This is a genomic window from Nonomuraea solani (assembly GCF_900108335.1).
Lineage (GTDB): Bacteria > Actinomycetota > Actinomycetes > Streptosporangiales > Streptosporangiaceae > Nonomuraea > Nonomuraea solani.
Map to the genome: position 1 here is coordinate 56501 of NZ_FNVT01000023.1, position 92096 is coordinate 148596.

71 protein-coding genes and 1 pseudogene (1 of these 72 cut by a window edge) are annotated in these 92096 nt (G+C 71.2%); 32 read left to right on the plus strand and 40 right to left on the minus strand.

From position 1 onward, the window contains the following. Together C4V41_RS49675 and C4V41_RS49680 are read left to right on the plus strand one after the other, a co-directional pair. A pseudogene (locus C4V41_RS49675) lies at nt 1-728 on the plus strand (RNA polymerase sigma factor); its annotated part reaches 199 nt to the left of the window's first position; the annotation flags it as partial. 109 nt (nt 729-837) lie between these two features. Further along, nucleotides 838-1605, plus strand: a complete 768-nt coding sequence (locus C4V41_RS49680; protein ID WP_235030876.1) for a class I SAM-dependent methyltransferase — start codon at nt 838-840, stop codon at nt 1603-1605. Nucleotides 1606-1691: 86 nt separating this feature from the next. Here C4V41_RS49680 and C4V41_RS49685 read toward each other — a convergent pair whose 3' ends face one another. Then, nucleotides 1692-2432, minus strand: coding sequence for an alpha/beta fold hydrolase (locus C4V41_RS49685; protein WP_103963072.1), 741 nt, complete (start codon nt 2430-2432; stop codon nt 1692-1694). 65 nt (nt 2433-2497) lie between these two features. Between C4V41_RS49685 and add the strand changes: the two genes are divergently transcribed. Together add and C4V41_RS49695 are read left to right on the plus strand one after the other, a co-directional pair. Next, nucleotides 2498-3457: an adenosine deaminase gene (gene add, locus C4V41_RS49690; protein ID WP_103963073.1), complete on the plus strand. Its 960-nt coding sequence runs from the start codon at nt 2498-2500 to the stop codon at nt 3455-3457. A gap of 67 nt (nt 3458-3524) precedes the next feature. Continuing rightward, nucleotides 3525-4301, plus strand: a complete 777-nt coding sequence (locus tag C4V41_RS49695) for a TIGR02569 family protein (protein WP_103963074.1) — start codon at nt 3525-3527, stop codon at nt 4299-4301. Nucleotides 4302-4515: 214 nt separating this feature from the next. Here C4V41_RS49695 and C4V41_RS49700 read toward each other — a convergent pair whose 3' ends face one another. The 3 genes from C4V41_RS49700 to C4V41_RS49710 form a co-directional block, all read right to left on the minus strand. Continuing rightward, nucleotides 4516-7674, minus strand: a complete 3159-nt coding sequence (locus C4V41_RS49700) for an NACHT domain-containing protein (RefSeq protein ID WP_103963075.1) — start codon at nt 7672-7674, stop codon at nt 4516-4518. Between the two features lie 61 nt (nt 7675-7735). Next, nucleotides 7736-9757: a beta-galactosidase gene (locus C4V41_RS49705; RefSeq protein ID WP_235030878.1), complete on the minus strand. Its 2022-nt coding sequence runs from the start codon at nt 9755-9757 to the stop codon at nt 7736-7738. Between the two features lie 16 nt (nt 9758-9773). Next, nucleotides 9774-12065, minus strand: a complete 2292-nt coding sequence (locus C4V41_RS49710; RefSeq protein ID WP_103963077.1) for a beta-xylosidase/alpha-l-arabinosidase — start codon at nt 12063-12065, stop codon at nt 9774-9776. Nucleotides 12066-12295: 230 nt separating this feature from the next. On the opposite strand from C4V41_RS49710, the gene C4V41_RS49715 reads away from it, so the two are divergent. The 8 genes from C4V41_RS49715 (at nt 12296) to C4V41_RS49755 (ending at nt 19844) form a co-directional block, all read left to right on the plus strand. Then, a complete protein-coding gene (locus C4V41_RS49715; RefSeq protein ID WP_235030879.1) occupies nt 12296-13303 on the plus strand; it encodes a LacI family DNA-binding transcriptional regulator in 1008 nt (335 codons plus the stop codon). Between the two features lie 31 nt (nt 13304-13334). Then, nucleotides 13335-13895, plus strand: coding sequence for a hypothetical protein (locus C4V41_RS49720; RefSeq protein ID WP_160150668.1), 561 nt, complete (start codon nt 13335-13337; stop codon nt 13893-13895). 405 nt (nt 13896-14300) lie between these two features. After that, complete coding sequence (locus C4V41_RS49730) at nt 14301-14861, plus strand: hypothetical protein (RefSeq protein ID WP_103963079.1); 561 nt, start codon at nt 14301-14303, stop codon at nt 14859-14861. A gap of 69 nt (nt 14862-14930) precedes the next feature. After that, a complete protein-coding gene (locus tag C4V41_RS49735; RefSeq protein WP_200824777.1) occupies nt 14931-15809 on the plus strand; it encodes a glycoside hydrolase family protein in 879 nt (292 codons plus the stop codon). Between the two features lie 58 nt (nt 15810-15867). After that, a complete protein-coding gene (locus C4V41_RS49740) occupies nt 15868-17109 on the plus strand; it encodes an ABC transporter substrate-binding protein (RefSeq protein ID WP_103963081.1) in 1242 nt (413 codons plus the stop codon). 1 nt (nt 17110) lies between these two features. Beyond that, a complete protein-coding gene (locus tag C4V41_RS49745; protein ID WP_103963082.1) occupies nt 17111-17992 on the plus strand; it encodes a carbohydrate ABC transporter permease in 882 nt (293 codons plus the stop codon). Beyond that, entirely contained in the window at nt 17989-18813 is an 825-nt protein-coding gene (locus C4V41_RS49750; protein ID WP_103963083.1) for a carbohydrate ABC transporter permease, read from the plus strand. The genes C4V41_RS49745 and C4V41_RS49750 overlap by 4 nt, the downstream gene beginning before the upstream one ends. Nucleotides 18814-18836: 23 nt before the next feature. Then, nucleotides 18837-19844, plus strand: coding sequence for a LacI family DNA-binding transcriptional regulator (locus C4V41_RS49755; RefSeq protein WP_200824778.1), 1008 nt, complete (start codon nt 18837-18839; stop codon nt 19842-19844). On the opposite strand, the gene C4V41_RS49760 is transcribed toward C4V41_RS49755, so the two are convergent. From C4V41_RS49760 to C4V41_RS49785, 6 genes are all read right to left on the minus strand, one after another. Then, nucleotides 19841-22141 (minus strand): rhamnogalacturonan lyase, encoded by a 2301-nt coding sequence (locus C4V41_RS49760; RefSeq protein ID WP_103963085.1) that lies wholly within the window; start codon nt 22139-22141, stop codon nt 19841-19843. The two genes, C4V41_RS49755 and C4V41_RS49760, sit on opposite strands and share 4 nt — an antisense overlap. 187 nt (nt 22142-22328) lie before the next feature. Further along, complete coding sequence (locus tag C4V41_RS49765; protein WP_235030880.1) at nt 22329-23477, minus strand: quinone oxidoreductase family protein; 1149 nt, start codon at nt 23475-23477, stop codon at nt 22329-22331. A 74-nt stretch (nt 23478-23551) separates the two neighbouring features. Next, nucleotides 23552-23911: a hypothetical protein gene (locus tag C4V41_RS49770; RefSeq protein WP_103963087.1), complete on the minus strand. Its 360-nt coding sequence runs from the start codon at nt 23909-23911 to the stop codon at nt 23552-23554. After that, nucleotides 23908-24774: a DODA-type extradiol aromatic ring-opening family dioxygenase gene (locus tag C4V41_RS49775; protein WP_103963088.1), complete on the minus strand. Its 867-nt coding sequence runs from the start codon at nt 24772-24774 to the stop codon at nt 23908-23910. Before C4V41_RS49775 ends, C4V41_RS49770 begins: the two co-directional genes overlap by 4 nt. Beyond that, nucleotides 24767-25612 carry a citryl-CoA lyase gene (locus tag C4V41_RS49780; RefSeq protein WP_235030881.1) on the minus strand — a complete coding sequence of 282 codons (846 nt, stop codon included), beginning with the start codon at nt 25610-25612 and terminating at the stop codon, nt 24767-24769. The genes C4V41_RS49775 and C4V41_RS49780 overlap by 8 nt, the downstream gene beginning before the upstream one ends. Next, nucleotides 25605-26765, minus strand: a complete 1161-nt coding sequence (locus C4V41_RS49785) for a CaiB/BaiF CoA transferase family protein (protein WP_103963090.1) — start codon at nt 26763-26765, stop codon at nt 25605-25607. The genes C4V41_RS49780 and C4V41_RS49785 overlap by 8 nt, the downstream gene beginning before the upstream one ends. A gap of 158 nt (nt 26766-26923) precedes the next feature. Here C4V41_RS49785 and C4V41_RS49790 point away from each other — a divergent pair, with 158 nt between their 5' ends. The 7 genes from C4V41_RS49790 (at nt 26924) to C4V41_RS49820 (ending at nt 38933) form a co-directional block, all read left to right on the plus strand. Then, nucleotides 26924-28357: an amidohydrolase family protein gene (locus C4V41_RS49790; protein WP_103963091.1), complete on the plus strand. Its 1434-nt coding sequence runs from the start codon at nt 26924-26926 to the stop codon at nt 28355-28357. Between the two features lie 70 nt (nt 28358-28427). After that, complete coding sequence (locus tag C4V41_RS49795) at nt 28428-29228, plus strand: IclR family transcriptional regulator domain-containing protein (protein ID WP_103963092.1); 801 nt, start codon at nt 28428-28430, stop codon at nt 29226-29228. Nucleotides 29229-29301: 73 nt separating this feature from the next. Next, the gene (locus tag C4V41_RS49800) at nt 29302-31335 is read left to right on the plus strand and encodes a M14 family zinc carboxypeptidase (protein ID WP_146104090.1); all 2034 of its coding nucleotides are present in this window, start codon (nt 29302-29304) and stop codon (nt 31333-31335) included. A gap of 81 nt (nt 31336-31416) precedes the next feature. Beyond that, the gene (locus C4V41_RS49805) at nt 31417-33963 is read left to right on the plus strand and encodes a M14 family zinc carboxypeptidase (RefSeq protein ID WP_235030882.1); all 2547 of its coding nucleotides are present in this window, start codon (nt 31417-31419) and stop codon (nt 33961-33963) included. Nucleotides 33964-34050: 87 nt separating this feature from the next. Next, the gene (locus tag C4V41_RS49810; protein ID WP_200824779.1) at nt 34051-35925 is read left to right on the plus strand and encodes a glycoside hydrolase family 97 protein; all 1875 of its coding nucleotides are present in this window, start codon (nt 34051-34053) and stop codon (nt 35923-35925) included. Nucleotides 35926-35975: 50 nt separating this feature from the next. Further along, nucleotides 35976-38390, plus strand: coding sequence for a glycoside hydrolase family 95 protein (locus C4V41_RS49815; protein ID WP_103963096.1), 2415 nt, complete (start codon nt 35976-35978; stop codon nt 38388-38390). A 48-nt stretch (nt 38391-38438) separates the two neighbouring features. Then, nucleotides 38439-38933 carry a GNAT family N-acetyltransferase gene (locus tag C4V41_RS49820; protein ID WP_103963097.1) on the plus strand — a complete coding sequence of 165 codons (495 nt, stop codon included), beginning with the start codon at nt 38439-38441 and terminating at the stop codon, nt 38931-38933. A gap of 5 nt (nt 38934-38938) precedes the next feature. Here the strand turns inward: C4V41_RS49820 and fusA are convergent, their stop codons facing one another. Further along, entirely contained in the window at nt 38939-40948 is a 2010-nt protein-coding gene (gene fusA / locus C4V41_RS49825) for an elongation factor G (RefSeq protein ID WP_103963098.1), read from the minus strand. A gap of 401 nt (nt 40949-41349) precedes the next feature. On the opposite strand from fusA, the gene C4V41_RS49830 reads away from it, so the two are divergent. From C4V41_RS49830 to C4V41_RS65635, 7 genes are all read left to right on the plus strand, one after another. Next, nucleotides 41350-42081, plus strand: coding sequence for a GNAT family N-acetyltransferase (locus C4V41_RS49830; RefSeq protein WP_103963099.1), 732 nt, complete (start codon nt 41350-41352; stop codon nt 42079-42081). A gap of 137 nt (nt 42082-42218) precedes the next feature. Continuing rightward, on the plus strand, nt 42219-42971 hold the full coding sequence (locus C4V41_RS49835) for a lysophospholipid acyltransferase family protein (protein ID WP_103963140.1): 753 nt from the start codon (nt 42219-42221) through the stop codon (nt 42969-42971). A gap of 122 nt (nt 42972-43093) precedes the next feature. Then, on the plus strand, nt 43094-43366 hold the full coding sequence (locus C4V41_RS49840) for a WGxxGxxG family protein (protein WP_103963100.1): 273 nt from the start codon (nt 43094-43096) through the stop codon (nt 43364-43366). Nucleotides 43367-43511: 145 nt separating this feature from the next. Continuing rightward, nucleotides 43512-44537: an iron-siderophore ABC transporter substrate-binding protein gene (locus tag C4V41_RS49845; protein ID WP_103963101.1), complete on the plus strand. Its 1026-nt coding sequence runs from the start codon at nt 43512-43514 to the stop codon at nt 44535-44537. Beyond that, the gene (locus C4V41_RS49850) at nt 44534-45535 is read left to right on the plus strand and encodes a FecCD family ABC transporter permease (protein ID WP_103963102.1); all 1002 of its coding nucleotides are present in this window, start codon (nt 44534-44536) and stop codon (nt 45533-45535) included. Before C4V41_RS49845 ends, C4V41_RS49850 begins: the two co-directional genes overlap by 4 nt. Before the next feature lie 239 nt (nt 45536-45774). Then, entirely contained in the window at nt 45775-46830 is a 1056-nt protein-coding gene (locus tag C4V41_RS49855) for a FecCD family ABC transporter permease (RefSeq protein ID WP_103963141.1), read from the plus strand. Nucleotides 46831-47241: 411 nt separating this feature from the next. Beyond that, entirely contained in the window at nt 47242-47367 is a 126-nt protein-coding gene (locus C4V41_RS65635) for a hypothetical protein (protein ID WP_268808868.1), read from the plus strand. A 12-nt stretch (nt 47368-47379) separates the two neighbouring features. On the opposite strand, the gene C4V41_RS49860 is transcribed toward C4V41_RS65635, so the two are convergent. The 7 genes from C4V41_RS49860 to aztA all read right to left on the minus strand — a co-directional run bounded on the left by C4V41_RS49860 (nt 47380) and on the right by aztA (nt 60753). Next, on the minus strand, nt 47380-48459 hold the full coding sequence (locus tag C4V41_RS49860) for a thioester reductase domain-containing protein (protein ID WP_160150669.1): 1080 nt from the start codon (nt 48457-48459) through the stop codon (nt 47380-47382). Next, the gene (locus C4V41_RS49865) at nt 48456-55769 is read right to left on the minus strand and encodes a type I polyketide synthase (protein WP_103963104.1); all 7314 of its coding nucleotides are present in this window, start codon (nt 55767-55769) and stop codon (nt 48456-48458) included. The genes C4V41_RS49860 and C4V41_RS49865 overlap by 4 nt, the downstream gene beginning before the upstream one ends. 65 nt (nt 55770-55834) lie before the next feature. Continuing rightward, nucleotides 55835-56383, minus strand: a complete 549-nt coding sequence (locus C4V41_RS49870) for an EF-hand domain-containing protein (RefSeq protein WP_103963105.1) — start codon at nt 56381-56383, stop codon at nt 55835-55837. Nucleotides 56384-56503: 120 nt separating this feature from the next. Next, the gene (locus C4V41_RS49875) at nt 56504-57877 is read right to left on the minus strand and encodes a cytochrome b (protein ID WP_103963106.1); all 1374 of its coding nucleotides are present in this window, start codon (nt 57875-57877) and stop codon (nt 56504-56506) included. Nucleotides 57878-58074: 197 nt separating this feature from the next. Beyond that, complete coding sequence (locus C4V41_RS49880) at nt 58075-58482, minus strand: hypothetical protein (protein WP_103963107.1); 408 nt, start codon at nt 58480-58482, stop codon at nt 58075-58077. A gap of 449 nt (nt 58483-58931) precedes the next feature. After that, nucleotides 58932-59972, minus strand: a complete 1041-nt coding sequence (locus C4V41_RS49885) for a hypothetical protein (RefSeq protein WP_103963108.1) — start codon at nt 59970-59972, stop codon at nt 58932-58934. 64 nt (nt 59973-60036) lie between these two features. Next, complete coding sequence (gene aztA / locus C4V41_RS49890; protein ID WP_103963109.1) at nt 60037-60753, minus strand: zinc ABC transporter ATP-binding protein AztA; 717 nt, start codon at nt 60751-60753, stop codon at nt 60037-60039. Between the two features lie 50 nt (nt 60754-60803). Between aztA and aztB the strand changes: the two genes are divergently transcribed. From aztB to C4V41_RS63550, 5 genes are all read left to right on the plus strand, one after another. Further along, a complete protein-coding gene (gene aztB / locus C4V41_RS49895; protein ID WP_103963110.1) occupies nt 60804-61634 on the plus strand; it encodes a zinc ABC transporter permease AztB in 831 nt (276 codons plus the stop codon). A gap of 116 nt (nt 61635-61750) precedes the next feature. Beyond that, the gene (locus C4V41_RS49900; RefSeq protein WP_235030883.1) at nt 61751-62761 is read left to right on the plus strand and encodes a hypothetical protein; all 1011 of its coding nucleotides are present in this window, start codon (nt 61751-61753) and stop codon (nt 62759-62761) included. Beyond that, nucleotides 62758-63672: a zinc ABC transporter substrate-binding protein AztC gene (aztC, locus tag C4V41_RS49905; RefSeq protein WP_200824780.1), complete on the plus strand. Its 915-nt coding sequence runs from the start codon at nt 62758-62760 to the stop codon at nt 63670-63672. The genes C4V41_RS49900 and aztC overlap by 4 nt, the downstream gene beginning before the upstream one ends. Before the next feature lie 31 nt (nt 63673-63703). Then, complete coding sequence (aztD, locus tag C4V41_RS49910; RefSeq protein ID WP_103963112.1) at nt 63704-64858, plus strand: zinc metallochaperone AztD; 1155 nt, start codon at nt 63704-63706, stop codon at nt 64856-64858. Between the two features lie 377 nt (nt 64859-65235). Then, nucleotides 65236-65550 (plus strand): hypothetical protein, encoded by a 315-nt coding sequence (locus tag C4V41_RS63550; RefSeq protein ID WP_200824781.1) that lies wholly within the window; start codon nt 65236-65238, stop codon nt 65548-65550. A gap of 424 nt (nt 65551-65974) precedes the next feature. Here C4V41_RS63550 and C4V41_RS49920 read toward each other — a convergent pair whose 3' ends face one another. Continuing rightward, nucleotides 65975-67204: a metallophosphoesterase gene (locus C4V41_RS49920; protein WP_103963113.1), complete on the minus strand. Its 1230-nt coding sequence runs from the start codon at nt 67202-67204 to the stop codon at nt 65975-65977. A 270-nt stretch (nt 67205-67474) separates the two neighbouring features. On the opposite strand from C4V41_RS49920, the gene C4V41_RS49925 reads away from it, so the two are divergent. Beyond that, nucleotides 67475-68464 carry a metallophosphoesterase family protein gene (locus tag C4V41_RS49925; protein WP_103963143.1) on the plus strand — a complete coding sequence of 330 codons (990 nt, stop codon included), beginning with the start codon at nt 67475-67477 and terminating at the stop codon, nt 68462-68464. A gap of 2 nt (nt 68465-68466) precedes the next feature. Here C4V41_RS49925 and C4V41_RS49930 read toward each other — a convergent pair whose 3' ends face one another. The 21 genes from C4V41_RS49930 to C4V41_RS50035 all read right to left on the minus strand — a co-directional run. Beyond that, a complete protein-coding gene (locus C4V41_RS49930; RefSeq protein ID WP_103963114.1) occupies nt 68467-69048 on the minus strand; it encodes an alpha-ketoglutarate-dependent dioxygenase AlkB in 582 nt (193 codons plus the stop codon). Nucleotides 69049-69393: 345 nt separating this feature from the next. Beyond that, a complete protein-coding gene (locus C4V41_RS49940) occupies nt 69394-70017 on the minus strand; it encodes a response regulator transcription factor (RefSeq protein ID WP_103963115.1) in 624 nt (207 codons plus the stop codon). 144 nt (nt 70018-70161) lie between these two features. Further along, nucleotides 70162-71286, minus strand: coding sequence for a sensor histidine kinase (locus tag C4V41_RS49945; protein WP_103963116.1), 1125 nt, complete (start codon nt 71284-71286; stop codon nt 70162-70164). A gap of 69 nt (nt 71287-71355) precedes the next feature. Beyond that, a complete protein-coding gene (locus C4V41_RS49950; protein WP_103963117.1) occupies nt 71356-71994 on the minus strand; it encodes a response regulator transcription factor in 639 nt (212 codons plus the stop codon). Continuing rightward, nucleotides 71991-73361: a sensor histidine kinase gene (locus C4V41_RS49955; protein ID WP_103963118.1), complete on the minus strand. Its 1371-nt coding sequence runs from the start codon at nt 73359-73361 to the stop codon at nt 71991-71993. Before C4V41_RS49955 ends, C4V41_RS49950 begins: the two co-directional genes overlap by 4 nt. Beyond that, nucleotides 73340-74122, minus strand: coding sequence for an ABC transporter permease (locus C4V41_RS49960; RefSeq protein WP_103963119.1), 783 nt, complete (start codon nt 74120-74122; stop codon nt 73340-73342). The genes C4V41_RS49955 and C4V41_RS49960 overlap by 22 nt, the downstream gene beginning before the upstream one ends. Further along, on the minus strand, nt 74119-75024 hold the full coding sequence (locus tag C4V41_RS49965) for an ABC transporter ATP-binding protein (protein ID WP_103963120.1): 906 nt from the start codon (nt 75022-75024) through the stop codon (nt 74119-74121). The genes C4V41_RS49960 and C4V41_RS49965 overlap by 4 nt, the downstream gene beginning before the upstream one ends. Beyond that, the gene (locus C4V41_RS49970) at nt 75021-75365 is read right to left on the minus strand and encodes a hypothetical protein (RefSeq protein WP_103963121.1); all 345 of its coding nucleotides are present in this window, start codon (nt 75363-75365) and stop codon (nt 75021-75023) included. Before C4V41_RS49970 ends, C4V41_RS49965 begins: the two co-directional genes overlap by 4 nt. A 17-nt stretch (nt 75366-75382) precedes the next feature. Continuing rightward, nucleotides 75383-75697: a hypothetical protein gene (locus C4V41_RS49975; protein ID WP_103963122.1), complete on the minus strand. Its 315-nt coding sequence runs from the start codon at nt 75695-75697 to the stop codon at nt 75383-75385. A 106-nt stretch (nt 75698-75803) separates the two neighbouring features. Next, nucleotides 75804-77165: a SagB/ThcOx family dehydrogenase gene (locus C4V41_RS49980; RefSeq protein WP_103963123.1), complete on the minus strand. Its 1362-nt coding sequence runs from the start codon at nt 77163-77165 to the stop codon at nt 75804-75806. Beyond that, a complete protein-coding gene (locus C4V41_RS49985) occupies nt 77162-79414 on the minus strand; it encodes a TOMM precursor leader peptide-binding protein (protein ID WP_103963124.1) in 2253 nt (750 codons plus the stop codon). The genes C4V41_RS49980 and C4V41_RS49985 overlap by 4 nt, the downstream gene beginning before the upstream one ends. Nucleotides 79415-79472: 58 nt before the next feature. Then, nucleotides 79473-82628 carry a type 2 lanthipeptide synthetase LanM gene (gene lanM, locus C4V41_RS49990; RefSeq protein ID WP_103963125.1) on the minus strand — a complete coding sequence of 1052 codons (3156 nt, stop codon included), beginning with the start codon at nt 82626-82628 and terminating at the stop codon, nt 79473-79475. Between the two features lies 1 nt (nt 82629). Beyond that, the gene (locus C4V41_RS49995; RefSeq protein WP_103963126.1) at nt 82630-85212 is read right to left on the minus strand and encodes an ATP-binding cassette domain-containing protein; all 2583 of its coding nucleotides are present in this window, start codon (nt 85210-85212) and stop codon (nt 82630-82632) included. Continuing rightward, nucleotides 85209-87374 (minus strand): cysteine peptidase family C39 domain-containing protein, encoded by a 2166-nt coding sequence (locus C4V41_RS50000; protein WP_103963127.1) that lies wholly within the window; start codon nt 87372-87374, stop codon nt 85209-85211. The genes C4V41_RS49995 and C4V41_RS50000 overlap by 4 nt, the downstream gene beginning before the upstream one ends. Continuing rightward, the gene (locus C4V41_RS50005; RefSeq protein ID WP_103963128.1) at nt 87367-88071 is read right to left on the minus strand and encodes a hypothetical protein; all 705 of its coding nucleotides are present in this window, start codon (nt 88069-88071) and stop codon (nt 87367-87369) included. The genes C4V41_RS50000 and C4V41_RS50005 overlap by 8 nt, the downstream gene beginning before the upstream one ends. Further along, complete coding sequence (locus tag C4V41_RS50010; protein WP_146104091.1) at nt 88068-88373, minus strand: putative TOMM peptide; 306 nt, start codon at nt 88371-88373, stop codon at nt 88068-88070. Before C4V41_RS50010 ends, C4V41_RS50005 begins: the two co-directional genes overlap by 4 nt. 86 nt (nt 88374-88459) lie before the next feature. Beyond that, on the minus strand, nt 88460-88750 hold the full coding sequence (locus tag C4V41_RS50015; protein WP_146104092.1) for a hypothetical protein: 291 nt from the start codon (nt 88748-88750) through the stop codon (nt 88460-88462). Between the two features lie 109 nt (nt 88751-88859). Beyond that, complete coding sequence (locus C4V41_RS50020) at nt 88860-89639, minus strand: hypothetical protein (protein WP_146104093.1); 780 nt, start codon at nt 89637-89639, stop codon at nt 88860-88862. A 211-nt stretch (nt 89640-89850) separates the two neighbouring features. Then, a complete protein-coding gene (locus C4V41_RS50025; RefSeq protein WP_103963132.1) occupies nt 89851-90186 on the minus strand; it encodes a hypothetical protein in 336 nt (111 codons plus the stop codon). 187 nt (nt 90187-90373) lie between these two features. Next, complete coding sequence (locus C4V41_RS50030) at nt 90374-90640, minus strand: hypothetical protein (RefSeq protein ID WP_200824782.1); 267 nt, start codon at nt 90638-90640, stop codon at nt 90374-90376. A 100-nt stretch (nt 90641-90740) separates the two neighbouring features. Continuing rightward, on the minus strand, nt 90741-92096 hold a 1356-nt coding region (locus C4V41_RS50035), incomplete at its 5' end, for a non-reducing end alpha-L-arabinofuranosidase family hydrolase (protein ID WP_103963133.1).

Here is a 92096-nt window from a genome sequence, read left to right on the forward strand (position 1 = left end):
ACGGCCTTCGTGCCAAGCGCCGCATGCTGGAGGCCAACCTGCGGCTGGTCGTCTCCATCGCCAAGCGCTACACCGGCCGTGGCATGCTCTTTCTCGACCTGATCCAGGAGGGCAACCTGGGCCTGATCCGGACGATCGAGAAGTTCGACTACCGGCTCGGCTACAAGTTCTCCACCTACGCGACCTGGTGGATCAAGCAGGCCATCACCCGGGCCATGGCCGACCAGGCCAGGACGATCCGCATCCCCGTACACATGGTCGAGCTGATCAACAAGGTGGCGCGGGCGCAGCGCCGCCTGCAGAGCGACCTCGGCCGCGAGCCCACCCCCGAAGAGATCGCCAAGGAGAGTGAGCTCGAAGTCGGCCGGGTCATCGAGGTCCAGGGCTATGGCCGCGAGCCCATCTCCCTGCACACTCCGCTGGGCGAGGAGGGCGACAGCGAGTTCGGCGATCTCATCGAGGACACCGAGGCCGTCTCCCCGGCCGACGCGGTCTCCTTCACCCTCCTCCAGCAACAACTGCGGGCCCTGCTCGACCAGCTCTCCGAGCGCGAGGCGGGCGTGATCAGCATGCGTTACGGGCTGCAGGACGGCAAGCCCATGACGCTCGACGAGATCGGCCGCATCTACGGGGTCACCCGGGAGCGGATCCGCCAGATCGAGGCCAAGACGATGTCCAAACTGCGCCACCCGTCCCGCTCCCTGGCGCTTCGTGAATATCTGAGCTGACCGTTCGGCGCTTGGTACGAGGGGCGAACTACAAGGCTGCGCAAACGGGAATTCAAGACTGTCGCCACCGCCCTATGGGGCAGGGCCCGGCTGACCTAGATTCCAAGGCGTGAAACGCTCCCGTTCGAGCCTCGTCCACCAGGTGACGTACGCGATCAAGAACCCCCACAAGATCGTCCCCCACTTGAGGCGGCTGGCCCGCGACACGTGGTTCAGGCTGCGTACGCGAGACCACGTCTCCTACTACCGCGCCGTCATGCGCTCCGACACCGCCCGCGACCCTGAAGGCGCGGTCGGCTCGCACAACCACAGACGCTGGCTGGCGCTGGGCCGGATGCAGTTCGACTACCTGGTCGAGCACGGTCTCAAACCCGAATGCCGCATGCTGGAGATCGGCTGCGGCAACCTGCGGGCCGGGCACCTGTTCATCGGCTACCTGCACACCGGCAACTACTACGGCATCGACATCTCGCCCGACATCCTCATGGCGGCCCAGGAAACGGTCGTCCAGCACGGGCTGCGGGACAAGCTGCCGCACCTGACACCCGTACGCGACCTGCGCTTCGAATTCCTGCCCGACGAGCACTTCGACGTCGTCCACGCGCACAGCGTCTTCTCGCACTCCCCGCTGCACGTGATCGAGGAATGCTTCGCCCATGTGGGCCGGATCCTGCGGCCCGGCGGCTGGTTCGACTTCACCTTCGACCGGACCGAGGGCAAGGAGCATCAGGTGCTGCGGGAGGACTTCTACTACCGCACCGAGACGCTCCTCGCACTGGCCGGACGGTACGGGCTGACGGCGACGTTCATGGACGACTGGGAACGGCTGCCGCACAAGCAGTCGAAGATCCGCCTCACTCGGTCCGTCCTCACGTAGCCACGCCGTTCCAGAACCGGTCCGCCTTCACTCGGCCCCGCTGGTGCGCGCGCACTTGGCCACGGTGTTCCAGGGCTGGTGCGCAGTCACTTGGTCACGCTGCTCCAGAACTCCTCCAGCTTCGCCGCGCCCGTCGCCGGATCCTGGAGCATCCACCAGTGGCCCAGCTCGGGCAGTGGTGCCACCGCCGCCCCGGCCCTGGTCGCGGCCGCCCGCGACACCTCAGCCGACAGGAACGGATCGCCCGACGGAATCAGCACCAACCCCGGCGCCGGGATGTCGGTGAACGCCGGCGACCATTCCTCGGCGATGTTCACCGCCGACCGGTACAGCGCCAGGATGCTGTCCGCCATGACCTGGTCCATGGCGGACGCCATCGTCAGGGCGTGCTCGGCGGGGATGCCGTAGCCGCCCAGCGCGCCGGCCCGTTCCTCGACCGGCAGGGAGATCATCTGCTCCAGGAACTGCTCGCCGGCGCCGGGCGTCTGCCACAGCCGGGCCAGGTCGTGCCAGCGGAAGTCGGGATGGCCGAGCCCGGCGGCGTCGGTGACCCAGGAGCGTACGAGGGCGGGGCGGAGGCTGACCAGGCGCACCACGAACCCGCCGCCCCAGTCGTGGCCGACCAGGTCGATGTCGCCGCCGAGCGCCTCCAGTTCGCCGGCCAGCCACGTCACGTACTCGTCCATGGTGGCCGTGAAACCGTCAGGGAGGGGGCAGCCGAAGCCGGGGAGCCGGAGGGCGCGCACGTCCTGCCGGCGCAGAGCCGAGCGGAGAGGGTCCCAGAGCGCCGGGGTTTCCGGGACGCCGTGGACCAGAACTGCGGTCATGGTGCGCTCCTTCCTGGCATTTATCCGAATGCGGATGCTGGAGGCGTCCCATATGGTGGTGGGACGTGAGAGACGTACGGGCCTTGCCGAAGGCTCACCTCCATGTCCACCTGGAAAGCACTGTACGACCTGAAACCGTGCGCGAACTGGGCGGGACGCCCGCGCCCGCCGGGGTTTTCCAGAATTTTCGTGAGTTCGCCGACGCGCGGGCACGCGTGCGCGAACTGCTGCGCACGGCCGACCACTTCCGGCGGATCGCGCTGGAGTTCTGCGCCGACGAGGCCGCGCAGGGCACCCGCTACGTCGAGGTGACCTTCACCGCCGCCTCCCACGGCGAGCGGGTCGGATCGCCGGAGATGCCGCTGGAGGCGGTGATCGAAGGGCTGGCCGAGGGCCGGGCCCGCTACGGGATCGAGAGCCGGGTGCTGCTCGACCACTCCAGGCGGCGGCCGGTCGAGCGGCTGTGGCGTACGTACAAGCTGGCCACCCGCTACGACGAGGTGATCGGGCTGGGCCTGGCGGGCGACGAGAGCCATCCGCTGGCGCCGTTCGCGGAGGTGTTCGACGCGGCCAGGGGCGCCGGGCTGCACCTGGTGCACCACGCGGGGGAGGCGGCCGGTCCCGCGAGCATCCGCGAGGCGCTCGACCTGGGGCACACCGAGCGGCTCGGGCACGGGATCCGGGTGCTGGACGACGACGCGCTGGTGGCGGAGGTGCGCGAGCGTGGCATTCCGTTGGAGGTCTGCCCGACCTCCAACGTCCTGCTGGGGCTGGTGCCGTCGCTGGCCGAACATCCGCTGCCCCGGCTGCGGGCGGCCGGGCTGCACGTCACGATCAACACGGACGGGGAGACGGCGCTGGGGGAGGAGTACGAACGGTTGCGGCAGGTGTTCGGCTACGGGGACACCGACCTCGCCGACCTGGCCCGTGCCTCGATCACCGCCTCGTTCGCCCCCGCCCCGCTCAAGGCCGACCTCGAGGCCGAGGTCGGCACCTGGCTGGCGTCCCCACCGGCGGCCCCTTGAACGGCCCTGCGGGCGAGCCGTGAGCGGGCCACCTCCTGCGGATGCGAGTGGGCCGCCTTCTGAGGATGTGGTGGTCGCGTTCGGGGTTGCGGGGGAGCCGGTTTGGCTGGGTGGGGCCTGGCGGGTTGGTGCGCTGGTTCTCAAGCGGGTGGGCCTTCTGTCCGAGACGTTGTGGCGGGCCGAGGTACTGGCCGAGCTGCCGGACTCGCCTCACTTCCGGCTGGCCCGGCCCGTCAGGACGCTGGACGGCACGTGGGTGCGGCGCGGCTGGGAGGCGTGCCGGCTCGTGGCGGGCGAGCCGGACGTTCGCAGGCAGGACGACGTGCTGCGGGCCGGCGCCGCCTTCCACTCGGCGATCGCGCACCTGCCCAGGCCCGCGTTCCTGGACGTCCGCGACGACCCCTGGTCCTGCGGTGACCGCGTGGCGTGGGAGGAACTGCCGGTCCCGGCGGGCGCGACGGACCTGCTGGAGCCCCTTGTGGCGGCCCGCCGGCCGGTCGATCTCCCGTCGCAGGCGGTGCACGGCGACCTGCCCGGCAATGTGCTGTTCGCCGAGGGCCTGACGCCGGCGATCATCGACTGGCCCGTCTACTGGCGACCGCCGTCGTGGGCGGCGGCGGTCGCGGTCGCCGACGCCCTGTGCTGGTACGGCGCCACGCCCGCGCTGGCCGCCCGCTGGGTACACCTGCCCGAATGGGGCCAGATGCTGGTACGAGCCCTCATCTACCGCATCATCACCCACGAAACAGCCCACGGCCCCGCCGGCTGGACCCCGGACCAACTCGCCGCCTACCACCCGGCGATCGAGGTCGCGATCGGCCATGCGGAGGGCGGCCACGCCTGAGAGGTCGCGATCGGCCACGCGGAGACTGGCCGTGCCTGAGGTCCCGATCGGCTACGCGGAGGCTGGCCGCCCTCCCCGGTTCGGCGCTCAGTGCCCTCCCCGACCTGGTGGCGGGCTACCTGCTCGGTGCCGCCGGTCGCTTCGAGGGGGCCGGCGTAGAGCTGGGCTGCCGTGCCACGCTCGCCCTCGCCGGCGCCGGACGGCTACGAGGAGTTCATCCTGACGAGTGCCCCATGAGCCCGTCCGCCGCCCACCTGACCGGCGGCCAGCCGACGTCGGCGAAGGCGAGTTCGGCCCAGCCGCGCACCATGGGCCGGGCGGCCAGATGCGCCTCCGTCAGGATGCAAGGTCTGAGGTACTCCAGGACGCGGGCCCTGAACTCGGCCGAGAGCCGTTCCCGGTCGGCGGCGAGCTGCCGCAGGAGCCGGGCGAAATAGGCGTCGCGCGCCACCGCGTCCTCGTTCGGGCGGCTGTTCTGGATGACCAGCAGGCAGTCCTCGTACGCCCGCTGAAGATCACCCCTCCCGTCCGGATGGCTGGAGATCAGCCAGACCCGGGTGATGGCGTTGGTGACGGAGATCGCCTCGTCGGGGCTCAGCACGCCGAAAGCGGTCGTGGCCTCGATGTCCTCGGGGCCCTCGACATCGCCATAGTCCAGGTCCGTGACGACCGCGGCGAGCGCGTGCCAGGCGACGTCCTCGGCGAAGTCGCAGGTGAAGTGGCTCTCCCGGAGCAGGTGGTGCGTGCGGTTCAGGCGCCACCCATAGCGTCTGCGCCGGGCGTGACCGGGCGGTGAGTGGAACATCCAGAACACGTCAGGTTCGTACGCCGTCCACGACTCGTCGTCACGCAGACTGATCGAGACCTCGCGGTTGCCCGCGTACCAGGTGCGTTGTAACGCGAGCGCGCCGGCCAGGCGCCCCCAGGCCTCCGGTGTGAACTGCGACCGCCACAGCAGGGCGTGCCGCCGCCACTCGGCCGCCGGCACCCGCGCGTCGGGGAACAGCTCCCGCCCGTGCACCGGACCGCCCATCACGGCGGTCAGCAGCAGCAGGTTCGCGGAGTAGGCGGCGTGGCGGGCGGGCGCGCTGATGCGGCTGGGCCGGTAGGACTCGTGCCCGGTCTCCCTGGGCGAGTCGAGGGCGCCGTGGAAGGTGGTGAGCAGCAGGTCGCGGATCAGCCGGCGCCGGTCGTGGTCGAGCCGCCCGACGAGCGGGCGCAGGAAGTCGATGATCTGGCCGCGCAGGGTCAGCGGCGCGAAGGAGAGCAGCGTCCGTACGAATCCGTCGTCGACGGCGTGCCTGCTGTGGGCCATCGCGACCTCGGCCAGGTCCAGCAGCTCGCGCAGGATCAGCCGGGCGACGAGGAACTCCCCGAAGGTCGCGTGCAGGAACTCGCACGTCGTGAGACGCGTGTCCTTGCGCAGCGCCTGAGCCTGGTGGATGAAGAAGAACCTGCCGATGACCTGCTGGGCCGGCGTCGGCGGGGCGTGGAAGTCGCGCAGGTGCCGCTCCACGACCGGGGCGGGGGACAGCGCGGTGAGATCGGCCGACAGCTCGTCCTCGGTGACCCACTGGCGGCCCCGGTTGAACATGGCGAACCCCGCGATCGACAGCCGCAGCAGTTCGTCCCCGATCGCGGTCTCCAGGGGGTCGCCCGCCAGCTCCGGCCGCGTCTTGTGGATCTCGCGTTCGGCGAAACGGCGCAGGATCTGCTCGTACAGGTCGGCGTGGTCCATCGTCTGGGCCCGCTTCTGCAGCCCGTTGTCGGTGGCGTCGTACAGGGCGAGCATCAGTAACAGCAGCGGCTGCGCGGCGAGCTCCGGGTGGCGCAGCGCCGCCTGCGCGGTCAGGGGGAGCAGCCCGCGCTTCGTCAGGCGGTCGAGATTGTGGCCGTTCCAGACGGCCAGCCACTGTTCGACCTGCCGGTCGGTGAACGGCTCCAGCCTCAGCGCGGTCGCGCCGCCGCGCGGGATGCGGGCGCGGTCGGCGACCGCGATGCGGCTGGTGATCAGGACCGCGACCGGGCGTCCCTGGTCGGCTTCGCGTTCCTGGAAGCGTACGACCTGCTCCAGGTGGTCGGTCTGCCCGATGCCGGTGGCCTGGAGCAGCTCGTCGAACCCGTCGAGCAGGATGACGGGCAGCGCGCCGCCGGCCGTCCTGGCCAGCGCGGGCCAGGTCAGGCTCTCTCCCGTCGCGTCCCTGATCGCATGCTCGATCTGGGACTGCAGGTCGGTGTCGGCGGGGACGTCGCGCAGCGTCACGCGTACGGCCAGGAAGTCAGAGGCGGGCAGGCGCGCCGCCAGGACCTGCGTGAGCACCGACTTGCCCGACCCCGGCTGGCCCAGCACGACCAGGGGCGCCCGGGTCGCGTCGAGCGAGGTCAGATAGCCGATCAGGAACTCCTGCAGGTCGTCGCGCACGTCATACGACTCCCACCACTGCTCCTGGTCGAGCTGGGAGGCGTCGGTCGCCTCGGCGGTCTGGAAGCAGGGATTGATGTACGCCGACCTCAGCGACGGGATGATCAGCCCCTCGGGGACGTCGCCCGTAGACACGATGGGCCGGTCGAGGACCCGCTCATAGCGCCTGGCCAGCGCCTGGCGCCGGTCGTCGATGGGAATGGCGTTCGAGGCGATCTCTTCCAGCACCTCACCCAGCCCCTCCAGCCCGTGCTGGAGCCGCAGCAGCCGGTCGTGCGTGGCGGCGTGGTCGAGGTGGTTCACCCAGAACGCCACCTCGGGGAAGTCGGCCGCCAATGCCCGCAGATGCAGCTCGTAGCGGCGCAGCGCGACCGTGGGCACCTCGCCGGTCAGCACGTCCTCGGCCGCCTGGGAACAGGAGGCCGTCTCCTTCAGGACGGCGATGACGCGATGGCTCAGGGAGGCGTAGAACGTCCGCAGCACCTCCGGCATGGGTTCGCTGCCCAGACGGATCGGATGTCCGGGAATGTCGCTGTCGTTGAGCACGCCGACGAGCTCTTTGAGCCGGCCGGACGCGGGCCGGTCGTCGGTGGCCAGGCCGACCTGCGCGGCCCTGCCCGGCCATAACTCCTCCGGCTCGAACGGCGGCTGCACCGCGTTGACGGCCTCGAAGTAGGCGGTCAGGACGATCACCTTGTGGGCCGCGGTGAGCCGTTCGGTCCGGTCGAAGCGGCCCAGCCCGCGCAGCCGCTCCGTCAGCCCGCTGACCAGCTCCCGGCTGAGCCGCGCGAGCTCGCCCTTGGCGTCGAAGAGGCTGAGGGCGAACTGGTCGGTCCCTCCCGAGCCCGCCAGCAGCAGGCCACCGGTCAGATTGTCGAGAGCGGCGACCAGTGCGCTGTCGGTGCCGCCCAGCAGCTTCACCGCGTCGGCGTAGCAAAGTCTGTTCGGCACGAGAGCCTCCCCGCCCGCAGATGTCCTCCATGCTGACCGATGCGGGCGGGGACGTACAGACTTATGGGTGGGTGATCCGGACCACCGCCGCGCCCAGCGGCGCCAGCGTGACCTCGCCGGTCACGGGGGAACCGGTGAGCAGGTCCGTTCCCTCCGCTCCCACGGTTACGGACGTGCTCTGGTCGGCGCTGTGGTTGAGCAGGAACACGTACTCGTTCGAGGCGTCCCCCCGCACCGTGCACTCCACGTGCGCGGGCACGCCGTCGAAGCGCGAGCGCACCCCCGCCTCCGCGACCACGTCGGCCACCACGGCGTCGAAGGCGGACTGCTCCAGCAGGGTCGCGAAGTAGACCACCCGCCCGGCGCCGAACCGGTTCTCGACCACGGCGGCCCGGCCCGCCAGCAGCCCGTCGGCGTAGGTCGCCAGCGCCGTGCCCGACTCCAGGTGCAGGTCGTCGCGCCACCAGGTGGACGTCGTGCGCCGTCCGTCGGCGAACTCGACGCCGAACTCCTCGTGCGGCCGCGCCGGCCAGTATTCGTCGATCTTGGCGCCGATCAGCTCACGGAACGCCCCCGGGTAGCCGTCCGGCCGGACGCGGTTGTCGCCGTCCACGACGCCGGAGAAGAACGACATGATCACCGTGCCGCCGTTCCTGGCGAACTCGATGATCCGCGCGGCGCCCTCGTCGTCGATCAGGTACGCGTTCGGCACCACCAGCACCTTGTACCCGTCCAGCGACGACGCATGGGACACCACGTCCACGGCGTGGTGCCGCTCCCACAGCGGCGTGTAGTGCCGCATCACGGTCTCGGTGTAGCTGAAGTCGCTGCGCGGCAGGCCGAAGACCTCCTCAAGGCCCCACCAGCCGTCCCAGTCGAACACGATCGCGATCTCGGACCGCGAGGTCGTCCCGGCCACGGGCGCGAGCAGCTTCATCTCCCGCCCGAGGTCGGTGATCTCCCTGAACGTGCGCGAGTCCGGCCCGGAGTGCGGCAGCATCGCCGAGTGGAAGCGCTCCTGCCCGCCCCTGCTGGCCCGCCACTGGAAGAACATCACCGAGTCGGCCGCCCGCGACACCGCCTGCAGCGAGCCGAGCCGCATCCGCCCCGGCTCCTTGACGATGTTGAGCTGCCACTGGGAGACCGCGCTGCTGGACTGCTCCATCAGCATCCACGGCTGCCCGCCCTTGAGCGAGCGGAACAGGTCGTAGTTGAAGGCCGCCGACACGTGCGAGTCGGGGTCGGCCGGGTTCGGGTAGATGTCGAGCGCGGCCGCGTCCTCCTCCGGCGCCCACTTCCAGTAGTCGGCGTGGCGGAAGAAGCGCATGAAGTTGGTCATGACCGGAATGTCGTCGCGGAAGGAGCGCACGATGTCCCGCTCGGCGAGGTAGCACTCCAGCAGCGCGTCGGAGGTGAAGCGCTTGAAGTCGAGGCGGCGGGTCGGGTTCATCCAGTTACGCGGGATGTGCGGCACGTCGACCTGGTCCCAGTCGGTGTAGAGCTGGCCCCAGAAGCGGGTGGTCCACGCCTCGTTCAGCCGGTCGAGGGTGCCGTATTTGCGCCGCAGCCAGCTCCGGAAGTTGATCGAGGCGGCCTCGCCGTACGACGTGGGCCCGTACTCGTTGCTGATGTGCCACATCGCCAGCGCCGGGTGGAAGGAGTAGCGCTCGGCGAGCTTGGTGGTGATGTTCGCCGCGTACTCGCGGTAGATCGGCGACGACGGGTCATAGTGCAGCCGGTTGCCGAAGCCGAACGGCTGCCCGTCGTCCCTGATGGGGAACACCTCGGGGTGCAGGTGCGTGAGCCAGACCGGCGGCGCCGCCGTGGGGGTGGCCAGGTTGACGCTGACGCCGTTGTCGTGGAGGAGATCCATGATCTCGTCCAGCCAGCCGAACTCGTACGTGCCGGGCTCGGGCTCCAGCGACGCCCACGCGAACACGCCCAGGCTGACGGCGTTGACGCCGGCCTCGCGCATGAGCCGGACGTCCTCCCGCCAGACGGCCGGATCCCACTGCTCGGGGTTGTAGTCGCCGCCGAAGGCGAAGCCGCCCACGCGTTCCCTGAAACCATCCATACGTGTCATGTCACAGCTCCCGTGGTCAATTTGCCGTCAGAAGGAGAGAGGTCACCGAAACGGTCGTCAGCCGGGGCTCGGCGCCGGTGAACACGTGGACGGGGCCGGTCAGCAGGACGGTCCGCTCGTCCACGACGTCGGCTACGGAGCGGCGTACCGACAGGCCGACCTCGCCCGGCTCCACGACGCGCCGCCCGTCCCTGCCGGTGAACGACAGCAGCCTGGCCGGCACCTCGAACTCCGCCCGTGCGCTCTGGCCCGGCTCCAGCTCGACGCGGGCGTACCCGACGAGCTGGGCGAGCGGCCTGGTGACCGAGGCGATGCGGTCGGAGGCGTAGACCTGCACCACCTCCGCGCCCGCCCGGTCACCGTCGTTGCGCACCACGACCGAGCACCGGATCGGCTCCCCGGCCGCGACCGTCTCGTCGGCGGTCAGGTCCGCGTAGGAGAAACGCGTGTAGCTCAGGCCGTGCCCGAAGCTCAGCACCGGCGCCGGGTCGAGGTTGCTGACCGACCCTGCCGCGCCGAGCCTGGGGTGCAGGTAGCTGTACGGCTGCCCGGCGGTGGCCCGGGGCATGCTCATCGGCAGGCGGCCCGAGGGGTTGACGGCGCCGCTGAGCACCCGGGCGATCGCGCCCGCGCCCTCCTCGCCGGGGAAGTACGCCTGGACGACGGCCGCGGCGTTCGCCAGCAGCCCCGGCACCGCGTACGCGCGGCCCGTCATCAGCACCACCACGGTCGGCGTGCCGGTGGCGAGCACCGCGTCGGCCAGCTCCTGCTGGGCGCCGGGCAGGTCGAGCGTCTCCACGTCGCAGCCCTCGCCCGAGGTGCCCCGGCCGAACAGCCCCGACCGGTCGCCGAGCACGAGGATCGCGACGTCCGACCCGGCCGCCAGGCGCGCGGCGGCGGCGATCCCCGAGCGATCGCCGTCGTCCACGCCGGTGCCCCGCTCGGTTTCGAGGATCGCACCAGGCAGCTCCGCGCGCAGCGCGTCGAGCAGCGTGGGCGCGGCGATGCCGGCCTCGGCCTCGGGGAAGTGCGGCAGCACGTGGTTGACGAAGGAGTAGCAGCCGAACAGGGCGGCCACGCTGCCGGCGTTCGGGCCGACGACCGCGACCCTCCGGCCGACCACGTCGCCGAGCGGCAGCACGCCGTCGTTGGCCAGCAGCACGACCGACTCCTCGGCCAGCCGCCGCGCCAGGTCGCGGGACTCGGGGTCGTCGAGGTCCACCGGACCGGACGGTACGGGCTCGTAGTCGTCGTCGAGCAGGCCCAGCTCCGCCTTCTGCCGCAGCACGCGGCGCAGCGCCCGGTCGATGAGGGCCTCGTCGATCCGGCCTTCGGCGACCGCCCGCGCGAGCTCCAGGTAGGCCACGCCCGTGGGCAGCTCCACGTCGATGCCCGCGGTCAGCGCCTGGACGGCCGCGTCCTCGGCGTCCGAGGCGACGGCGTGCAGGGTGTGCAGGAAGGCGACCGCGAAGTAGTCGGCGACGACGGTGCCCTCGAAGCCCCACTCCTCGCGCAGGATCCGGGTCAGGTAGTGCTCGTCGGCGGCGATCGGGATGCCGTCGATCTCGGCGTAGGAGTTCATGACCGAGCCGGCCCGCGCGTCCCGTACCGCGACCTCGAACGGGAACAGCAGCGTGTCGGCCACCTCGCGCGCGCCCGCGTGCACGGGAGCCAGATTGCGGCCCGCGCGGGAGTTGGAGTAGCCGACGAAGTGCTTCAGCGTGGCGATGACGCCGGCGGACTGCAGGCCGCGGACGTAGGCGGCGCCGATGGTGGCGACCGCGTACGGGTCCTCGGAAATGCACTCCTCCACCCGGCCCCACCGCTGGTCGCGGATCACGTCGAGCACGGGGGACAGGCCCTGGTGCACGCCGAGCGCGCGCATGCCCGCCCCGATCCGGCGGCCCATCTCCGCCACCAGCCCGGCGTCGAACGACGCGCCCCACGCGGGCGGCGCCGGATAGGTCGTGGCCCGCCACGCCGCCAGCCCCGTCAGGCACTCCTCGTGCGCGATCGCGGGGATGCCGAGCCTGGTGTGGTCGCGCAGCCAGCGCTGACGCGCGGCCAGGGTGGCGCTCGCCTGCTCCGGATCGACGGGCCTGGTGCCGAAGTGACGGGTGATGTGGCCGACCCCGTCGCGGGCGAAGGCCTCGAACGCCACCTCCTCGCCCTGCATCGAGTCCTGCAGGGGAGCGACCACGCCCTCGTCGCGGTTGACGTTCAGCCACACGCCCACGAGCTGCGCGAGCTTCTCACCGATCGACATGTCCGCCAGCAGGGCCTCGACCCGGTGTTCGTGTGCAGGCATACACCCTCGTTCAGATCGGAAAGTTTCTGGTTAATTTTCCGAAAGGTTATCGTGACATTGCCGATCAGTTACGGTAGGCTCCCGCTCATAGCCATGTCAACAGTGCGGTCAAATGACGACATGTCGCTGATCGGACCAGGTCAGTGGGCTTGCGGATTTCGTATGATTTTCCGAAAGTCGCCATTCGCCGGTGCCGGCCGGACGGTCGCACCTCGCCAACGGGAGGTCCTGTGGCACGAGCCACGCTGGCCGACGTCGCGGCGGCCGCCGGAGTGTCGGTGCCGACCGTGTCCAAGGTCCTGAGCGGCAAGAAACACGTGGCCGCCGCCACCCGCGACAAGGTGCTCCAAGCGGTCAGATCCTCCGGCTACGAGGCCCCGCGCCCGCCGAGCACGCCCAGGGTCGGCCTGGTCGACCTGCTCATCGACGGGCTCGGCTCCCCGTGGGCGCAGGTGCTCGTCGGCGGCGCGGAGAAGGCGGCGGCCCGGTGGGGGTTCTCGCTCGTCGTGACCTCCTCGGCGCGGCCCGACTTCGACCTGCGGCGCTGGATCGGGATGATCCGCAAGCGCCAGACCGACGGCATCGTCCTCGTGCTGTCCCGCGCCGACCAGCGCGAGATCACGGCCATCGAGGAGCTGCTGCACGTCCCGCTGGTGCTGCTCGACCCGGTCGGGCAGCGCGACCCGCGCCTGTCCACGGTCGGCGCCACCAACTGGCTGGGCGGCGTCATGGCCACCACCCACCTGCTGGAGCTGGGGCACACCAGGATCGGGTTCATCGGCGGGCCGCTCGACACCCAGTGCACGCTCGACCGCTACGAGGGCTACCTGGCCGCGCACCGCACGTTCGGCATCGCCTCCGACCCCTCGCTCACCCGCTACGGCGACTTCCTCGTCGAGGGCGGCCGGAAGCTGGCCCTGGAGCTGCTCGACCGCGACGACCCGCCCACCGCGATCTTCGCCGGCAACGACCTGGAGGCGGCCGGCGTCTACCAGGCCGCCACCGAACAGGGCATCCGGGTGCCGGACGACCTGTCCGTGGTGGGGTTCGACGACTCGCCCCTGTGCGAGATGCTCTCGCCGCCCCTCACGACCGTGCGCCAGCCGCTCGACGACATGGCCAACGAGGCGGTCCGGCTCGTCTCCGAGGAGCTGACCCACCCGAGAGGGCCGGCGGGGACGCGCATAGAGCTCGCCACGACGCTCATCGTGCGCAACAGCACCGCGCGCCTCGACTGAACCGATCATGGGAGCGATACGTCCTGAGGGCATGATGGTTCGTCTGCTCACCCTGTTGTCCCTGGTGACCGCCCTGTTGATCCTTCCCGTCCAGGCGGCGGGCGCCTGCTCGTGCGCGCAGCGCACACCGCAGCAGTACGTCGCCGACGCGGAGACCGTCTTCACGGGCACCGTCACCCACGTCCGCGTGGACGAGCCGATGCTGAACGGCGGCCGCGTCGTCGCCACACTCCGCGCCGACCACGTCTACAAGGGCGAGCAGCCCGCCGAGGTCCAGGTGGTGACCCACGCGCAGAGTGCGGCCTGCGGCTACCACTTCGCGCAGGGTGCCCGCTACCTGGTGTTCGCCCGCGCCGAAAACGCGGAGGTGTCCACGACGTCGTGTGACGGCAACCAGCAGGTCCCGGCCGGTGATGAGCCGTTGCGGCAGGAGCCGCCCGAGCTGATCGCCGCCCTCGGCACTCCCAAGCGCGTCGTCGCCGCACCACCGGCCCCGGAGGCCACCAATTGGACGGGCCCGGCGGTGATCGTCCTGGTGGCGGCCGCGCTGGCGGGCCTCGCGCTGGTCCGCCGACGGCGGAAGCGCCGTTAGAGCAGGCCGGCGTCGCGGACCTTCAAGGCCACGTGGACCCGGTTGTCGGTGCCGAGCTTGGCGAAGATGCGGGTGATGTCGGCCTTGACGGGGTGTGGGTGGCAGTCCCGATGGCGGCGGGCGTGGCGCGCGTCCTGCGGCGGGACATCGACTGACGCTTTACCCTCCGAGGTAGATCTATGCCCGGTTCATGGTGATTCGTTTGCCTTTGTCCTGTTCGGGGGGTAACGTAGTGGTCAGTTGCCGGCGAGCGACCTGCTGACACGCGGGCCTCGCCGAAATCCAAGAGTCTCGGATTCTCCGGATTCTTCTGCGCTCCACGCGGCGTCCGTATGGCATGCTGCCCGGCCTCGTTCCTCAAGCGAGCGCAAAGTTGCCCAGTCCCCTAATAAAGGACCTGAGTTAATGACGTTCGCTCGTTTGCGTTCCATTGCCCTGCTCACCGCCACCGCCGCCACCGCCCTGACCCTGGGCACGACCACCGCACAGGCCGACGCGCACGCCGCCGCCAGTGCGCAGCAGGGTGTGCTGCAGGGTTCGACCACCGCGTCCTACTTCTGGGACGACTCCTCCGGCCGCGCCGGTGACACCGGTCTACCGGCCGCCGGCAAGCCCATGCAGAAGGGTCTGGCCGCCAGCCCGAGCTGGCCGCTGATGACCGAGGGTTACGTGCTCTACAAGGGCAAGAAGCTGCCGTTCTTCGTGGGTGACCGCGGTCCTGGCGACCCCTCGAGCCGTGGTGTGATGCTGGACCTGGACGCCAAGACCTTTGCCGAGCTGACCGGCGGCGAGTTCAACGCCGACACCCTCGGTGTGGACGGCGTCGATGGCGAGGGCCACATCAAGGTCGACTATGTCGTCACCAAGTGGGGTGACGGGGTCGGCAAGAAGAGCCGGCCGGTCGCCTTCTCCACCGGTGCCTGGGCCGAGCAGGACACGACCCGGCCCGTGTCGGTCAAGAAGTAACCGACCTCGAAAAGGGGCGCCCCGTACGCGGGGCGCCCCTTTCGGCATGCTCGTTGTATCGTTACAAACATGTATCGCGACCCCATGTACGACGGCGCCACCGACCCTGTCGTCATCTGGAACCGGGCCGAGCGCGCCTGGTGGCTCGTCTACACCGCCCGCCGCGCCACCGCCCCCGCCAGGGAGGACGTGAGCTGGGTGCACGGCAGCGACCTCGGCGTGGCGTCGTCGGCCGACGGCGGGCGAACCTGGCTTTACCGGGGGGTGATGGAGGGGCTGGACACCGAGTGGGGGCGGCACACGTACTGGGCTCCGGAGATCATCGACGACGGGGCCACGTACCACATGTACGTCAGCGTCATCCGTGGCGTCCCCGACGCCTGGACTCCGCACGACCGTCACATCCGCCACTACACCAGCCCTGACCTGGTCCGATGGACATATCGCTCCACCCTCGACCTGTCCTCCCCGCGCGTCATCGACGCCTGCGTGGCGCCGCTGCCGGGCGGCGGCCACCGGCTCTGGTACAAGGACGAGGCCCACGGCTCGCACACCTGGGCGGCCGACAGCGACGACCTGTACCGCTGGCGGGTCCACGGCCCGGCGGTGACGATCTCGGCGCACGAGGGGCCGAACGTGTTCACGCTGGGCGGGCGGCACTGGATGATCGTGGACGAGTGGCACGGCCAGCGCGTGCTCGTCTCCGACGACCTCGACGTGTGGCGGCCGCGCGGCCTCATCCTCGACGGCCCCGGCGAGTTCGGGCACCACGCGGACGTCGTGGTCACGGGGGAGGAGGCGGTGGTCTTCTACTTCACCCATCCCGGCGGTGAGCGCGGGTCGACGGTGCGCGCGGCCCGGCTGCGCGTCCTGGACGGCGAGCTGACCTGCGACCGGGACCTCACCGGTCCGATTCTGCCCGTTGCGGGGCCGGTAATCCATCCTTGACACGGCGTGATTTGTATCGATAAAAAACTGTATCGATACAACGAGGCAGAGGTGAGCCATGGCCCTTCTCCGGAGACGAACAAGCGCGATACTGGCGGCGGCCGCGGTCGCACTGGCCGGGCTCACCGGATGCGGGTCCGGAGGCGGCAGCGGCGGCAAGACCAAACTCGCCTTCTTCTCGTGGGACAACGAGCAGACGATGAAGCCGCTGATCGACGCGTTCGAGAAGCAGAACCCGGCCATCGAGATCGAGTTCTCCAACGCCCCGCCCGTCGCCGAGTACATCTCCACCCTGCAGACCCGGCTCGTTTCCGGCACCGGGGCCGACGTCTTCCTGATCGCGGCCGAGAACAAGACCAACCTCATCGAGGGCAAGTTCGTCCTGGATCTGACCGGTAAGCCGTACATGGCGAACGTGTCGAAGTTCAACAGCGCCACGTACGCCAAGGACGGCAAGGCGTACGGAATGTCGCTGTCGTCGTGGTCCGGCGGCATCCTCTACAACAACGACCTGCTCGCCAAGGCCGGCGTCACCGAGTTCCCCACGAAATGGGATGACTTCCTCGCGCTGTGCCAGAAGCTCAAGGCGGCGGGCGTCACCCCGTTCTACGACACGGCGACCGCCATGCCGCTCACCCTCGCCGCGCTCGTCGGCCACGAGAACGCGGCCAAGGGCGGCGACGTGGACGCCAAGATCTTCGCCGGCACCGCGACGTTCGGCGAGCTGTGGAACGGCCCGCTGACGAACTGGAACAAGCTGATCACCAGCGGCGTGATGAGCAAGGACGTCGTCGGGCTGAAGGGCGACCAGATCGTCGACGAGTTCGCCGGCGGCCGGGTCGCGATGATCGCCGGCGGTCCGTGGGACGTGCCCACGCTCCACCAGAAGGCGCCGGACCTGAAGATGACCTTCGCGGGGGTGCCCACGCCCGACGGCAAGCCGTTCTGGGCCGGCGCCGCGTCGCCCGGGTTCGCCATCAACGCCAAGACCGAGCGTCTCAAGGAGGCCGAGGCGTTCCTGACGTACCTGTCGAGCAAGGACGCCGTCTCCCTGTACAACAAGCAGACCAAGGCCATGACCACCACCTCCGACTACGAGCCGCAGATCGACGAGGTGCTGAGGCCCAACTTCAAGGCCCTGCAGGAGGGCCGCTTCTACCTGCCGCAGATCGCCTGGGAGCGCAACCAGGACGCGCTCAACACCGAGGCCGTCGCCCAGATCCAGCTCATGGTCCAGGGTCAGGCCCAGCCCGCCGCGGTCGCGACGGCGCTGGACAACCGGCTGAAGTCCGCCGGCTGACATGGTGTCGCTGAAGAGGCTCGAAGGGCTGCGCCTGCAGGCGTTCCTGATCCCGATCGCGGTGGTCTTCGCCGTGCTGTTCGCGATCCCGCTGGCGCAGTCCCTCTACTACAGCGTCACCGACTTCAACGGCTACTCGCCCGAGGTGCGGTTCGTGGGGCTGGAGAACTACCAGAAGATCTTCACCGATCCGGCGATGCTGGCGGGGCTCGGGTTCACGCTGCTGTTCGCGATCGGCACCACGGTGATCATCACGGTGCTGGCGATCCCGCTCGCCGTCCTGCTCAACCGGCGTTTCTTCGGCCGGAACGTCGTACGCGCCGTGTTCTTCTTCCCGGCCATCCCCAGCATCGCGATCCTCGGCCTGGTGTGGGGGTTCATCCTGTCCCCGCTCGGCTCCGGCGCGATCAACAGCCTGCTGGGCGAGCTCGGGCCGGTGCCGTGGCTGTCGGACGGCACCCTCGCGCAGTTGTCGGTCATCCTGGTGGCCGTCTGGTCGTCGACGGGCTGGCACGCCATCCTCTACCTGGCGTACCTGCAGTCCATCCCCGGCGACTACTACGAGGCCGCGCGGGTGGACGGCGCGACCCGGCGCCAGTCGTTCTTCTCGATCACGCTGCCGCTGCTCGCCCCGGCCGTCACCATCAGCTCGCTGCTGCTGATGACCGGCGGCCTCAAGGTCTACGACCTGCCCTACACCCTCACCAAGGGCGGCCCCGGGTACGCCACGTTCACCATCACGCAGTCGATCATCCAGAGCGGCATCGCGCAGGCCAAGTTCGGCCAGGCGTCGGCGCTCGCGGTGGTGTTCATGCTGGTGGTGGGCGCGATCGTGGCCGCGCAACTCATCCTGTCGCGCCGGTTCGAAGGACGGCTTTCATGAACGCGAGACGCCGCCCGTCCGTGCTGCTCAGCTGCGTCATGATCCTGGCGGCGGCCATCGTGGGCGTGCCGTTCTACTACATCGTCGTCAACACGTTCAAGACACAGGCCGAGACGGCCGCCGCGCCGCTCGCGCCGCCGTCGGGCCTCTACCTCGGCAACTACGAGCGGGTCCTGGAGAGCACGCCGATCGCGCAGTCGTTCGTCAACACGCTGTACGTCACCGTCCTGTCCATCGTCATCATGCTCGTCATCGGGTCGATGGCGGCGTACGCGATGCTGCTGCGCAAAACCCTGGTCAACCGGGTCATCGGCGTGCTGCTCGTCATCGCGTTCCTGGTGCCCGGCCAGGCCACGCTCATCCCGGTCTACCGGATCCTGGTCGAGCTGCGGCTGGTGGACAGCCTCGAAGGGCTCATCCTCCTGTACGCGGCCGGCTCGGTCTTCTGCTACTTCCTCATCCAGGGCTACCTGCGCTCGCTGCCGATCCAGATCTTCGAGGCGGCCCGCATCGACGGCGCGGGACCCTGGCAGATCTACTGGCGGATCGTGCTGCCGCTCATCCGGCCCATCCTCATCACGGTCGGCGTGTTCCAGACCATGTGGATCTGGAACGACTTCATCACCCCCAGCGTGTTCATCAGCTCGCCCGAGAAGGAGACCCTGGTCCTGCAGGTCTACAAGGCGGTCGGGCAGTTCGGCGTGGACTGGCCGGCGTTCCTGACGCTCAGCGTGATCGTGCTGGTCCCCGTCGTGATCTTCTTCATCGCGATGCAGCGCTACATCGTCAACGGGCTCCTGCAGGGCAGCGTCAAGGGATGAGACCGTGAAAAGATGCTGAGGTGGTGACGATACAGGACGTGGCGAAGGCCGCCGGAGTCTCGCCGATGACCGTCTCCCACGTCATCAACGACCATCCGCACGTCAAGAACGAGACGCGCGAGCGCGTGCTGCGCGCCATCGCCGAGCTCGACTACCGGGTCAACGTGGCGGCGCGTAACCTGCGCACCGGCAGGACCGGCACGATCGGGCTCGCCGTGGCCGAGGTCGACCGGCCCTACTACGGCCAGCTCGCCGCCGCGATCATCGCCGCGGCGGCGCGTCACGGCCTCAAGGTCGCGATCGAGCAGACCGGCGCCTCGCGCGAGGGCGAGCTCGACGCCCTCGCGCTGTCGCGCAACCGGCTCTACGACGGGCTGATCCTCAGCACGGTCGGGCTCGGGCCCGCCGACACCGAGCTGCTCAAGGTCGACTACCCCGTGGTCATCCTGGGGGAACGCATCTTCGACGGTCCCGTCGACCACGTCGCGATGCCCAACGTCGACGGCGCCCGCGCCGCGACCGCGCACCTCATCGAGCGCGGCTGCCGGCGCGTCGCGCTCATCGACGGCGGCTTCCAGGGCGACGAGGTCGACGTCTCCAGCCTGCGCTACACCGGCTACCGCGAGGCGCTCGACGCGGCGGGCATCGCCTTCGACCCCGGGCTGGTGGCCCCCATCGACGCACTCACGATGGAGGCGGGGGCCGCCGCCGCGCGCCGGCTGGCCGACTCGGGGGCCGACTTCGACGGCGCGTTCTGCGTGACCGACACCGTGGCGATCGGCGTGCTGCGCGGGCTGGCCGACCGCGGGGTCGCGGTGCCGGCGCGGGTGAAGGTCATCGGGTTCGACAACATCGCGGAGGGGGCCTACACGGTGCCGTCGCTGTCGACGATCGACCCCGACCACACGCTCATGGCCGACACCGCCGTCGACCTGCTGGCCCAGCGCCTGACCGAGAAGGGCAAGAACAAGCGGGAGGCCCGCGAGTTCATCAGCCGCTTCTCGGTCGTGGCGCGCGAGTCGACCGGCTAGTTCTTTCCCGGTACGGGCACCTTCGACCAGTCGATGTCCGAGCCGAGGTAGAAGCTCGGATACGCCGGCTGGTTGTAGGCCGTCTGCTGCCTGGCCACCTCCACGCGATACTGCGGGTCGTGCATGAGGGTGTACAGCTTCCTGCCGGTCACCTCGGTGCTGAGGTACATCCGGATCGCGCCGCTGTCGGCCGTGCGGACCAGCAGTTCCTCCCGCCAGTCGCCGAACACGTCGGCCACCAGCCCAGGGTTGCCCTTCGTCCAGTTGTTCGTCAGCGTGCCCTCGGCGGTCAGCAGCGTGCCGCGCTTGTGATCGTCGATGGTCGGCGTCTGCAGCACGGTGGTGGCGGTGCCGTTGACGAGCTGCGTGGTCATGTCGGCCGCCCAGCGGATGCTCATGTTCGTGCCGGGAGCGTTCCTGCCCAGGTAGTCGCCGCGGGCCGACCACAGACCGGCCTCGATCGCCTGGTTCGGCGGCATCGACGACCACGATTCCACGCCGCGGATCGCCGGGTCGATGTCGCCGACCATGCCGCGCCCGGTGTCGACGCCGCTGTAACCGCCGTGGATCACCCGGCCGGTGGCCGCCTCGCGCAGCGCCCAGCCGTACGGCGCCCACGGGCCGCCCTCGTGCACCGTCCAGATCTCCAGGCCGGGGCGGTCGGGGTCGAAGTCGCCGACGTGCATGGCGTCGCCGTGGCCGAGCCGGACGTTCTGGCCCGGCACGTTGCTCTGCGGCGGACCCTGCGCGAAGGAGGAGTACAGCAGGTCGCCGTCGTCGTCGATGGTGGCCGAGCCGTAGACGACCTCCTGCCTGCCGTCGGCGTCCACGTCGGCCACGCTCATCGAGTGGAAACCCTGCGTGGTCAGGTCGGCGTACTCCGGGTTGCTGCCGGGGACGCCGTGGGGTGAGGCGTTGAACGGGTTGGCCATGGGGGCGTGGCCGCTGTCGACGTACCAGACCTCCTTGAGCCTCCTGCCGTCCCAGTCGTAGGCCACGAGCGTGGTGCGCGTGTAGTAGCCGCGGGCGAAGATCGCCGACGGGCGTTCGCCGTCGAGGTAGGCGACCGACGACAGGAACCGGTCCACGCGGTTGCCCGGCTCGATCCTGGCCATCGCGTAGTCGCCCCACAGCAGCCCGTCGTCGCCGCGGCCCGGCTTGTACGGGATCGTCTGCAGTTCCTTGCCGGTGGCGCCTTCGAGGACCGACAGGTATTCGGGGCCGGTGATGACGAAGCCGTTGAACTCGCGCAGCCGGTTGTTGCCGCTGCGGCTCGGGGCGTAGACGTCGATGAAGTAGGTGGCCAGCTCTACCGCGTCCTCGCGGGAGAGCGGGTATTCGTGCGTCGGCTCGATGCCGAACGCCGCTTCGAGTGTCGCCGGCCAGCGTCCCGCGATGACTTCCGGGTGCTCATGCCATTTCGCGAACATGTGCACAACGTGCTCGAAATAATCCGCCGCGCTCTTTCGATAGTCGTCGCCGTGCGCGTATCCGGCCTTGACGTCTTCGCGCGGCATCGTGACATAACGCTCGGAGGCGACCTCGCCTCTCGGGGTGTAGCGGATGATCTTCGACCCGGGGGCGGTCTTCAGCATCATCTCCGAACGGCCGTCGCCGTCGAAGTCGTAGACCAGGAACTGGGTGTAGTGGGCGCCGGAGCGGATGTTCACGCCCAGGTCGATGCGCCAGCGCAGGGTGCCGTCCAGCTCGTACGTGTCCACGTAGGTGTTGCCGGTGTAGCCGCGCTGCGAGACGTCCTTGGAGTTGGACGGGTCCCACTTGACCACGTACTCGTACTGGCCGTCGCCGTCCACGTCGCCCACGCTCAGGTCGTTGGCGGAGTAGGTGTACGCCTCGCCCATCGGGGTCACGCCGTCGGCCGGTTTCTTGAGCTGGAGATCGTAAAACGATTTAACCCAAGGCGTGGCCGGGGCGCTGCTTTCGCCTTCGCGGCCCTTGACGATCGGGGCGACGCGGTATCGCGATCCCGCCGTGCCGGCGGGGTCGCGGTAGTTGGTGCTGTCGGTCACCGTGGCGATGGCGCGGCCGTCGCGGTAGACGCGGAAGTCGGCGCCCGTCATGCCGGTGGTGCCGTGGCCGGTCACCTCGCCGCCGAGGAGTCGCCAGCTCAGGAAGACGCCCTCGCTGGCCGGGACCGCGATCAGGCCACGGTCGAGGCGCTCCAGCCGTGGCCGCTGCTCGCTGCTCGCGGCGGCCGGGAGGGCCGTCAGGGGCAGGCAGAGCAGAGCCGTTAATCCGGTGGTGAGCGCGCGGCGGATGCTGCTGGGGGGTCTCATGGTTCTGGAGCTCCGCTTGATTAAATCGATATAATTTTAGCTCGGAGAGTATTGGTCGTTTGTGGGGTTTGTCAAGAGTTGGTTGCTTTGTTTCATGGCGCGGCGAAATAGCGAGTTTCAGGTAAAAGGAAAAGGCGATGGCCTACCTCCCCCTGGGCGAACGCCTATCCATAGGACGATGCGCCGGTCAGGTGATGCGCAGGACGATGCGGCCGGTGGTGGTGCCCGATGCTTGGCGTTGCCAGGCTGCTGCGGCGTCTTCGAGTGGGACGACCTCATGGGCGACTGACAGCCGTCCGGCGGCCGATTGTGCGGCGATGAACGCGATGGACGCGGCTCGCTGTTCCCGGGTGAGCTCGTTGTTGGTGTATCCGAGCAGCCGGAGCGAGCGGCTGCGCAGGGTGGCGGAGTCGAGCGGGCACGTCTCCGACGCCGACCCGCCGAGGTTGACCAGGCGGCCGCCGTTGCGCAGGGTGCGGGCGGCCGCGGCGGCCGGGATGCCGAAGAGCGGGTCGAGCACCAGATCCACCGGCCCGTCACAGGCGGCAGCGAGCCGGGCGGCCAACTCCGCCACGTCCGGCCCACCGTCCGCCGCCACCCTCGGGCTGCTGCGCTCCGCCGACCCCAGGCGGTCGGGTGCCGCCACATTCGGGTTGCTGGGTGCTGCTGCCTCCGGAGGGTGGGGCTTCGGCGCGTCCGGGGAGCCGGTGGCCGCCGTGCCGGGGCCCGTGAGGGGCACCACGGCGTCCGCGCCTGCCTGTTCCGCGCGGTCGAGGCCCTCGGGGGAGCGGGCGGCCGCGACCACGCGGCGGGCGCCGGACAGGCGGGCCAGTTGGATGGCCGCCTGGCCCACCACGCCGCCCCCGCCCAGCACCAGCACCTGCTCGCCCGCCCGCAGCTCACCGCGCCAGGTCAGGGCCATGTGGGCGGCGACGGCCGAGAGGCCGAGGGCGGCCATGGCGAACGGGTCGGTGCCGGGAGGCAGGTCGATCAGGTCCTCCGTCCGGGCCAGTGCCAGTTCGGCCATGCTCCCGTCGCCCGGCGCCATTCCGGCCGCCGTCGGGAACCACACCGTACGGTCCGCGACCGTCCCGACTCCCTGGACACCGGGCACGTACGGGACGGCGGGTGCGCCGAAGTAGGACGTGCCGGTCGCGCACAGCAGGTCCAGTGGGGTGATCGGGGCGGCGATGACCCGGACGGCGACCTGCCCGGGAGCGGGCGAGGGCGCCGGACGGCCGGCCACGACCGGTGGCCGGCCGCACCTCTCGACCTGGACCGCCCGCATCGGCCGGGTCCGATCCCGCCCCGGTGTCGGCAGGGTCCGATCCGGCACCGGTGTCGGTAGGTTCCGGCCAAGGCCGGAGGTCGGGCGGTCGGGATCCGGGTCGTGAGCAGGAGAGGTGGTCATCAGGTGGCGATGTCCGGATAGGGCAACCGCATGTGCGCCAGCCGCCCCGCATACTCCAGCTGAAACCCCAACGGCGGATGATCCCGTTCGAACATCGCGATGAAGAGCGTCAGCGTCAGGAACGGGTGCGCCCCCAGCTCGAACAGCCGCGGATAGTCGTGCGCCGCCAGCGCCTCCCGTTCGTCATCGTCGAACCGCAGCCAGGTGGACGACTCGCCCGAATGGCACCCCAGGATCCGGTTGGCGTACGTGGACTCCCACCACTCCACCGTCGCCCGCGGCTCGGAGCGGTAGCGTTCGACCAGGTCCGGGTCGCGGTCGACGGTGAACAGGAACTTGTTCAGCAGGTATTTGCTCACGACCGGCCGCCTCCATCCGGATACCAGGTGAAATATGCCTCCATGGTGTGGAACAGGTCGTACGTGTCCACGTAATCGGCCTTCCGGCCCTCGCCCGCCACCCCCATCATCAGCATGAAGTCCATGAACCCATGGGTCGCGTTGCCGGGCAGGTGCAGGCTGTCCAGGGTCACCTCGGCCAGGCAGCCCTCGATGTCCCCGGAGGAGATCCACTCCACGGCCTTGCGGTCGAACTCCGGGTCGGGCCCGTGGGCGCCGAACTGGCGCGGGCCGCCGAGTTCGAGCGACAGGTGCCCGGTGCCGATGACGGCGACGCGCTGCGAGGAGGGCCAGGACTCGACGAGCTGCCTGATCGTACGCCCGAGCTGCACGAACCGCTTCGGCCGGGGCAGCGGCGGGGCGAAGATGTTGGTGTAGACGGGCACGATCGGCAGGTCGTTCTGCGGCCGCAGGGTGATGATCGGGCAGGTGATCGAGTGGTCGATCCGTAACTCGTTGGAGAAGGCCAGGTCGAACCCGGCGTCCAGCCCTTCGCGCAGAATGTACGAGGACAGGTCATCCTGCCCCTTGAACAACATCCGCGGCAGCCCGAACTCGCGCTCCTCGTTGTAGAAGTTCGCGTCGTAGAAGGGCGCCTTGCCGACCAGGAACTGCGGCATGTTGTCCAGCCACAACTGGTGGAAGTGGTCGGAGCCGACCATGACCAGCACGTCGGGCCGCGCCCTGGTCAGCGTCTCCCTGAACGCCTCCACCTTGCGCACCCACTCGTCGGCGAACGGCGGCCGGTCCTCGCCGGTGGCGGTGCTGGCGCGAAGGTAGAAGGGGTGGTGGGTGGATGCGATGACCGCGACGAGTTCAGCCATGCGTGCCTCCATCGGCGTACGGCTCGGGCGGGACGGACCGGTTGTTCAGGTCCACCGACAGGAAGATCTCGTTGGCCACGGGCCGCCGCAGCTCCTCGGCGAGCTGCCCGATCAGCCCCGCCGTCCTGGCCAGCAGCGCGAACCCGCGCAGCAGCTCCAGCGGCAGCCCCAGATCGGCCAGCGCGGCCCCGCAGGCCCCGGCCCCGTTGAGCGGCAGCGTCCGGCCGAGCACGGCCGGGTGCACGCGCCCGACGGCGGCGAACAGCGACAGATGCGGCCCGAACAGCCCTTCCTCGGCCGCGATCTCGAACAGGCGGGCCGTGCGCGGGTCGCCGTCCTTGTGCACGTGGTGGCCGAGCCCGGGAATCAGCCCCCGGGTCTCCCGCCGCGCCCGCACGGTCTCCAGGGCGAGCGCGTCCCAGCCGGCGTCGTCGCACGGCAGCGGATCGTGCGCGGCGACCACCTCGTGCAGGAACCGGCCGCAGTCCTCGGTGACGCCGAGAAAGCGGGACCCGCCGCCGAGCAGCCCGGCGGCCAATGCCCCCTGTACGGAGTCCGGCGCCGACAGGTACGTCAGCCGCGTCACGATCGCCGTCGGCGTGAACCCGTGATCGGCCAGCGCCGCCAGCACCGCCTCGAACACCCGCACTTCACCGGGCGCGGGGCGGCGCTGCGTGGCCAGCCAGAACGCCAGCTCGCCGAACCCCACCTCGCCCATCACGTCCGTGGCCAGGTCACGCCCCAGCAGGGTGATCGCCGTGGGGGAGGAGGCCCCCAGCGCGGTCGGGTACGTCATGGGGGAGGGCGCCCCCAGAGGCGCTTCAGGGTGTTCAGTCACGGCCGCCCTCCAGCCACTTCCGCAGCTCAACGCCGTGCTCGTCCAGCTCGGGCGGCGGCAGGGCGTACCCGGCGGGCGTCTCGGACAGCCGGATCGGGTGCCGCGTCGTCGGCACCGCCCGCTCGCCCTCGCCCACCACCACGACCGGATCGAGCCCGAGCCGCTCCGCCACCGCGAACCCGCCATCGATGGTGTTGATCGGCCCGCTCGGCACCCCGGCGTCCACCAGCAGCTCGAACCACTCGTCGGCCGTCCGCAGGGCCAGCCGCCCGACCAGGATCGGCCGCAGCTCGTCCCGGTTCGCGGTCCGGTCGGCGTTCCGGGCGAAGCGTGGGTCATCGGCCACGTCGGGAATGCCCAGCACGTCACACAATTTCCGGAACTGTCCGTCGTTGGCCGCGGCCACGATCAACTCATGGTCGGCCGTCGGCAACGGCTCGTACGGAAACACGCTCGGATGCGCGTTCCCCATCCGGAAAGGCACCACACCCCCCGCCACGTACGCCGAACTCTGGTTGACCAGCCCCGTCAGCGCCGACGACAGCAGGTTCACCTCGACGTGCTGCCCCCGCCCGGTCGCGTCCCGGTGCCGCAGCGCGGCCAGCACCCCGATCACCGCGTGGTTGCCCGCCATCACGTCGAACACCGAGATCCCGGCCCGGTACGGCGGCCCGTCCGGCTCCCCGGTCAGGCTCATCAGCCCCGACATGGCCTGCACCATCAGGTCGTAACCGGGCACCCGCGCCCCGGCCCCCGCCCCGAACCCGCTGATCGAGGCGTACACGACCCCGGGGTTGAACCCGCTGACGGCGGCGTAGTCGAGCCCGTACTTGGCCAGCCCGCCCGGCCGGAAGTTCTCCACCAGCACGTCGGCCCGCCGGGCCAGCTCCCTGGCCAGCTCCGCGTCGGCCGAGTCTCGCAGGTCGAGCGCGATCGACCGTTTGCCCCGGTTGACCCCCAGGTAGTAGGTGGACACCTCGCCCCGCGCGGGCGGCGTCCACGACCGGGTGTCGTCCCCGGCGGGTCCCTCCACCTTGACCACGTCGGCCCCCAGGTCCGCCAGCAGCATCGTGGCGTACGGCCCGGCCAGGATCCTGGAGAAGTCGGCCACCAGCACACCGGACAGCGGCCCGCCCGGTCCTGTGTCAGTCATCCGGCTCCATCCTCGCGTCCGTTCAGCGGACGACTGTCCGCTGATCAGATCCCAGCACCGCGAGGCCGCCTCGTCAACCACCTTGACAGCGACTCGCGCGCTCATCACAGTGACGGTGACCGTAGAGCGGACGATTGTTCGCGAATGAGGAGCGTGCCATGAACGAGTTCGAGCCCGGACGCCCCGTGGTGCTGCGCGGCGGTACGGTGCTGCCCATGGACGGCCGCCGGGTGCTGCCCGGCACGGACGTCCTCGTCACCGCCGACCGGATCACCGCCGTCGGCCCCGCCCTGGAGGTCCCCGAGGGCACCAAAGAGATCGACGCCTCCGGCGGCATCGTCATGCCCGGCATGATCGACACCCACCGGCACATGTGGCAGACCGCGGTCCGCGGCTACGGCGCCGACTGGACGCTCACCCAATACTTCGTCTGGTTCTACCTCAAGCACGGCAAGCTCTTCCGCCCCGAGGACGTGCACGCGGGCAACACGCTGGCCGCCATCGAGGCCCTGGACGCCGGGGTCACGACGGTCGTCGACTGGTCGCACGGCCTGCGCACCCCCGACCACGCCGACGCCGCCGCCGACGCGCTGGAGGCGGTCCCTGGCCGGCACGTCCTCGCCTACGGCAACATCCAGCAGCCGCCCGCCGAGTGGACGACCGCGCCGGAGTTCCGCGACTTCGTCCGCCGCCGGATCGCCGGCGACGACATGCTCGGCTTCCAGCTCGCCTTCGACGTGCTCGGCGACCCGTCCTTCCCCGAGCGGCCCGCCTTCGAGGTGGCCCGCGACCTCGGCGTGGCGGTCACCACCCACGCGGGCGTGTGGGGCGCGACCAGCGACGACGGCATCCGGATCATGTACGAGCACGGCTTCATGACCCCCGGCACCGTCTACGTGCACGCCGCCTCGCTGTCGGCCGACTCCTACCACCGCATCGCGGCCACCGGCGGCTCCATCTCGGTCTCGACGGAGAGCGAGCAGAGCGCCGGCCAGGGCTACCCGCCCACCTGGGCCGTCCGCGCGCACGGCATCCCGGTCTCGCTGTCCATGGACACCAGCGTCTGGTGGAGCGGCGACCTGTTCTCCGCCATGCGCACCACCCTCGGCGCCGACCGCTCCCGCGAGCACCTGGAGGCGCACGCCAAGGGCGAGACGGTCACGCACTGCGCGCTCCGCTCCGACCAGGTCGTGCACTGGGCCACCCGGGGCGGCGCCGCCGCGCTCGGCCGCGACGACCTCGGCACGATCGAGCCGGGCAAGAAGGCCGACCTGGTGCTCATTAAGAACGACGCGTCGCCGGTGTCGTTCCCGCTGCTCAACCCGTTCGGGCACGTGGCGTTCCAGGCGCAGCGCGGCGACGTGCACACCGTGCTGGTCAACGGGCGCGTGGTCAAGCACGAGCACCGCCTGGTGGGCATCGACCTGGCCGCCGCACGCGCCCAGGCCGACCGCACCGTCGAGTACCTCAGGGGCGAGATGGGCGAGGAGGAGTGGGCGAACGGCATGAACCCGGACGTCCCGGCGACGAAGATCCTCGACAATCCGTACACGTACACCGACTTCCGCAGTGACGCCACGCACCGGCTCTGAGAGGCCGCTGTACGGACGGGTGACCGTCTAGAGTCTGGATCGAAAGAGATCCGAGCGAGTGAGGGCGTCCATGGCACGCGGTGACACCGGACCTGACTTCATCGAGGCGCTGGCCCGCGGCCTCGACGTCATCAGGGCCTTCCAGCCGGGACGCCCGGTCATGTCCCTGACCGAGGTGGCGGCCGCCGCCGGGCTGGCCCGCCCGACGGCCCGCCGCATCCTGCTCACCCTCCAGGAGCTCGGTTACGCCAGGTCGGAACGGAACGGGTTCGCCCTCACGCCGCGGGTGCTGGAGCTGGGCGTCTCCTACGTACGCTCCATGAGCCTGTGGGAGGTCGCCCGGCCGCACCTGGAACGGCTGGTCACGCAGACGCGCGAGTCGTCGTCGATCGCGCAGCTCGACGGCTCCGACATCGTCTACGTCGCCCGGGTCTCGGTGCCCAAGATCGTGGCGCTGTCGGTGCAGATCGGCACCCGGTTCCCCGCGCTGCAGACCTCCCTGGGCAAGGTGCTGCTGGCCGCGCTGTCCCCGGCCGAGGTGGAGCGGGTCCTGGCCGAGCCGAGCCGCTCGGGCATCGAGCCGCGCTGGCGGCCCGACGCCAAGGAGCGCGAGACGGTGCTGCGCGGGGTCAGGGCCAAGGGCTGGGCGATCACCGACGAGCAGCTCGCGCTGGGCATCCGCTCCGTGGCGGCGCCGCTGCGCGACGGGCTCGGCAACGTCATCGCGGCCGTCAACGTCAACGCCCACGCCGCCGAGACCTCGCTCGAAAAGCTGACCGAGGAGCATCTGCCGCTGCTGCTGAAGACGGCGGGTGCGATCAGCGCCGACTGGGCGATGTACGAGGCGGTGCCGCACGTGACGGCGTCCTGAGGCTCCTGGGTCTTGCCCGTTCGTCGGTGACGGGCATTCAATGAGCCCCATACGGAAGATCCAGGAGGGGCCGATGCGTGGTTTACGGGCGTCCGCAGTTGTTCTGTTGATCGTGGTCACGGCGTTCACGGGAGCGCAACCGTCCGCGCCGGCGGTCGCGGGACCGTCCGACCCGGAGCCGGCCTCGCTGGTCACGCTCAGCGTGCCCGACCAGGCCGCGCTGGAACGCCTGGTCGCCGCGGGAGCCGACCTCACCGAACGGGTACGCCCCCAGCCCGACGGCAGCATCCAGATCGACGCGGTCGTCACCCCGAGCCAGCTCGACGCCCTGCGCCCGCTCGGCGCCAGGCTCGCCCCGCAGTCCCCGCCCCCGGCCACGCCGGAGCCGGGCATCACCCGCGACCGGCAGGTCGTCATCGAGCGGGCCGTCTGGTACAAGTCGCGCGACGGCCACTTCCTGTCGGTCGAGGCGTTCAGCGGCGGCGCCCAGGCCGCCACGCTCACCGTCACGTGGACCGGCGCCGGCGGCGCCACCGGGCAGGCGCAGATGATCGCGTACGTCGACGCGGGCAAGTATCTGGGCCACCAGCTCGCCACCCCCATCTTCACCGGCGAACGCGCGGTGAAGGTCACCGTCACCTCCTCCAGCGGCGCCGAGACCCGGGCGAACACGAAGGAATGGCCGGACGGCGAGCAGCCCGACGCCACCGGGCCCGGCTACCAGAAGAACTTCATCACCCAGTACATGCCGCCGGCCCAGCTCAACGAGCGCATCAAGGCGCTGCACCAGCGCTATCCCGGGCTCACCGACCTGATCGAGCTGCCGTACAAGACCAACGGCTACCGGCGTCACGCCCAGGCCCTGATCGGCACCCCGCCCGGCGCGGCGGTCGTCGTCACCTCCAACGCCTACGGCTCCGAAGGCGGCAACGACCTGGCCGTCGAGCTCGTCGTCCCCGCCACGCCCGCCAGCCCGCTGCGCGTGACGCTCAACGGCAAGCAGATCACCGTCAGCCTGGCCACCAACGCCTCCGGCGCGCGCGTCAGCACCGCCGCCCAGGTCGCCGCCGCGATCAACGCCACGCCCGGCCTGCCCGTCAAGGCGTCCGTCTACCGCACGGACCCGGGCGCGGGCGTCATGGTGCCGGCCCCGCTGACGCAGCTCGACGACTTCCTCAACGCCCCGCCCGACGTCTCCCGCGCGCCCGCGCAGGTCCTGGCGCTGCGCATCGGCGCGCACCGCAACGGCTCGCGTACCGGTGTGCTCGCCTACGCCCAGGAGCACGCCAGGGAATGGGTGACGCCGCTGGTCACCATCGAGGCCGCCGAGCGGCTGCTGCGCAACCACGCCACCGACGCCGCCACCCGACGGCTGCTGGACCGCACGGACATCTTCATCGTGCCGACCGTCAACCCCGACGGCGCGAACTACAGCTTCTACGACTTCAACTCCCAGCGTAAGAACATGACCAACCACTGCCCGCCGCAGCAGTCCGACCCCGCGCAGCGCAACACGTGGGGCGTGGACGTCAACCGCAACTACGCCGTGGGCTCGCTGTCCGACGGCTACTTCGGCGCCTCGGCCAACTGCGTGAGCGGCACGTACGCCGGTCCCGCCGAGCACTCCGAGCCCGAGAGCCGCAACGTCATCTGGCTGGCGCAGCGGTACCCCAACATCCGGTTCGCCATGAACGTGCACAGCTACGGCGGCTACTTCATGTGGCCGCCCGGGGCGTACAAGCTCGACGGCCGCGTCACCCTGCCCCGGCCGAGCCAGCAGCAGCTGGAGTACTTCATGCGCTCGGCCCGCACCATCGAGCAGGCCATCGCCGCCGAGCGGGGCACCGTCATCTGGCCGCAGCAGACCGGACCGGTGACCGACGTGCTGTACTCGGCGGCCGGCAACTCCGCCGACGAGCTCTGGTACGACCACGGCATCTACGGCTGGGACTTCGAGGTCGGCGCCGACCTGTGGAACCCGCAGACCCGTACCTGGCAGGCCGTGGGCTTCCAGCCGCCGTTCAACGAGGGCCACGCGGAGGCGATGGAGTTCGCCACCGGCCTGATCTCGCTGATCGGCATCGCCGCCTCTTACCGGGCACCGTGACCCCGGAGTGATCTCGCAGGCGGCCGGGCCCGCGCCCGGCCGCCCCGGACCCTGATTCGCGACTTTCGGCTGGAGGCCGTCTTGCGCTTGCCCACCGCCCTCCTCGGCGTGGCCGTCGCCGCCGCGCTGCTCGTCATCCCGCAGGCCGCGCAGGCCGCCCGCCCAGAACCGCCGCCTCCCGCCGTACGCGACTCCGGCAACGGTCCCGAGCGGAACGAGGTCGCCGCCGGGGCGCCGGAACGGTCCGGCGCCCCGCGGGCCGTCACCGGGGTGTCCTCCGACCAGGGCTATCCCCGGCGCACACGGCTGCCGGTGCCTCCGGAGAACCCGGCCGACGCCTCCATCAAGCTCGGGCTGGTGCCGTACCACGGCATCGCGCCCCGGCTCAACGACCTGCTGGGGCGCGGCGACCGGGTGAGCGCCGAGATCATCGGCAGCTCGTACCAGGGCCGCGACCTCTACCTCGTCACCGTCACCGCGCCCGAGACGCACGTCGAGGTGCGCGAGCAGGCGCGCCTGCGCGCCCGCATCGAGAACGAGCCGGCCGCCGCCGCCCACGACCCCGAGCTGATCAAGCGGTACAAGGCGCCGATCTTCATCAACGGCAACATCCACGGCAACGAGTGGGAGGGCACCGACGCCGCCCTGCGCACCATCGAGCACCTCGCCACCAGCACCGATCCGGCGGTCACCGACCTGCTCAAGCGCACCAGGCTGTACTTCAACATCACCGCCAACCCCGACGGCCGGGTCAACGGCGTGCGCCAGAACGGCGCCGGGTTCGACCTCAACCGCGACTTCGTCACCGCCTCGCAGTCCGAGGTGCGCGCCATGCGCCAGGTGATGATCGACACCCAGCCCGTCGCCATGCTCGACCTGCACGGCTACGTCAACGGCACGCTCATCGAGCCGACCACCCCGCCGCACGGCGCCAATTACGAGTACGACCTGTTCATCACCAACACCTACGCCAACGGCCTGAACATGGAGGCCGCGGTCAACGGGCTGGGCTACACCCCGGAGAAGGACGGCGTGGAGCCGGTCCAGATCCCGTTCCGCGACTCCGAGGAGGGCTGGGACGACTGGCCGCCGATCTTCACCCCGCAGTACGCGCCGTTCCACGGCACGGTCGCCGCGCACACCGTGGAGATCCCGCTGCGGGTCAACGGCGCCGACTACACCAACCTGCCGGTCACCGAGCTGCGCCGTCGTTCGGCGATCAACACCGACGTGGCCGCCGCCGCGATCCGGGCGACCTACGGCTTCGTGCGCGACCGGCACGACCGGCTGATCGCCGACCAGATCGAGGTGTTCAGGCGCGGTTCGGCCGGTGAGCCGTCGAAGGTCGTCCCGCTCGGCATCGTGCCCGGCTTCGGCCCCGAGGACGTCTACAACACCACCTTCCCCGGCGCGTACGTCATCCCCGCGGGCACCGGTCAGCGCTCCGCGACGGCCGCCGCCCGCCTGGTGGACCACCTGGTCGCGAACGACGTCCGGGTCGGGCGGGCCGAGCATCCGTTCCGGGCGGGCGCCGCGTCGTACCCGGCGGGCTCCTATGTCGTCGACATGCGCCAGCCCAAACGCGGCCTGGCCAACGTCCTGCTGGAGCCCGGCGCCGACATCTCGCCCAAGGTGGGCACCATGTACGACATCTCCGGCTGGAGCCTCGGCCTGCTCTGGGGCGCCACCGTGGCGACCGCCGACGCGGTGTCCGTACGGACGTCGCCGGTGCAGGCCGCCGCGCCCACCGGCTCGGTCCCCGACGGCCGCGGCGCGCTGGCGCTCAAGGTGACCGACGCCAAGGAGGTCATGGCGCTCAACGCGCTGCTGGCCCAGGGCGTCGAGGTGACGTGGGGCGGCGGCACGGCGATCGTCCCGTCCGCCGCCAGAGCGGCGGCCAGGACGGTCGCCGACCGCTACGGCGTCGCCTTCACGGTGGCGGGCACCACGGCCGGGGCCAGGCTCGCCCCGGTCCGCATCGCCGCCGCCGCGTCCGCCGACGAGCTGTTCACGCTGCGCGAGCTGGGCTTCGCCGTCACCCCGGTCTCCACCGCCGTGCTCAACGCGGGCTTCGACTGGAGCGGCACCGACGTCCTGTACGTCTCCAGCGGCCTCAGCCACGCCGCGCTCAACCCGGCGGCCAGGACGGCGCTCACCGCGTTCCTCGCCACCGGCGGCGTGATCGGCCGCGGCGCGACGGGCGCGGCCTTCAACACCGCCGCCGGCCTGCTCTCCGTCACCCCGGTGGCCGGCAACCCGGACGCCAACGGCGTGGTCCGCACGGTCGCCGGCAACGGCCCCGTCGGACCCGGCTCGCCCGAGCACGCGTTCGTGTACTCGCCCCGCTGGTTCACCGGGCTGGGCGCGGGCGTCACGGCCGAGCAGTCGTACGCCACCACCGGCCCGCTGGTCTCCGGCCACTGGCGCCCCAACGAGGACGGCACCGGCGGCCCGGAGGCGGCCCGAGGCAGGGCGGCCGTGGTCAGCGGCCGGGACGAGGCGGGCGCGGCCGTCGTGCTGTTCGGCACCGAGCCGATGTTCCGCAACCATCCCAAGGGACTGTTCGCGCAGGTGGCGAGGGGAGTGTACTGGTCGGCCGCGGTCACCGGCGCCGCGGTCACGCCTTGACAGATCCGATCTCGGCGCTGGTCATGGGGAACTTGACGGGTTACCATCCGGAAACACATCCGATGTATGTGGCCCGCAGGAGTCCCCATGGCCCTCGCCGTACGTCTCTGCGCCGTCCTGATCCTGTCCCTCTTATTGACGCCCGCCGTCCCGGCGCAGGCCGCGCCGGGTAGCTGGCGGATCTCCGGCCTTCCCGGCGGGCCGGCGGCGGAGCTCGCGCTCGACCCGTCGGCGGGCACCCTGACCTTCGCCGTGACCCGCCACGGCGCCACCGTCCTGCAACCCGGCCCGCTCGGCATCGTCGCCGAGCGGGCCGACCTGTCCCAGGGGCTGCGGTTCCTGCACCGGCGCGACCGCCTGGTGACCGAGCGCTACCGCACCGCGGCCGGCAAGCGGCTCGACAGGTCGGCGCTCATGCGCGAGGCCACGTTCGCCTTCTCGGGCGCCGGCGGCGCCCGGCTCGACGTGGTGGTCAGGGTCGCGCGCGACGGCGTCGCCTACCGCTACCGGCTGCCCGGCGACCAGGGCGCCGTCCTGCGTGAGACGTCCGCGTTCACCCTGCCCCAGGACGCCACCGCCTGGCTGGCCCGGCACCGGCGCGACTACGAGAACCCGTTCGAGCAGCACACCGCCGCCGCCGCGCCCACGGCCGACTTCATGGTGCCCGCCCTCTTCGAGACCGGCGGCGGCCACGTCCTGATCACCGAATCGGACCTCGACGGCCGCTACTCCGGGCCCCGCCTGGCCCATGAGGAGGGCTCCGCCACGTACGCGCTGCGGCTCTGGGACGAGCGGGTCGAGGTGTCCGGGCCGCTGGAGACCCCGTGGCGGGTGATGATCGCCGGTGACCTGGCCACGGTGACCGCGTCCACGCTGGCGGACGACCTCGCCCCCGATTCCAAGGTCCGCGACACCTCCTGGATCGACCCCGGCCAGGTGCTGTGGACCTGGCTGGCCGGCGGCAGGGAGGCGGGCCAGAGCCTCGCGGCCCAGCAGGCGTTCGTGGACTACGCCGCCGAGCGCCGCTGGCCGTACGTGGCCGTGGACGCCGGCTGGTACTTCCTCAGAGACCAGTGGGACGTCACCGACCCCGACTGGCCGGCCACGAGCTGGATCCCGCAGCTCGTCGAGTACGCGCGCGCCAAGGGCGTCGGGATCCACGTCTGGATCCACTTCCGCGACCTCGACACCCCCGAGGAACGCGCCCTGTGGCTGCCCACCCTGAACCGCTGGGGCGTGCGCGGCGTCAAGATCGACTTCATGGACGCCGAGTCGCAGGAGCGGCTGCGCTGGTACGACGAGATCCTGCCCGCCACCGCCGCGAACCGGCTCATGGTCAACTTCCACGGCTCCACGCTCCCCAAGGGCATCCAGCGCACCTGGCCGCACGTGATGACCATGGAGGGCGTGCACGGCGGCGAGAAGCGCACGCTCACCACCGCCCACCTGACGACCCTGCCCTTCACCAGGAACGTGGTCGGCTCGATGGACTACACGCCGATGGCCTTCCACCGGCCGTCGCGGCCCACCTCCGACGCGCACGAACTGGGCCTTTCCGTCTCGTACGAGTCCGGCCTGCAGAACCTGGCCGGCACCGTCGAGTCCTACCGGGCCAGGCCGCAGGCCGAGCGCTTCCTCGAACAGGTGCCCACCGCCTGGGACGAGACGCGGCTGCTGTCCGGCCGCCCCGCCGACCACGTGGTGCTGGCCCGCAGGAGCGGAGACCGGTGGTTCGTGGGGGCCGGGATCTCGGGCGCCGCGCGCACGCTCGACGTCCCCCTGAGCATGCTGCGCGGCCGATGGCTGGTCGAGGTCGTCCGCGACGGCCAGGACGGCCTGGTACGCGAGAGCCACGTCGTCGACGGCCCCCGAGGGCGGCTGACGGTGGCGGTGCCCGGCGAGGGCGGCTACGCGGCGATCGCCTGCCGATGGCGTTCGGGGATCACGACCTGCGACCGCTAGACCTCCGACCTTAACTGTTCTCATACCTCCGATGTATAGGTGCATCCTTGATGAAGAAGCGGTTACTGGCAGGGCCGATCGTCCTCGTGCTCGGCGCGGCCCTCACGGTCGTCCCGGCGGCCACGGCGCAGAGCGCGGCCAAGCCGTACACGCTGTGGTACGACGAGCCGGCCCCCGACACGAACGCCGGCTGGGAGGAACGCTCGCTGCCCATCGGCAACGGCGCCATGGGCGCCACCGTGTTCGGCGGCGTCCAGGCCGAGCGGCTGCAGTTCAACGACAAGACCCTGTGGACCGGCGGGCCCGGCGTCGCCGACTACACCTACGGCAACTGGGACGCCCCGAGACCGGGCGCCCTGGAGGCGATCAGGCAGCGGATCTGGAACGAGGGCGGCATCTCGCCCAACGACGTCCTCGCCTCGCTCGGCCTCAAGTCCGACACGCCGCGCCACCGCCGGTTCGGCGCCTACCAGAGCTTCGGCGACCTGCGCCTCACCTTCCCCGGCCTCACCGGAGCGCCCGCCGACTACCGCAGGGAGCTCGACATCGCACGCGGCGTCGCGGGCGTGTCCTTCACCGCCGGCGGCGTCCGCCACACCCGCGAGTACTTCGCCTCCGCGCCCGCCGGCGTGATCGTGGCCAGGCTCGCCGCCGACCGGCCCGGCGGGCTGACGTTCACCGCCGGGATCGCCGTACCGGCCAACCGCTCGGCCACCGCGACGGCCGCCGGCGGCCGGGCCACCGTCAAGGGCGCCCTGACCAGTAACGGAATGAGGTACGAGGCCCAGGTGCGGGTGCTCGGCCAGGGCGGCACCAGGACCGACAACCCCGACGGCACCGTCACGCTGACCGGCGCAGACTCGGCGCTCCTCATCCTCGGCACCGGCACCGACTACGCCGCCGACTATCCGGCGTACAAGGGCGACGACCCGCACGCCGCCCTCACGGCGCGAGTCGACGCGGCCGCGGCCCTGGGCTACGCCCGGCTGCGCCACGGGCACCTGACCGACCACGGCCGGCTGTTCGACCGGGTGCGGCTCGACCTCGGCGGCAGCCTGCCCGGCGACCCCACCGACGACCTCCTCGCCCGCTACGGCAAGGACGCCGCGCCGGCCGCCGACCGGGCGCTCGAACAGCTCTTCTACCAGTACGGCCGCTACCTGCTCATCGCCTCCTCCCGCCCCGGATCCCTCCCGGCCAACCTCCAGGGCGTGTGGAACGTCTCCGAGGCCCCGCCGTGGCAGTCGGACTACCACCTCAACATCAACCTGCAGATGAACTACTGGCCCGCCGAGATGACCGGCCTGGCCGAACTGGCCCAGCCCCTGCACGCCTACGTCGGCGGGCTGCGCGAACCCGGCCGGGTCACCGCCGGGCAGATGTACGGGGCGGACGGCTGGGTCGCCCACCACGCCTCGAACATCTTCGGCCACACCGGAGCCTGGGACCACCCGGCCTACTTCTTCCCCGAGTCGGGCGCCTGGCTGTCCCTGCAGCTCTACGACCACTACCGGTTCACCCTCGACGAGAACTACCTGAAGCGGACCGCGTACCCCGTCATGAAGGAGGCCGCGCAGTTCTGGCTCGACTTCCTCCAGACCGACCCCCGGGACGGCAGGCTCGTCGCCATCCCCAGCCGCTCGCCGGAGATCGGCCCGACGACGGCGGGCGCGGCGATGTCGCAGCAGATCCTCTGGGCGCTGTTCACCGACCTGCGCGAGGCCGCCGGGCTGGTCGGCGACGGCGAGTACGCCACGCGGGCCGCCCGGGTCCTCGCGCGACTCGACCCCGGGCTGCGCGTCGGCAAGTGGGGCCAGCTCCAGGAGTGGAAGGAGGACATCGACGACCCGGCGGAGACCCACCGGCACGTCTCCCACCTGTTCGCGGTGCATCCGGGACGGCAGATCTCGCCGCGCACGACGCCGGAGCTGGCGCAGGCGGCCAAGGTCTCGCTCAACGCCAGGACCGACGCAGGCACCGGCTGGAGCAAGGCGTGGAAGATCAACTTCTGGGCGCGGCTGCTCGACGGCGATCGCGCGCACAAGCTGCTGAGCGACCAGCTCCAGACCAGCACGCTGGCCAACCTGTGGGACACGCACCCGCCGTTCCAGATCGACGGGAACTTCGGCGCGACCTCCGGCATGACCGAGATGCTGCTGCAGAGCCACCTCGGCACGGTCGACCTGCTGCCGGCGCTGCCCGCGTCATGGGCGGACGGCCGCGTGTCGGGCCTGCGCGCCCGCGGTGCCCACACGGTGGACCTGACCTGGGCCTCGGGGCGGCTGTCGGAGGCCCGGCTGACCGCCGGAAAGTCCGGCCCGGTCGAGGTCCGCAACGCCGCCTTCCGCGGCGGCGTCCGCATCACGGGCGAGCGCGGCGGGCCGGTCGTGCACACCCGCGACGGGGACACCGTGACGTTCCAGGCCCGGCCCGGCGCGGTCTACCGGATCGTGGCCGTGCGCTAAAATGTGACCACACTTCAGCCTCCCGGTTCGCGCCGGGAGGCTTTTTTCATGACTGATCACGTCTTCGTACGCCCTGCCCTCGCCGCCGACCGGCCCGCCGTGGAGCGGCTCTGGCTCATGTTCCAGCACGACATGTCCGAGTTCCAGGGACGGCTCCCCAACTCCGACGCCACCTTCAGGAGCGAACGCCTCGCATCGGCCTTCCAAGACCCCGGCTGGGCGGCCTACCTCATGACCAGCGGCGACCACCCGGCCGGGTTCGCGTTCGTCCGCGGCCTGGACGGCCCGGTCCGCGTGCTCAACAGCTTCTTCGTGGTACGCGGCGCGCGCCGGTCCGGCATCGGGGCGCGCGCCGTCGAGAAGGTGGTGGCGCGGCACCCCGGCGCGTGGCAGGTCGCCTTCCAGGACGCCAACGCCGGGGCGGTGGCCTTCTGGCGGCGCGTCGCCACCGAGATCGCCGGCGACGAGTGGACCGAGGAGCGCAGGCCCGTGCCCGGCCGGCCCGACTCGCCGCCGGACGTGTGGATCTCCTTCACCACCTGACGCCGCTACCTCGCCGGCGCGTACCCGGCGGGCCGGGTGGTGAACGTGCCCCGGCCCTGCGTACGGCTGCGCAGCCCGGTCGCGTACCCGAACACCTCGGCCAGCGGCACCACGGCGGTGATCACCACCGTGCCGGCCCGCGCCACCGAGCCCGAGACGCGGCCGCGCCGGGCGGCCAGGTCGCCCAGCACCCCGCCGGCCATGTCGTCCGGCACGGTGACCGTGACCTCCACCACCGGCTCCAGCAGCACCATCGCGCAGGCACGCAGCGCCTCGCGCAGCCCGAGCCGGCCGGCCGTCCGGAACGCCAGGTCCGAGGAGTCCTTGCTGTGCGTGGCCCCGTCGGTCAGCGTGACCTTCAGGCCCGTCACCGGATGACCGCCGAGCGGGCCGTCCGACAGCGCGTCGCGGCAGCCGGCCTCGACCGCCCGCACGTACTCGCGCGGCACCCGGCCGCCCGTGACCGTGGAGGCGAACGCGAAGCCCTCCGCCAGCGGTTCGACGTCGAGCACCACGTGGGCGTACTGCCCGGCGCCGCCGTCCTGCTTGACGTGCCGGTACAGCAGCCCCGACACCCCGCGCCCGACCGTCTCCCGAAGCGAGACCTGCGGCCGGCCCACGCCGACCTCCAGCCCGTGGTCGCGGCGCAGCTTCTCCGCCGCCACCTCCAGGTGCAGCTCGCCCATCCCGGACAGCAGGGTCTGCCCGGTCTCGGCGTCGGACCGTACGGTCAGCGAGGGGTCCTCCTCGGCCAGCCGCGCCAGCGCCGTCGCCAGCCGGTCGCCGTCGGTGCTCCTGCGCGCCTCGACGGCCACCGACACGACCGGTTCGGTCGCGTTCGGGGGCTCCAGCAGCAGCGGAGCCTGCGGCGCGCACAGGGTCGTCCCGGTACGGGCCCCCTTCGGGCCGACCACCGCGACGATGTCCCCGGCCACCGCCCGGTCCACCTCGGTGTGCCGGTCGGCCTGGACACGCAGAATGCGGCCGATCCGCTCATTACGTCCTGTGCCGGTGTCCAGCACCGTGTCCCCCTTCCGCATCGTCCCCGCGTAGATCCGCACGTACGTCAGCCGCCCGGTGGCCGTCGAGCTCACCTTGAACACCAGCGCGGCCAGCGGCGCCTCCGGGTCGGCCGCCCGGACCTCGCCCTCCTGCCCGCGCACCGCCGGCACGTCCAGCGGCGAGGGCAGGTAGCGCACGACGGCGTCCAGCAGCGGCTCGACCCCGCGATCGCGGTAGGCGGAACCGCACAGCACCACCAGGCCCTCGCCGGTACGGGTCAGGTCGCGCAGCGCGGCGGCCAGCGTCGCGGCGGAGATCGACGGTTCGGCGCAGAACTCCTCCAGCGCGCCCGGATGCAGCTCGGCCACCGCCTCCTCCAGCGTCCGCCGGCGCCGCCGCGCCTCGCCGAGCAGGTCATCGGGCACCGGCCCGTCCACCAGCCGGTCGCCCCACACGAGCGCCCGCATGCCGACCAGGTCGACCACGCCGCTGAATTCGTCCTCACGACCGATCGGCATTTGCACCACCAACGGAGCCGGATGCAGCCGCCGGCGGATCGACTCGACGGCGGCGTCGAGGTCGGCGCCCGCGCGGTCCAGCTTGTTGACGAACGCGACGCGCGGGACGCCGTACCGGTCGGCCCGCCGCCACACGGACTCGCTCTGCGGCTCGACCCCAGCGACGCCGTCGAACACCGCGATCGCGCCGTCGAGCACCCGCAGCGAACGCTCCACCTCGTCGGAGAAGTCGACGTGTCCCGGGGTGTCGATCAGGTTGATCCGGTGCCCGTCCCAGTCGCAGCTCACCGCGGCGGCGAAGATGGTGATGCCACGGTCGCGCTCCTGGGAGTCGAAGTCGGTGACGGTCGTGCCGTCGTGCACCTCGCCGCGCTTGTAGGTGGCGCCCGACAGGTACAGCATCCGCTCGGTGACGGTGGTCTTGCCGGCGTCGACGTGGGCGAGGATGCCGATGTTACGTACGGTGGTCAGAGGGTTGAAGACTTGAGCGCGCACGGCCCATGACCCTTTCGGGAATCGTGGAACAGGACAGCGCGATTTCGCCCCGTGTCGTTACGTCAGGGCGTCGACCAGTGGCGGCCGCGCAGCCGGCACCGGGACGCCGAAGACACCAGGATCACCTCGTAGCGCGACGCGGGAATGACGGCGGTGCCGAAGTTGTGACGCACGGCCGGGCTCCTTTCCTCGCGTCGTCGTTGGTGTCCGTGGCGAGTGTAGTGACCGGGGTTCGGAGGAGAAACCGGTTTTTGGGCCGCCTTTTCGGCGTGCGGGGCAGGTTCATCACGACGACGCCTGGACGCCCCCGGTGAGAGACACGGCCGTCATGTCGGCATGGCGACGATAGGCGCGAGACCCCCCATCAGGGCTTCAGGGCTCCAGGGAAGGAACACGCGCCCATGACGATCTCTGTTGACACCGGTCGGTACACGGTCGGCCTGGCCATGAGCGCCGCCGACCTGCAGGCGGCCCAGCGGCTCAGGTACGCGGTCTTCGCCGAGGAGATGGGGGCGCGGCTCGACAGCCCCGTCTCCGGCCTCGACGTGGACCGGTTCGACGCCTACTGCGACCATCTCCTCGTCCGCGACGGCCGCGAGGTCGTCGGAACCTACCGGCTGCTGCCCCCGGGGCGGGCCGAGCGGCTCTACTCCGACGGCGAGTTCGACCTCTCCGCCCTCGCGCCCCTGCGCAAGGGCCTGGTCGAGGCCGGCCGCACCTGCGTGCACCCCGACCACCGCAACGGCACCGTGGTGGCGCTGATGTGGGCCGGGATCGCCCGCTACATGGTGTCCGGCGGCCACCAGTGGCTGGCCGGCTGCTGCTCGGTGCCCCTCGACGACCGGGGCGCGCTGGCGGCCGCGGTGGTGGACCGGGTGCCGCTGGGGCCGGAGCAGTACCGGGTGACGCCGCGTACGCCGTGGCGGGGGCGCGGCGTGGCCCTGCCCGACCGGTTCGTGGCGCCCGCGCTGATGCGGGGATATCTGCGGCTGGGGGCGTGGGTGTGCGGGGAGCCCGCCCACGACCGGGACTTCGGTACGGCGGACTTCTTCCTGCTGCTGTCGATGGCGAACGTGAACACCCGCTACCTGCGCCACTTCCTGAACGAGCCGCCTGCCGGGCGGCTGCCGTGAGCACGGTCGTTTTCGAGCGGGACCACCGGGCGGTTGCCCTTCCGCCACCTGCGGTGGGGGACCCCTTTCCGTCGCCCGCGGTCGCCGCGCGGGGCAATCCCTGGCGGCCGCTCAGTCCCTGCACACCCGCCACCTGCATGGCGCCCGCGGTGGCCGTCGCCGGTCGTGTCCGGCAGGCGGCCCGGTTCCTGGGCGCGCTTCTCGTGGTGCTCGCCGGTGTGCCGCTGGCCCTGGCGGGCCGGGGCTGCTCGGCCGCCCGCCGGGCCCGGATCACGGGGGCGTGGGCCCGGACGCTCCTGCGCGCGCTCGGCCTCCGCCTCCGGGTCGGCGGCGCCCAGGAGGCCGGCGGGGGAGGGGCGCTGCTGGTCGCCAACCACGTGTCCTGGCTGGACCCCCTGGTCATCGCGGCCACGGTGCCGTCCAAGCCGCTGGCCAAGCGGGAGGTCGCCGGCTGGCCGATCGTCCGCACGCTGGTCGCCGGGGCCGGGGCGCTGTTCATCGACAGAGAACGGCTCTACGCGCTGCCGTCCGCCGTGGCCGCCGTCGCCGGTGCGCTCAGGGCGGGGGACACGGTGGTGGCCTTTCCCGAGGGCACCACGTGGTGCGGGCGCGGGATGGGCGGGTTCCGGCCGGCCGTGTTCCAGGCGGCCATCGACGCGGGCGCCACCGTCCGCCCGGTCACGCTGCGCTACCGCGAAGGCGGCGAGTCCTCGACGCGAGCCGGTTTCGTGGGCGACGACTCGCTGCTCGCCTCCATCCTGCGGGTGACCGCCACCCGCCGGCTGACCGTCGAGGTGACCCTGCTGGCGCCCGTACATCCATCGGGGGAACGCGCCGCGCTGGCGCGGAGCGTCGAGGCTCAGGTGCGTGCGGGTTTGATGCACCCCTGACGATGGTAGGGGCCTGCTTAGCAGGGGAAATGGAGATCGCCCCGCTATCGGAAGCCTTCCACGGAAGGCGTGAAAGGCGGTCTCCGCGGTTTCGACAGAGACCGCCGGATCGGGGGAACCCAATGCGCAAGACGCTCACCGGGCTGGGCCTGGCGTTCTTCTTGACGCTGGTCCCGGCCGCCGCGGCGTCGGCCGACACGCCGGTCGCGCCCGTCGGGCAGAGCCAGGTCACACCGGCACCGCAGAACGAGATGAGGGACGAGGGCGGCGGAAACGCCGGAATGTGGGGCCTTCTGGGCCTGCTCGGCCTGCTGGGACTGGCCGGGATGCGCAAGCAGCGTAACCACATCGGCACCGCCGAGCACGTACCGCATCGCAAGCCTCAGCACCACTGAGGGGGATAGGGCCGTCCGGCCCTGATGTCCAAGGTGACACGGCTGCCGAACAAGTCAGCCGTGTCCCGCCGTTGGCGTTGATCGGCTCCCATCGCTAAGGTTAGGCTCGCCTTATTTAGGTGCCTTAACGTTAGAGGAGCCGTACTTGACCCGCGTACTCGCCCTTGTGGCGCTCGTACTGATCACCATCGTGGGCTGCGGCTCGACAGCACCCACGGCCACGCCTGCCGCCGCCCCGGCCACGTCCGGTGCCGCGGGGGCCTTTCCCGTGACATTGCCGCACAAGTACGGCAGCACCACGATCACGGCCGCCCCCAAGCGCGTCGTCACCGTAGGTCTCCTGGAGCAGGACTCACTGCTCGCCCTCGGTATCGTTCCGGTGGGCACCACGGAGTGGTTCGGCAACTACCCCGGCGCGATCGGTGAGTGGGCCAAGGGCAAGCTCGGCGGTGCCGCCCTGCCGACGGTGCTCAAGGACACCGGCAGCGGCCCGCAGTTCGAGAAGATCGCGGCGCTCAAGCCCGACCTGATCCTGGGCCTGTACTCCGGGCTGACCAAGGAGCAGTACGAGACGCTGTCGAAGATCGCGCCGACCGTCGCCCAGCCCAAGGAGTACATCGACTACGGCATCCCGTGGCAGGAGGTCACCAAGAAGGTCGGCGCCGCCGTCGGCAAGCCCGCCGACGCCGACCAACTGGTCAAGGACGTCGAGGCCCGCTTCACCAAGGTCCAGCAGGAGCACCCCGAGTTCAAGGAGGCCACCGGCCTCATGGCCACCCTGTACGAGGGCTACTTCATCTTCGGCAGCCAGGACCCGCGCAACCGCCTGCTCGGCTCGCTCGGCTTCAAGCTCCCCGACGACCTCGACAAGGCCATCGGCGACAAGTTCGGCGCCAACATCAGCAGGGAACGGCTCGACCTGGTCGACACCGGCGTGATCGTCTGGAGCGTGACCGACACCGCCAAGGGCGAGGCCACGCTGCACGGCGACAGCGTTTACAAGGGTCTCGACGTGGTGAAGGAGGGCCGCGAGGTCTACCTGCCGGAGAACACCCCGCCGAGCGACGCGGTCGCCTTCCTCACCGTGCTCAGCGTTCCGTACGTGCTCGACACCCTCGTCCCGCGCCTCGCGGCCGCGGTGGACGGCGACCCGGGCACCAAGACGTCGTGAAAGCCCTCGGGGCCGCCGCCGTCGCGCTGATCGTGGTGTGCCTGCTCTCACTGTCGCTCGGCGCGCGGGCGGTCCCGCCCGACCAGGTGATCGGGGCGCTGATGGGAACCGTGACCGACCAGGACGTCCTCGACGTCGTCTGGGCGGTACGCGTCCCGCGCACCCTCGTCGGCATCCTGGCCGGGGCGGCGCTCGCGCTGTCGGGCGCCCTCATGCAGGCGCTCACCCGCAACCCCCTGGCCGACCCGGGCATCCTGGGCGTCAGCGCCGGGGCGTCGTTCGCCGTCGTCCTGGCCATCGGCGTGGCGGGAGTGGCGGCCCCGGCCGGGTTCGTGTGGTTCGCGTTCGCGGGGGCGCTGGTGGCCAGCGTCCTCGTGTACGGCCTGGCCGGGCTCGGCCGCGACGGCATGACCCCGGTCAAGCTGGCGCTGGCCGGGGTCGCGGTCACCTTCCTGCTCAGCTCGGTGACCAGCGCGTTCGTGCTGGTGGACCCGGAGTCGCTGAGCAGGTACCGGTTCTGGTCGGCGGGGTCGCTGTCGGGCGCGGGCGGGCAACTGCTGCCGCAGCTCCTGCCGTTCGTGGCCGTGGGGGCCGTACTGGCGCTCACCTGCGGCTCCGCCCTCAACAGCCTGGCGCTCGGCGACGACGTGGCCCGCGGCCTGGGCCGCAAGGTCGGTCTGGTACGCATCCAGGGCGCCGTCGCCGTCATGCTCCTCACCGGGTCCGCCGTGGCGGCCATCGGGCCTGTCGTCTTCGTCGGGCTCGTCGTGCCGTATGTGGCGCGGGCCCTCGCCGGGCGGGGCGGCGGCTCGGAGGCCGACCACCGGCTGCTGCTGCCGGTGGCGGCGCTGCTCGGGCCCTGTCTGCTGTTGACGGCCGACGTGGTGGGGCGGGTGGTCGCGCCGCCGATCGAGGTGCAGGCGGGGTTGCTGGTGGCGTTCATCGGCGGCCCGTTCTTCGTCATCCTGGCCCGCCGCCGGCGACTCGCGGAGTTGTGATGCGTGAACCAACGAGCGGCCCCGCACCTTCGGACACGTCGGCTGATGCCTTTTCGGAGGCGTCTGCTGAGGCGTCTTCTGGGGCTTTCGCAGAGGAGGCATCCCAGATGCGTTCAGGGGCGGCCTCCGGCGAGGCATCCGAGCCGGAATCCCGCGCTCGCGCCGCCACAGCGCCTCCAGAGGCGCTCCCCGAGGCACCCTTCGGGCGGACGAACCGGGAGCCCGTCACCTTCGGGGGGATGAACCGGGAGCCTGTCACCTTCGGGCGGACAAGCAGAGCCATTGCCTTCCGGCTGACCATGCCGCCGATCTCCGGTGTGCTGCGCCCGCGCGTCATCCTGGTCTGCCTGGCCACCGCCGCCGCCGCGTTCCTGGCCTTCTGCCTGGGAATCGGGCTCGGGGAGATCCAGCTCGGCCTCGGCGAGGTCGTACAGTCGCTGCTCGGCACGGGCGACCAGGGCACGGCGTTCGTCGTCCAGGAGTTGCGCCTGCCCAGGGCACTGACCGGCCTCCTGGCGGGCGTCGCGTTCGGCCTGTCGGGCGCCCTGTTCCAGACGATGACCCGCAACCCGCTGGCCAGCCCCGACATGATCGGCGTCACCCAGGGAGCCGGAGTGGCGGTGGTGGCCGGGCTCGTCCTCGGAGTCGGCTCCGGCCTGCACCTGCTGGGCTTTGCCGGGGCGGTGGCGGCGGCGCTGGTGACGTACCTGCTGGCATACCGGCGCGGCACGACGGGCGGCCGCATCGTCCTGGTCGGCATCGGCCTGTCGTGGATCTGCACGAGCGCCACCGAGTACCTCATGGTCATCAGCGGCGACTTCCAGGCCCAGCAGGCCCTCGGCTGGCTGTTCGGCAACCTGAACGGCCGCACCTGGGACCACGTCACCCCCCTGGCCATCGCCCTGGCCCTCCTGATCCCTTTCACCCTCCTCCTGAACCAGTGGACCCGAGTCCTCCAGTTGGGCGACGAGGTGGCGACCGTCCTGGGCGCCCGAGTCCAGACAGCCCGCCTGTCCATGCTGATGACAGGAGTCGCGCTGGTCGCCTTCGGCACGGCGGCGGCAGGCCCGGTCGCCTTCGTAGCCCTCGCCGCCCCTCAGATAGCCCAACGCCTCTCCCAATCAGCCAGCCCCCCACCGTTGGCCTCAGGCTTGACCGGCGCCTTCTTGATCCTGACCGCCGACCTGATAGCCCGCCTGCTGATCCCGGACGTAGAACTCCCGGTCGGCGTGGTCACAGGCGCCTTGGGAGCCCCGTTGCTCCTGTGGCTGTTGACCCGAGCCCGCCGCCAGTAGGTCCACAGACCGGGGGACGGGGCCGTCCAAAAGGACTTCGCCGGGGAGCGCTACGCGCCCATATTCAGGCGCCTCCCCCGACGCCTGCGGCGTCCAGTCGGCCCACCCGCTGACCACCGAAGCGGTGGGCCGACAACACCCTGCCCGACCAGGAGCGTCGCCGATCCGGGTCTACTGGCAGGCAATTCATGGATGCAGTGGCCCCGTTCCGCGACCTCATTGGCGCGCAAGGCGTAGCAGTGGGTTGGATCCGGGCCCTGGGCTCTGGTGTCTCCGAACCTCCCGCTTGGCTGGAGGTGATTGCCGAGGTGCGGGCTCGCCACCTCAACTCCGATCGGCGCGCTTGCTCCAGCACCTACTCCCATCCCAAGGAACGCCATCAGGAAGTCCTGGCGCTCACTCTTCTCCCAGATGGAGATCAGCCGCGGCGCCCTCCAGGCAGACGACCTCGTCGAACGGACAGTTGTCGAGCATGATGAGCGGGTCTTCCTCGGCTTGTGCGTCGCCGCCTCAAACATGGACGGTTGCGGTGACTGAGCGCGGTCGTGGTCACGCCCTCGGGATGTAGCCTCGTTCCGCGATGCCCGCCATCATCCGGGCGAAGTACGCCTGGTCGAGCGCGGGCTCCGGTAGTGGCGCCGCCGAGGTCGTGAGTTGCGCGCGAGAGTGTGGAGGCAGGTAGCGGCGCTCGGGGACCACCATGTAGGCGATGCCCGCCCAGCAAGCCAGGACCAGTCCGGCGGCCGGCAGGTGGGCATGGCGTAGCAACTGCTGCTTCCAGCCGGCCGGATCGATGGCCGGGAGGTCGTAGCCGGCCGCTCGCACCTGGTCGAAGACGGAGCCGACCGGGATCGGCTCCAGGTGGTTGGGGTGGAAGACCTGCCCGGCCGCGTCGGGCGACCGGGACAGTTCGACGATCATGGCGGCGGTGTGGTCGACGGGCGCTCCCGGCATGGTGGCCGGGCTGTCCGGGGCCGCGCCCACCTCGACGGCGGCGCGGACCAGCCGGGTCCACAGGTCGGTGTCGGAGAACTGCCAGTCGCGGCTGTGCCCGAGGATGGCGCCCGGCCGGTAGATGGTGACAGGCAGGCCTTCGGCGGCGGCCAGGCGCACGTGTTCTTCGCCGCGGAACTTCGCCTGGCTGTAACCGAATCTGCCACTCATCGCCAGGATCGGCTCCGTGGTTTCGTCCACCTCCGCGCAGCCCAGCTCGCGGGCCGCGGCGAAGACCGCGATGGAGGAGACGTGATGGAGCGCCTTGGTTCTGCGGTGGCGGGCGAACCGGACGACCTCCTGCGTCGCGGTCACGTTGCCCGGGACGAGATGCTCGTACGAGGCGGCCAGGTTCACCGTTGCCGCGCAGTGGTAGACCGTCTCCACCCGCTCGGCCAGCCTGGTGTAAACGGCGGCGGACAGGCCCATGCGGGGCAGGCTCAGGTTGCCGCGCACCACCGTCAGCCGTTCCGGGTCGAACGGCCCGCCCAGCCTGGTGAGATGGGCGCGCAACCGTTCGTCCGCTCCTTTGTCGGTACGGCCCCGCACCACGCAGCAGACCCGCTCCGATCGCAGCAGCAGCGCGCACAGGTGGCCGCCGAGAAATCCGGTGGCCCCTGTCACCAGAACGCTCACCGGGCACGCATCCGGGTGAGGACCTGCCGGGCCAGCTCGCCCGCGCTGGTACCCGGTCCGATGGCCATGATCGGGATGTCGCAGCCGAGAGTGCGCCAGATCGCCCCCTGCAGCTCGGCTCGCATCAGGGAGTCGATGCCGAGCTCGTCCAGCGGTCGCTGTGGCGCGATGTCGGCGGGTTCCGCCTGCAGCACTCCGGCCAGCAGCCGGGTGACGGCGTCGGTGACCAGCGACTCGGCCTCGTCACCGGCCAGCACCAGCTCGCGCAGGTCCGCGGCCGGCGCGGCCGGGCCGGCCGAGCGCACGGCGGAGAACCTGGGTCCGTCCAGCGAGGGGAACAGGAGACGGGCACTGTCCCAGTCGACCGAGCCGACCAGGGCGACGTCCAGGTCCTGGGCGAGGAGCTCGCCGAGCGCCGGCAGCGCCTTGGCCGGCTTCATCGGGCTGGTCCACCGGGCGACGAACGCCTCGGCCTCGCTGGTACGCGCCAGGTAGCCGACCTCGCCGACCGCTCCCCAGGCGACCGCCAGACCGTTCGCGCCACGTGCTCGCCTGGCCCTGACCAGGGCCTCGCAGAACAGGTTGCCGGCCGCGTAGTTGGCCTGCCTGACGTTGCCGACCGTCGCCGTCACCGAGGAGAACAGCACGAACAGCTCCGCCGACGGTGCCAGCCGGTCGAGCACCAGCGCCCCGCGAAGCTTCGGCTCCAGCGCGGCCAGCAGGAGCTGCGGCGTCAGCTCCGTCAGCGGCGCGTCCTGGAGCACCATCGCCGCGTGCACCACGCCCTTGACCTCGGGTCCGGTTATCGCGCGCATCGCCTCCAGGTCGGTGACGTCGGCCCGGTGCGCGGTCACCTCCACGCCCAGCGCGGTCAGCGACGCCACGGTCTGGCGCGCCTCCGGCCCGTCCAGGCCGCGCCTGCTGGTGAGTGCGATCCGCTTCGCACCCTGTCGTGCCAGCCAGTGTGCCGCCTGCGCGCCGAACCCGCCCAGCCCGCCGGTGACCAGATAGACCGCGCCCGGATCCAGCCCGCGCGGATCCAGTATGCGCGGTTCCGCGGTCGGTGCCGACGGCTCGAACTCGATGATGAGCTTGCCGATATGCCGGGAATGCCGCATCTGATCGAAGGCCTCGGTGACGCGCTCTTCCGGGAAGCTCCGGTACGGGAGTGCCCGATATGTGCCCGCCGCGACCAGGCGCGCGATCTCCTCGAACTGCCGGTACGCCACGTCGGGCACCCGTTCGGCGATCTGCTTGAGATCGACGGTGACGAACGAGATGTTGCCGCGGAGCAGGCTCAGCGCCAGCCTGCCGTCGGAGAAGAGATCGTGCTTGCCCAGCTCGACGAAGCGGCCACGGGGACGCAGCAGCTCCACTCCGCGGGCCAGGCCGTCGCCCGCGAGCGAGTTCAGCACCACGTCCACGCCCCGGCCGGCGGTGATGGCTCTGACCTCGGCGGCGAAGCGCAGGCTGCGTGAGTCCAGGACGTGGTCGACGCCCAGCATCCTGAGCAGGTCGCGCTTGCCGGGAGTGCTCGCGGTCGCGATCACCCGGGCTCCGGCCAGCTTGGCGTGCTGGATCGCGGCCAGGCCCACGCCACCGGAGGCGCCGTGCACCAGCACCGTCTCGTCCGGCGCGAGCCGTACGGCATCATCCGCGAGAGCGAGGCGGACGGTCAGAAAGGCCACGGGCAGCGTGGCGGCCTCGCCGTACCCCATGGTGTCCGGAATGCGGGCCAGCGCGGCACGCTCCAGTACGACGTGCGAGGCGAGCGGGTGTTCGGCGGTGGCGAAGACGCGGTCGCCGGGAGCGAGGTCCTGGACCTGCGCGCCGACCGCGGTCACCACTCCGGCGCAGTCGAAGCCGTAGACCCGTTCGTGGCTGGGCCCGCCCGCCGCGTCGGCGGGCAGCCTGCCCAGCGCCCAGAGCACGTTGCGGTAGTTGACGCCCGCCGCCCGGACCTCGATCGTCACCTGGCCGGGGCCCGGCACGGGTACGGCCATGGGCGCCCAGTCCAGGCGATAGGCCGAGCCCTGGTTGCGCAGCCGCAGGACGCGCGGCTCGGCGCCGCTCGCGGCGGGTTCCGGCGCCGGGCGCAGCCGCGGTACGAACCGGCCGTGGGCGGTCAGCACCACCTCGTCCTCTTCGTCCTGCGCGAGCAGCTCGGCCACGAGCCGCTCGGCGTCGCGTGCGCCACGCTCCAGGGAGATCTTCCGTACGGTGAGCCCGGCCATCTCGTTGACCACGCAGCGGGCGACTCCCCACAGGGCGGCGTCGCCGGGGAAGTCCGGCCGTTCCGGAGCGGGGAACGTCCCCGACGGGCGGGTGACGAGCCAGAGCGCGGAGTCCGGTGCCAGGGCGGCGGCGATCGCGCCGAAGGTCGTGGCGGCCGAGACGACCCGCTGCGCGCAGTGGGCCGGGTCGGCGTCCGCCGCGGCGTGGTCGCCGTCGAGGAGGTAGACGACGTGGCGTGCGCTTCCCGGGCCGGTGGAGACGGTGGCCTGGGCGCCCGCTCGGGTCAGCTCGCCCGCCACCGCTTCGGCCAGCGCCTGGTCGCGGCCCGATTCGGTGACGATCACCCAGCCGCCGGCGACGACGGGCGCGCTGAGCGTGACGGGCGCGACGGCCGTGACGGGCGTGACGGCCGTGACGGGCGCCGGGGGCGCCGGGGGAGCCGCCTCGGCTCTCGGCTCGCGGGTGGCCAGGAAGAGCGCGGTGTCGATGCCGGCCGGTTCGTCCTCCGCGCGCAGCTCGGCAGGTTCCGCGAGCCGGCATCGCGGCAGCAGCCGCAGCCAGTCGGCTGCCCGGATCAGTGGGCCGCCGGGGCGCAGGGCGGTGTCGGTGGCCGACCACCAGCCGTCCAGCAGGCCGAAGATCATGGTCGTCGGGCCCGCGTCGAGGGTCTCACCCAGCAACAGGAAACCGTGATCGTCCAGCAGGTGGGCGATCCGGCCGAGCGTCGCCTCCAGGTCCGTGGTGGCGTGCACGACGTTGGCCGCGATGACGACGTCGAAGCTCGCTTCCAGCTCTGGGAGATCCTCCTCCAGATCCAGTACGCGGTAGTCGACGAAATCGAAGGCCTTGAACCGGGCGGCCGCCGAGGTGAGGAAGGCAGGGGACAGGTCGGTGAAGGTGTAGCAGGTTCGCTCGGGCGGCAGCAGGGGCAGGAGGGCGGCGGTCATCCCGCCGGTCCCGGCACCCACCTCCAGGACGCGGAGCGGGCGGCCGGCGGGCCAGGCGGCGACCAGCTCCCCGAGCACGGATCGGGCCAGCAGATTGGTGGGGCGCAGCACTGGGCCGCTGTCGTAGAAATGTTCGGCGGCCTGGAGCCCGCCCTGCGGGAAGACGACTTCGACGGCATCCTTGGCGCCCCGCAGCACCTCGGTCAGGTGCCGCCCGCATCGGCCGAGGAGCTGCACCTCGGCCGCGTATTCCGGGAACTCGAACAGGGCGTCGGCGAAGATCGGGCCGGGGTCGGGGCGGCCGATCGCCCGCCAGGCCCCTTCGCCCGCCGGCTCGCACAGCTCGCCGGCCTGGGCGCACAGGGTACGGGCGAGCCGGAGGTACTTCGGCCGCATCCCGGCTGAAACCAGGTCGTCGAGGCTCCATCTCTCGCCGGCCAGGTCACGCATCGCCTGGACGGTGAAGTGGGCGGCCAGCCGCCCGTAGGCGGTCATGAACCGCGCGTGCCGGTCGCGGCGGGCCCGCAGCCGCTCGCGCAGGCCGAGGCGGTGCGGTTCCACCGCGGCGAGCAGATCGGACATGGCGATGCCCGCGCCGGCCGCCGTACCGGGTCGCGGGGCCGCCCGCAGGACGGTCACATGCCGTGCGGGGGCCTCCTCCCCTGGCAGGCGGCGCACCCGGCAACCGGTCAGCTCCATCACGACCACCCCCGAGGTGTCGGTGATGGTGAAGTCCACGACAGCCTCGCGCGGGTCGGTCTGCGGCCGGAGCAGGGCGTGGACCAGGCCCGTGCCGGGTGGCTGCCGCCATCGCCTGACGCGTTCGAAGGAGACCGGGACGTAGGCGGCGGGTTCGTCGCCGTCCTGCCACAAGCCGTGCTGCCACAAGCCGTCCTGCCACAAGCCGTGCTGCCACAAGCCGTGCTGCCATAGGATGGCCAGCCCGGTCTGCAGGGCGGCGTCGACGAGCGCGGGATGTGCCTGGTAGGCGCCGGCCGGTTCGGCGAAGCGGTAGTGCCCGAGCGATCGCGCGCCCGAGATGCGCACACTCCGCACCCCACGAAACGCCGGCCCGTAGTCGAAGCCGGCCCGGGTCGCGAGGGCGTAATACTCGTCCGCTCCGAGCTCCACCGCCGTATCCACCGCTGGGTCCGGTGCCTCTGGTACGGCTGCCGAGACGGCCTGACGCACCCGGCATCGGGCGTGCACCTGCCACTCCTCCTGCGCGCTGGTCCTGGAGGCGATCCGCACCCTTCCTCCCTCGGAGACCGAGACCTGGACATGGGGGGCCTGCTTCTCGGGGATGGTCAGCGGGCGCAGCACCTCCATGTCCACCACCTCGACCGGGCCGTCGAGCGTCTCCGCGCCGGCCGCGAGAGCCATCTCGACGAACCCGACCGCCGGGATCACCACGGCTCCGGCCACCCGGTGATCGTTCACCCAGGGCACCCTGGCCGGGTCCATCGGGGCGCTCCACGTCGGGTCCAGCGCCTGCGTACGCGCTCCGAGCAGCGGGTGCTCCAGGCGGGGCGCCCACCAGGCGGCCTCGCCGTTCCAGTGGCGTTCGCGTTGCCAGGGGTAGGCGGGCAGGTCGAGCACCCGTCCTGGACGGGGAAAGAACGCCGTCCAGTCGGCTTTCGCGCCGGCGGCGAGCAGGGCGGCGACAGCCGTACGGACCGCCGGCGCGCCCGGCTTGCCGCGCCGCAACGTGGGCAGGACGGTGACCTGCCGGCCGGCCCGCTTGAGGTAGGTCTGCAGGACGGGGTGCGGGCCGACCTCCAGGAAGATGCGGAAGCCCGCGTCCGCCAGGTGGGCGGCCGCCTGGCCGAAGAGCACCGGCTGACGGACGTTGCGCCACCAGTACGCGGCGTCCAGGGGGCCGTCGACCGGCCGGCCGGTGACCGTCGAGATCATCGGGATGGCCGGGGACATGGGTGTCAGCCCGGCCAGTGCCGTGGTCAGGCCGGCCTGGACGGGGTCCATGGCCCGGCTGTGGAAGGCGAAGTCCACGGCGAGGCGCCGGAAGAAGACGCCCTTGCCCGCCAGCTCCGCCTCCAGCCGCTCCAGCGCCTCACCGGAGCCCGCGACCGTCACGTCACGGTCGCTGTTGATCGCGGCGATCTCGAGGTCGTAGGGCTCGATGGCTTCCGCGGCCTGGTCGGGGGGCAGGCCCACCGCGGCCATGCCGCCCTGGCCCATGGCCGGCTGCTGGGCCCGGCCGCGTTCGGCGCAGAGCAGGACGGCGTTCTCCAGGTCGAGCGCTCCGGACGCGCAGGCGGCGGCGATCTCTCCCACGCTGTGCCCGAAAACAACATCAGGCACCAGGCCCCGCTTTTTCAGGACTTGGAGGATTCCCATCTGCATGGCGAAGATCGCGGGCTGGCCGACTTCGGCGGTCGCCAGCCGGGAACGGCTCGCCGGGACGGCCATCTCGGCCTCCAGCGACCAGGTCACGTGCCTGGACAGCAGCTTGCCGATGTGCTTGATCGTGTCGCGGAAATCCGGATCCGCCGCCATGAGATCGTCGGCCATGCCCGGCCACGGGGTGCCCGCGCCGCCGAAGGCGACGGCGATCCTGCCATCCTGCGCCGCCGCGGCCGGCTGGGCCTCCCGCAGCAGCCCGGCGGCCTCCGCGGGGCCGGCGGCGAGCACCGACACCCGGTGTTCGCGCAAGCCGCGGCGACGGGTGAGGGTGTAGGCCAGGTCGTAGAACCGCTCGGGCCGCATCGTCTCGCACCGGTCGGCCACGCGCAGCGCCAGCTCCGTCGCGGCGGCCGGGGTCCGCCCGGAAACGATCAGAGGTACGACTCGCGCCACCGGCCCCGCCGTACCGGATATGTCCGGCGGGGCCGGTGGCGCGGCCAGCAGGGCGTGGGCGTTGACACCGCCGAACCCGAAGGAACTCACTCCGGCGAGCGCCGGCTCCACCTGCGCGGTGCGCCGTTGCTCGCGGACCGGCGACAGGCTCAGCCCTTCCCAGTCGATGGCCGGATTGAGCACCTCGGCGTGCAGCGAGGGCGGGATCTGCCCGTGCCGCAGCACCAGAAGCGCCTTCATCAGCCCCGCCATGCCCGCCGCCGACTCCAGATGTCCCATGTTCGACTTGATCGAACCGATCGGGAGCGCGTTGCCCGGCGAGCGGCGCGACCCGACGGCCCGGCCGACCGCCTCGCATTCGACGGGATCTCCGACCGGCGTGCCGGTGCCGTGCGCCTCCCAGTAGACCAGGTCGTCCACATCGACGTCCGCGTAGATCGTCTGGAGGAGCCGCGCCTGGCTCTCGACGCCCGGGTGGGTCAGGCCGAGCGTGCGGCCGTCGGCGTTGGTGCCGGTGTCGAGCAGGACGGCGTGGATCCGGTCGCCATCGGCCCGCGCGTCGGCGAGCGTCTTGAGCACGACCATGCCCGCGCCCTCACCGCGCACGTAACCGTCGGCGCCGGCGGAGAAGGCCTGGCACCTGCCGCGGGCCGAGAGCATGGACGCCTGGGACAGCCCGACGAACGAGGTCGGGTCGAGCAGCACGTTGACGCCACCGGCCAGGGCGATCCCGCACTCCCCTGAGCGTACGGCCTGGGCCGCTTCGTGCAGCGCGACCAGCGCGGAGGAGCAGGCGGTGTCGAGGCCCAGGCTGGGACCGCGCAGATCCAGGCAGTAGGAGACCCGGTTGGCGGTGTTGCCGAAGGTCCATCCGGCGACCGAGTAGGCGTTGAGGCTCGCGGGATCGCGGCACTGGAGGTTGCCGTAGTCGCCGTTGAACACGCCCACGAACACCGCGGTGTCGGACCCGGCGAGGCCGGCCGGGTCGATGGCGGCGTCGTCGAGGGCCTCGACGGCGAGCTCCAGCATCAGCCGCTGCTGCGGGTCGAGCCGGTCGGCCTCCTTCGGCGCGATCCCGAAGTAGCCGGCGTCGAATCCGGAAAGATCGTCCAGGAACGCCCCATGTGCGGTGTAGCTCTTGCCGTGCCGCCTGGTCGTGCGATCGACGAACCACGCCGGATCGAACCGATCGGGAGGCACCTCCGTCACCAGATCGCTTCCGGCGACCAGCGCCTCCCACAAGCTCTCCAGATCTTCGATGCCGCCCGGCAGACGGCAGCCGACGCCCACGATCGCCAACGGTTCCCGCATGACCCCCCGCTTCTCAGCTTGAGGCCGCCTGTCACCGATGTGAGAGGCGGCCGCTGTCGCTTGACTCAGACCGGGCCGAAGAGCCAGTTGCCGGTCAGGTCGGGGTCTTCGCTGAGATAGAACTGCCGACCGGCCTCCACCAGCTCCTCGATGCTGAGCGCGCCGCTGCCGTCGGTGTCGATCTTCCGGAAGGCGAGCTCCGCATCCTCCGGGCTGGTGCCGAAAGCGGACTGGAACCGCTGGAACTCCTCCAGGTCCAGCATGCGATTGCCGTTGACGTCCGTGACATCGAGCGTCGCCTGGATGGCCGGCCGCAGGGCCCGCTCGTAGCCGTCGGGATCTTCGATGAAGGCGGTGTTCATCCCGAGCCGGTATTCCTCGCGGCTGATCTTGCGATCGCCGTCCAGGTCGATCTTGGCGAGCAGGACCTCCCAGAAGTCGGTGTACGTCCCGAACAGGCGATGGCCCAGGTCGCTGTCGGGGCTGACCCCGAAGGCGGCCAGCACCCTGACCCCCAGAGCGATGAGGTCATCGAGTTCGAGATCTCCGCTGCGGTCGACGTCCATGTGGCCGAACGCCCTGTCGAGCTTGCGTTCCTGCAACGCTGTGAGCATGCCCTGTCCCCTCCGGCCGGTGCGGCCGACAGCCGATCAACTACGAAGAATCATCGAATCATTACTTTGCGTAGTCAAGGCTTTGGGACTTGGCATGCTGTACAGCGCCTCCCGTCAGGCTTACCGCAGCGCCGGTTCCCGGCTTTCCCGCTGCGCCGGCTCCAGCCGTTCGTGGAATCCGCCGTCCGTGGACCGCGTGATGATCCCGGTCTCCACTCCGTGCTCGGCCACGTGGCGATCCGTCTGCTGAAGCGCGAGGCAGATCCATCGGGTGATGACGAAAGCGATGACGGGGCCGATGAGCACGGCGTACCTGAAGAAGATCGTCACATCGTCGACGGTGAGGTGGAACTGGTGGGCGATCTGGTCGTTGGCCGCGGCCGCCCAGAGCAGGCCGTAGAACGTGACGCCGGTGGCCGCGATGGCCGTCTTCACCGGTGTGTCGCGTGGCCGATCGAGCACGTCATGCGCGAGCGTCTCGCGGCGTGTGACCTTGGGGCGGCCCACCTTGTCGCGGCGGACGCGACGCGAGAGGAAGAAGCGTTCGGCCGTCGGGTACGCGGCCAGGGCGGTGAAGAAGATCCCGGGGATCACCAGCGTGGGGACCAGGACCGCGAGGCTGAGCGTGTAGTTCCCGAGGGTGAGTTCCCAGGCGGGCATGATCCGGAGGGCGCCGTCGAGGAAGCCCATGTACCAGTCGGGAACCGAGCCCGCCGAGATCTGCGTCGGCTTGGCGGGGCCGTACAGCCAGATGGGGGCGATCTGGAAGCCGAACCCGAGGATGATCAGCATGCCGATCGTCGCGAGCGCCATCGCCGGGCGTGCGCTCCGGCGTGCCGGGATCGAGGCGACGAAACGGGTGTGGCCGTGCCTGCGCACCATCAGTTCGCGGGCGATCAGCAGCCCGGCCATGATGACCGCGACCAGCAGGTGCCCCCCGTACATGACCGGAATGATCCTGTCGCCGGGAAAGTCCGGGCCGAACAGCAGCGACAGCACCCAGGTTCCCACCACCGGGATGGACTGGACGACCGACATGATGAGCCACAGGCTGCCACCCGACAGCAGGTCGTCGGGCAGGGCGTTGCCGGTCTCGCCCGCGGCCATGCCCAAGGCCAGCAGCGTCACCCAGATCAGCCACTGCCTGGTGCGTGGACGGCGGAACGCCCCGGTGAGGAACATGCGCAGCAACTGCAGCACGACGGCCGCCACGAAGATGAGCGCCGCCCAGTGGTGGATCTGGCGGATGAGCAGGCCACCGCGCACCTCCAGGCTCAGCTCCATGGTCGAGTCGAAGGCCTTGCTGACGAAGAGTCCGCGCAGCGGGCCGTACGAGCCGTCATAGGTCACCTGGGACATGCTGGGGTCGTAGAACGCCATCAGCACCGCCCCGGTCACCGCCAGAACGACGAACGACCAGACGGCGATTTCGGCGAACATGAACGACCAGTGGGAGAACTGGAACGAGCGGAGCTTGGCCGGCAATGTACGCATGTGACCCTCCTTGACCTTGCCTACTCACAAGACGGAAGAGGGCCGCGGGTTGTGACGGCGATGAGGGTGATTCACCTCACTACCTACGATCGTCACAGGGTGGTGTGACCTTGGAGCAACGATCAGTGTCGTCAACCTCATGATCGTCGGAGACTCCATCAGCCACGGCAGCAGTGGCACCACGCCCAGTGCAGGGCTCACCCGAGCGGCCGGTGGCCGCCTTCGTGCACACGGACCGAAAGGGGGCGGAGGTCGTCGGTCGACATGCCGGCGCCTATTCCGCTCGATTCCAGGATTTTGATCATCGCCTCGCACATGGCGGAACCGATACGGCCCGCATGGTCGATCAGCGGGCTCGAAAGCCTCCCGCCCAGGAGTTGTTCCGAGACTTCGTCGGCAAGGAGGTGCGCGTTGCGCCAATGGAGGTAAAGGCCTCCCGCGCTGTCGTCGCCTGGATCCAGTTCGAGCTCGGCCCCGCCCGCCGGCCTGGTCTCTGAGCCGGTGATGATGGGAAGCCCTGCCCTGTCGAGCTCGAAGGCCACACGCTCGGCCAGGGCCCGCAACGCGCCCAGCTCCTCATCGCTGCGGCGCTCGAAGTCCGCCATACGCTGCACATCCTTCCCCCCGCAGGTGCCTCGCGGTCGGGGATCATACACCGTTCCTCTTGGCGTGGCGCTGGCATCAGACCGCCACCCTGTCGATCACGAAGAGCTCTTTGCCGGAGGGCCATGTGAACAGACCTCGGCCCCGCCCAGGCGATCACCGAGGTCGCCGCCTTGATCTCCAACAGCATCATCTCCGGACGGGGTTCAGCCCGGCCTGGCGGACTATCTGACGGGGTTGGAGCACTACATCGGCGGCACGATCCGGTCGGCCGCCACTACCGGGCACCCATGGCCAGGGCATTGCCACCGCCCTGGCCATGGCGAACGGCCGATGCTCATGAACGGCGTGCCCGTTCATGGTGGTCACGGCGCGTGCCTTTTCGAGTTCGCGAGCAGGTCCTGCTGTGGGACGAGGTGTTCCCGGTGGGTGAGCCTGATCGGGAGAGCGGTCAGACGCAGGTCCACACGGTCGGCGCCGACTGGTAGTACTGGCCGTCATGGCTCCGCCCCGCGACGCTGCCGTCCTCCGTGACGGCGAACGCGTCGGCGTAGCGGTACCCCGGCAGCGGGGGCAGCACCGTACGGGTGGTGCCGTTCAGGACCACGGCCGAGGTCGGGACGCTGTTGGTCATCTCGTAGCCGACCACCACCCCTGAGCTGTTCACGTCCTGGAGCGTCGCGGTGGTGGACAGCGGGCTCGGTACGCCGTCCCGCCACAGCACCCAACCGGCGGCCCGGCCCGGAATGGTGCCCTTGCCGAGAATGTACGAGCCCGCGATGTCGGTCGCCGAACTGTCGGCGGCGGGATCGACGCCGCCGAGCTGCCGCAGCCCGGTGCCGACGGTGCCGGTCACCGCGCGGGTGCGGGCGCCCGCCTGGATCGTGCCCGCGAGCTCGCCGCTGTCGCTGATGTCCTTCAGCGCCCATGCCCGCCCCGTGACGCCCAGGTCCCACGGGTTGCGCGGGTCGTCGGCCTTCCACGCCACGGCGTGCTCGGTGCCATCGTCGAACTTGGCGCCGCCGACGATCAGGCCGGCGTCGTTGATGGCGCTCGCCTGGGCGAAAAACCGGGTGTTCCCGGGCGGCCGGCCCATCTTGCTCAGCGTGCCGTTGTGCAGCAGTAACGGCTCCAGCGACTCGGTCCCGCCGACGGCGGTGCCGGAACGGTTGACGTCGCTGACCGTACTGAGGCCGCCGAAGTTGCCCACCACCTGGCCGTCCTTCCAGACCAGGCCGATGTGGGACGTGAGCTCGTCCGGCGGACCCCAGTAACCCATCCCGGCGAAGTGACCCGCCCCGTCCGTCGACGTCACGTGGGCGAAGTCGTTGCCGGCGCCCGGCAGCCCGGCAAGACGCGTCGGACGGTACGTACACGCCTCGCGAGCGACCTCCGCCGTCGCGACCCCACCTATGGAGAGCGCGCTCGTCACGACGGCCATGACCGCGATCGTCCGGACCACACCAGTGCCGCTCTGCCACGAACCGAACATGCCGGCTCCTTTCTGAGAACTTGACTCGGTGATCGGCACTCTAGAAAAGAGCCGCACATAATCCCTACAGATTCGGTACGGAGCTGAGCCCGTGAAACACCTGGCCCAGTGCCTGCGAGGTCAGCACGGAGCCGGGAGGCCCCTCCGCCAGGAGGCGCCCGTCCTCAAGGAGCAGGCAGTGGTCGGCGCGCAGCGCCAGCTCCAGGTCGTGCGTGGTGTGGACCACCGTGACGCCCCGCGCCCTCTCGCGGTCGAGCGCGCCGGAGATGTGTTCTCTGGCGCTCATGTCCAGCCCGGTCGTGGGCTCGTCCAGCAGGAGCAGGCCGGACTCCTGGGCCAGCCCTTGAGCGACGAGTACGCGCTGGCGCTGGCCGCCCGACAGCGTGCTCAGTTGCCGTCCGGCCAGGTCGGAGACGTCCAGCGCGGCCAGGCAGGCGTCGATCACCGAATGGTCGAGTGCCGTCAGGCGCCGCCATGGACCGCGCAGGACCCAGCGGCCCATGGCGACCGTGTCCCGCACGGTCATCGGGAGTGAGTCGGAGACCGCGTCGCGCTGGACGACGAAGGCGGGGCGGCCGGGGTTCGCGTGGTCGATCGTGCCGCGCGACGGGCGTACGACTCCGGCCAGCACGCCCAGCAGCGTCGACTTGCCCGAGCCGTTCGGGCCGACCACGGCGGTTACGCCGGAGCGGGGCAGGCGGGCCGTGATCCCGTACAGGACCGTTCTGCTGCCGTAACCCGCCGTGACGTCGCTGATCACGACCCCGTCCGTGCCGTGCATGAGACCTCCACTTGAAAGTGACAACGGTTTTCATTGTAGAGTCTGGCGTCATGGATTGGTTGCTTGATCCCTTTCAGGTGTCTTTTGTCCGGCAAGCGTTGTGGGCGGGCATCCTGGTGTCGCTGCTCTGCGCGCTCGCCGGGACGTGGGTGGTGCTGCGCGGCATGGCCTTCCTGGGCGACGCCATGTCGCACGGGATGCTGCTCGGCGTGGCGCTCGCGTCCGTGGCCGGGGTGAACGTCCTGTTCGGAGCGCTGCTCAGTGCGGGCGGCATGGCGTTCGGGGTGAGCGTGCTCAGCCGGTCGCCCCGGTTGTCGCAGGACACCAGCATCGGCCTGCTGTTCGCGGGGATGTTGTCCCTCGGCGTGATCGTGGTGTCGCATTCTCAGTCGTTCGCGGTGGATTTGACCGGGTTTCTGTTCGGGGACGTGCTGGCGGTCCGGGGGCAGGATCTGGCCGGGCTGGGCGTGGCGCTCGCGGTCACGGCGGCGGTGGCGGTGCTCGGTCATCGGCTGTTCGTGGCGCTCGCGTTCGACGCGCGCAAGGCGTACACGCTGGGGATGCGTCCACGGCTGGCGCACTTTCTGCTGCTCGGCCTGGTGACGCTGGCGATCGTGGCGTCGTTCCACATCGTCGGCACGCTGCTGGTGTTCGGCCTGCTGATCGGGCCGCCGGCCGCCGCCGCGCTGTGGGCGCGCCGGATTCCGACGGTCATGCTCGGGGCGGCGCTGCTCGGGATCGCCTCGACGGTGATCGGGCTGATCGTGTCGTGGTACGCGGCCACGGCGGCGGGCGCCACGATCGCGGCCGTGGCCGTGGGGCTGTTCTTCCTGTCGGCCCTGGCCGATTTCGCACGGCGCTCCCGGAGGGCGGTCGCGTGATGTCGAAAGCCCTGACGGCGGCGGCCGTGATCTTGCTTGCCGGCTGCGGTACGGAAGCGAGCGCCCCCGTTCCCCGTGCAGAGGTTCCGCACGGGTACGTCGAGGGCGCCGAAGAGATGTCCGAGCCCCAGTCCCGTCTTGTGCTGGCCGATGCCGATACGGGCAAGGTTCATCTGCTCGACCTGCTCACCGAGCGGGCCACCGCGATCGCCGACGTCGGCCGGGACATGCGGGGGATCACCGGTGACGGCCGGTTCGCCTACCTCGACGCCGGTGCGGGCGGGCTGCGCGTGGTCGACGGTGGCGCCTGGGCCGTCGACCACGGTGATCACTTCCACTACTACCGGACCACGCCGCGCGACCTCGGCACGATCGCCGGGCGGCCTCCGTACGAGACCGTCGCCGACACGGCGACCACGGTCGTCCGGTCCGGTGACGGCACGGTCAGGCTGCTCGACCGCGCCCGCATGGAGAAGGGCGAACTCGCCGAAACCGGTACTCGCAACGCGGCGGCGGCCGTGCCGTACCGGGGGCGGCTGCTGGTGGCCGAGGCCGGCGCCGTGCGGGTGGAAGGGGGCGACGACGTCGGTGCCTGCGAGGACGCGGAAGGGACGGCGGTGACGCGGCGGGGGGTGGTGTTCGGGTGCGCCGACGGGGCTCTCCTGGTCGGCGAGAAGTTCAAGGGGGTGAAGATCCGGAACGAGGCGTCCGAGGGCGACCGGGCGAAGGAGTTCCGGCACCGTCCGGGCAGCTCGACCCTGGTGGCGAAGGCCGGTGACCAGGGGATCTGGGTGCTCGACGTCGCCGCGCGTACCTGGAGGCTCCTCAAGACCGGGCCCGTGGTCGCGGTCAACGCCGTGGGTGAGGACGGGCCGGTCCTGTCCTTGACCGAGGACGGTGTCCTGCACGCCCACGATCCCGCTACCGGCAAGGAGACCGCCGCGACGAAGCTCCTGGCGACCCCGCTCACCGGCGCCCCCGCCATCCAGGTGGACACCAGCCGCGCCTACGTCAACGATCCGGCGGGCAAGGCCGTGTACGAGATCGACTACAACGACGACCTCCGGCGCGCCCGCACGTTCAAGCCCGGCTTCACGCCCACGTACATGACGGAGACCGGACGTTGAACGCGCTGACCAGGCTCTTTACGGTGATCGCGGTGCTCGCGGCGGCGGCCGGGTGCGCGAGCGACGGGGCCCGGGCGCCCCGGGTGGTCGTCACCACGAACATCCTCGGCGACGTCACCCGCGCCATCGTCGGCGACGCGGCCGAGGTGACCGTGCTGATGAAACCGGACTCCGACCCGCACTCGTTCGGTGTCTCCGCTCGGGAGGCCGCGCGGATCGAGGCCGCCGACCTGATCGTCCACAACGGGCTCGGCCTGGAGGAGGGCGTGCTGCGCCACGTCGAGGCCGCCAAGGAGGCCGGGGTGCCCGCGCTGGCCGTGGGGGAGCGGGCGGACCCGATCCGCTTCAGCGCCGACGAGTCGGCGGGCAAGCCCGACCCCCACTTCTGGACCGACCCCGGGCGCATGGCCAAGGCCGTGGACCTGATCGCCGAGCAGGTGATCGCGCACGTGGACGGGGTCGACGCCGCCGCCGTACGGTCCGGCGCCGCGGCCTACCGGGCTCAGGTCGAGCAGTTGGACTCCTGGGTCGGGCAGCAGGTCGCCACCATCCCGCCCGGCGCGCGCCGCCTGGTGACCAACCACCACGTGTTCGGATATTTCGCCCAGCGGTACGGCTTCCAGGTCGTCGGCGCCGTGATCCCCAGCGGGACCACGCTGGCCTCCCCGAGTGCCTCGGACCTGAAGTCGCTCAAGGACGCGATCCAGCGGACCAAGGTCAAGGCCATCTTCGCCGACTCCTCCCAGCCCGACCGCCTCGCCCAGGTGCTCGCCGCCGAGGCCGGCCTGAACGTCAAGGTCGTGCCCCTGTTCTCGGAGTCGCTGAGCAGCCGGTCGCCGGGCGCGGCCACGTACATCGACATGATCCGCACCAACACCAAGGCCATGGCCGACGGCCTCAACGGCCGCTGAAACCCCTTCTCACCCGAAAGGTGCACGTCACATGACCATGCGGTCACGTACCACCGCCCTCCTCGCGACGGCCCTCCTGCTCACCGCCTGCGGCACGCCGCAGCCCGCGACCGCCCCCGCCGCCGTTTCCGTCAAAACGGCAGCGGCTCCCCTCGTCACCACCTACTCCGGCGGTCTGTACGTCCTCGACGGCCGGACCCTCGACCTGGTCAAGGACATTCCCGTCCCCGGATACAACCGCGTCAACCCCGCCGGGGACGAGCGGCACGTCCTGGTGTCCACGTCGACCGGCTTCCGCGTCCTGGACGCCGTCTCCGCCACCCTCAAGCAGGACGAGTTCAAGGGCGCCAAGCCCGGTCACGTGGTCAGGCACGCCGGAACCACGGTCCTGTTCTCCGACGGCACCGGTGAGGTGACCCTCTTCGACCCTCGCGAACTGGCCACCGGCCTGCCCAAGGGCGAGGTCTACAAGGCGGCCGCCCCGCACCACGGTGTCGCCATCGAGCTGGAGAACGGCGAACTGGTCGTCACGATCGGCACCGAGGAGGAACGTACCGGCATCCTCGTCCTCGGCAAGGACCGCAAGGAGGTCACCCGCAGCGAGGACTGCCCGGGCGTCCACGGCGAGGCCACCGCCCAGGGTGAGGCCGTCGTGATCGGCTGCGAGAACGGCGTCCTCGTCTACAAGTCCGGCAAGATCACCAAAATCAAGAGCCCCGGCGAGTACGGCCGCATCGGCAACCAGTCCGGCACGGACCTGTCGCCCATCGTCCTGGGCGACTACAAGAAGGATCCCGACGCCGAACTGGAGCGTCCCACTCAGATCTCCCTCATCAACACCGAAACCGGGACCCTGAAACTGGTCGACCTCGGCACCAGCTACACCTTCCGCTCCCTGGCCCGAGGTCCGGGCGGCGAGGCCCTCGTCCTGGGCACCGACGGCGCCGTCCACGTGATCGACCCGGTCGCCGCCAAGGTCACCCGGACCATCAAGGTCCTCGACGAGTGGAAGGAGCCGCTGGAATGGCAGCAGCCCAGGCCCAACATCTTCACCCGCGACCAGGTCGTCTATGTGAGCGACCCGGCGGGCAAGCAGGTGCACGCCATCGACTTCACCTCCGGCAAGATCACCAAGTCCGCCCCGCTGCCCCAGCCCCCGAACGAACTGACCGGAACCACCGGCTGAGCTGTCGCAGGCGGCTGACAGGATCGCCCCCGTAAACGACGCAGACGACCTGCTCCGCCGAGTGACCGGGACGGCGGAGTACCTGCCCGCGATGGGGGCGGCGGAGCACCTGCCCGCGATGGGGACGGTGGGGCTCTTGCCTGCGATGGGGACGGTGGGGCTCTTGTCTCCAATGGGGACGGTGGGGCTCTTGTCTCCAATGGGGACGGCGGAGCACCTGCCTGCGGCCGCGACGGCGGAGGAACTGGCCGAGGCGGAACGCCTCCTGGGCTTCCGGCTTCTCGGCCTGCTCGCACGCCTCTACCGCGAGGTGGCGAACGGCGGTTTCGGCCCCGACTATCGGCTTTCTCCCGCTCCTGGGCGAGGGCGACACCGTGGTGAACGTCTACCGAAAGGAACGGGCGATCTCGCAGCCGGGCGGTGACGTCCGCTGGCCGTCGGACGTGCTGCCCATCCTGGCCTGGGGATGCGGCATGTACGCCGCCGTGGACTGCCGCAGCTCGGAGGCCACCGTCCTGCTCATCGAACCGAACGGGATCAGCGACGGTTGGCATCGCGCGTGGGGCGTCGACTCCGCGAGCTTGGCCGATTGGCTGGAGACCTGGATCGCGGGAACCGGCTGGTACGAGGAAGACACCGACGATGAGGTGCGGCCGTGGGAGGCGGCTCGGCAACGGCTTTCGAAGGGATGACCAGCTCACTCAGGCGTCGACCGTCATATCTGTATTATCCGGCCGTAGCACGCGTACCACGCCTGCTACGGTAGCGATCGCGCACCGAAACGTCCGGCCGTGAGGCCATCCGAGGGCTTCCTTCTCACCTTATTGGACCAGGAAGTGCCCGCAAGGGCGCCTGGCTCGGCAGCTCTCGGGCTCTCCTCACGGCCGGCCTTCAACGAGGGACGGCTGTGAACGGCGGCCTTCGGCGGCGGCTGTGACGTCGGCCTTCAGGGGCGGCCGTCAACGGAGGTATTCAACGGCGACCGTCAGGTGCGCCAGTCGGCGGTGGCCTTCAACGGCGATCGTCAGTTGCGATGGTCGGCGGCGGCCGTCAGCGATCCTCATCAGCCGCCTCGTCGGATGCCGTTTCAGCCGCGTGCCGTGCCGAAGTGGGCGCTCAGATCGCGAGTTCCACGATCGTGATGTCCGGTGGCGCGCCGACGCGCACCGGCGGCCCCCAGAACCCCGCTCCCTTGGTCACATAGAGCTGCGTGCCACCGAAACGCCCGTACCCCGCGAGTGTCGGCTGCGCCAACGAGGTGATCAGGTTCATCGGTACGAACTGGCCGCCGTGGGTGTGGCCGGACAACTGCAGGTCCACGCCGTAGTGGGCCGCCTCGTTCACCTGTACGGGCTGGTGGGCCAGCAGGACCACCGGGCGCGATGGGTCGCGGTCGCCGAGAGCCTGGGCATAATCGGGACCGTCGTCCTGCTGGGCGCCGGTCACGTCGTTCACCCCGGCGAGGTCGAGGGCGGGCAGTTCCACGCGCTCGTTGCGCAGCGGCCGGACCCCCAGCTCCCGCAGCTCCTCGATCCACTCGGCCGCCCCCGACAGGTACTCGTGGTTGCCCGTGACGAAGAACGTGCCGTGCCGGGAGCGCAGGTCGCGCAGGGGAGCGGCGGCGGAGGCGAGTTGTTCGACGGTGCCGTCGACGAGGTCCCCGACGATCGCCACGAGGTCGGCGCCGGTCCCGTTGATCATGTCGACGATGCGCCGGGTGTGCGCTCGTCCCAGCATCGGCCCCAGATGGATGTCACCGACCAGGGCGATCCGGAGCCCGCCCGCCTTCGGGCCGCCACGGCGCAGCCGTACGGTGACGCGGTCGAGATGGGGCGGCCCCAGGGCGTTCACCATGCCATAACCGACCAGGCCGGACGCCGTCGCCCCGGCGGTCACCGCGATCGAGCGCGCCAGGAACACGCGCCGAGCCGGATCCGGGACGGCGTCCCGTGCCGCCGCCCCGGTCGTCACCGCGATCGAGTGAACGAGGAACGCGCGCCCTTCTAGATCCGGGACGATGTCCCGTTTCTTTGCCCGGCGCCTCCTGACGACTGCCGCGACCAGCCGTACGGGCTCGGCGAGGAGCAGCAGGATGAGCAGATAGATGGCCAGCCCGTACCAGATGTTGCCCGGCCAGGCGATCGCCCCGGACACCGCCAGGCCGAAGAAGAACGGCGTGATCAGAGACGCGGGGATGAACGTCGCGAGCACCATGGCGACGGCGGTGCCCGCGCGGCGCGCGGCCGATCCGGGCGACGTGGTGCCGCGGACGAGGCGGGCCCACAGGTAGACGTGGGCCAGCGCCCACAGTACCGACTGTCCCCAGACCCACACGGGAACCGACATCAGCGTCCCGAATCTGCGGCGAGCGGGCGCGCGGTGCCGAATCGCCCGACGCGTCGTAAGTGCTGCGGTACCTCGTTCACGAAACCCCCTGGCCGTCACCGGATTGTGCACGCACGTCCAAGAATGGCCGCCCGGCGGTTCGCCGTCGTCATCCGGCAGATGGCCTCGTACGTACGCGCGGCGTCGTAGTCACCGAGCCGCGTACTACACCCGTACCAGGAGTGCGATATTCGATTGCCCGCCGCACCGGCCTCCCCCTACGGTCGCCACGTGCTGCGTACCGTCATCGTCGGCGACATCCATGGTTGCTTCGACGAACTACTCGAACTGCTGGAGAAGGCCGACCTCCACCCGGACGACCTGCTGGTCAGTGTCGGCGACCTGGTCGATCGCGGCCCGGCGCCCGGCGAGGTGGTCGGGCTCTTTCGCGAGCGCCCGAACTCGGTCGTGGTCATGGGCAACCACGAGCGCAAGCACGTACGCGGGATCTTCTCCTACGCGCAGGAGATCACGCGCCTGCAACTCGGCGACCGGTACGCCGAAACGGTCGAATGGATGCGGACACTGCCGTACCACTTCGAGAACGAGCACGTCCGCGTCGTCCACGCCGCGCTGCTGCCCGAGATCGCACCGGCCGACCAGAAAGAGGAGATCCTCTGCGGCTCGACCAGCGGCGAGCGCGAACTCGCGGCGCTGTTCCCGGACAGCCATTGGCACGACCACTACACCGACGCCAAACCGGTCGTGTTCGGCCACCATGTGACCGGGCATGAGCCGATGATCCGCGACGGCCGGATCTTCGGCCTGGACACCGGCGCCTGCCACGGCTGGAACCTGACCGCGCTGTCCGTGCCGGATTTCACGATCCATCAGGTGCGGGCGCACGCGGATCACTGGTCGATAGCCAAGCGCCGCTGGCAACTGCCCGTACTGAAGACCAAGCCCTGGTACGACCTCACCTGGCCGGAGCTGACCCGGATGATCGAACGCTTCTCCTCGGCTCCCGAAGCGGGCCGCTGGCTGGAGGCGGTCGCGGGCTGGGCCGCGGAACTGCGGTCGTCGATGCCCGCCCTCGCGGCCGCGGCCCATCGCGCCGCCGCCGAGCTCGCCCCGGACGAGCTGCGCCGGCATCCAGCGGCCTCGTATCTGTTCCAGGCCCGTGAAGGCCGGCTCGACCTGGTCAAGCGATGCCCGACACCCCGCAGAACGATCGACCTGGCTGCCACCTTGGGACTGCCTCTGCCCGAACTGCCGGACTGAGGTCAGGCGACGGTACGGAAGGTCACGGACACCCGCCGTCCACGCGGAACACGGCCGACTGCGGCGGGGTCGCTTTTGCGCGCGGCGATGCTGTGCCGCCAGGTGTAGCGGGCCGGGCCGGTCATCACGCACAGGCTGCCCGGCGCCAGCGGAACCTCCACCTTGGTGCCGTCAGAGGGGTGCGTGAAGTCCATGACGCAGGCGGACCCCAAGGAGATCGCGGCCACGACCGGGCCGAAGCACGGCACACAGTCGACGTGCGCGCTGATGCCCTGCCCCGGCTGGTACTCGTTGATGATCACCTGGTCCGCCTCCGCCTCCATGAGCCCTTCGCTGACCAGGCGCGCGGCGTATTGTCCGGCCCAGTTCGGGATCGGCGGGGCGGGGGAGACCTGGGCGTCTCGCGTCACGCTTCGGCGGCCGTAGTCGTAGCGGTGACCGTAGTGCTGCACTCGGCGCCGTAACTGCGCCGACCATGGGGCGTCGTCGATGGCGGAGAGCAACGTCGCGCAGGAGTCGGAAGCAAGCCAATCGGAGACGTAGTGCAATCCCGGCACCAGCTGATGGCGAGGCTCGAGGGGCATGACGGAACATTATCGACACGAACGCATGTTCGCCTCGTGGATCGGCCAGGCGCAGGAGATAGGTGGCCGATTGGGGAGAGGGGGGTTCGGTGGCCGGGTGGGGGCGGGGCGGGCGATCGGTCGGGTGGTGGCGGAGGCCGGGTGGTCGGTCAGGGGCGGGAAAGGTCGGTCTTGGTTGAGCGGGGAGGTGGCTGGTGTCGGTCGGGTGGTCGGGCGGGGGTGGGGGAGGTCGGTGTTGGTTGAGCGGGGAGGTGGTTGGTGTCGGGCGGGTGTGGGAGGTGGTCGGTGGCTGATCAGGGTCGGGAGGTCGGTGTTGGTCAGGTGGGGGAGTCGGCGGGTGGGTGGTCAGGTGGGGCGGAGGGCTTCGATCCAGCCTGATTCGACGGCGATGCGGACCGCGTCCGTCCTGTTGCGGGCGCCCGTCTTGGTGATGACGCTGGAGATGTAGTTGCGGACCGTCGCCGTCGACAGGTGCAACTCGGCTGCGATCTCGCCTGTCGTGGCTCCCGAGCCGACCAGTCCCAGCACGTCCGCCTCCCGGTCCGTGAGCGGGGTCGTCGTGGCACTCATCGCGGCCAGAGCCAGGGTGGCGTCGATCACCCGCTCGCCCTGGTCGATCCTGCGGATGCTCTCGGCCAGCCGCTCCGTCGGCGCGTCCTTGAGCAGGAACCCGCTCGCCCCCGCGTCCATCGCCCGCCGCAGCAGGCCGGTGCTGGCCAGGCCGGTGAGGATGAGGACGCGGCAGGCCGGCATGGCCCGCCTGAGGCGGCGGGTGGCCTCGACGCCGTCGGTGCCCGGCATCTCGATGTCGATGACGGCCACGTCCGGGGTGCACGCGAGGGCTTGCGGGACCACCCGGTCGCCGCGGCCGGTCTCGCCGACGACCTTGATGTCGCCGGTGAGGTTCAGCAGCGCGGTCAGGGCGCCTCTGACGACGCCGTGGTCCTCTGCGAGCAGGACGCGAATCACCGGTGACCACTCTCCCGGTCATGTACGGCGGGCGACCACTCCCGCGCTTCGAATGCGAGTAGGGCGCGAATCACCGGTGACCACTCTCCCGGTCATGTACGGCGGGCGACCACTCCCGCGCTTCGAATGCGAGTAGGACGCGAATCACCCGTGACCACTCTCCCGATCATGTACGGCGGGCAGCCACACCCGCACCTCGAACCCACATTCCCCCGTGGCCTCAGCCTCCAGGGAGCCGCCCAGGCGCTCCACCCGGCGGCGCAGGCCGGCGAGGCCCGAACCGGAACGTGAGCCCGTTTCGGGGCGGGCACCGTCGTTGCGCACCAGCAGGCGGATACGCCCGTCCAGCTTGTCCAGGTCGATCAGGCAGCGCCGGGCGTCGCTGTGTCTGACGATGTTCGTGGCCGCCTCGCGTACCATCCAGCCGAGTGCGTCGCCGATCTCCTCGTCGATCTCCTTGAAGCCCAGGCGCAGATCACAGTCGGCGCCGGTGAGCTCGATCAGCGCGACGGCCGCCGACAGCTCCGCGCCCAGGTTGAGCGAGCGCTTGGCCGCCACGACGTCGCCGATCTCGTCGCGCGCCTCGACCGCGATGGCGATCGTTCCCTCCAACTCCTCGGCCGCCCGTTTCCGGTCCACGCCGACCAGGGCCAGGGCCAGTTCCGTCTTCAGGGTGATCGACGTCAGCGTCTGGCCGAGCAGGTCGTGCAGTTGCCCGGCCAGGCGCAGCCGGTCCTGGTCGACGGCCATCTCGGCCAGGGCGACCCGTAGCTCGCGCAACTCCCGTACGAACCTCGCGTAGTGCACGATGCCGGCCGCGACCACCGCGGCGACGAGCACGCCTGCGCTTCTCTCCAGCGGGGGAACGGCTATGGGGGACGCGAACGTCAGCGGATATTCGGCGGCGGCCACGACCAGGAGCACGCCGATGCCGTACCGGAAGGGCAGCAGGAGCAGCCCGGCGGTGGCGACGATGAGCGGCGTGTAGACCCAGACGGACCCCTGGAACGGGATCGCCCCGTAGACGACGACGGCGAACAGCAGGAAGGTACGCGCCCGGTGCGGCCCCTGGCTGGTCCCGGCTATGTGCCGGGCGACGATCCTGGCGTACACCACGAGCAGCCCGCCGAGCAGCACGACCGCCAGCAGGGCACGGAAGAGGTCACCGGTGATCAAGAAGGCGAGCGGAGTGAGCCCCCACAGCGCGCCGGTCGCCGCGACGACGGCCGTGGTCAGCCACCTGACCTGAGCTTCACTGTCCTGCGCCACAGGCGGACTCCCCTTTTGCCCGGAAGCTGGTGATTCCGTAATGATCGTGACGCCTTCCCTGCCCGGGAATCAACTCCCCGCGGGCACCGATCCGTCGTCCAGCCACCGGTTGGCCCGCGCGATGCGTACGGCCTCCTCGTCGGTACGGGCGCCCGTCTTCAGGCGGGCGGCGGCGAGGTAGTTGTTGATCGTGTGGGCCGACAGGCCCAACGTGCCGCGCAGGTCGCTGCCCCGCCGGCCGGCCGCGAGCGCCGACAGCACGGCGATCTCCCGCGCGGTCAGCGGATTGGTGTTGATCTCCTGCTCGCCGCCGTCGGCGGCCACGTCGAAGTCGATGTAACGTTCGCCCCTGGCCACCACCCGGATGGCGTCGGTGAGCCGGTGCGCGGGCGCGTCCTTGACCAGGAAGCCGCGCACCCCTGCTGCCATCGCGCGATCGAAGTTGCCGGGCGTGCCGACGCTGGTGAGGATGAGCACCGGCGGCGGCTGCTCCAGCTCCTTGATCAGGCCCGCCGCCTCCAGGCCGTCGATGCCCGGCAGCCCGATGTCCAGCAGGGCCACGTCCGGCTTGGAGCCGACGACGGCGGGCACGATCTGGTCGCCCCTGGACACCTCCTCGACCACGCGGATGTCCCGTTCCTCCGACAGCAGGGCGATCAGCGCGCCTCTGATGAGGTCGTGGTCCTCCGCGATCAGAACTTTGATCATCTCCGGTCTCCTGTTGCCGAGGTGAGTGCGGCCGCCGTCATGGGACGGCCGGGAACGTACAGCGACAGCGTGAACCAGCCGTCTTCGGTGTGTCGTCCGCAGCTCCCGCCCACCTGCGCGAGCCGCTCGTCGAGCCCGGCCAGACCGCTCCCGCCCACGGACGATTCGGACTCTGCCAAGGTTCCGGCCCCGCCCACGGATCCGGCCTCGCCGAAGACTCCAGCGGCATCGACGGCGCGATCCCCGTCGAAGGCGCGCTTCCCGTCGGTGGCGCGACCCCCGTCGAAGGCGCGCGTCCCGTCGGCGGCGCGATCCCCGTCAACGGTGCGATCCCCGTCAACGGTGCGCTTCCCGTCGGTGGCGCGACCCCCGTTGGCGGTGCGGACGCCGTCGTTGGCGACCGTTACCGTGACCCGGTCGCCGTCCGGCTCGACGCCGAGCAGGCAGACCGTGGCGTCGCTGTGGCGCAGCAGGTTGGTGGCCGCCTCGCGGACCGCCCAGGCCAGCGCCACGCGCACCTCCGGCGGCAGCGACGGCGGCAGCTCCGCGAAGTCGCACCGCACGCCGGCCGTCTCCAGCACACGGCGCACCCCGCTCAGCTCCCTCTCCAGCGACATCTCCCGATAGCCCTTGACCACCGCCCGCACGTCGTGCAGCGAGCGCCGCGCGATGTCGTGGATCTCCGTCAGCTCCCGGCGCAGCCGCCCGATCTCCTCGGGCGGGATCCGGGTGCCCAGTTCGGTACGCATGGCGATGACCGACAGGTTGTGCCCCAGTACGTCGTGCAGCTCGCGGGCGAACCTGAGCCGCTCTTCGGCGATGGCGAGCTTGGCGGCCTCCTCACGGGTGCGCTGCAACTCGGCGAGCAGGGTCGCGAAGATCGTCAGGCCGGCCAGCGCGCCGGCCGTGAGCAGGTTCTGCAGGGACCCGAACAGCACCCAGCTCAGGTCCGGCGAGGCCGGCAGGACCAGCCCGGCGGCCAGTGAGGCGAAGAACCCCGCCGCCGCCCACCGCCCCCGCAGCGTGACCGCGAAGGCGAGCGGCAGCATGAACCCGACGCTCAGCCAGGTGGGCCCGGCGGCGAACGGTACGGCGAGGGCCGCCGCGCACATCCCGCCCAGCACCACCAGGTCCCACCGGGAACCCAGGTCGAGCACGGCCCGTACCACCAGCCACAGGTAGCAGCCGGTGAGGCCGATGATGAGGACGACCGCGGTGGCGGCCCGGGCGGCGGGGGAGGAGCCGAGCGCCTCCGCCAGCGGCACGGCGGCGAAGGCCGCCATGCCGACGACGAAGACCCCGGCCGTGACGCGGGCCAGCCGTACGGTGCCCGGCCCGACGCCCCTCAGCCTCTGCGAGGCTCCCACTTGAACCACCTCTTCGCGGCGAGCAGCGACAGGACGAGCCACGCGGCCAGGACGAGCCACGCCGGCCACATGACCAGAAAGCCCTCAAAGACCCCCACCGCGTGCCCCGCGAGGTCCCGCCCCAGATAGGCGATGCCGATCCCCTCGGCCAGCCGCCCGAACGGGAGGAAGGAGGAGACGGTGCGCAGCCAGTCCGGGAACGCCGAGACGGGGTAGGCGAACCCGGACAGGCCGATGGCCAGCAGCAGGAACGGCAGGCTCACCACGACCGTTGAGCCCTGCGCCGGGATCCTGCCGCTCACCGCGACCGCCATCGCGGCGAACACCGCCAGCCCGAACAGCACCGTGACCACCAGCAGCGCGGGGTTGGCCGGCAGCTCGACCCCGTGCACCGTCCGGGCGATGCCGACGATCAGCACGAGCTGCAGCAGGCCGACCGACAGCACGGTGAGGATCTCCCCGCCGAAGATGGCGAGGTCGGGCAGCTCCGTACCGCGCAGCCGCTTGAGTATCAGGAGCTGCCGCCGGATGACGAAGGACTCCATCAGCGTCATGAAGCCCAGGATGGCGACGCCCATCACGATGACGCCGGTCATGATGGCGACCTCCACCGGCGCCCCGTCCCTGGTGCCGCCCGGCAGCATCATCGGCATCAGCCCGCCGAACAGGACGGGGAAGAACAGGGCGACCCCGACCGACATCGGGGTGCGCCAGAACAGCTTCTGGGTCAGCCGGAAGTGCGCGAACGTATAGGCGGTCATGTCGTGACCTCCTGCGCGATGTCCAGGAAGACCTCTTCGAGCGTGGCCTGCCGCACGTCCAGGCCGCTGACCCGCACCCCGCGCACCTGCGCCCACCCCAGTACGGAGTGCGCCACCGACTCGGGCTCGGCGGTCAGGATCACGCACTGCCGGCCGGTCACGGTGAGGGTGTCCCGCTCGCCCACCGGCAGCCCTTCGGGCGAGACGCCGCCGGGCAACTCGAAGGCGACCCGGCCGGAGCCCCGGCCCAGCACCTCGGACATCGTGCCCTGGGTGACGATCCGGCCCTTGTCCATGATCGCCACCCGGCCGGCGAGCTCCTGGGCCTCCTCCAGGTAGTGCGTGGTGAGCAGCACCGTCATCCCGCCCGCCGCGAGCTCCCCGACCAGGTCACGGACCCTGTGGCGGGCCTCGGGGTCGAGCCCCGTGGTCGGCTCGTCGAGGAACAGCAGGCCGGGCCGCCCGAGCGTGGCCAGCGCGATGTCCAGCTTGCGCCGCTCGCCGCCGGACATCCGCTTGACCCGCGTCCCGGCCTGGCCGGACAGCCCCACCAGCGCCAGCGCCTCGGCCACCGGCCTGGCGCCGGTGGTGAACCTGCTCCAGGCGGTCACCGTCTCGGCCGCCGACAGGTCGCCGAACAGCCCGGACTCCTGCAGCACCAGGCCGATCCTGGAGCGCGGGGCATGGCGGCCCGCCGGGTCCTGGCCGAACACCCGCACGGTGCCCTCGGAGGGAGTGAGGTAGCCCTCCAGGATCTCGATCGTGGTGGTCTTGCCTGCCCCGTTCGTGCCGAGGAGGGCGAACACCTCGCCCTCGCGGACGTCGAAGGAGACGCCGTCCACGGCGGTGAACCGGCCGTAGCGTTTGCGGAGCTCCGAGACCTCGATCACCGGCTCGCTCATTGCGTGTCCGGCGGGAACGGGTACGGCTCCCCGATGGTGGCGGCGGCGCTGACCTCGTCGCCGATGGGGACGCAGCAGCTCAGCGAGCTGACCGTGGACGCCGTGCCGACCGTGGAGCCGGCGGCCGACTCCAGCTCGGTGATGTCGAACTCGCCCTCCGGCCTGGGCGGCAGCGGCGGGGTGGGCACCCCTTCCGGGTAGGCGATGCCGTAACGGCTCAACTGGACTCGGGGCTCGCTCTCGTAGCGGCCACGAAGGCCGTCGTCCTGCCAGGCCGCCGCCACCAGCCTGGCGAACTTCCTGCGGTCCTCGTCACCCAGAACGTACGTGCTCTCAGCCATTGGAAAAGTCCCTTCTGTCAGTACGTGTCGCCGGCCGTCGAGGGGACGCTCGGCCCGCAGTAGGAGGTGGCCGTCATGACGGTGCTGACCGAGGAGGGCGCGGAGGAGCCGGCCGCCGACTCCAGGTCGGTGATGTCGAACTCGCCGTCCGGCTTGGGCGGCAGCGGCGGGGTGGGCACGCCCTGCGGGTAGGCGATGCCGTACTGGCTCAGCAGGGCCCTGGGCTCGGCCTCGTAGCGGTCGCGCAGGTCGCCGTCCTGCCAGGCCGCCGCCACCAGCCTGGCGAACTTCTTGCGGTCCTCGTCCCCGAGAATGTAGATGCTCTCGGCCATCGCGGGCCTCCTTCTTCAAAAGGTGATCGGGCCTCTCCCCAGCCACGATCCCGGCTGCGGGCGAGGGCGGGCAGATGCAGACGACACCGGCCACCCATGACGGACATCACGAATCGGACCCCGCGGGGGAGCCGCCGATGAGGAAGTCCCCGACCGACGACTCGGTCGCCCAGTCGAGGCCGAAGGCGCGGGCGGCCAGGTCGGCGTCGCCGCTGCCGAGACCGCAGGGCGCCAGGCCCATCGCGGTGGCCACCAGGTAGAGGGTCTGGTAGAGCGCACCGGCGGTCTTCAGCGTGGCGGCGTAGGCGATCCCGGAGTACTTCCACGACATGCGCTGGAAGCGCGAGGTCATGGTGATCAGCACGTCCGGATCGGCCGCTCCGCCCGTGGCGAGGCTCGCCGTGGACAGCATCGCCCGCGCGTCCTCGGGCCTGGCGGGCAGGGTGATGAGCCGGTGGCCGAGCGGGTCGTAGTAGTAGAGGCCGCCGTCCAGCCCCTCGCACCGGGCGACGGTCAGGTACAGCTCCAGCTCGTAGACGGCGCCACCGCCCGGGTACGGCCTGCTGCTGGCCTGGTACGGCGCGCCGGGCTGCGGTTCGAAGACGTGCCTGACCCGGGCCGCCCGGTAGAGCAGCTCGCCGAGTTGCCGGACCGTCGGCGCGGAGGCGTACCGGCGCACCGACCTGCGCGACTCCAGCACGGTGGTGAACGGCGGGTCGGCTGCGGCGGCCTCCTCCAGGGAGGGCCGGTACAGCTCCACGACGGCGCCCTCGGGCGGCCGCTTGGTCACCGGTTCCGGCGGCGTCTCGTCCACGAAGCGATAGGTCGCGCCGAACGGCTGGTCGTGCCGCCCCAGCCTGCTCCTGGAGTGGAAGAGCAGGTCGTGGAAGTCCCACCCGCGCAGCGCCGGGTCGCGTTCCTCGGCGTCGTCGGCGACGGCCATGCCGGCGGCGACGAGGTGGCCGAGCGCCTCGGGCGCCTCCTTCACCATCACAGGGCGGCCGAGCGCCGCGAGCAGCGGCATGGCGTCCTCGGTGAGCGTGACGCGGTGCCGGGACAACGGGGACTCCAGGACGAGACCCAGCTCCGACCTGCGGAGGAACGCGAACCTCGACAGCCGCACCGTCTCCTCGGAAGCCAGGCGGGGAAGCTCGAACCGGGCCTCGCGGGCGATGGGCGTCACCCGCAGCAGCGGCTCGACCGCGTGGACGAGGACCGGGCGCAGCCGGGACAGCGTCAGGTAGAGCAGGGCGGCGTCGTGGCTGGTGCCGCCCGCCGCGAGGAGCCGCTCGGCCAGCTCGTCCTCGCCGGCCAGCGTGCCGGGCAGCTCGCGCAGCAGCGACTCGATGGACGGCGGCAGACCGCGCAGGCCGACCACGCCGAACGGTTGCGCGATGGTCAGCACGCCGTCCGCCGACTCGACCACGGCATCCTCGTGCAGACCGACCATGGGCATGGGGACGGTCATAGGAACATCGTGATGGGGTTCATCCGCTCCTCCGGGGTGGGTTCGGCGAGCCAGCCGAGCCGTACGGGCACGTCGTAGAGGCGGCCGGGGGCCAGCCGCCGCCAGAAGTGGCGCATGCCGGGCACGATGACCTTGACGACCGGCAGGCCGATGTCGGGCCTGGTCTGGTCGAGCACGAGCATCTCCATCCCGCGCTCCTCGACCAGCGCGCGGGCCGCCTCGACGTCGTCGAGCAGGTCGGTGGTGGCCGGCCGGTCGTAGGCGGACGCGGGCACGGTGACCGCGGTGGGCGACAGGTACGGATGGTCCGCCACGCGCCCGTTCTTCCACCAGTCGACCTGGTCCCGCTCGGGGAACCGGTACCGGGTCACGCCGTCCGGGCCGACGTCGATGACCGCCGGGATGAACTGGTTCAGCTCGGCCAGGGCGCGCTGGACGGCGATGCGCACGTCGAAGTGGGCGCCGAAGGCCATGAGGATGTCCTCGGACGGCCCGTCGACCCGCCGGCTGATCGCGGCGGCCACCGGGACGCCGAGGTCGTTGGTGAGGTCGAGCACGTGCAGGTCACGCCCCAGACCGGCGTAGACCTCCTGGAACTCGGCCATCCACGGGTCGGCGAAGCTCGCGAGGTCGAAGGCGGGCCGGCGCACGCGGTTGTACCACCACACGGCCACCGCGTCCCGCTCGACGAGCTCCATGAAACCCTGCACGACGGCGTCCTCCAGGGAGGAGCCGGCCGCGTTGCCGTTGGAGTCGGCCCAGGCGTAGAGCGGGCCGGTGGAGTGCGGGTCGTTGTAGTAGTAGTAGAGGTAGCCCGTGGGCAGATACTTGTGCCGCCGCTCGGTCAGCGACCACACGGGCGTCCACTCGATGGCGGCGTCCTCGTCGAGAGGGTCGTTGACGAAGGAGTAGGGGGAGCTGGAGCGCAGCTCCAGGCGGGTGCGATATTGGCTGTCGCTGTAGAGCGAGCAGGTGTTCGGGTGCACGGCGTCCGCGCCGAGCTCGCGCAGGCTCGCCCGGCGCCTGGACTCGTCGCCCTGGAAGACGCCCGAGTAGCGTTCCATCGCCTCGCACATGGCGCTGACCTTCGCCTGCAGGTCGGTCATGCCCTTGCCGGCGCTCTGCGTGCGCAGCCCCTTGCGCAGCGAGGCGAGGTCGCGGACCTCCCGGGAGAAGTTGTGCCCGGCCATGTACGCCTTGACGAAGGGCACCCCGGTGCTCATCCTGGCGAGTTCGCGGATGACGCCGGTGACCGGGCTGACCAGGTGGGCGTACCGTTCGGCGGTGTCCTCAGGGTGCCGTGACCGGTGGCCCCCGTCGGCGGTGAACGTCTTCGGCCGCGAGCGCGGCTCGACCGGCGACTCCGCCGCCGCGGCCATCAGCCCGGCGTCGCCGCACGCGGGGCACTGTGGCCGGCGGCGCAGCTCGTGCCGGACGGCGCCGAGGTTCATGGTGTCGAAGGTGACCACGTCGCGCTGTTCCGGGTTCCGCATCCCGGCCAGCCATTTGACGGCCTCGGCCGCGACGAGCCGCACGCCCGCGTCCCGGGTCAGCGGCAGGTCGGCGGCGGGCAGGGCCAGCGGCCGGCCGCTGCGCAGCCGGTCCTCGATGTAGGTCAGCGACTGCCGGTGCCCTTCCAGCCGCTGCGTCAGGCACCGCCAGCAGCCGCCGTCACCGGCCCCGGGCTGGAAGACGGGCCCCAGCCAGAGGACGGGGCCGGTCGTACGGGCCAGCAGCCACGGCCGCCCGTCCGCCAGGTGCCGCCGGTTGATCTCGGCCAGCTCGCCTCGCAGATAGTCGTCGGCCAGCACGATGGTCAGCGCCGCATCCTCACCGGTCACCTCCACCCCTTCGGCGGCCAGCAGGTCACGTAACTCCTCGGCCGGCACGTCACCGACGGTGATCAGCTCGGCCCGGCCGCCGCGCACCGCGCCGGCCGCCTCCTGCGCCTCCAGGCCCGCCATCTCCCAGTACGCGGCCGTACCGCGCTCCAGGTCCTCGGTGACGTCCACCACCAGATCACGCTGCTTGAGCGTGTGCAGCACATAGAAGACGTTCTCCGGCGGAACCTCCGGCTCCACCGCGACCAGGATGTCCTGGACGGTGTGCTTGCCGTCGAGCAGACCGGCCACCGCCTCGATCGACCGGCCGGAGAGCACATGGGTGTCCCGCTCGGAGATCAGGTAGACCCCTTCTCCCTCGATGACCTCGACCCTGAGATGGCGGCGGAAAGATGGTCGGGCGTCCATGGCAGTCCTTTCAGTACACGAATCAGGGCACGAGTCAGTACACGAATCAGGGCACGCATCAGTGCACGAGACGTAGCGAGGCGACCTGGTCGTCGGCGAGCCGGAGGAGGGTGAGCCCCGCCGCGGCGAGCCCGTCGGTGGCGGACAGGGACAGCCGGTCGGCGCGCCGCCGGTCGGCGAACCAGCGGCCCGTGTGGTCGCGGCGGCGCAGCAGCTCGGCGGCCAGCCCCCCGGCGGCGCGCTCCAGCGCCGAGTCGCCGGTCAGGCGGGCGGTGTGCAGCGCCACCTCGGTGTCCACGACGAGCCGCGCGCAGGAACGTGCCGCGTCGGCCGCGCAGTATCTGGCCACGCGTTCCCGCAGGTCACCGGGCACCTCGCCGGTGAGCAGGTGGGCGGTGGCGACGGCGGCGAGCAGCGAACCGGGCGTGTCGAGGGCGAACCGGTGCGCCAGCAGCGGCGCGGAGGCGGAACCCAGCGCGGCCGCGCTGACGGCCAGCGCCCACACCAGCCCGTCCTGCCCGGTGGGCACCCCGTCGAGCGCGGCCAGACCCGGCGGGTACGGCGACGCGCCCGTGGCGCCCAGCTCGGCCAGCAGTTCCTCGTGCAGCCGTACGACGAGCGCCTCGGCCGCCGGGACCGTCACCGGGGAGGCTTCGCGCAGTTTGTGCAGGGCGAGCAGCAGCCCGGCCCGGCCCAGCACGGGCTCGGCGGAGGTCGGCAGGGACAACTGCTCCTCGGCGAGCGGCACCAGCGCGGCCGCCCGCTCCACGAGCCGGGTGTCGCCCAGCGTGTGGCCGCAGCGGCTCAGCGCGTAGATGGCCGAGCCGAGACCCACGAACGCGCCGACCGGCGCGAGGGTCCCGCACATCCGGCGGTAGACGGTCGACCGGGTGGACAGGGCCGCGAACTCGGCCGAGGCGTCCAGCGCGTCCTGCGCCGCCGTCCAGTGACCGGGGGCGCCGGTGTTGGCGTACAGCTCGGCGAGGAAGACGGCCAGGCCGGCGGTGCCGGTGAGCAGGTCGCCTTGCAAGGGTTCGATCTGGTCAAGCCCGTGCGCGGGGTAGGTGACCACGCCGATCCAGCCGGACCGCTCGCCCGCGGGGCCCGGGAGCGGGACGGCGGCGTCGAGCACCTCGCCGGCCAGCTCCCCGGCGCGGGCGAGCAGCACCTCGGCCTCGGGCTCCGCCCGCCGGCCCGACAGGTCGTAGACGTACTGGCCGATCTCGCGGATCGTCCGGGGCCGCGGCCCGGGGCCGGGGAACGAGGCGGGCAGCTCCCTCGCGCCGGTGAAGTCCAGGCAGGTCTCCAGCACGGCGAGGTGTTCGTCCACCGGGAACCCCGCCAGGTCGGCGACGCGGTCCTGGAGCCGCTGCCAGGCCGTGCCCGAGAAGTGCCCGGGAATCTCGACGCCGTCGGGGGTGAACACCGAGTCCGATCCCGGCCTGGAGACGAACAGCGGGACGTCCATCCGGCGGAACGCGTCGATCTCCTGCTCGACGATCTCCAGGATGTCCTCGCGCCCCGGGTCCCGCCGCAGCGTCTCGCGGGCGCTGCGGAACAAGTGGGCCAGGGTGACCTCCCTGGCCATCCCGTCGATCAGCGCCCCCGGGCTCAGGCTCATGCCGAGCAGTTCGACGCAGTCCCAGGTGCTGCGCCAGATGTAGCGGACCGGCGCGTCCTGGAGCAGGGCGAGCGGGCCGCGGGCGTCGGCCAGCAGGGTGCGGTTGCGCAGCAGGCAGTCCTGCATCAGCCGGTATCCCTCGGCCACCTCGTCGGCGTAGCGGCTCGGGTCGGCCAGCTCGCCCGCGCCCCACGTCGGCCGGTACGGCGGCGCCTCCCAGCCGAGCGGATAGCCCGTGGAGTTGAGGGCGACCTGCTCCTGCAGCCCGGCCATGCAGCCGATGTCCTGCGCCTGGACGCCGCCCGCGATCACCCGGGGAAAGCTGATGACGGCGGTCTTGGCCACCGTCTCCTCGACCTTCCCCCACAGGGACCTGATGCGGTCGCCGATCAGGGCGGGCTTGCTGATGCGGGCCTGGAGCACGTTCTCCAGGTCGATGAAGACCGGGGTGTCCCCCTTGGCGACCAGGTTGTCGGCCCACAGGTCGCGGCACTCCAGGAACTGGGCGAGCCTGGCCAGCATGCCCAGGCGCGTGTAGTAGCGGCGGACGCCGTCCTCGCCGGCGGCGGGCTCGGAGGTGACGTACTCCTCCCAGCCGTAGCCGTCGCGCAGGACGACCGCGCGGGTGTGCAGGGGGAGCGGCAGCCCGTGGTTGTTCAGCAGGGTGCACACGTCCATCAGCCCGACCACCGAGCGCAGGTCCTTCGGCTTGTAGACGACCCGCTCGCCCGAGGCGAAGGTGAGCAGCGTGACCACCCGGCCATGGTTGTGCGGGTCTCCCGAGTCGCCCGAATAGCCCGTGACCGGGCCGGGAGCGGTCCAGCCCCACAACGTCCTGCGCAGCTCGGGCAGGTCGGCGTTCAGCCGGTCGAACAGCTCGTGGACGACGCGCCGCCACTGCAGGCAGACCACGCCCATGACGTAGGCCAGCCCCGGCAGTGTCTCCAGCCGGTCGAGCCAGCCGGACTGGCTGACGTCCAGGCCCGGGCTCTGCAGCCACGCGGACACGTCGTTGGCGGTGCCGTTGAGCTGCGCCTCGAACGCGAAACCGGAGAAGCAGACCTGCGTCAGGCGCTCGATCAACTGGCCCGCGAGGTCCTCGCACGCCTCGGGCGTGACGGGCACGCCGCGTACCTTGCCGTCCTTGATGTCCACCAGCCGGTTGACGGCGCGCCTGAACGCCACGAACGGGGAGCCGGGCCGCCCGGACGCGGGGTCGGCCGCGGCCGTGGGCGGCTGGGCGAGCAGGAAGTCCACCAGGGCGTAGCCCCAGTCGGGCAGTCTGCGCGGGTCGGCGAGCCGCACGTCGATGAGCCCGGCCCCGAGGTCGCGGCCCGAGCGCCTGCGGTGCTGCAGCAGCGCCCGCTTGGCGTCCTCGTCGTCGCCGACGGCGGCCTTGAGCCAGCGTTTGGTACGTTCGGACGCCTGACGCGGGCCACGCCCCGCCACCGGGACGAAGAACTCTCCCGACACCCGCTCGGGAAAGGGCGCGGCGGCGGCGAGCACGGCCATCAGCCGTTCGTCCCCGCCCGGGACCGCGAGCAGGCTCTCACCCTGCGCTTCGGCGAATCCGGCGTGAACCGAGAGCGTCATCTCAGACCTCCTGTCGGCGGACCATGCGGGCGAAGAGCCGGCTGTCGTCCATCAGCTCCTCGAAGGGGCCGTCGGCGACGACCCTCCCCTGGTCGAGTACGTAGATCCGATCCGCCGACCTGATGGTGCTCAGCCGGTGCGCGATCACGATCCGGGTGATGTCCAGCTCGGCGATCCGCCGGCTGACCAGCGCCTGCGTGTGGTTGTCCAGGGCGCTCGTCGCCTCGTCGAGGATGAGGATCCGCGGGCGCTTGACCAGCGCTCTGGCGATGAGCAGCCGCTGGAGCTGGCCGCCCGAGAAGGACGCGTTGTCCTCCCCGACGATGGTGTGCAGGCCCATGGGCATCGCGGCGATGTCGCCGTCCAGGTCGGCGAGGCGGGCCGCCCGCCAGGCGTCCTCCTCCGTCGCGCCCGGCACGTCGCCGATGATGTTCTCCAGGATCGAGCCTCTGAGCACTCTGGCCTGCTGCATCACTACGCCGACCTGGGCGCGTACCCGGCGCAGGTCGAGGTCGCGCAGGTCGCCGCCGTCGTAGAGCACCTGGCCGGTACGGGGCGCGTCGAAGCCCAGCAGCAGCCGCACCAGCGTGGACTTGCCCGCGCCGGACGGGCCCGCGACCGCGACGAACTCGCCCGGCCTGAACACCATCGACACGTCGTCGAGGATCCGCATCGCGGTGCCGGGATAGGCGAAGGAGACGCCGCCGAGCCGGACCAGCCCGCTCAGCTCGCCGGGGTCCTTCGCGCCCGGCGACGTCTCGGGCGCCCGCTCCAGCACCGGGCGCAGCCGCTCGAACCGGGGCAGCAGGGCGAAGGCCGCCTCCACCGCCCGGTTCATCTGGCCGAGCGCGAGCACGAACTGGCCGAGCGCCACGGCGGCGATCACGAAGGACGCCGCCGGGACGCCCAGGGTCAGGCCCGTGAAGGCGAGGACCAGGAGCAGGATCGGCTGCGCCGCGGCGCCGATCGCCGCCGAGACCGCCCGCTCGCGCTGGGCCGCGGCGACCGCGCGCTGCTGGGTGGCGAACAGCCGGGACCACAGCCCGAACACCTGGGCCTCCCGGCCCGCGACATGGATCTTGTCGATCGCGCCGAGGCACGCGTACAGGAGGGAGTAGACCTTCCCGTACTGCTCGTGCATGACCAGCTCGTGCCGCTGCTGACGGACCGCGCGCCCGGCGAGCACGGCCAGCAGCGCGCCGACCCCGCCCAGCGCGGCCAGGGCCAGCCGCCAGTCCACGGCGACCAGCGCCAGCAGGCCGAGCAGCGAGAACATGCCGCCGAGCAGGGAGTTGACCGCGGCCTCGCCGAGCGCCTTGCGCATGTCGGCGACGGCGTTGGCGCGCTGGACCAGCTCGCCGGTGCTGTACTGGTTGAAGAACGGCAGGTCGAGCGAGACGAGGTGGCCCCAGACGGCGGGTTCGAGCCGTTCCTGGAGCCGTCCGTGGACGCGTACGAGCACCGAGTTGCGCACGGCGAGGAGCAGGGTGCTCGCGCACACCATGGCGGCGATGACCACCGCGATCCAGATCGTCGCCGGCCGCTCGGCGGGGTCGGCCGCCGAGCTCAGGAGGCTGAAGGTGAACAGGGGGACGCCGAGCGCGAGCAGCGCGGCGCCGCCGCCCGCCCCGAGGAGCCAGGCCAGCTCCCTGCCCGCGCCGCGCAGGCCGAATCTGAGCAGCGCCAGGGGAGAGGTGAGGTCGTCGCCGAGCGGCGGATAGATCTGCCAGGCGTCGGGTTCGAGGCCGGCGGCCACGGATTCGGTCACCCGGCACGGGTCCCCCACCGGGTCGGCGCTGCGGTAGCCGCCCCGGTGGGGGAGGAGCGCCACCGGCCGCCCGCCCTCCCGGGTGAAGCCGATCATGGGAACGGTGGCCTGGCGCCACCACCGTCCCTCCAGGCGCACCCGCCGGTGCCTGACCCTGGCGGCGTCCAGCGCCGCGCCGAGCGGGTCGGCAGAGGTGGGGGAGGTCTCTCCTACGGTGAATCCGCAGTGGTCGCCGAGCGTCTTGACCACTTTCGCGGCGTGCTCGGCGGTCGTCCTGGGCCGGTCGGGGGTGGGCGGCGTGCCGGCGGCGACCGCGACGTCGGCGAACGAGCGCCGGAGCGTCTCGCTCGTGGCCGTCACCCTGGCCGCGCGCCAGTTGTCCCGGTCGGCCTCCTCCGCCTCGGCCAGCAGCAGCACCTGCTCCAGCGCCCCGCGATGCAGCGCGCGCAGTTCGCGCTCGCCCGGCGGGTCCTCCGCCGCGCCGGGGCGGCGGCGGGAGGTGCCGTCCTGCTGGAGGCGGCGCGCCCAGGCCGACAGCGCGGCGGCGTCCCTGCGGACACGGCGCACGGACGTACCGTCGGCCGGGGAGGCCAGCACGGTGTAGCCGCGCGGCAGGTCGGTGGCGGCGAAGCCGTGCATGAGCTGCCCGCTCTCCACCCGGACGACGCGGCGGCGGGGCCCCCGGCCGTCCACCGGCGACAGCAGCACGTCGACGAAACCGCTGACCACGCGCCAGCAGGCGTAGGGGTCGATGAGCTCGATCTCGCTGACGGGGTAGCCGTCCGTGTCACTCTTGCTGACGGGCTTCAGGTTCATGCCGCTTCCTCGACGAGCGTGCGGTAGAGACCGGGCTCGGCGATGAGCTCGGCGTGCGTGCCCCGCTGGACGACCTCGCCGCGGTCCAGGACGAGGATCAGGTCGCTGTCGCGCACGGTGCTGAGCCGGTGCGCGATGACCACGCACGTGCAGCCCCTGGCCTTGAGATTGGCGTCCACCAGGGCCTCGGTCTCCGCGTCGAGTGCGCTGGTGGCCTCGTCCAGGACCAGCACCGAGGGCGCCAGGGCCAGCGCCCGGGCGATCTCCAGGCGCTGCCGTTCGCCGCCCGACAGGTTGCGGCCGCGCTCCTCGACCCAGCCGCCCGACAGCCCGCCCCTGCGGTGGACCACGTCGGCGATGCAGGCGTCGCCGACCGCTCTGCGCAGCCGGTACGCGGGTACCGTCGGGTCCCACAGCGTGAGGTTGTCGGCCACCGTGCCCTCGAACACCTGCAGGTTCTGCTCCACGTAGCCGATCGAGGTGGACAGCGTCTCCCTGGGCGTCTCGTCCCTGGGCACGCCGTCGAATTTGATCTGCCCGGACCACGGCATGACCGCGCCGGTGAGCAGCCGGGCGACCGTGGACTTGCCGCTGCCGGTACGGCCGACGATGGCGATGCGCCGGCCGGGCTCCGCGCGCCACGACAGCTCCTTGATCACCGGCCCGTGCTGGCGGTCGTACCCGAAGGTGACCCGGTCGAACTCCACCGCGCCGCGCAGGCCGCCCGCCCCTTCGGGAGTGCGGGGCGGCTCGGCGTGCCGGGGGTCGGGCTCGGCGCACAGCGCGTCGTCGAGCATGCTGGTCTGCGCGAACGCGATCTGCGCCTCGGCGCCGATCCCGACCAGGGACGACATGGGTACGAGGAAGGCGCCGATGAGGAGCTGGGCCGCGATGACGGTCTCCATCGTGATCTCGCCGCGGGCCATCAGCACCGCCCCGGTGATCACCATGGTGGCCCCGGCGAGCGAGCCGAGCGCGGCCGGCACCACCATCAGCGCCTGCGTGATCCGCATCAGCTCCTGGGCCGCCGACATGGCGCGCGCCGACAGCCCCGCCCATTTGGCGAAGAACCAGCCCTCGGCGCCGTCGGCCTTCAGCGACTCGGCCATCGAGACGCCGTTGAACGCCATGCTGTCCCTGCGGTGCTCGTCGAAGATGAACCGCTGCTGGTGCGGGGCGGTACGTCGGCTGACCGCGCGCATCGCCACCAGGTTGACCGCCCCCAGCAGCACGGCGACCGCGGCGAAGGCCGGGTGGAAGGCGAACAGGATCGAGCAGTGCACCACCATGGTCAGCAGGGCCGCGATGGTGGTGGCGACCCGGTCCGACAGCAGCAGGGCCAGCCCGGCGCCGAAGGACGTCCTGGTCACCAGGCCGCCGGTCTGCCGCCGGTGGAAATGGTCGCCGGGCAGCCTGAGCAGCCGCCACACGTACCGGCCTGACAGGTCGGCCGCCATCGCCATCTGCACGGCGCCGAGCAGCCGCTGCTGCGCCCATGTGCCGGCCAGGGTGAAGCCGACGCAGCCGAGCAGCCCGAGCAGCACGGGCACGGACCAGGCCGCGCCGCCGTCGACCAGCACCTTGCCGAGCAGGACCCGGGTCAGCAGCGCGGTGACCGCCGCGGGCAGGGCCAGCATGAACGCCATGAGGCCGACGGCGAGCAGCGTGGACAGGTACGGCCGCACCTTCGCCAGCGCCGAGCGGGCCATCGGGAACCGCGGCCCTCCCGGGGCGAAACCCTCACCAGGGCGCGGCACCAGCACGATCCCGCTGAAACGCTGCCGGAACTCCTCTCTGCTCAGCCGGATCCTGCCCACGGCGGGGTCGTTGAGATAGGCCCACCGCTTGCGCATGCCCTCCAGCACCACGTAGTGGCGCTGGTCAACGAAGATCATCGAGGGGACGGGGAAGCTCTCCAGGGCGTCGGCCTCCACCCGGAAGCCGCCGATCGTGAAGCCGTACTCCTCGGCCGCCGCCTTGAGCCCGGCTCCGGTGAGCCCGTCCCTGCCGACCCCGCAGCGTTCCCTGATCTCGTGCAGGGGAACGCGCAGACCGTGGAAGGCGAAGATCGTGCTCAGGCAGGCGGGCCCGCAGTCGGCGTCCTCCATCTGCGGCCGGCGCTCGGTGCGGACCGGCCGCGGCCTGGTGGTGGTCTCAGCCACGACGGCCTCCGGCGAACAGGGCGTCCACGGGGCGGACGACGGCGACGGTGATCTCCCCGGAGACCGGGGTGAGCGTGGCGCCCGGCCAGGCCGGCCGGTCGAGGTCGACGGTCACCAGATGCCGCCCGTCCACTTTCAGCGCTTCGCCGAACAGCTCTTCCGAGGCCGGGTACGGTTCCACCGCGCTCACCCGGCCGCGCACGTTCGCGCCGCTCAGCGTGACGGTCTGGCCAGGGGCGAGCGCGCCGATCCGGTCCCGGTCGACCAGGAGCAGCGCCCGCAGGGGGCCGGTGACCGGGTCGACGGCCGCGACGGCGCCGCCGGCGGTCAGCGTGGTGCCGGGGGCCGCCGCGCGCAGCACCCGGCCGCTCGCCGTGCCCGTGACGACGTGCTCGCGTCCCCGCCCGTCGGCCAGTACGGCCAGCGGGGTCGCGGGGGTCACCTCCTGGCCCACGCGGACCAGGACCTTCGCCACGCTGCCGGCCACGGGGGCGGCCACCGGCACGGGACCGGTGCCGGCCACCAGCACGCCGGTGCCGGTGACCACGTCACGGACCTGCCCCAGCAAGGCCCAGCTCGCCGCGCAGCCCGCGACCAGGATGAGTGCGACCGCGGCGAGCCACGCCTTGGTTCGCACCGTGGAGACGAGCTCGTCGATCCGCTCGCCTCCGGGCGCCTCCACCGCGGTCGTGGTCATCGCAGGGCACCTCTCGGGGTGTAGATGCAGAAGCAGAGGCTGAGCAGGCACGGAGGCGGAGGGGGCGGCGGCACGGCCCCGGCGGAGCCGGTGAGCATCTCGATGACGAGCTCCGTGCCGGGCTCCGGCGGCAGTGCCGGGGCGTCCTGTCCGGCGGCCGGCCGGAGGTCGTACTCGGCCAGGACCGAGAGGGGGTCGCTCTCGTACCGGAGTTTGAAGTCGGTGTCGAGCCATGACCTCGCGGTCAGCTCGCCGAACGCTCTGCGCTGGGTCATGTCCCAGCCGATCGTGTCCACAGTCATCACAGGGCCTCCCGCCGCGGGTGTGTGAGATGCTTTTTCGTGCGGGGTGGTGGACATCTGGACTGCCCACCGCCCCGCCTGGGACTTCAGGCTTGCCGTCCGCCGGAGAAGCAGCCGGTCGGGCAGCTCACGGTGCCGATCGTGCCGAGGGCGCCGCCCGCGGACGATTCGAGACTCTCCAGGTCGATGGCCTGACCGGGGTGTTCGGGCAGGTCGGGCAGGGGCAGCTCACGCGGCCAGTCGACGCCCGCTTCGGTGAGGGCGGCGCGCGGGTCTCGTTCGAACTCCCGCCTGAGCGCCTCGTCGGACCAGGCGCGGGCGACGAATCGGGCGAGCTGCGTCCGTAGGTCGGGGGATATTTCGGGCATTTCAGGCATGAGGTCACCTCTTCGGCGAGGCTCCGGGGTGGCCGCCTACGAGATCCAGATTCGTCATCGGCGGCAAAGGCCGCCAGAAACAACTAACACCGGCGTATCGTGATGTTCGTCATTTCTGGTCATCGGGCTTTTCAGATGGGAGCCGCTGCTCCCGATGCGCGAAACTGCGCATCTCCCGCTGGGACTCGCGAGCCATGTCGAGCATGCGGCCCAGCTCTTTCCTGACCACTTCCGTGTCGCCGTCCACGTCGGCGACGACCCGGCGGCCCTGCTCGGCGATGGCGTCGAGCCGGCTGCCGAGGATGCCCTCCAGTTCGCTCATCGCCCGCGCGCGCTGCGCCGCCACCTCCAGCGCCGCGAACTCGATCCTGGTCGTGTAGAGAAGCCGCGCCGTTTCCGCGAAATGCGTCAGACCCGCCAGGGGAATGGCCGCCACGGAGACGGACAGGGTCCAGGACAGGCCCTCCCAGAGCACGTCCCCGAGCGCCATCGCCTTGATCGTCTCGGCGACGGCCACGAGCAGGAACGCCGGCAACGGGTACGGCCTGGGCAGGATGCCCAGCGCCATCGCGGCGAGGAAGACCCCCGACGCGGCCCACCACTCGCCCAGGAACGGCAGCGGCAGGTAGACCAGGAGCGCCATGATCCCCACCGCCCACCGGTGCCAGGGCCCGCGCGGGCCGGTGCAGCCGGCGGCGATGTAGAGGGCGAGGACCGCGATCGCCAGCACGAGGCCCTCGACGCGGCCCGGTTGCGGGCTCTCGGCGTAGTGCGCGAACGTGGGAATGATCAGGTAGACGGCGAACGCCACGATCGTCGCGCGGCCGAGCCGCACCGCCGGTGGCGTACGGGCCGCCACCCTCGAACCGGGAACCCCAGTCTGAGTCACAAACGGATCATGACAACCGATTTCCGTAAAGGCAACGCGTCACGATGCGTTTTCCCTTTTGGAGGGTTTCCGCACCGGCCACGATCCGCCGTTGTTTACGCGGCCGCCATGTACTCCGGCAGGGCGACACCCGGCGGCGGCGGGCCGCCGGGTGCCACGGCGTGGGCCTGGGGGTGCGACCAGGCCGGACCGCGCCCCCATGGCAGGGTTGCTACTCCGTCACGCTCGCGCCGCAGCCGAACGTGCCGGCGGTGAAGGCGGTGCCGCCGATGGTGCTGACCGAGCTGGCGGAGCCCATGCAGCCGTCGGGCGCCTGCTCGGTGCCGGCCGCGACCTCGAGCTCCTCGACGCTGAACTCGCCGGCGGGCTTCGGGGGCAGCGGCGGCGTGGCCACGCCCTCCGGGTAGGCGATGCCGTACTCGGCCAGCATCAAGCGGGGCTCGCGGCCGTAACGGGACTTCACCTCGTTCTCCGACCAGGCGGCGGCGATCAGCCTGGCGAACTTCTTGCGGTCCTCGTCACCAAGGATGTAGAGGCTTTCGGCCATTGGGCCCACTCTCCTTCCGCCCCGGCTCACAGCCGAGATCCGATGGGAGTGGCAGCGGGCATCTGGACTGCTCGCTGCCCCTTGTCGCACGTCAAGCCTCGCCCGCCACGGCCTTCGCCGGTAGAAACAACTAACACGTACCGACTGTGATGACTGTCATGCCTCCTTCGCGGGTTCGCAGGTGCAGTCACCGCCGAGACGCCCGCAGTGTCGCCGCTGTAGCACCGGTCAGGGCCAGGAGCAGGACGGCCGCCATGAAGACCTGCCCGTGCAGGCCGAGGACGAAGACGGTCCTGCCGGAGAACTCCGGGTCGTAGGTGGCGGTGCCGGGGAACAGCAGCGCGCCGATCATGCCGAGCCACGGCGTGGCCAGGACGGCGGCGGCGAGCGGCAGCGCGTTCCGGCCGCCCCGCAGCGCGAGGGCCGCAACAGCGCCGCGAGCAGGATCCCCCACAGATTCATGTCATTCCTTAGAGGCATTAAGGAAACATAGATGCTCTAAGATGTCAAAAGCGGGGCCCGGATCTTTTTCCGGAGCCCCGCTCGTCAGGCCGTCAGCGTTGCAGGGTCAGCAGGCCCGGCCGGTAGGGCAGGAGGCCGTAGTCGCCGCCGGAGTTGGGGCTGCGGCCTTGGTAGAGCAGTTGGAGGTTGCAGGGGTCGACGGTGAAGGTCTGGTCGGCGCTGGTGCGGATCAGTTCGCCGTGGCTGATGTCGTTGGTCCAGGTGGCGCCGCTGTTGGCCTTGCCGGCGAAGGGGTTGCTCTCGGTGGCGGCCTGGGGTGTCCATGTGCCGTTGAGGCTGGTGGCGGTGAAGGAGCGGAAGTAGCGGCCTTGTGCGCCGATGGCCTCGACGAGCATGAGGTATTTGTTCTGGTTGTGGAGTTTGTAGACCTGGACGGCTTCGAACAGGTTGTTCCTGGTGTCGCTCATGATCACGGTGGAGGTGCTGCCGAAGCTGGCGGGGAAGTTGCCGAGGGGCATGCTGGCCCGGTAGATCCTGCCGTTGTCGCCGGCGAAGAACAGGTACATGTTGGTGCCGTCGCCGATGAGGGTCTGGTCGATGGGCCCGGTGCCGGAGTCGGTGATGCTGCCGGAGAAGAGCACCTGCTGTGCCGACCAGCCGTTCGGGTTGGCCGGGTCGGTGGAGGTGCGGTAGGAGAAGGCGGTGCCGCCCCATTGGTAGGCGAGCACCCAGATGTTCTTGGGGGCGAAGTAGAAGAGTGTGGGGGCGACGGTGGAGTTGGACATGGCGTTCTGGCCGGCGGAGGCCATCTCGGGCCAGTTGGTGAAGAGGCTGAAGTTCATCGAGCCCCATCGGGTGCCGGTGTCGTGGGTGGTGGCGTAGACGAGGTGCCGGCCGTTGTAGGGGGCGACGGTGAAGTCCTTGAGCGAGACCCAGCCCGATTTCGGGGTGGCGAGCTGGCCGGTGGAGGTCCAGCGGTAGGTCGCGGGGAGGTCGCACGGGCCGGGGTTGCCGCCGCCGACCTGGACGAGCTGCCATTGCTGGTTGGTGCCGCCCCAGTCGTCGTATTGGACGATGCCGGCGTTGTCGGCGGTGGAGGCGCCTTGGACCTCCAGGGCCTTGTTGCTGTGGCGGGAGATGAGCCGTACGTGGCCGCCGGCCGAGTCGGCCAGGCGCCACTGCTGGTTGGTGCCGTTGCCGTCGGCCCATTGCACGATGGAGCCGCCGTTGGCGGTGGAGAAGTTGTAGACGTCGAGGACCTTGCCGGAGTGGCGGGACTTGACGCGGTAGTAGCCGCCGCCGGAGTCGACGAACTGCCATTGCTGCTGGTTGCCGTTGTTGCGGGTCCACTGGGTGATACGGCCGCCGTCGGCGGTCGAGGAGTTGTAGACGTCGAGGGCCTTGCCGCTGTTGCGGTTGACCAGGACGTACCAGGCGTTGGTGTCGAC

Bases quoted from the DNA above. Each gene is read 5' to 3' on its own strand.
- C4V41_RS50010 (WP_146104091.1), bottom strand. From the start codon at position 88,373: ATGACTGTGGACACGATCGGCTGGGACATGACCCAGCGCAGAGCGTTC.
- C4V41_RS49745 (WP_103963082.1), top strand. From the start codon at position 17,111: ATGGTGTCGCTGAAGAGGCTCGAAGGGCTGCGCCTGCAGGCGTTCCTG.
- C4V41_RS49815 (WP_103963096.1), top strand. From the start codon at position 35,976: ATGAAGAAGCGGTTACTGGCAGGGCCGATCGTCCTCGTGCTCGGCGCG.
- C4V41_RS49830 (WP_103963099.1), top strand. From the start codon at position 41,350: ATGACGATCTCTGTTGACACCGGTCGGTACACGGTCGGCCTGGCCATG.
- C4V41_RS49965 (WP_103963120.1), bottom strand. From the start codon at position 75,024: ATGAGCGAGCCGGTGATCGAGGTCTCGGAGCTCCGCAAACGCTACGGC.
- C4V41_RS49865 (WP_103963104.1), bottom strand. From the start codon at position 55,769: ATGCGGGAACCGTTGGCGATCGTGGGCGTCGGCTGCCGTCTGCCGGGC.
- C4V41_RS49835 (WP_103963140.1), top strand. From the start codon at position 42,219: ATGGCGCCCGCGGTGGCCGTCGCCGGTCGTGTCCGGCAGGCGGCCCGG.
- C4V41_RS50025 (WP_103963132.1), bottom strand. From the start codon at position 90,186: ATGGCCGAAAGCCTCTACATCCTTGGTGACGAGGACCGCAAGAAGTTC.
- C4V41_RS49840 (WP_103963100.1), top strand. From the start codon at position 43,094: ATGCGCAAGACGCTCACCGGGCTGGGCCTGGCGTTCTTCTTGACGCTG.
- C4V41_RS49750 (WP_103963083.1), top strand. From the start codon at position 17,989: ATGAACGCGAGACGCCGCCCGTCCGTGCTGCTCAGCTGCGTCATGATC.
- C4V41_RS50015 (WP_146104092.1), bottom strand. From the start codon at position 88,750: ATGCCTGAAATGCCCGAAATATCCCCCGACCTACGGACGCAGCTCGCC.
- C4V41_RS49705 (WP_235030878.1), bottom strand. From the start codon at position 9,757: ATGACACGTATGGATGGTTTCAGGGAACGCGTGGGCGGCTTCGCCTTC.
- C4V41_RS49855 (WP_103963141.1), top strand. From the start codon at position 45,775: ATGAACCGGGAGCCTGTCACCTTCGGGCGGACAAGCAGAGCCATTGCC.
- C4V41_RS49930 (WP_103963114.1), bottom strand. From the start codon at position 69,048: ATGCCCCTCGAGCCTCGCCATCAGCTGGTGCCGGGATTGCACTACGTC.
- C4V41_RS50005 (WP_103963128.1), bottom strand. From the start codon at position 88,071: ATGACCACGACCGCGGTGGAGGCGCCCGGAGGCGAGCGGATCGACGAG.
- C4V41_RS49820 (WP_103963097.1), top strand. From the start codon at position 38,439: ATGACTGATCACGTCTTCGTACGCCCTGCCCTCGCCGCCGACCGGCCC.
- C4V41_RS49685 (WP_103963072.1), bottom strand. From the start codon at position 2,432: ATGACCGCAGTTCTGGTCCACGGCGTCCCGGAAACCCCGGCGCTCTGG.
- C4V41_RS49730 (WP_103963079.1), top strand. From the start codon at position 14,301: ATGACGTTCGCTCGTTTGCGTTCCATTGCCCTGCTCACCGCCACCGCC.
- lanM (WP_103963125.1), bottom strand. From the start codon at position 82,628: ATGACGCTCTCGGTTCACGCCGGATTCGCCGAAGCGCAGGGTGAGAGC.
- C4V41_RS49720 (WP_160150668.1), top strand. From the start codon at position 13,335: ATGATGGTTCGTCTGCTCACCCTGTTGTCCCTGGTGACCGCCCTGTTG.
- C4V41_RS49920 (WP_103963113.1), bottom strand. From the start codon at position 67,204: ATGTCGGTTCCCGTGTGGGTCTGGGGACAGTCGGTACTGTGGGCGCTG.
- C4V41_RS49885 (WP_103963108.1), bottom strand. From the start codon at position 59,972: ATGTTCGGTTCGTGGCAGAGCGGCACTGGTGTGGTCCGGACGATCGCG.
- C4V41_RS49875 (WP_103963106.1), bottom strand. From the start codon at position 57,877: ATGCGTACATTGCCGGCCAAGCTCCGCTCGTTCCAGTTCTCCCACTGG.
- aztA (WP_103963109.1), bottom strand. From the start codon at position 60,753: ATGCACGGCACGGACGGGGTCGTGATCAGCGACGTCACGGCGGGTTAC.
- aztD (WP_103963112.1), top strand. From the start codon at position 63,704: ATGACCATGCGGTCACGTACCACCGCCCTCCTCGCGACGGCCCTCCTG.
- C4V41_RS49880 (WP_103963107.1), bottom strand. From the start codon at position 58,482: ATGGCGGACTTCGAGCGCCGCAGCGATGAGGAGCTGGGCGCGTTGCGG.
- C4V41_RS49790 (WP_103963091.1), top strand. From the start codon at position 26,924: ATGAACGAGTTCGAGCCCGGACGCCCCGTGGTGCTGCGCGGCGGTACG.
- C4V41_RS49980 (WP_103963123.1), bottom strand. From the start codon at position 77,165: ATGACCGTCCCCATGCCCATGGTCGGTCTGCACGAGGATGCCGTGGTC.
- C4V41_RS49975 (WP_103963122.1), bottom strand. From the start codon at position 75,697: ATGGCCGAGAGCATCTACATTCTCGGGGACGAGGACCGCAAGAAGTTC.
- C4V41_RS49995 (WP_103963126.1), bottom strand. From the start codon at position 85,212: ATGAACCTGAAGCCCGTCAGCAAGAGTGACACGGACGGCTACCCCGTC.
- C4V41_RS49735 (WP_200824777.1), top strand. From the start codon at position 14,931: ATGTATCGCGACCCCATGTACGACGGCGCCACCGACCCTGTCGTCATC.
- C4V41_RS49785 (WP_103963090.1), bottom strand. From the start codon at position 26,765: ATGACTGACACAGGACCGGGCGGGCCGCTGTCCGGTGTGCTGGTGGCC.
- C4V41_RS49800 (WP_146104090.1), top strand. From the start codon at position 29,302: ATGCGTGGTTTACGGGCGTCCGCAGTTGTTCTGTTGATCGTGGTCACG.
- C4V41_RS49960 (WP_103963119.1), bottom strand. From the start codon at position 74,122: ATGACCGCCTATACGTTCGCGCACTTCCGGCTGACCCAGAAGCTGTTC.
- C4V41_RS49760 (WP_103963085.1), bottom strand. From the start codon at position 22,141: ATGAGACCCCCCAGCAGCATCCGCCGCGCGCTCACCACCGGATTAACG.
- C4V41_RS49985 (WP_103963124.1), bottom strand. From the start codon at position 79,414: ATGGACGCCCGACCATCTTTCCGCCGCCATCTCAGGGTCGAGGTCATC.
- aztB (WP_103963110.1), top strand. From the start codon at position 60,804: ATGGATTGGTTGCTTGATCCCTTTCAGGTGTCTTTTGTCCGGCAAGCG.
- C4V41_RS49740 (WP_103963081.1), top strand. From the start codon at position 15,868: ATGGCCCTTCTCCGGAGACGAACAAGCGCGATACTGGCGGCGGCCGCG.
- C4V41_RS49795 (WP_103963092.1), top strand. From the start codon at position 28,428: ATGGCACGCGGTGACACCGGACCTGACTTCATCGAGGCGCTGGCCCGC.
- C4V41_RS49900 (WP_235030883.1), top strand. From the start codon at position 61,751: ATGTCCGAGCCCCAGTCCCGTCTTGTGCTGGCCGATGCCGATACGGGC.
- C4V41_RS49870 (WP_103963105.1), bottom strand. From the start codon at position 56,383: ATGCTCACAGCGTTGCAGGAACGCAAGCTCGACAGGGCGTTCGGCCAC.
- C4V41_RS49810 (WP_200824779.1), top strand. From the start codon at position 34,051: ATGGCCCTCGCCGTACGTCTCTGCGCCGTCCTGATCCTGTCCCTCTTA.
- C4V41_RS49950 (WP_103963117.1), bottom strand. From the start codon at position 71,994: ATGATCAAAGTTCTGATCGCGGAGGACCACGACCTCATCAGAGGCGCG.
- C4V41_RS49775 (WP_103963088.1), bottom strand. From the start codon at position 24,774: ATGGCTGAACTCGTCGCGGTCATCGCATCCACCCACCACCCCTTCTAC.
- C4V41_RS49710 (WP_103963077.1), bottom strand. From the start codon at position 12,065: ATGCCTGCACACGAACACCGGGTCGAGGCCCTGCTGGCGGACATGTCG.
- C4V41_RS65635 (WP_268808868.1), top strand. From the start codon at position 47,242: ATGGAGATCAGCCGCGGCGCCCTCCAGGCAGACGACCTCGTCGAACGG.
- C4V41_RS49970 (WP_103963121.1), bottom strand. From the start codon at position 75,365: ATGGCTGAGAGCACGTACGTTCTGGGTGACGAGGACCGCAGGAAGTTC.